The sequence below is a fragment of the Soonwooa sp. T0.1_25 genome (assembly GCF_057652215.1).
Genome location: NZ_JBYFBZ010000004.1, coordinates 115,343 through 230,685 on the forward strand (window position 1 = coordinate 115,343; position 115,343 = coordinate 230,685).

108 protein-coding genes, 1 tRNA gene and 2 pseudogenes (2 of these 111 running past the window's edge) are annotated in these 115,343 nt (G+C 34.7%); 56 read left to right on the top strand and 55 right to left on the bottom strand.

From position 1 onward, the window contains the following. Both AC23MB_RS07340 and AC23MB_RS07345 read left to right on the top strand, forming a co-directional pair. Positions 1 to 228: the 3' end of an IS1096 element passenger TnpR family protein gene (locus AC23MB_RS07340; RefSeq protein ID WP_312323254.1), read on the top strand. It extends 354 nt beyond the left edge of the window; the window shows 228 of its 582 coding nt (coding positions 355-582); its start codon lies off the left edge, out of view; it ends in the stop codon at positions 226 to 228. A gap of 80 nt (positions 229 to 308) precedes the next feature. Beyond that, complete coding sequence (locus tag AC23MB_RS07345; RefSeq protein ID WP_374329470.1) at positions 309 to 1,658, top strand: alpha-amylase family glycosyl hydrolase; 1,350 nt, start codon at positions 309 to 311, stop codon at positions 1,656 to 1,658. A gap of 6 nt (positions 1,659 to 1,664) precedes the next feature. Here AC23MB_RS07345 and AC23MB_RS07350 read toward each other — a convergent pair whose 3' ends face one another. Both AC23MB_RS07350 and AC23MB_RS07355 read right to left on the bottom strand, forming a co-directional pair. Beyond that, on the bottom strand, positions 1,665 to 1,961 hold the full coding sequence (locus tag AC23MB_RS07350) for a hypothetical protein (RefSeq protein ID WP_374329469.1): 297 nt from the start codon (positions 1,959 to 1,961) through the stop codon (positions 1,665 to 1,667). A 20-nt stretch (positions 1,962 to 1,981) separates the two neighbouring features. Next, on the bottom strand, positions 1,982 to 2,938 hold the full coding sequence (locus AC23MB_RS07355; RefSeq protein ID WP_313029610.1) for a hypothetical protein: 957 nt from the start codon (positions 2,936 to 2,938) through the stop codon (positions 1,982 to 1,984). 83 nt (positions 2,939 to 3,021) lie between these two features. On the opposite strand from AC23MB_RS07355, the gene AC23MB_RS07360 reads away from it, so the two are divergent. Further along, positions 3,022 to 3,387 carry a hypothetical protein gene (locus AC23MB_RS07360; protein ID WP_313029613.1) on the top strand — a complete coding sequence of 122 codons (366 nt, stop codon included), beginning with the start codon at positions 3,022 to 3,024 and terminating at the stop codon, positions 3,385 to 3,387. Positions 3,388 to 3,442: 55 nt separating this feature from the next. On the opposite strand, the gene AC23MB_RS07365 is transcribed toward AC23MB_RS07360, so the two are convergent. The 6 genes from AC23MB_RS07365 to AC23MB_RS07390 all read right to left on the bottom strand — a co-directional run bounded on the left by AC23MB_RS07365 (position 3,443) and on the right by AC23MB_RS07390 (position 10,809). Further along, positions 3,443 to 4,330 carry a pirin family protein gene (locus AC23MB_RS07365; protein ID WP_313029616.1) on the bottom strand — a complete coding sequence of 296 codons (888 nt, stop codon included), beginning with the start codon at positions 4,328 to 4,330 and terminating at the stop codon, positions 3,443 to 3,445. A gap of 86 nt (positions 4,331 to 4,416) precedes the next feature. Then, a complete protein-coding gene (locus AC23MB_RS07370; RefSeq protein ID WP_487786881.1) occupies positions 4,417 to 4,632 on the bottom strand; it encodes an N-acetyltransferase in 216 nt (71 codons plus the stop codon). Between the two features lie 114 nt (positions 4,633 to 4,746). Then, positions 4,747 to 6,198: an efflux transporter outer membrane subunit gene (locus AC23MB_RS07375; protein WP_487786882.1), complete on the bottom strand. Its 1,452-nt coding sequence runs from the start codon at positions 6,196 to 6,198 to the stop codon at positions 4,747 to 4,749. After that, positions 6,179 to 9,304 (bottom strand): efflux RND transporter permease subunit, encoded by a 3,126-nt coding sequence (locus tag AC23MB_RS07380; RefSeq protein WP_487786883.1) that lies wholly within the window; start codon positions 9,302 to 9,304, stop codon positions 6,179 to 6,181. The genes AC23MB_RS07375 and AC23MB_RS07380 overlap by 20 nt, the downstream gene beginning before the upstream one ends. Before the next feature lie 23 nt (positions 9,305 to 9,327). Further along, positions 9,328 to 10,410: an efflux RND transporter periplasmic adaptor subunit gene (locus AC23MB_RS07385; RefSeq protein WP_079666917.1), complete on the bottom strand. Its 1,083-nt coding sequence runs from the start codon at positions 10,408 to 10,410 to the stop codon at positions 9,328 to 9,330. A gap of 60 nt (positions 10,411 to 10,470) precedes the next feature. Further along, complete coding sequence (locus AC23MB_RS07390) at positions 10,471 to 10,809, bottom strand: hypothetical protein (protein WP_313029628.1); 339 nt, start codon at positions 10,807 to 10,809, stop codon at positions 10,471 to 10,473. 366 nt (positions 10,810 to 11,175) lie between these two features. Between AC23MB_RS07390 and AC23MB_RS07395 the strand changes: the two genes are divergently transcribed. From AC23MB_RS07395 to AC23MB_RS07420, 6 genes and pseudogenes are all read left to right on the top strand, one after another. Next, positions 11,176 to 11,523: a hypothetical protein gene (locus AC23MB_RS07395; protein ID WP_312322824.1), complete on the top strand. Its 348-nt coding sequence runs from the start codon at positions 11,176 to 11,178 to the stop codon at positions 11,521 to 11,523. A 192-nt stretch (positions 11,524 to 11,715) separates the two neighbouring features. Beyond that, positions 11,716 to 12,033 (top strand): hypothetical protein, encoded by a 318-nt coding sequence (locus AC23MB_RS07400; protein ID WP_313029630.1) that lies wholly within the window; start codon positions 11,716 to 11,718, stop codon positions 12,031 to 12,033. Between the two features lie 278 nt (positions 12,034 to 12,311). Next, on the top strand, positions 12,312 to 13,148 hold the full coding sequence (locus tag AC23MB_RS07405; protein WP_313029632.1) for a hypothetical protein: 837 nt from the start codon (positions 12,312 to 12,314) through the stop codon (positions 13,146 to 13,148). Between the two features lie 155 nt (positions 13,149 to 13,303). Continuing rightward, positions 13,304 to 13,366 (top strand): annotated as a pseudogene (locus tag AC23MB_RS07410) (hypothetical protein); the annotation flags it as partial. Between the two features lie 117 nt (positions 13,367 to 13,483). Further along, positions 13,484 to 13,699 carry a hypothetical protein gene (locus AC23MB_RS07415; RefSeq protein WP_312322833.1) on the top strand — a complete coding sequence of 72 codons (216 nt, stop codon included), beginning with the start codon at positions 13,484 to 13,486 and terminating at the stop codon, positions 13,697 to 13,699. 6 nt (positions 13,700 to 13,705) lie between these two features. Next, positions 13,706 to 13,876, top strand: coding sequence for a hypothetical protein (locus tag AC23MB_RS07420; RefSeq protein WP_312322836.1), 171 nt, complete (start codon positions 13,706 to 13,708; stop codon positions 13,874 to 13,876). 280 nt (positions 13,877 to 14,156) lie between these two features. Here the strand turns inward: AC23MB_RS07420 and AC23MB_RS07425 are convergent. Then, positions 14,157 to 14,230 (bottom strand) — tRNA-Ile (locus AC23MB_RS07425). 62 nt (positions 14,231 to 14,292) lie between these two features. After that, a complete protein-coding gene (mce, locus tag AC23MB_RS07430) occupies positions 14,293 to 14,691 on the bottom strand; it encodes a methylmalonyl-CoA epimerase (RefSeq protein ID WP_313028418.1) in 399 nt (132 codons plus the stop codon). Positions 14,692 to 14,892: 201 nt separating this feature from the next. On the opposite strand from mce, the gene rbfA reads away from it, so the two are divergent. The 10 genes from rbfA to AC23MB_RS07480 all read left to right on the top strand — a co-directional run bounded on the left by rbfA (position 14,893) and on the right by AC23MB_RS07480 (position 25,255). Beyond that, positions 14,893 to 15,255 (top strand): 30S ribosome-binding factor RbfA, encoded by a 363-nt coding sequence (gene rbfA / locus AC23MB_RS07435; protein WP_313028415.1) that lies wholly within the window; start codon positions 14,893 to 14,895, stop codon positions 15,253 to 15,255. 5 nt (positions 15,256 to 15,260) lie between these two features. After that, a complete protein-coding gene (locus AC23MB_RS07440) occupies positions 15,261 to 16,451 on the top strand; it encodes an ABC transporter permease (protein ID WP_313028414.1) in 1,191 nt (396 codons plus the stop codon). Between the two features lie 67 nt (positions 16,452 to 16,518). Further along, complete coding sequence (locus AC23MB_RS07445) at positions 16,519 to 17,604, top strand: endonuclease (RefSeq protein ID WP_487786884.1); 1,086 nt, start codon at positions 16,519 to 16,521, stop codon at positions 17,602 to 17,604. 221 nt (positions 17,605 to 17,825) lie between these two features. After that, positions 17,826 to 18,353, top strand: a complete 528-nt coding sequence (locus AC23MB_RS07450; RefSeq protein ID WP_487786885.1) for a tRNA methyl transferase PRC-barrel domain-containing protein — start codon at positions 17,826 to 17,828, stop codon at positions 18,351 to 18,353. 25 nt (positions 18,354 to 18,378) lie between these two features. Next, the gene (locus tag AC23MB_RS07455; RefSeq protein ID WP_487786886.1) at positions 18,379 to 20,181 is read left to right on the top strand and encodes an endonuclease; all 1,803 of its coding nucleotides are present in this window, start codon (positions 18,379 to 18,381) and stop codon (positions 20,179 to 20,181) included. Positions 20,182 to 20,243: 62 nt separating this feature from the next. Beyond that, positions 20,244 to 20,972: a shikimate dehydrogenase family protein gene (locus AC23MB_RS07460; RefSeq protein WP_312322319.1), complete on the top strand. Its 729-nt coding sequence runs from the start codon at positions 20,244 to 20,246 to the stop codon at positions 20,970 to 20,972. Positions 20,973 to 21,093: 121 nt separating this feature from the next. Continuing rightward, entirely contained in the window at positions 21,094 to 22,905 is a 1,812-nt protein-coding gene (locus tag AC23MB_RS07465) for a DUF349 domain-containing protein (RefSeq protein ID WP_313028405.1), read from the top strand. A gap of 12 nt (positions 22,906 to 22,917) precedes the next feature. Then, positions 22,918 to 23,544, top strand: coding sequence for a hypothetical protein (locus AC23MB_RS07470; RefSeq protein ID WP_487786887.1), 627 nt, complete (start codon positions 22,918 to 22,920; stop codon positions 23,542 to 23,544). 61 nt (positions 23,545 to 23,605) lie between these two features. Then, positions 23,606 to 24,649: a bifunctional diaminohydroxyphosphoribosylaminopyrimidine deaminase/5-amino-6-(5-phosphoribosylamino)uracil reductase RibD gene (gene ribD, locus AC23MB_RS07475; protein WP_487786888.1), complete on the top strand. Its 1,044-nt coding sequence runs from the start codon at positions 23,606 to 23,608 to the stop codon at positions 24,647 to 24,649. Between the two features lie 3 nt (positions 24,650 to 24,652). Continuing rightward, positions 24,653 to 25,255: an IMPACT family protein gene (locus tag AC23MB_RS07480; protein WP_487786889.1), complete on the top strand. Its 603-nt coding sequence runs from the start codon at positions 24,653 to 24,655 to the stop codon at positions 25,253 to 25,255. Between the two features lie 6 nt (positions 25,256 to 25,261). Here the strand turns inward: AC23MB_RS07480 and AC23MB_RS07485 are convergent, their stop codons facing one another. Beyond that, the gene (locus tag AC23MB_RS07485; RefSeq protein ID WP_487786890.1) at positions 25,262 to 25,972 is read right to left on the bottom strand and encodes a zinc metallopeptidase; all 711 of its coding nucleotides are present in this window, start codon (positions 25,970 to 25,972) and stop codon (positions 25,262 to 25,264) included. Between the two features lie 107 nt (positions 25,973 to 26,079). Here AC23MB_RS07485 and AC23MB_RS07490 point away from each other — a divergent pair, with 107 nt between their 5' ends. From AC23MB_RS07490 to AC23MB_RS07580, 19 genes are all read left to right on the top strand, one after another. Next, on the top strand, positions 26,080 to 27,204 hold the full coding sequence (locus tag AC23MB_RS07490) for a GNAT family N-acetyltransferase (RefSeq protein WP_487786891.1): 1,125 nt from the start codon (positions 26,080 to 26,082) through the stop codon (positions 27,202 to 27,204). A 360-nt stretch (positions 27,205 to 27,564) separates the two neighbouring features. Further along, entirely contained in the window at positions 27,565 to 27,930 is a 366-nt protein-coding gene (locus AC23MB_RS07495) for an NADH-quinone oxidoreductase subunit A (RefSeq protein WP_313028397.1), read from the top strand. A 94-nt stretch (positions 27,931 to 28,024) separates the two neighbouring features. After that, a complete protein-coding gene (locus AC23MB_RS07500; RefSeq protein ID WP_313215056.1) occupies positions 28,025 to 28,582 on the top strand; it encodes an NADH-quinone oxidoreductase subunit B in 558 nt (185 codons plus the stop codon). 11 nt (positions 28,583 to 28,593) lie between these two features. Continuing rightward, positions 28,594 to 29,088 carry an NADH-quinone oxidoreductase subunit C gene (locus AC23MB_RS07505; RefSeq protein ID WP_313028395.1) on the top strand — a complete coding sequence of 165 codons (495 nt, stop codon included), beginning with the start codon at positions 28,594 to 28,596 and terminating at the stop codon, positions 29,086 to 29,088. A 75-nt stretch (positions 29,089 to 29,163) separates the two neighbouring features. After that, positions 29,164 to 30,387 carry an NADH dehydrogenase (quinone) subunit D gene (gene nuoD, locus AC23MB_RS07510; protein WP_487786892.1) on the top strand — a complete coding sequence of 408 codons (1,224 nt, stop codon included), beginning with the start codon at positions 29,164 to 29,166 and terminating at the stop codon, positions 30,385 to 30,387. A gap of 91 nt (positions 30,388 to 30,478) precedes the next feature. Then, a complete protein-coding gene (locus tag AC23MB_RS07515; RefSeq protein WP_312322305.1) occupies positions 30,479 to 30,988 on the top strand; it encodes an NADH-quinone oxidoreductase subunit NuoE family protein in 510 nt (169 codons plus the stop codon). Between the two features lie 127 nt (positions 30,989 to 31,115). Further along, positions 31,116 to 32,471 carry an NADH-quinone oxidoreductase subunit NuoF gene (gene nuoF, locus AC23MB_RS07520; protein ID WP_312322396.1) on the top strand — a complete coding sequence of 452 codons (1,356 nt, stop codon included), beginning with the start codon at positions 31,116 to 31,118 and terminating at the stop codon, positions 32,469 to 32,471. Between the two features lies 1 nt (position 32,472). After that, positions 32,473 to 33,312 carry a hypothetical protein gene (locus AC23MB_RS07525; protein ID WP_313028393.1) on the top strand — a complete coding sequence of 280 codons (840 nt, stop codon included), beginning with the start codon at positions 32,473 to 32,475 and terminating at the stop codon, positions 33,310 to 33,312. A gap of 40 nt (positions 33,313 to 33,352) precedes the next feature. Further along, positions 33,353 to 34,369 carry an NADH-quinone oxidoreductase subunit G gene (locus tag AC23MB_RS07530; protein WP_312322398.1) on the top strand — a complete coding sequence of 339 codons (1,017 nt, stop codon included), beginning with the start codon at positions 33,353 to 33,355 and terminating at the stop codon, positions 34,367 to 34,369. A gap of 75 nt (positions 34,370 to 34,444) precedes the next feature. Next, positions 34,445 to 35,509 carry an NADH-quinone oxidoreductase subunit NuoH gene (nuoH, locus tag AC23MB_RS07535; protein ID WP_312322399.1) on the top strand — a complete coding sequence of 355 codons (1,065 nt, stop codon included), beginning with the start codon at positions 34,445 to 34,447 and terminating at the stop codon, positions 35,507 to 35,509. 89 nt (positions 35,510 to 35,598) lie between these two features. Continuing rightward, positions 35,599 to 36,138 (top strand): NuoI/complex I 23 kDa subunit family protein, encoded by a 540-nt coding sequence (locus AC23MB_RS07540; protein ID WP_079666885.1) that lies wholly within the window; start codon positions 35,599 to 35,601, stop codon positions 36,136 to 36,138. Positions 36,139 to 36,140: 2 nt separating this feature from the next. Beyond that, complete coding sequence (locus tag AC23MB_RS07545; RefSeq protein ID WP_313028389.1) at positions 36,141 to 36,638, top strand: NADH-quinone oxidoreductase subunit J family protein; 498 nt, start codon at positions 36,141 to 36,143, stop codon at positions 36,636 to 36,638. A gap of 2 nt (positions 36,639 to 36,640) precedes the next feature. Beyond that, positions 36,641 to 36,970 (top strand): NADH-quinone oxidoreductase subunit NuoK, encoded by a 330-nt coding sequence (gene nuoK, locus AC23MB_RS07550; protein WP_312322402.1) that lies wholly within the window; start codon positions 36,641 to 36,643, stop codon positions 36,968 to 36,970. Positions 36,971 to 36,976: 6 nt separating this feature from the next. After that, positions 36,977 to 38,872: an NADH-quinone oxidoreductase subunit L gene (gene nuoL, locus AC23MB_RS07555; RefSeq protein WP_487786893.1), complete on the top strand. Its 1,896-nt coding sequence runs from the start codon at positions 36,977 to 36,979 to the stop codon at positions 38,870 to 38,872. Between the two features lie 2 nt (positions 38,873 to 38,874). After that, positions 38,875 to 40,377 (top strand): complex I subunit 4 family protein, encoded by a 1,503-nt coding sequence (locus AC23MB_RS07560; protein WP_313028385.1) that lies wholly within the window; start codon positions 38,875 to 38,877, stop codon positions 40,375 to 40,377. A gap of 15 nt (positions 40,378 to 40,392) precedes the next feature. Beyond that, positions 40,393 to 41,775: an NADH-quinone oxidoreductase subunit N gene (locus tag AC23MB_RS07565; RefSeq protein ID WP_487786894.1), complete on the top strand. Its 1,383-nt coding sequence runs from the start codon at positions 40,393 to 40,395 to the stop codon at positions 41,773 to 41,775. 98 nt (positions 41,776 to 41,873) lie between these two features. Continuing rightward, a complete protein-coding gene (locus tag AC23MB_RS07570; protein WP_374329764.1) occupies positions 41,874 to 43,148 on the top strand; it encodes a hemolysin family protein in 1,275 nt (424 codons plus the stop codon). A 2-nt stretch (positions 43,149 to 43,150) separates the two neighbouring features. Then, entirely contained in the window at positions 43,151 to 44,506 is a 1,356-nt protein-coding gene (locus AC23MB_RS07575; RefSeq protein ID WP_487786895.1) for a hypothetical protein, read from the top strand. Positions 44,507 to 44,776: 270 nt separating this feature from the next. Then, positions 44,777 to 45,016 (top strand): hypothetical protein, encoded by a 240-nt coding sequence (locus AC23MB_RS07580; RefSeq protein ID WP_079666841.1) that lies wholly within the window; start codon positions 44,777 to 44,779, stop codon positions 45,014 to 45,016. Positions 45,017 to 45,072: 56 nt separating this feature from the next. On the opposite strand, the gene AC23MB_RS07585 is transcribed toward AC23MB_RS07580, so the two are convergent. From AC23MB_RS07585 to AC23MB_RS07615, 7 genes are all read right to left on the bottom strand, one after another. Then, positions 45,073 to 45,477, bottom strand: coding sequence for an META domain-containing protein (locus AC23MB_RS07585; RefSeq protein ID WP_487786896.1), 405 nt, complete (start codon positions 45,475 to 45,477; stop codon positions 45,073 to 45,075). A gap of 141 nt (positions 45,478 to 45,618) precedes the next feature. Beyond that, on the bottom strand, positions 45,619 to 47,670 hold the full coding sequence (locus tag AC23MB_RS07590; RefSeq protein ID WP_487786897.1) for a M13 family metallopeptidase: 2,052 nt from the start codon (positions 47,668 to 47,670) through the stop codon (positions 45,619 to 45,621). A 164-nt stretch (positions 47,671 to 47,834) separates the two neighbouring features. Then, positions 47,835 to 51,122, bottom strand: coding sequence for a trifunctional glycoside hydrolase family 18/polysaccharide deacetylase/glycosyltransferase family 2 protein (locus AC23MB_RS07595; RefSeq protein ID WP_487786898.1), 3,288 nt, complete (start codon positions 51,120 to 51,122; stop codon positions 47,835 to 47,837). 260 nt (positions 51,123 to 51,382) lie between these two features. After that, positions 51,383 to 52,051 (bottom strand): superoxide dismutase, encoded by a 669-nt coding sequence (locus AC23MB_RS07600; RefSeq protein ID WP_487786899.1) that lies wholly within the window; start codon positions 52,049 to 52,051, stop codon positions 51,383 to 51,385. Positions 52,052 to 52,141: 90 nt separating this feature from the next. Next, the gene (locus AC23MB_RS07605; protein WP_487786900.1) at positions 52,142 to 52,825 is read right to left on the bottom strand and encodes an SCO family protein; all 684 of its coding nucleotides are present in this window, start codon (positions 52,823 to 52,825) and stop codon (positions 52,142 to 52,144) included. A gap of 1 nt (position 52,826) precedes the next feature. Then, complete coding sequence (locus AC23MB_RS07610) at positions 52,827 to 53,090, bottom strand: YHS domain-containing protein (RefSeq protein ID WP_487786901.1); 264 nt, start codon at positions 53,088 to 53,090, stop codon at positions 52,827 to 52,829. Positions 53,091 to 53,161: 71 nt separating this feature from the next. Beyond that, positions 53,162 to 54,415: a CinA family nicotinamide mononucleotide deamidase-related protein gene (locus tag AC23MB_RS07615; protein ID WP_487786902.1), complete on the bottom strand. Its 1,254-nt coding sequence runs from the start codon at positions 54,413 to 54,415 to the stop codon at positions 53,162 to 53,164. A 181-nt stretch (positions 54,416 to 54,596) separates the two neighbouring features. Here AC23MB_RS07615 and AC23MB_RS07620 point away from each other — a divergent pair, with 181 nt between their 5' ends. Beyond that, positions 54,597 to 54,866, top strand: a complete 270-nt coding sequence (locus tag AC23MB_RS07620) for a hypothetical protein (protein WP_487786903.1) — start codon at positions 54,597 to 54,599, stop codon at positions 54,864 to 54,866. A gap of 229 nt (positions 54,867 to 55,095) precedes the next feature. Here the strand turns inward: AC23MB_RS07620 and AC23MB_RS07625 are convergent, their stop codons facing one another. The 6 genes from AC23MB_RS07625 to AC23MB_RS07650 form a co-directional block, all read right to left on the bottom strand. Further along, positions 55,096 to 55,344, bottom strand: a complete 249-nt coding sequence (locus AC23MB_RS07625; protein WP_431412386.1) for a hypothetical protein — start codon at positions 55,342 to 55,344, stop codon at positions 55,096 to 55,098. 48 nt (positions 55,345 to 55,392) lie between these two features. Next, the gene (locus tag AC23MB_RS07630) at positions 55,393 to 55,767 is read right to left on the bottom strand and encodes a septal ring lytic transglycosylase RlpA family protein (RefSeq protein ID WP_313213933.1); all 375 of its coding nucleotides are present in this window, start codon (positions 55,765 to 55,767) and stop codon (positions 55,393 to 55,395) included. Between the two features lie 540 nt (positions 55,768 to 56,307). Continuing rightward, the gene (gene rimO, locus AC23MB_RS07635) at positions 56,308 to 57,609 is read right to left on the bottom strand and encodes a 30S ribosomal protein S12 methylthiotransferase RimO (RefSeq protein WP_487786904.1); all 1,302 of its coding nucleotides are present in this window, start codon (positions 57,607 to 57,609) and stop codon (positions 56,308 to 56,310) included. Positions 57,610 to 57,673: 64 nt separating this feature from the next. Then, positions 57,674 to 58,222, bottom strand: coding sequence for a dTDP-4-dehydrorhamnose 3,5-epimerase (rfbC, locus tag AC23MB_RS07640; protein ID WP_313028361.1), 549 nt, complete (start codon positions 58,220 to 58,222; stop codon positions 57,674 to 57,676). Between the two features lie 5 nt (positions 58,223 to 58,227). Continuing rightward, a complete protein-coding gene (locus AC23MB_RS07645) occupies positions 58,228 to 58,671 on the bottom strand; it encodes an adenylyltransferase/cytidyltransferase family protein (RefSeq protein WP_312323101.1) in 444 nt (147 codons plus the stop codon). Between the two features lie 66 nt (positions 58,672 to 58,737). Further along, positions 58,738 to 59,697 (bottom strand): MraY family glycosyltransferase, encoded by a 960-nt coding sequence (locus AC23MB_RS07650; protein ID WP_487786905.1) that lies wholly within the window; start codon positions 59,695 to 59,697, stop codon positions 58,738 to 58,740. A gap of 82 nt (positions 59,698 to 59,779) precedes the next feature. Between AC23MB_RS07650 and AC23MB_RS07655 the strand changes: the two genes are divergently transcribed. Continuing rightward, positions 59,780 to 61,744 (top strand): hypothetical protein, encoded by a 1,965-nt coding sequence (locus AC23MB_RS07655; RefSeq protein WP_487786906.1) that lies wholly within the window; start codon positions 59,780 to 59,782, stop codon positions 61,742 to 61,744. Between the two features lie 134 nt (positions 61,745 to 61,878). Here the strand turns inward: AC23MB_RS07655 and AC23MB_RS07660 are convergent, their stop codons facing one another. The 19 genes from AC23MB_RS07660 to AC23MB_RS07750 all read right to left on the bottom strand — a co-directional run bounded on the left by AC23MB_RS07660 (position 61,879) and on the right by AC23MB_RS07750 (position 89,460). Next, positions 61,879 to 62,784 (bottom strand): NAD-dependent epimerase/dehydratase family protein, encoded by a 906-nt coding sequence (locus tag AC23MB_RS07660; RefSeq protein ID WP_312323098.1) that lies wholly within the window; start codon positions 62,782 to 62,784, stop codon positions 61,879 to 61,881. 5 nt (positions 62,785 to 62,789) lie between these two features. Continuing rightward, positions 62,790 to 63,887: a glycosyltransferase family 4 protein gene (locus tag AC23MB_RS07665; RefSeq protein ID WP_487786907.1), complete on the bottom strand. Its 1,098-nt coding sequence runs from the start codon at positions 63,885 to 63,887 to the stop codon at positions 62,790 to 62,792. 59 nt (positions 63,888 to 63,946) lie between these two features. Beyond that, a complete protein-coding gene (gene wecB / locus AC23MB_RS07670) occupies positions 63,947 to 65,086 on the bottom strand; it encodes a non-hydrolyzing UDP-N-acetylglucosamine 2-epimerase (RefSeq protein ID WP_312323096.1) in 1,140 nt (379 codons plus the stop codon). 120 nt (positions 65,087 to 65,206) lie between these two features. Further along, complete coding sequence (locus tag AC23MB_RS07675; RefSeq protein ID WP_487786908.1) at positions 65,207 to 65,494, bottom strand: four helix bundle protein; 288 nt, start codon at positions 65,492 to 65,494, stop codon at positions 65,207 to 65,209. A gap of 46 nt (positions 65,495 to 65,540) precedes the next feature. Then, entirely contained in the window at positions 65,541 to 66,659 is a 1,119-nt protein-coding gene (locus AC23MB_RS07680) for a polysaccharide biosynthesis C-terminal domain-containing protein (protein WP_313028351.1), read from the bottom strand. 2 nt (positions 66,660 to 66,661) lie between these two features. Further along, positions 66,662 to 67,069, bottom strand: coding sequence for a WxcM-like domain-containing protein (locus AC23MB_RS07685; protein ID WP_312323078.1), 408 nt, complete (start codon positions 67,067 to 67,069; stop codon positions 66,662 to 66,664). A gap of 24 nt (positions 67,070 to 67,093) precedes the next feature. Further along, a complete protein-coding gene (locus tag AC23MB_RS07690; protein ID WP_312323077.1) occupies positions 67,094 to 68,128 on the bottom strand; it encodes a polysaccharide biosynthesis protein in 1,035 nt (344 codons plus the stop codon). A 4-nt stretch (positions 68,129 to 68,132) separates the two neighbouring features. Beyond that, complete coding sequence (locus AC23MB_RS07695; RefSeq protein ID WP_487786909.1) at positions 68,133 to 69,143, bottom strand: glycosyltransferase; 1,011 nt, start codon at positions 69,141 to 69,143, stop codon at positions 68,133 to 68,135. Between the two features lie 2 nt (positions 69,144 to 69,145). Then, on the bottom strand, positions 69,146 to 70,291 hold the full coding sequence (locus AC23MB_RS07700) for a glycosyltransferase family 4 protein (protein WP_487786910.1): 1,146 nt from the start codon (positions 70,289 to 70,291) through the stop codon (positions 69,146 to 69,148). Positions 70,292 to 70,339: 48 nt separating this feature from the next. Next, positions 70,340 to 71,680: an O-antigen polymerase gene (locus tag AC23MB_RS07705; protein ID WP_487786911.1), complete on the bottom strand. Its 1,341-nt coding sequence runs from the start codon at positions 71,678 to 71,680 to the stop codon at positions 70,340 to 70,342. 6 nt (positions 71,681 to 71,686) lie between these two features. Then, positions 71,687 to 73,000, bottom strand: a complete 1,314-nt coding sequence (locus tag AC23MB_RS07710) for an oligosaccharide flippase family protein (RefSeq protein ID WP_487786912.1) — start codon at positions 72,998 to 73,000, stop codon at positions 71,687 to 71,689. Positions 73,001 to 73,002: 2 nt separating this feature from the next. After that, positions 73,003 to 75,378 carry a GumC family protein gene (locus tag AC23MB_RS07715; protein WP_487786913.1) on the bottom strand — a complete coding sequence of 792 codons (2,376 nt, stop codon included), beginning with the start codon at positions 75,376 to 75,378 and terminating at the stop codon, positions 73,003 to 73,005. Positions 75,379 to 75,396: 18 nt separating this feature from the next. After that, complete coding sequence (locus AC23MB_RS07720; RefSeq protein ID WP_374329039.1) at positions 75,397 to 76,167, bottom strand: polysaccharide biosynthesis/export family protein; 771 nt, start codon at positions 76,165 to 76,167, stop codon at positions 75,397 to 75,399. A gap of 41 nt (positions 76,168 to 76,208) precedes the next feature. Further along, the gene (locus AC23MB_RS07725) at positions 76,209 to 78,143 is read right to left on the bottom strand and encodes a polysaccharide biosynthesis protein (RefSeq protein WP_487786914.1); all 1,935 of its coding nucleotides are present in this window, start codon (positions 78,141 to 78,143) and stop codon (positions 76,209 to 76,211) included. Positions 78,144 to 78,220: 77 nt separating this feature from the next. After that, positions 78,221 to 79,351: a DegT/DnrJ/EryC1/StrS family aminotransferase gene (locus AC23MB_RS07730; RefSeq protein WP_374329041.1), complete on the bottom strand. Its 1,131-nt coding sequence runs from the start codon at positions 79,349 to 79,351 to the stop codon at positions 78,221 to 78,223. Positions 79,352 to 79,499: 148 nt separating this feature from the next. Next, positions 79,500 to 79,772, bottom strand: a complete 273-nt coding sequence (locus AC23MB_RS07735) for a hypothetical protein (RefSeq protein ID WP_487786915.1) — start codon at positions 79,770 to 79,772, stop codon at positions 79,500 to 79,502. Positions 79,773 to 79,814: 42 nt separating this feature from the next. After that, a complete protein-coding gene (locus tag AC23MB_RS07740) occupies positions 79,815 to 82,670 on the bottom strand; it encodes a T9SS type A sorting domain-containing protein (RefSeq protein WP_487786916.1) in 2,856 nt (951 codons plus the stop codon). A 261-nt stretch (positions 82,671 to 82,931) separates the two neighbouring features. Beyond that, positions 82,932 to 88,367, bottom strand: a complete 5,436-nt coding sequence (locus AC23MB_RS07745) for an InlB B-repeat-containing protein (RefSeq protein ID WP_487786917.1) — start codon at positions 88,365 to 88,367, stop codon at positions 82,932 to 82,934. Positions 88,368 to 88,683: 316 nt separating this feature from the next. Continuing rightward, positions 88,684 to 89,460 (bottom strand): hypothetical protein, encoded by a 777-nt coding sequence (locus AC23MB_RS07750; protein WP_312322362.1) that lies wholly within the window; start codon positions 89,458 to 89,460, stop codon positions 88,684 to 88,686. 191 nt (positions 89,461 to 89,651) lie between these two features. Between AC23MB_RS07750 and glgP the strand changes: the two genes are divergently transcribed. Continuing rightward, entirely contained in the window at positions 89,652 to 91,310 is a 1,659-nt protein-coding gene (gene glgP / locus AC23MB_RS07755) for an alpha-glucan family phosphorylase (RefSeq protein ID WP_487786918.1), read from the top strand. Positions 91,311 to 91,436: 126 nt separating this feature from the next. Here the strand turns inward: glgP and aceA are convergent, their stop codons facing one another. Together aceA and aceB are read right to left on the bottom strand one after the other, a co-directional pair. Then, a complete protein-coding gene (aceA, locus tag AC23MB_RS07760; RefSeq protein ID WP_409506643.1) occupies positions 91,437 to 92,714 on the bottom strand; it encodes an isocitrate lyase in 1,278 nt (425 codons plus the stop codon). Positions 92,715 to 92,862: 148 nt separating this feature from the next. Further along, on the bottom strand, positions 92,863 to 94,437 hold the full coding sequence (aceB, locus tag AC23MB_RS07765; RefSeq protein WP_487786919.1) for a malate synthase A: 1,575 nt from the start codon (positions 94,435 to 94,437) through the stop codon (positions 92,863 to 92,865). A gap of 123 nt (positions 94,438 to 94,560) precedes the next feature. On the opposite strand from aceB, the gene AC23MB_RS07770 reads away from it, so the two are divergent. After that, positions 94,561 to 96,042, top strand: a complete 1,482-nt coding sequence (locus tag AC23MB_RS07770) for a helix-turn-helix domain-containing protein (protein WP_487786920.1) — start codon at positions 94,561 to 94,563, stop codon at positions 96,040 to 96,042. Between the two features lie 99 nt (positions 96,043 to 96,141). After that, a complete protein-coding gene (locus AC23MB_RS07775) occupies positions 96,142 to 96,786 on the top strand; it encodes a ComF family protein (RefSeq protein ID WP_487786921.1) in 645 nt (214 codons plus the stop codon). 36 nt (positions 96,787 to 96,822) lie between these two features. On the opposite strand, the gene upp is transcribed toward AC23MB_RS07775, so the two are convergent. Both upp and der read right to left on the bottom strand, forming a co-directional pair. Beyond that, a complete protein-coding gene (upp, locus tag AC23MB_RS07780) occupies positions 96,823 to 97,473 on the bottom strand; it encodes a uracil phosphoribosyltransferase (protein ID WP_487786922.1) in 651 nt (216 codons plus the stop codon). Positions 97,474 to 97,556: 83 nt separating this feature from the next. Then, entirely contained in the window at positions 97,557 to 98,867 is a 1,311-nt protein-coding gene (gene der, locus AC23MB_RS07785) for a ribosome biogenesis GTPase Der (protein ID WP_487786923.1), read from the bottom strand. Positions 98,868 to 99,149: 282 nt separating this feature from the next. Here der and AC23MB_RS07790 point away from each other — a divergent pair, with 282 nt between their 5' ends. The 6 genes from AC23MB_RS07790 to AC23MB_RS07815 all read left to right on the top strand — a co-directional run bounded on the left by AC23MB_RS07790 (position 99,150) and on the right by AC23MB_RS07815 (position 103,215). Further along, on the top strand, positions 99,150 to 99,611 hold the full coding sequence (locus tag AC23MB_RS07790; protein WP_487786924.1) for a heme-binding domain-containing protein: 462 nt from the start codon (positions 99,150 to 99,152) through the stop codon (positions 99,609 to 99,611). Then, positions 99,611 to 100,039, top strand: coding sequence for a thiol-disulfide oxidoreductase DCC family protein (locus AC23MB_RS07795; RefSeq protein ID WP_487786925.1), 429 nt, complete (start codon positions 99,611 to 99,613; stop codon positions 100,037 to 100,039). Before AC23MB_RS07790 ends, AC23MB_RS07795 begins: the two co-directional genes overlap by 1 nt. Positions 100,040 to 100,120: 81 nt before the next feature. Continuing rightward, on the top strand, positions 100,121 to 100,792 hold the full coding sequence (locus AC23MB_RS07800) for a DUF4290 domain-containing protein (protein WP_487786926.1): 672 nt from the start codon (positions 100,121 to 100,123) through the stop codon (positions 100,790 to 100,792). Beyond that, positions 100,792 to 102,099, top strand: coding sequence for a UDP-N-acetylglucosamine 1-carboxyvinyltransferase (gene murA, locus AC23MB_RS07805; RefSeq protein ID WP_487786927.1), 1,308 nt, complete (start codon positions 100,792 to 100,794; stop codon positions 102,097 to 102,099). Before AC23MB_RS07800 ends, murA begins: the two co-directional genes overlap by 1 nt. Before the next feature lie 104 nt (positions 102,100 to 102,203). Further along, complete coding sequence (locus tag AC23MB_RS07810; RefSeq protein WP_487786928.1) at positions 102,204 to 102,764, top strand: NADPH-dependent FMN reductase; 561 nt, start codon at positions 102,204 to 102,206, stop codon at positions 102,762 to 102,764. Positions 102,765 to 102,987: 223 nt separating this feature from the next. Further along, positions 102,988 to 103,215 (top strand): hypothetical protein, encoded by a 228-nt coding sequence (locus AC23MB_RS07815; protein ID WP_487786929.1) that lies wholly within the window; start codon positions 102,988 to 102,990, stop codon positions 103,213 to 103,215. 16 nt (positions 103,216 to 103,231) lie between these two features. Here the strand turns inward: AC23MB_RS07815 and AC23MB_RS07820 are convergent, their stop codons facing one another. Continuing rightward, a complete protein-coding gene (locus tag AC23MB_RS07820) occupies positions 103,232 to 103,564 on the bottom strand; it encodes a hypothetical protein (protein WP_487786930.1) in 333 nt (110 codons plus the stop codon). A gap of 17 nt (positions 103,565 to 103,581) precedes the next feature. Between AC23MB_RS07820 and AC23MB_RS07825 the strand changes: the two genes are divergently transcribed. Continuing rightward, on the top strand, positions 103,582 to 103,692 hold the full coding sequence (locus AC23MB_RS07825; protein ID WP_374329052.1) for a hypothetical protein: 111 nt from the start codon (positions 103,582 to 103,584) through the stop codon (positions 103,690 to 103,692). On the opposite strand, the gene AC23MB_RS07830 is transcribed toward AC23MB_RS07825, so the two are convergent. After that, complete coding sequence (locus AC23MB_RS07830) at positions 103,689 to 104,321, bottom strand: YiiX/YebB-like N1pC/P60 family cysteine hydrolase (RefSeq protein ID WP_374329053.1); 633 nt, start codon at positions 104,319 to 104,321, stop codon at positions 103,689 to 103,691. The genes AC23MB_RS07825 and AC23MB_RS07830 overlap by 4 nt on opposite strands. 107 nt (positions 104,322 to 104,428) lie before the next feature. Between AC23MB_RS07830 and AC23MB_RS07835 the strand changes: the two are divergent. Next, positions 104,429 to 105,426: pseudogene (locus AC23MB_RS07835) on the top strand (isoaspartyl peptidase/L-asparaginase family protein). A gap of 38 nt (positions 105,427 to 105,464) precedes the next feature. Here AC23MB_RS07835 and AC23MB_RS07840 read toward each other — a convergent pair. Beyond that, positions 105,465 to 105,920, bottom strand: coding sequence for a DUF1801 domain-containing protein (locus AC23MB_RS07840; RefSeq protein ID WP_487786931.1), 456 nt, complete (start codon positions 105,918 to 105,920; stop codon positions 105,465 to 105,467). A gap of 87 nt (positions 105,921 to 106,007) precedes the next feature. Here AC23MB_RS07840 and AC23MB_RS07845 point away from each other — a divergent pair, with 87 nt between their 5' ends. The 3 genes from AC23MB_RS07845 to proC all read left to right on the top strand — a co-directional run bounded on the left by AC23MB_RS07845 (position 106,008) and on the right by proC (position 109,255). Next, positions 106,008 to 107,204 (top strand): pyridoxal phosphate-dependent aminotransferase, encoded by a 1,197-nt coding sequence (locus AC23MB_RS07845; protein ID WP_313028433.1) that lies wholly within the window; start codon positions 106,008 to 106,010, stop codon positions 107,202 to 107,204. A 100-nt stretch (positions 107,205 to 107,304) separates the two neighbouring features. Further along, positions 107,305 to 108,321: a UDP-N-acetylmuramate dehydrogenase gene (murB, locus tag AC23MB_RS07850; protein ID WP_487786932.1), complete on the top strand. Its 1,017-nt coding sequence runs from the start codon at positions 107,305 to 107,307 to the stop codon at positions 108,319 to 108,321. Between the two features lie 130 nt (positions 108,322 to 108,451). Next, positions 108,452 to 109,255, top strand: coding sequence for a pyrroline-5-carboxylate reductase (gene proC, locus AC23MB_RS07855; protein WP_487786933.1), 804 nt, complete (start codon positions 108,452 to 108,454; stop codon positions 109,253 to 109,255). Here the strand turns inward: proC and AC23MB_RS07860 are convergent. Continuing rightward, positions 109,245 to 109,673 carry a VanZ family protein gene (locus tag AC23MB_RS07860; RefSeq protein WP_487786934.1) on the bottom strand — a complete coding sequence of 143 codons (429 nt, stop codon included), beginning with the start codon at positions 109,671 to 109,673 and terminating at the stop codon, positions 109,245 to 109,247. The two genes, proC and AC23MB_RS07860, sit on opposite strands and share 11 nt — an antisense overlap. Beyond that, positions 109,673 to 110,044 carry a DMT family protein gene (locus tag AC23MB_RS07865; RefSeq protein ID WP_409506619.1) on the bottom strand — a complete coding sequence of 124 codons (372 nt, stop codon included), beginning with the start codon at positions 110,042 to 110,044 and terminating at the stop codon, positions 109,673 to 109,675. Before AC23MB_RS07865 ends, AC23MB_RS07860 begins: the two co-directional genes overlap by 1 nt. Before the next feature lie 73 nt (positions 110,045 to 110,117). Here AC23MB_RS07865 and lnt point away from each other — a divergent pair, with 73 nt between their 5' ends. Together lnt and AC23MB_RS07875 are read left to right on the top strand one after the other, a co-directional pair. Further along, positions 110,118 to 111,776, top strand: a complete 1,659-nt coding sequence (lnt, locus tag AC23MB_RS07870) for an apolipoprotein N-acyltransferase (RefSeq protein WP_487786935.1) — start codon at positions 110,118 to 110,120, stop codon at positions 111,774 to 111,776. Positions 111,777 to 111,782: 6 nt separating this feature from the next. Further along, positions 111,783 to 112,421 carry a hypothetical protein gene (locus AC23MB_RS07875; protein WP_487786936.1) on the top strand — a complete coding sequence of 213 codons (639 nt, stop codon included), beginning with the start codon at positions 111,783 to 111,785 and terminating at the stop codon, positions 112,419 to 112,421. 304 nt (positions 112,422 to 112,725) lie between these two features. Here AC23MB_RS07875 and AC23MB_RS07880 read toward each other — a convergent pair whose 3' ends face one another. The 3 genes from AC23MB_RS07880 to AC23MB_RS07890 form a co-directional block, all read right to left on the bottom strand. Further along, positions 112,726 to 113,106, bottom strand: coding sequence for a hypothetical protein (locus AC23MB_RS07880; RefSeq protein WP_487786937.1), 381 nt, complete (start codon positions 113,104 to 113,106; stop codon positions 112,726 to 112,728). A 66-nt stretch (positions 113,107 to 113,172) separates the two neighbouring features. Then, positions 113,173 to 113,643 carry an Lrp/AsnC family transcriptional regulator gene (locus tag AC23MB_RS07885; RefSeq protein ID WP_079666753.1) on the bottom strand — a complete coding sequence of 157 codons (471 nt, stop codon included), beginning with the start codon at positions 113,641 to 113,643 and terminating at the stop codon, positions 113,173 to 113,175. Positions 113,644 to 113,775: 132 nt separating this feature from the next. Then, positions 113,776 to 115,343: the end of a translocation/assembly module TamB domain-containing protein gene (locus AC23MB_RS07890; protein WP_487786938.1), read on the bottom strand. It continues 3,100 nt past the right edge of the window; only the last 1,568 of its 4,668 coding nucleotides appear in the window; its start codon lies off the right edge, out of view; the stop codon is at positions 113,776 to 113,778.

Sequence of the window (115,343 nt, forward strand, 5' to 3'; positions counted from 1 at the left end):
TACCCAATTACTGTGTACAGATTCGGAAATGTTCCTTTAAAAGCACCTAGCAAAAATGGCGTTTCTGGAGGATCTTCAAAAAAATCTGCAATACCTTTTATGGATGATGATTTTGGGTTCGAAGATGATTTCAAATCAGCTAACTTCGATGACGCAGACGAATTCGGAGATGATGACGAGGAAGAAGAAGGATACAATGACGATATCTTCGAAGATGACGAAGATTAATCAAAAATCGAAATAAATAATTAGCCTGATGTTGAGTCAGGCTTTTTTATTTTGTTTATTTTTGAATAAATAAAAATTTAATGAAGAAGATTTTATTGCTTGGTATTGCCTTATCAGCAATTGCTTGCACAACTCAAACCAAAACAAAAACACAGATGACACAACCCCAAGAGTGGAAACATACAACCAATATCTACGAAATCAACACGCGACAATATTCGAAGGAAGGGACTTTCAAAGCGGTTGAAAAAGATCTTCCACGACTAAAAGCGATGGGTGTTAAAACCATTTGGTTTATGCCGATTACGCCAATCGCTCAACAGAACAAAAAAGGGACTCTTGGTAGTCCTTATGCAGCGCAAGATTATACAAGTATTAATCCTGAGTTTGGGACTTTACAAGATTTCAAAGATGTGGTTAACAAAGCGCATAGTTTGGGATTAAATGTCATTATCGATTGGGTGGCAAATCACACAGGTTGGGATCACGTTTGGACCAAATCTAATCCTGATTTTTATCTAAAAGATCCTGACGGAAAATTCCATATTGCGGAAGGTATGGACGATATTATCGAACTCGATTTTAAAAATCCAAACATGCGTCAAGCGATGATCGACGCGATGAAATATTGGGTTAAAGAAACCAATATTGATGGATTCCGTTGCGACCTTGCTAGTTGGGTAGAAGTTGACTTTTGGCAACAAGCACGTCCTGAAGTTGAAAAATTAAAACCACTTTTTTGGTTGGGCGAATTTGATGAGTTGGACACACCAGAATACGGAAAAGTCTTTGACGCCAGCTATTCTTGGAAGTGGATGCATCTAACTAAAGATTATTATCAGAAAAAATTACCACTTCAGGATCTTAAAAACTTACTGCAACAATATTCTAACATTGGCGACAATTCGATGCGCGCGTGGTTCACGACCAATCATGATGAAAATACTTGGAATGGTACCGAATACGAAAAATATGGCGACCTTGCTCCTGCCCTTGCTGTTTTTTCAGCAACTTGGAATGGCGTTCCGTTGTTGTACAACGGGCAAGAATTACCTTTAAAAACAAAACGTCTTGAGTTTTTCGAAAAAGATACAATCCCATGGACTGGGCAAAACGCTTTGAATGATTTTTATAAAACTTTGTTAAATTTAAAATCAGAAAATCCTGCGCTTCGCGGTGGCGATTCCAATGTTACAACCTACTGGATCGAGACTTCCGCTAACGACAAAATCCTTGCCTACCAACGTAAAAATGGCAATCGTGAAGTTTTGGTTTTACTAAATATGTCGGCTGATAATGTAGAGTTTAATATTCATGGGAAAGAAATTGAAGGCCAGTACAAAAATGTCTTTACACAATCGCCACAAGCCTTAATGGATGGTAGCCGACTTGCATTAAAAGCTTATGATTACTTGGTTTTTGAAAAATAATTTTATTTAAATCACATTTAAAAATAAAAAAGGAGCGTTGATTGTAACGTTCCTTTTTGGTTTATAAAAATTATAAATTTTCGATGCTATCGAAATAGACTTTTCACCTTTTAAGTTTTCTAACTCATTACCATAATTAAAATATTGAAACATCAGTTGCGGCAAACAAAGTTCGAAATTTGGATTATCAGTTTTAGCATCGAATTCCATATCGCCAATATTTGCACGATATTTTGAAAGCACTTTCTCATTTTGGCAGCTAAAAAGTAGCGGAATCAAAAATAGAAATAAGCTTTTCTTCATTTAATTTAAAAAATAAAAAATTATCGCGTCAACTTGTTAAGGTCGATGAGAAGATAATTGATATTTTGGTTAATCGTTCTGGTTGCCGATTGCATTTGGTTAAGCATCGCCGCACGATTGTTAAGTGCCTCGTTGTCGTACTTTCCGCCATCATTAAAGATCGGAGAAGCATTGGCCGCATCCACATCACCCTCGAATTGATACATAATCCAGCGTTGCTTCATATTCTGTATAATCGAGTGTTCATTAAGATTCGAAAATTTTTTCTCAGTATACATATACCAAATAAAAGGAGGAAAATTTCGCGACTGTAGTTTCTCTTGCCAAATATCACGAAGGATATTTCGAGCATGGATAAACTCGACTTTCTTACCTTTCGGATTGAGTAGAGCAAGACCAAAACCTGCACCAATAAGACCGCCACCAATATCAATAGCTTTGTCCCAACCATCACTTTTTACAAATCCACCAGCTAAAGAACCAAGCGCTCCAACAGCGATAGAATAGACTATCATTTTGTTATTTTTCTTGCTATTAAGACTACTCACATAATTTGCCATTTGTGCAACGCGTTCGCCTTCGCAGTCAAATTCGGCAGCAACAGCATCTACTTCACCTAGCGCTAATGTAATTTTGCCATCTATTTTATCCTTAATTTTCATGATTTTAAGTTGTGACTCGATGCTTGTATCTTTTTTTAATTCTAAAATTTTTTCAACATCATCAAGTGAGTTTAAGGCATTAAGAATCAAAATACTTTGTTGGTTAAAAACGGATCTAAGATGTTGTTTTTCATTAAGTAACGAATCCGAATTAACATGAAGATTAACCTTCTCGTAGTCATAATTGGTTGGCGCTTTGCAATAACTATCGCGAAGGATAATGATATTGGCGTTAATATTTTTAGTCTTTTGCGTTGTACAAGAGTTAAGCCCAACAATGACAAAAGCTAGTAATAATGCGTAGTTTTTCATCATAAATGTATTCTTACACAAATTATAAAAAGATTTTGAATTTGTATTAAAAAAAATACTAATTTTAAATATCAAAAATAAGTGTTATGGGAAATATTATCGTAGGGCTTATGTCTCAACAAAATGATTATCAAAATCTTAGATTTGAGTTAGAGGAATCAGGATTTCGAGATTCCGATTACATTATTTATCGTAATAATGGAGAAAACGACAGTTTTTGGGCAAGTATCTCTGCTAACAATGACCAACAGAAAAACAAAGGCGAAGAAATTTTAAAAAAATTAGATGCAAAAAAATCTTACTATTTTAAAAATGTTGATATCGAAGATGCAAAATCTTTCGATGCGTTAAAAAAAGAAATTGGCATTCGCGCAAAATCAGAAATTCATCCAAGTCCTGATATCAGGCACAGAACACCTCATTATGGATTAAATTCTGAAATTAAATTTTAAAACATAAAAAAAGCTGCTTAACAAAGGGCAGCTTTCTATTTTTCATTTTTAAAAATTATTTAAGAGAAGTCGCTGGTAAAGGCACAAATTCGGTCTCACCAGGAACTTTGGGAAATTTTTGATCCTTCCAATCATGCTTAGCTTGTTCGATTAATTCTTTACTAGAGCTCACAAAATTCCAGTGGATGTAACGTTCTTCAGGAAAAGCTTCACCACCAAAAATATAAACTGTGGTATTTGCAGCCATTTCGAAAGAGCATAATTTGGTATCTTTCGCAATCAAAATCTGTTTTGAATCATAAGCATTTCCGTCATTTTTAATTTGACCTTCCAAAATATAAAGCGCGCTTTCACCATAAAGATGCTCACCGATATTTACCGTTTTAGACTCATCAGAATCGTTGATAATTTCAATAAAATAAAGCGGAGTATGCACTGGCACAGGCGATTCTTTACCAAAAGCTTTACCTGCAATTAATTTTATTTTAAGACCATCTTCTTCCCAAGCAGGGATATCTTTAGCTTCGATGTGATGGAAAGTCGGCTCAGACTCTTCCAAATGTTTTGGCAAGGCAACCCAAATCTGTAAACCATGTAATTTTTTATCAGTATGACGAAGATTCTCGGGTGTTCTCTCAGAATGCGCAACACCTTTACCAGCCGTCATCCAGTTAACCGCTCCGGGCTGAATCTCAACTGCCGAACCAATGCTGTCACGATGAAAAATCGCACCTTCAAAAAGATAAGTTAATGTGGACAAGCCAATATGCGGATGCGGCGGAACATCTATATTCTGATAATCTTTAAGCTCTGCAGGTCCCATGTGATCGATAAAAACAAATGGTCCAACGGATCTTTTTTCAATAAAAGGTAAAAGTCGTCCAACCATAAAATTTCCGATATCTGCGGCACGTTCTGGGATGATGATTCCAATATTTGACATATTATTTTTTATTTAAATTTAAGCTACAATTCTGTTCCACTCCGGATGGTTCTTAATGTATTTGACAACCAAAGGGCAAAGTGCTTTTAGTTTTTACCGCTCGCTTCTATCGCTGCAAGCGTTTTTTCAATAATCGCAGTTGACGCGCCACGACCTTGCAGAGCATCTTCCACTTCGCTATGTATTAACGTAATCGTTGCGTCACTTTCTCTATATACGATGAAAGCTTTAGCACCATCAATTTCTATTTCGTATTGTTTATCCATTTCTACTAACGGAATATTTTCAAATTCTGGTTTCATTTATTTTTTTATTCAAAATTAAATTAAAACAATAACATATCAATTGATCTATGCTAATAGGAAAATTTTAAACAAAAAAGACTGCCCTCTCGGACAGCCCCACCACATCACATATTAACGATCTAATTTTCCGCCAAGGGCTTTAAATAGAAGAACGTTATTTCTTGTATTCTGGAACTGAAATTCTAATAAATTCAGTTCCGCATTGAGCTTGCTTCGTTGCGAATTGATTAATTCCATATAATTGGCATAACCCGTGAGATACAAATCGTTGGAAACCTCAATCGCGTTGTCCAAGAATTTAACCTCATCGCTTTTTAGTTTTAAAACTTTTTGAAAAATTTCGGTTTGTTTTAGTATAGATTGCAATTCGTTGTAAGCCGTAGTCACACTTTTTTGATACGTGATAAATGCAATTTCTTGCTCTTTATTAGCGACATTAAAATCGTGTTTCAATTGTCCTTTATTAAAAATCGGAACCATCAAACCTCCCAATAATTGACCAGCCAACGAAGCGGGATTAAATAGCTTATCCACTGAAAATGAATTCAATCCAACATGTGCACCCAAATCTATTTTTGGATAAAATGCCGCTCGAGCCGCCTTTGCATCTGCTTGCGTTGCTTCCAAAACATAATAATTGGAAATAACGTCTGGTCTAGAATGGATAATCGAATTGACATCCATCGACTTATTCAACAAGGTTAAATTGGTTGCTAGAAGCTCTTTGCTACGTTTAACTTCGCCACCGTAGCGACCTGTTAAAGTCGTAATCGCTTGTTCTACAGAAACAATTTCGGCTTTTATGTGTTCAATCTCAGCAAGCCAGTTGTTATTTTGGGCACGAAATTGTTGAACCGCCAATTCTGTCGCCTTCCCGACTTCGCGCTGCGCTGAAACAATTTCGTAAGCGCGTTGTTGAAGTTTGAAATTTTCTTGATAAATATCCAATCTGGTATCAAGTGAAACCAATTGATAATACAAGTTGGCGATTTCTGTAAATAACTCAACCTGAATCAATTTTAAACCTTCTTCTGATGCCAGATATTTTTTTTGAGCAGCTAATTTTTGATTTTTAAGTTTTCCCCAAGCATCGATTTCCCAAGAACTTCTCGCGCCCAACCAATAATTTGGCGTTACATTTCTGTTGATTTTTTGGTCTTCCGTGATGTTTCCAGACAAATTGGTATCGTAATTGCCGACACCATCCATCGTATATTTTCCGTAATGGTCACCACTTACAACAGCTCCAACTTCTAAAGATGGCAGAAGTGCCATTTTGGAACGTTGCAAAAAGCTGTTCGCAATGTCCATGCGTTGTTGTGCAATTTGAAAATCTGGATTAGCTTTTACCACCTCATCAAAAAGATTCAACAATTCGGGGTCGTTAAAATAAGTTCGGAGTCCAACTTGCTGATTCAAATCTAATTTAACATCAGTATCAAAAATTGTATTGACGGGAATTTCCTTTGCTTTTTTAACCTCAGCAACTTGCGGTGTAGCACACGACATCACAACAAGCGATAAGATTCCTATTTTTAAATATTTATTTAGTTCGTTGTTCATTTCGTTCTTTTCTTTGTTCTAGTTTTGCAAAAAAGATGTAAAGTCCTGGGATAATTACCAATCCGAAAACGGTCCCGACAAACATACCTCCCGCTGCGGCTGTACCAATCGAACGGTTACCGATAGCACCTGCTCCAGAAGCAATTACCAATGGTATAAGTCCTGCGATAAAAGCAAAAGAGGTCATCAAAATCGGGCGAAGTCTTTGTCTTGCACCTTCGATGGCGGCGGGAATAATGTCAAAACCTTCTTTATTTCTCTGGATGGCGAATTCTACAATTAAAATAGCATTTTTCGCTAAAAGTCCAATCAACATCACCAAGGCAACTTGGGCATAAATATTATTATCTAAACCAACAGACATCAAAGCGATGTACGAACCAAAAATCCCTGTTGGCAAGCTTAATAAAACTGGTAGCGGCAACAAGAAACTTTCGTATTGCGCAGCCAGAAGTAAGTACACGAAAATTAAACAAATGATAAAAATGTAAAAAGTTTGATTTCCTGAAAGAATTTCTTCACGTGTCATTCCCGACCATTCGACATCGAAACCACGTGGCAAACTTTCCTTTGCAATTCTTTCAACTGCTGCGATAGCGTCTCCAGAGCTGTATCCATTGGCAGGTTCACCATTAATCATAGCGGACATGTACATATTGTAGCGCGTCAAAACTTCGGGACCATAAACTTTTTCAATATTAATAAAGGTTGAAAACGGCACCATTTCGCCCGTATCATTTTTAACAAATAATTGCAGAATACTTTCTGGTGTATCTCTTTGGTCTGGACTTGCCTGCACCATCACTTTGTACATCTGACTAAATCGGATAAAATTGGTTGCGTAGTATGACCCCAACAAAGTCTGCAAAGTTGACATGGCATTGTCTACCGAAACGCCTTTTTTCGCTGCCATATCGTAATCCATTGTGATTAAATATTGCGGAAAAGTAGCATCAAAACTCGTAAAGTTGTTTTGAAGCTCTGGCGCTTCATTTAATTTTTTCACAAAATCTTTCGTTATTTTATCAGTACTCTCGATGCTACCACCACTTTTATCCAACAAACGAAGTTCGTAACCACTCGTATTTCCAAATCCTGGAACGGTTGGCGGCGCAAAAACTTCAATTTGAGCATCCGAGATATCTTTTGTTTTCTCGGAAAGCTCGGCAATAAGGTCGTTTACAGAAATATTTCTTTCTTTCCAATCTTTAAGGTTAATCATCGCCATTCCGTAGCTAGAACCTGCGATTTCGGTAACGATACTGTAACCCGCCAAAGTCGTTACGTTTTCCACACCTTCAATTTTTTTTGCGATCGTTGTGACTTCATCCAATACTTTCTCGGTACGCTCAACGGTTGCACCTTGCGGCGTTGTAACACTTACATAAGCCATACCTTGGTCTTCCATTGGAATAAATCCTGATGGTAAAAACTTAGCCGTAACCACCATTAAACCTATAAAAAGAAATAAAACACCAAAAGTAACACTCGTTCTTGTTGCAAATTTTGAAAGAATATTTGTGTAATCATTCGTTAGTTTATCAAAAGCTTGATTGAATTTTGCAAAGGATTTGTCAACGATGTTTTTCTTTTTCTCATGCTTGTGAGGTTTAAGAATAATCGCACACAGAGCTGGTGTCAAGGTCAAAGCATTAATCCCTGAAATCACGATACTAATTGCTAAAGTCAATGAAAATTGTCGATAGAATACGCCGACTGGACCATCCAAAAACGCCACTGGGATAAACACCGCCGACATAACAATCGTAATTGCGATAACAGCTCCTGCAATTTCTTTTGTAGCCTCGATAGTTGCATGAAGTGGTGCCATACCTTCTTCCATTTTTACATGGACGGCTTCTACGACGACAATCGCGTTATCGACGACAATTCCGATGGCTAATACTAAAGCAAATAAAGTCAAAAGATTAATGGAGAAATCCAACATTTGCATAAACGCGAAAGTTCCGATAAGTGCGACTGGAACGGCTAAAACAGGAATTAAAGTCGAACGCCAATCTTGCAGGAAAATAAACACCACGATTCCTACCAAAATAAAGGCTTCAATTAAAGTGATTAAAACCGCACTAATCGACGCATCCAAGAAACGTGAAACGTCGTAAGCCATGTTAAATTCCATTCCTGGTGGGAAAGAGGTTTCTTTTAGCTCCGCCATTTTGTCTTTAACATTTTTAATAACTTCCGACGCGTTGGAACCTGGACGTTGCTTCATCATAATCGACGCCGACGGACGACCATCGGTTTTAGATACCATTCCGTAGTTCATCGCACCGAATTCCACGTTCGCAATGTCTTTTAATTTTAAAATCGTTCCGCTCGCATCCGACCGAATCGGAATTTCTTTATACTGTTCTGGTTGGAAAAATTTTCCTGTATATTTAATAACATATTGAAGTTGACTATTAGTTTTACCCGAAGTTTCACCAACTTTTCCAGGAGCTGCAGAGATATTTTGCTTCTGTAAAGCTTTCACCACATCTTCCGCCGAAACTTTGTAAGCCGTCATCTTTTGAGGATCTAGCCAAACTCTCATCGAATATTCTTTTTGCCCCATAATTTCGGCACGTCCAACACCGTCAATACGCTTTAGTTCCTGAAGAACGTTGATATCCGTAAAGTTGTAAATAAATTGCTCGTCCTGACTTTCGTCCGTTGATGTAATATTAAGATACATCAACATACTGTTCACCTCCTTTTCCGTGGTTACACCCGCACGAATAACTTCTTCGGGAAGTTCGTCTAAAATAGTCGTCACACGGTTTTGTACGTTAACCGCCGCCACATCGGGATCGATACCAACTTCAAAGAAAACCTGAATTAAAGTTAAACCATCATTGGACGTCACGGTTGACATATACGTCATCCCCGGAACACCATTGATAGCACGTTCCAGCGGTAAAGCCACGGCGTTTGCGGACACTTCGGCATTCGCACCTGTATATTTTGCAGTAACCGTCACCGACGGTGGAACAATATCTGGGAATTGAGTGATAGGAAGCTTCATTAAAGCCAAAATCCCCATCAACACAATAACAATCGAAATCACCAACGAAAGAACTTTTCGTCTAATAAACATTTCTACCATAATAATTTATTTTTGAATGTTTATTATTTTTTAACTCGAATTGTTTGTCCGTCACGAAGCGCTTGTGTCCCCTCCAGAACGATTCTATCACCCGTTTTAAGTCCAGATTCTACCATATAAGAATCGCGCAACGTGTTGGCAATCGTAATGTTTTTCATTTTCACTTTGTTGGCTGCATCTACGACAAAAACATAGACTTTATCTTGTATAGAAAACGTCGCTTTTTGAGGAATGATAATTGATTTCGGTTGGAAATCTGAAATCACCAATTTACCCGAAGTTCCGTGTTTAATTAAACGATCTGCATTCGGGAATTCCACTTTATAACGGATGGAACCTGTTGCTTGGTCGATTTCACCTTCTGCGGTTTTAAGAACACCATTAAAATCATACTTAGCACCATTTGGAAGCACCAATTCAATTTTGTTAGAGTTGTTTAATTTATCATTTTTTTGAAGTTCAAAATATAAATTTTCAGGAATTGAGAAATAAGCGTAAATCTGATCTAGATAAGACAAAGTCGTCAACAGCGAGCCATTCTCAACCAAACTTCCATCTTTAAAAGGAATAACGTCGATAACACCATCGAAAGGTGCTGTAATATTGGTAAAACTCACTTTTTGAAGAACCGCTTTACGTTCCGCATCAGCATAAGAACGTCTTGCTTGCGCCGCAGAAAGTTTAGCCTTCATCATGTCTAATTCGTTTTTAGCAACGAAATTTTTATTAAACAAAGATTGCAATTGACTAACCTCAACTTCAGCGATTCTTACATCGGCTTGAGCTTGTTTTAAAGTTGCGTTGGCTTTTAATAAATCTATTTGTAATTCGGCATCGCTAATCTTGAACAACAGTTGACCGCGCTTCACAAATTGACCTTCGTGCGCATAGACGTGTTGCATAATTCCCGACATACGCGAGTGGATCTCGATGTTCTTTTTAGCTTGAATATCAGCAACAAATTGGTTGCTAACAAGTGTATCTTTTTCTTTGATGGTAAGCACAGGAACTGCTTTTACATCATCTTTTTTTGCAGCATTTTCTTTGCCACAAGAGCTTACAGACAATAGCGCAACAAGGCCTATTATCCAATATTTAATTTGCATTGAAATTTAATTAGGTTAAAATACTTTTAAAATAATCTAAGATTGAATTAAAAACAGTTCCTAATAAAGCTGTAAAAGATGGAGAAAAGATTTTACGCCACAATGAAGTCGCGGACTATCATTTGTCAGAAAAGTTAAGTTGTAATCACTTTCAACTTCTAAAAAGTCAAAATAGAAATTTTCAAGATAAATTATCTTTTTTGAAACTTTTGGAACCGTGCGGTTGCCCGAAAAAATATCTTGCTCGTTGTCGCTATGTTGACAAAACTCAGGAACGATAGTATCTTCAGCATAAAGAATCGAATCAGGTGTTTTGGAGACATTAGAATTTCCAAAAACACTGATTGTCGCAAATAATAGTGAGAAAATAAAGAATTTGAATATTCTACTCAGTTTCATAAGCTGCTGTTACAGATATTTTATGCAAAAATAAAACTTAAAGATTATAGATACAAATAATAGAATGTTAAATAATTATAAATAAATTCTATGACAATTGTCAGTTTTGTATTTATTAAAAAATTAAAAACTTATTCTAAATTAAATTTAAAATCATTTTCATTTTGAGTAATATGATTAATATTTCAACTTTTACCATTATTCTTTCTTTCGACTTTATTGAAAATAAAAAATCTGATTTTAGTTTTAAAAAAAAAAATATTTAACAAGCTGAAAATCAGCTAAAGCTATATAATGCAAATTTCTCAATTATAAATTATTATTTTTAAATGAATAGTTTTACATCTGGAACTAAAATTAGCTTATATGAAAGAACTTGTATTTAAATTATTATCCGAAGGTGGAAGCTTAAAAATCGAAAGAGAAAACCATAATCAAGTAGAAAAATTTCTTTATTATCACAACGAATACGATCCTATTGCTGATGAGATCTTGAGCGATTTTGTCACAGAATACGAGAACTTTGAGGACGCTTTTCAAACGATTAATGAAAAATATCCTTGGTTTCGACTGCATTTGGATTTTATTCATGAAGATTACAAAAAATATGTCAAATTGGAATTAATAAAAACTTTGCAACATCATCAAATTCCTGTCAGTGATCTTAACTATCATCTTGATAATTTGAATGATAAGTTAGATTTAGAAGATTGATGAAAAACATTTCCATTATTACGCATTAAATTCTATTTTACAATTTATAAATACTGAATATCAATACAATAACTTTTTTTTTCAATCATTTATTCATTGCTGTTTAATCGCTTAAACAGCACTATTTTCCTTTTATTATAGGAAGAGAATTCATCTTTTTGCAGCGTAAAAAATTAAGAAGCTAAGCCGCAAATGATGAAAAGCATTAAAAATAAAGAATCTATGTTTTCACTTTGTTTAATAACAAGGTGTATATTAACATGTTTCCTTTTGGTTTTATTTTCAACGCCAAGTAGCGCACAAATTTATTTAACAGGAGATGTTAAGATTACTACAACTGATGGCGCCGTTGTGAGTATAAATGTAAATCCTGAAACGGCCAATACATTCGTAACTAGAAAGGAAGCTCAAGAAAAGAAATTACCTAGAAAACACAAAAACCCAATAGAAGCCATTTCCAAATCTAAATCCCAAAAGGGATTAAAAAAAATTAGTGGTTTCAAAAATTAATTTATCTCCCATTGAGTCAACTGCTTCAATGGGAGCTTTTAATGAAAAATGGCAGTTAATATTGATTACAACTCAAACTCTACTTGGACTATTATTTTTTGTATTTCCATTAATTACAAAATTTTTATTAAAAAACTTAAGTCTCAAAAATGACATAAATGATAATGTTTTCAAATGTTTTTGCTTTAATAACATTAATATAAGACCACCTCCTTTATTGTAGTATATTTTACTATGACAAGTAATTTCGCCAAATTATTCAATTAAAAAAAAACAAAATGAAATCAAATATTCTACTTATATCATCCATCGTAATTTCAACTTTTACATTTGCTCAAGAAGGGCGTGTAGGTATTAACACCACATCACCTGCCGCAACATTAGACGTTATCGCATCTCCAACAATTACTACACGGATAGATGGATTTATTGCACCACGATTAACTGGTGAACACTTAAAAGCAAAAGACGCTTTATATACAAATGCTCAAGATGCGGCAATCGTTTATGTTACTGAAGCTTTGACGGCAACTACCGATAAAACCGCTAATGTAACAAAAATTGGTTATTACTATTTTGACAAAACAAAAAGTACTAATGGTCAATGGATTAGAATAATTAATTCAAACACAACCTTGCCATATCAAGAACCATGGAACATTAAAAACACAACAACATCTGCAATCGAGAATACGCAAAACATTTATCAAAAAGGAACAGTTGCAATAAAAAAAATCAAAACTACAAACGGTGCTGATCTAGATATTGCTGGTTCAATAAGAGTCGGAAGTGCTAATAGTATAGCGGTAGTTGGCCAAAACTGTATTGCAGTGGGAAATCGAAACATTGCAAGAAATATAAATTCTGCGGCTTTTGGTGGCGGCAATACAACAAATGGACAATATCCCTTGGTTGGAGGAAAAGACAATATAGTGGGTACTGAATCTGTAAATACAAGTGGATTTTTAACAACTGTTTTCGGCGAAAATAATAAAGTTAATCATATTTTAAGCCTTGTGAATGGATATGCAAATGATTTAACTGGAGCAGATGGCCAAAGAGGTACCAATTTTGTCAACGGAACTCGAAACAAAATTCTATCAAATAGTAGTTGAAATGCTGTGCTTGGTGTCGATAATGAGCTTACAGGAAACACATCCCTTATTGCAGGAGAAAGAAACATTGCATCTGGAGGATATAGCTATACTTTTACGGCTGGATATAACAACAAGATATCTGATTCATATGCTACAGCAATAGGTGTCTTAAAATTTCTCCCGATGTATCTACAGCATCAGGACGATATTCATTTGCTTACGGTTATGCATCAATAGCATCTGGTAACTCATCCGTATCATTCGGTACAAAAAATAAATCAGTAGGTAATGACAGTTTTATTGCTGGAAATACCGGAGAAGCCAATGGAACTGCATCCACTTCATTAGGTTTAATGAATAAATCAGACGCAAACTATTCTGCCGCATTAGGGGGTTACAACGAGTCAGGCGTTGCAGGCACACCAATGACAGCACTCTACAGTATTGCAATGGGAGCGCGAAATAAAACACTAGCTGAGTATGCAACAGCGATGGGATACTACACAGAAGCTCGAGGCGTATCATCAACGTCGGAGGGTTCTTATACAATTGCTTATGATCAAGTATAAACCGCAATGGGACGTTACAATACTGCTAAAAATTCTACTGCAACCTCAGAACGATTATTAACAGTTGGAAATGGAAACTCTTTAGCAAAATCTAACGCTCTTGTGGTTTTGAAAAATGCAAAGATTGGTGTTAATATCTCAAATTTTGAAACCACAAAAGCAGATGCTCAGTTATAAGTTAATGGCTCTGTAAAGTTAGGTTCCTCTTCGACTTGTAATGTTGATAACGAAGGAACAATTCGTTACGATATTGTCAATAAAAACTTCGAAGGTTGTAATGGTACAACATGGTTAAAATTAATAACTAAACTCTATTTTATTATAATTTTATCAACAAATAAATGCCTCCTATTTTAGGAGGTATTTTTATTTAATCCCTTATTAAATTAGTCAAAAATAAAAAATTCAGGACAAAAAAAAGCACCTACATTTCTGTAAGTGCTTGATTTAAAATATGTGGCCCCACTTGGGCTCGAACCAAGGACTTGCTGATTATGAGTCAGCTACTCTAACCAACTGAGTTATAGGGCCTCAAAATTTGGTTAAATTTTGTGAGTGCAAAAATACTAATTTTTCTGTGCTATGCAAATTTTTTATGGCTTTTCTTGGCATAATTCTACCAAGACTCCATTTGTAGATTTTGGATGTAGAAAGACAACTATTTTATTATCAGCACCATCTTTAGGTTCTTCTGATATAAATTGGAAGCCCGCGTTTTTTAATCTTTCAATTTCGGAATGGATGTCGTCAACGCCAAACGCAATGTGATGAATCCCCTCTCCTTTCTTTTCAATGAATTTTGAAATGGGACTTTCTTCTTTTGAAGCTTCCAAGAGTTCTATTTTGGAATCACCTACTTGATAGAAAGAGGTTACAACGCCTTCGCGTTCTACACTTTCTTGCTTGTAAGAGTTTTTTCCTAATAGTTTTGAGAATACGTCGTCGGATAATCCTAAGGATTTGACGGCGATGCCGAGATGTTCTATTTTCATGTTTTAGATCTTATTATGTTTGCGTGAGGGCGAAGTGCATTGTTGGAGCTCTTCCCCAGTGGCGGCTCCGCCTCCATTGGGGAAAGCGACTGCACGCAGACCGACCCGATTGTTTTTGGCCTAGGCAAGCTTCTGGCTTTGCTTTGGAAAAACAACGGGGCACGCCCATATTATATCAAACAAAAGTATTAAATTTGCGCCATGAACGAAAGTAATAGACAAAGAAAAGTCGCACAAATTATACAAGAGGATTTTGCTGAGCTTTTTAGAAAACAATCTGCAGATAGTAACCAGAATTTTCTAATTAGCGTTAGCGACGTTAAAGTGACTACCGACCTTAGTATTGCTAAGATATATTTGAGCATCTTCCCTGCGGAATTGCGCAAACCAATTATGAAGGAGATTGAGGAAAATAAAACCCAGTATCGTAATTTTATTGGGCAAAAAATGGGCAAACAGGTGCGTATTATTCCTAATTTATCATTCTATCTTGACACAAGTCTTGACGATGTAGAACGTATCGAAAAGGAACTAAAAGGCGAAGGCGACAATCCTATTTTGTAAGATTTGTGAGAAATAATCCGCTTTATATCGCATCGCGTTACATTACTGCTAAAAAAGGTAGTCATGCTGTAACTTTCATCACTTGGCTTGCTGCTTTTGCGATGATGATTGCGGTGGCGTCGATGTTTGTAATTGTCTCTGTATTTTCTGCATTAGAAGATATTAACAGCGATATGATTGCAAATCTACATGCGGATCTCACTATTAAAAGTAAAAACGGAAAAACGCTTACAAACATTAAAGACATTAATCGTCTTCTAAAATCGAATACTAATGTCGAAAGTTTTTCTAAACTAATAGAAGAAAAAGTCTACATCAATTACAAAGATAATGGTGAAATAGCCTATCTGCGTGGTGTAGATTCGGCTTATACACTCGTAAATCCTATCAACAAAACAGTGTTATACGGGACTTATCCAAGTTTTGAATATTCTAACGAAGTTTTGATGGAAGGTCAACTTGACAATCGTCTGGCGATACCAGTTAACTCTTCGCAAGATTTTGCGACCATCTATATGCCGAAAGCTGGGAAAGGTATTATCCAGCAAGAGGATGACATTTTTAACAGAAAAGAAATTTATGTTACTGGGATTTTCCCGAGCAATGATCAACTCAACAATTATATTATTGCGCCAATTGAATTATCTCAACAGTTATTAAATCTTCCAAAAGACGCCGCTTATGAAGTTGTTATTAAACTTAAAAATCCAGAATTAGCAGACCAAGTTAAATTAAGCTTATTAAATCAACTGAAAAATACAGTCGAAATAAGTACAAAATCTGAAGAGAATGCAGCTTTTTGGAAAATGATTAACACCGAAAAATTGATGATCTACTTGATATTCTCATTGGTGATTTTCATTACAACATTTAATTTGGCTGGAGCTGTTATTATTTTGCAACTAGATAAAGCGCCACAAGCCAAAACACTTCGCTCGTTAGGTTTTACGCAAAAAGATCTTAATACAACATATTTTAACACAGGTCTACTAATTGTAGTTATTGGTGTAATTTTAGGTCTGGCTGTGGGGACAATTTTATGTTTTGTACAGATACAAACTAACTTCTTTATGGCTGGCGAGAATCTCCCTTTCCCTGTCAAGATTACTCTTTTCAACTATGCAATTGTTTCCGCAGTTGGTTTATCTTTCGGATTATTAGTTGCTTACATATTTTCTAGAAAGCTAAAACGCTAAATTTTAATGAAAATTTAAGTTGTTAATTTAAAATATTCTGTACCTTTACCGCCCAATTTTATTGATAATGAAAAAAATCTCTCTTTTATTAGGATTAGCTGCATTTGGATTTGCATCAGCGCAAATCCCAGCAGGATATTACAATGGTACAGATGGATTATCTGGAGCCGCTCTTAAAACAAAATTAAGTGCTATCATTAGTGCTGGTTATGTTACTAAAAGTTATGACAACTTGTATAACGGTTATCCATCAACAGATACTGACAAATATTCGGCTGCTGGTTACGAAAATGATGGCACTGTTCTAGACATGTATTCTGAAGACCCTAACGGGAAAGATCCGTACAACTATAATCACGGGCAGAAAAAATGTGGAAGTTATTCCGTTGAAGGCGATTGCTACAACAGAGAGCACGTTGTGCCGCAAAGTATTTTTAGCGAAGCTTCACCAATGGTTTCTGATATGCACCACATCCGTCCAACGGATGGTAAAGTAAACGGAATGCGCAGCAATTATCCTTTTGGAAAAGTTGGAAACGCATCTTATACTTCTAAAAATGGCACAAAAGTAGGATCTACTACATCTCCAGGTTACTCAGGAACTGTGGCTGAGCCTATCAACGAGTTCAAAGGTGATGTTGCAAGAATGGTTTTATACTTTGCAACGCGATATGAAGATAAATTATCTGGCTTCAAAGCAAATCAAATTTTGTCAACTACAAAATTCCCTGGATTACAAACATGGGAGCTTAACACACTTCTTTTATGGCACCAACAAGATCCAGTATCTCAATTTGAGCTAGATCGTAACAATGCTACATATTTATATCAAAACAACAGAAACCCGTACATCGACAATCCAGAGTTTGTAACTAGAGTTTGGGGAATTTCGCCGCTTGCTGTTGAAGATGCTGGTTTTTCTAATAAATACAAAATCTACCCTAACCCAGTTAAATCTAGCTCTATAATTACTGTTCAAGGTAATGATCTAAAGCAATATGACAAAGCTTGGATCTACAATATGGTAGGACAACGCGTACAAGAGATTGATCAACCATTCAAAAATGGAAATACAATCCAACTTAAAAATTTACCAAAAGGAATTTATATTTTAAAAACGAGAGAATTAAATACAAAATTCATCGTAGAATAATTCTTTTTTAAATAATATTTCGAAAGCATTCAGAGTTTTCTGGATGCTTTTTTATTTTGTTATTAAGCTATTGTTTAACTTCATCTATCATCTTTGCAGATTTAATAAAAATAAAAAATAATTGTGTTTTAAAAATTCACAAAACCATAACATTCTGCATTTTACAAATAAAAAATATTGTTTATCTTTGATGCCCTTTCAAAAAAAATATTGAAATCGAAATGAATATTAAAGGTCAAATTGTCGAAATCCCTGTAAACTCGACACTTTATAGACTTCAGAAACCTGAATTCCAAAGTAAAGAAGTTGAGCTTACGTGGGAAGCAGAAAATCCTAAGTATTCATTATTTGACGGCATTTTGATTGGAGGTCATGATGGTATCGAACATTTTAAAATCGGTCAAAGAAAAGGCGTTAATCAAATAGGTGGTGCAAAAGAACCTCTTTACGTTATCGCTATCGACAAGTCTGAGAACAGAATTTTTGCTGGTGCTGGCCGCCATCATCCAGGTTTATTTGCGAAAGTTTTTAAATTTTCTCAATCAGATTTAAAATGGAAAAACGACGTGTTAGTCGATCCACCAATTAGTATTAAAATTGAAAATCAATCAACTAAAGATATTCTAGACGCAAAGCTTTATCTATTTAAAGAAATTATTTTTTTAGAATTTGAAAAAGAGATTGAAAAGGCAATTTTTAATGATTCGGTTAATATCTTCAACAACAATAATATTATCGCAACAATATAACAAGCTTAAAATAAGAATCGAGTTTATGAAACTAAAGCTATCTTTTTTAGCATCCATTATTACTTTTGTAGTAAATGCGCAATCGGCACCTGCTTATTATAACCAGGTCGATTTTAAGGCAACTGGTAATCAAATGAAAAGCCAGTTAGCAACAACTATCACCAGTACTCACACGACAACGATCACTTACTCTCAACTTCAAGACCTTTTAAAAGTGAGTGACGTTGACAAAGATGTGGCTGGTAATCTTTTATTGATCTACGGATCTCAAAGTACTGGCACACACCAAAGAAGTAGAAGCATCAACGGATCTTGGAATAGAGAACACGTATATGCTAAATCTAAAGGTACACCTAACTTAGGCACTTCTGGTCCTGGTGCTGATGGTCACCACTTACGTCCAGCTGACATATCGCTTAATAGCACAAGAGGAAATCTTTCTTTCGATGATGGTGTGGGCGCAATGGCGCAAAAGTCTAATCGTGGAGGTTGGTATCCAGGCGACGAGTGGAAAGGCGATGTTGCAAGAATCCTTATGTATATGTATGTGCGCTACGAAGATAGATGTAAGCCACTTAACATCACAATGGGACCTAGCACTTACTCTTCAGACTTTCCAGATATTTTATTAAAATGGAACATCGAAGATCCAGTTTCGGCTTTCGAAGTACAACGTAACAACATCGTTGCTAACAAACAAGGAAACAGAAATCCTTTCATCGATAATCCTTATTTAGCAACAGTTATTTGGGGAGGTCCAGATGCACAAAATACTTGGCCAGATTCTTTTAACGGTGGAACATCTACCGATACACAAGCGCCGACTGTTCCTACTAATTTGGCAGCTAGCAATATTACATCAACTGCCGCTAATTTAACTTGGACAGCTTCTACAGACAACGTTGGTGTAGCTAACTATACAGTTTTCATGAATAATGAATATGTACAAACTGCTTCTAATAACAGCATCAACATTACAGGTCTAGCGCCAGAAACAACTTATACTTTCTTTGTTAAAGCTAAAGATGCCGCGGGTAACGTATCTGGTGCCAGTAATACAATAGAAGTAACAACAAAATCTAACGGAAATGGCGACGGCGATGGTGGCAACACAGGAACAACTTGTGGTACCGAAACTTTCGACAACATCCCAGTTCCTAGTCAACCACCTGCATCAGCTTATTCATTAAGAGAATGGTCGACTAATGGCGTTATCTACGAAGCAACTAATGCAAGAACTGACAAACAAATCTATATCGATGGTGATACTAACAAAGCAATCAACATCAAAACTGGTGGTACTAATGCTGGACATCTAAAAGCAACAGGAATTACTGGAGGTATCGGAAGTCTTTCTCTTAAAACCTATTTGCCTTTCGGGACAGATAAAGCTGGAAGTCTTAGTGTTTTAGTTAATGGTCAAAAAGTAGGAACAATCGATTATTCTACAAGCAAAAAAACTTACACTATTTCTAATATTAATATTGAAGGAAATGTAGAATTAGAAATTCTTGATCAAAACCTAAGCGCAAGTAATCGCGTGTCCCTTGACAACTTATCTTGGACTTGTTATACTAAAATGGCAACAGACGAAGTGAAAAACGCTGATAACAAAATTAAAGTTTATCCTAACCCTGTTAAAAACCAAGAGATTTTTGTTGAAGGTATCAAAGCTTCAGAAAATATAGAAATCTACAACCTTAACGGTCAAAAAGTTCAAAACTTTAACCAAGTTAAAAACAAGCAAAAACTTAACTTGAACAAATTGCCAAAAGGAATGTACATTTTAAAAACTTCAACTTCTTCAATTAAATTTATTGTTGAATAATATTGAAAATAATCATACTAAAGACCGGAGATTTCTTCGGTCTTTTTTTATAACTTTACTCTATGAATCAAGCGCAGCAATTTGGACTTTTAGGAAAAAACATCTCCTACTCTTTCTCAAAAAAATATTTTGAAGAAAAATTCAAAAAATTATTCTTACAAAATCATTCGTACAACTTTTTTGATGTTCAAGATTTAAATAAAATCAGCGATTTATTTAAAACATCAGCGCTAAAAGGTTTCAACGTAACAATTCCTTATAAAGAAGCGATTATTCCTTTCTTGGATGAATTAAGTGAGGAAGCCGAAAAAATTGGCGCCGTTAACTGTGTCAAAATTATTGCTGACAAAAAAATTGGTTTTAATACCGATGCTTTTGGATTTGAAAAAAGTCTTTTAATTCATAAAAAACCACATCATACCAAAGCTCTTATTTTGGGTGATGGCGGTGCTGCAAAAGCCGTTAAATTTATTCTTGAAAAACATAACATCGAGTACAAAACGGTCTCTCGAAAATCTGAATTAAATTTTGAAAACCTCACATCGGACATTGTTTCAGAACATTTTTTAATTGTACAATGTACGCCAGTTGGCACTTTTCCTAATGTTGATGACTGTATAAAATTCCCTTTCGAGGCTTTAACTAATCAACATTATATTATTGATTTGATATACAATCCGACCGAAACGTCTTTCATTAAAAACGCTAGAAAACAAGGCGCTACAACCATGAATGGCTATTATATGCTAGAACAACAAGCGGAAAAAGCTTGGTCAATTTGGACAAAATAGCTTTTAAAAATCGTTTCAAATATCAAGGATTTAATAAAAAAGCCTTAAAAGTTGGCTATTTCCATAAAAAAAAATTAATTTAGTACGATAAAAAGTTCTTATTCTAATAAAAAGTTGGGTTATGATAACAGAGACTGGAAATCCTGAAAATGAAGAAAACAAAGTATCTTTAGATGAATCTCAAAACAATTCGGAGCAAAATCATCATCACGATGATATCGATTACGAAGCAGAAATAGAAGCTTTGCCCGAAGAAAATCCGATAGAATCCTTGTCTTTGGATCAAATATTGGACGAGTTGGAGAAAATTGTCAACCTAAAAGACGCTGGCTCTCATTCGAGAAAATTCCAACAACTGAGAGATGCTGCTAATCTTCATATTCATGACGAAATTGAAGAGAAAAAACATCAATACACAGAAGAAGGTAACGACGAGACCAACTTCAGTTATCAACATCCAAAGGCGTCGCGCCTTTCTGCTTTAGTCAACATTTATAAGGAAAAAATGGATGACTTCCACAAAAAGCAAGAAGAAGAACATTCTAAAAACTTAGCAGAACGTCACGATATCATCGAAAGATTAAAAAATCTTTACACCAATACCGAGGCAGGCACTAACCTTTTCAAAGCGATTCGTGAGATTAAAGAAGCTTGGTCTAATGCTGGACAAGTTGCAAAATCAGAATTTAAAAACCTGAATAACAACTATTTCCACCATCTAAAGATGTTCAACGAGATGTTAGATCTTAACAAAGAATATCTTGAGCAAGAGTACAGCCACAATCTGGAAAAACGAAATCATATTATTGATCGCGCCAAAGAGCTTCTTAATGAGCCTTTGGTACAAAAAGCACTTAACGAGTTACAATATCTTCACAAACTTTGGAAAGAAGAAGCAGAGCCAGTTGCAGAAGAATTCCGTGAAAAAACTTGGGAAGAATTCAAAGATATTTCGCAAAAAATCCACGAAAGAAAATCTGAACTTTTTGCTAATTTAGAAAAAGATCAAGAAGCTAATCTTGCGAAGAAAACCGAGATTATCGAAGAATTAAAAAAACTTGCTTCACCAAACCAAAACGTCAACCACAATTATTGGCAAAACGCCATTAAAACTGTTGAAAATCTTCGTCTTGAATTTTTAAAAACGGGAAGTGTTCCAAAGAAAGTCTCTAATCAAACTTGGACAGATTTCAAACAAAATCTTCGTGCTTTTAACACTGCTAAAAATAGTTTTTATAAAAACTTAAAAGATTCTCAAATTAAAAATTTGGAAACGAAATTAGCTTTAATAAAAACGGCGCAAGACAATATGTTATCGGAAGATTGGGAAACTATTGTCCCGCTTTTCAAAAAACTACAAGAAGATTGGAAGCATGTTGGACATGTACCAAGATCACAAGCCAATAAAGTTTGGGACGAATTCCGTGAGGCTTGTAACACGTTTTTCAAAAACTTCCGTGACAAAAACAACGCAACAACTGACAATTGGAAAGACAATTTCAAAAATAAACGTGCACTTTTAGATCAATTAAAAACGATTTCTAACGAAGAAGGTAGCATCGAAAAAATTGAGCAAATCAAAAACCAATGGAATGCCATCGGTAAAGTTCCGAAAGATAAATTAGGCATCAATACAGAGTTTAACAAAACGTTGAGAGATAAGCTTAAACTTAACAAAATTAATGAGTTTGACTTAAATGAAGAAAATCTAACAGAAAATCAATTAACAGATAAAGCAAGAAAAATTAAAAATCAAATTTCTGATCTAGAAGCTGAAGTTGTTAAATTGGATAACAATATTTCGTTCTTTAGTAATGCGTCGCGAGAAAATCCATTATTAAAAGACACTTATCAAAAATTGGATGAAAAAAAAGAGCAATTAGAAAGTTTAAAACAAACGCTTCACAACATTATTACCAGCAACGATAACTAAAATCTAAATATCATGTTGAGAAAATTATCATTCCTTTTGATTTTCGTTTTTGTATTTCTACAGCTAAGTGCGCAAGAAGATACAAAAATCGAAGGTCGCGATGTTGCAGATTATATTTCGGTTCCAGGACCTTTAAAAATCGGAGATTCTGAGTTTTTTCTATATTGGAGTAAAAAAAATTCGGCAACATGGTTTCAACAAAAATATTTGAGAAGTGATGATAACTATGACAACTACGAAGAATTAGTTAATATTTCTTTTTTTAATAAAGAGATTGATATCGATGACGCTGTTAAGAAAAAAGTAGATAACATTACAAAAAGAAAGACAGATCTTAATGACAATTATTCGTTTATCGATGTTATTGAAAGTCCTGATGGCAATGAGTTGATCGTAGATTACTTGGTAACGATTGTTCCAAAAGAAGATGATGGAGAAGCTTATGCAGAATATAATATTGATCGATTTCGCCCAACTAAAAACGGTGATCAAAATGGACTATTAATTTTTTCTTATTCAAAAAGATTGTATGGTTCCGATTTTAGAAGTGCTTCCAAATACATCAATAAGCAACGCAACAAATTACTGGATTATATGATCACAGCTCCAATGCCAACAATTAAAGTTCTTGCTAAATAAGCATAAACAACTTAATAAAAATTTCAAAACACTTAACTTTGCTTAAGTGTTTTTTATTAATATGACAGACAAATTTTATCTTCAACGCTGCATACAATTAGCAGAAAAAGCGATTGGCAAAACTTATCCTAATCCCATGGTTGGTGCAGTTATCGTCCATAACGACAAAATAATCGGCGAAGGTTATCACAAAAAGGCAGGCGAAGCACATGCAGAAATCAACGCTATTAATTCTGTTAAAGACGAAGATTTTGATCTATTAAAAGAATCTGCGATTTATGTTTCTTTAGAACCTTGCGCACATTTCGGGAAAACACCACCTTGCGCTTTAAAAATTAAAGAAATTGGTTTCAAAAAAGTGGTGATTGGGATTATCGACAGTCACGATAAAGTCAGCGGAAAAGGTATCAAAATAATTGAAGATGCTGGTATCTCTGTAGAATCAGGGATTCTCGAACAAGAAAGCTTGGCGCTTAATAAAAGATTTTTCACTTTTCATCAAAAAAGAAGACCTTACATCATTCTGAAATGGGCAGAATCTTCTGATGGATTTATGGACAAAAACTTCCAACCAACCCAAATTAGCAATAGTCTTTGTAAGCAATTTGTTCATAAAATGAGAAGCGAAGAACATGCAATTTTAGTAGGAAAAAACACGGCTTTGCATGACAACCCGAGTTTGACAACGCGAGAAGTTACAGGAAGAAATCCTATCAGAATTTTAATCGATTTTAAATTGGAAGTTCCTGAAAATTTTACCATCTTCAACGAAGAAGCAGAAACAATTGTTTTTAATTCTGTAAAAAATGAAGTCAAAAATAATATTCAATTTATTAAGATTGAAAAAGAAAATTTCATTCAGAATTTAATGGAAAAATTATTCGAGCTAAATATACAATCGGTTTTGGTAGAAGGCGGAAGCTTTACGTTGCAACAATTTATCAATGCTAATATCTGGGACGAAGCGTTTGTTTTAAAAAGCCCTGATCTAAAATTACAAAATGGTACAAAAGCGCCATATTTTAATTTTGAAACCGAAGAAAGAATAGATTTTCGCGACAATGACATCGAGTATTACATTAATCCAGAAAACAATTTTATATAGAAAATGTTCGAATATCAAAGTATAGAAAAAGCAGTTGAAGATGTTTTAATAAAGGAAAAAGGTAGCAAATTTATTGGATTTGCATATCCTGTTGTTTCTGAAGAAGAGGTAAAATCTTGCTTGCAAAAACTATACGAAGAACATCCAAAAGCCACGCATCATTGTTATGCTTTTCGAGTGGGACTTTCTGGTGAAAATTACAGAGCAAATGACGACGGCGAACCTAGTGGAACTGCTGGTTTACCAATATACAATCAACTTCTTGCGCACCAATTGACCAATATTCTGGTTGTTGTTATTCGATATTATGGAGGAACAAAATTAGGAGTTTCGGGCTTGGTTAAAACTTATAAAGAAACAGCAAAATACACTTTAGAATCTGCAAAAATCATCACTAAAGAATTGGAAAGCAACTTAAAATTGAGTTTTAAATTCAGTCAGCAAAATATTATTTTTTCGTTATTAAATAAAAACGGCGCGCAGATTCTGAACTTCGACGCGCAGCAGATTTGCACGATTGATGCTCGGATAAAAACGTCTCAAAAAGAAAACATCTCCAACCAATTGGCGGAGATGCTTCTAGATTTCGAAATTATCGATTTATAATATTTGTTAGTCGCGACGGCCTCCCAAGAGCATCGATGCCCAGTAGAGAAGCTGTCCAAGAGAGCCAATCGCAGCGACAACATAAGTTCTTGCCGCCCATTTTAGACTATCTTCTACGCCAACATATTCTTCTTCGGTTACAGTTCCAGTAGATTTTAACCACTTCATTGCGCGATTGCTTGCATCATATTCCACTGGTAACGTCACAAATGCGAACAAAGTTGTCACTGCAAAAAGAGCTACACCGATTGCTAAAATCCAAGTGTTACCTTGCGGATTGTCAATCGTTCTAGACGCGAACATGACACCAATACCCGCCATAATTACGAATTGAGATAAGGTAGAACTAATGTTGACCATCGGCACCAATTTCGATCTTAGTTGCAACATCGAATAACCAACAGCATGTTGAACTGCATGTCCAACCTCGTGCGCTGCAACTGCCGCAGCCGCTGCATTTCTTTGCATATACACAGCCTCCGAAAGGTTAACTGTTTTATCAGCAGGATTGTAATGATCCGTCAATTGTCCTGGCACCGAAATAACTTGTACGTCGTTGATGCCATTATCTCTCAACATCTTTTCTGCCACTTCTTTTCCGGACATCCCGTTCCTTAAGTGGACTTGCGAATAATATTGGAACTTCGATTTCAACCGATTGGACACAATCCAACTCGCTAACATCGTAAGACCAATAATTAAATAATAACCCGTCATTTTTATATATTTTTATAACTTTTACTTTGAATAAATTTGAGTAAAAAGTATGCCAAAGTATTGTAATAACTGCCATTTGCGCTTATATTTGTCTAATTTTGAAAATTATGGCACAGATCATTATAAAAAAGGTTGAAACTAAAAAAGACTTGGCAGATTTTGTCCAATTCCCGAATGACTTATATCGTAATAATGATAACTACGTTCCGCCTTTAACCAACGACGAACTTAATATTTGGAATCCTAAAGAAAACCCTGCTTTAGAGTATGCCGATGCACAACAATTTTTAGCTTTTAAAGGTGATAAAATCGTTGGTCGTATTGCTGTAATGATCAATCATAAGGAAGAAAAAGATTTAGGCATCAAGAAAGTGAGATTCGGTTGGTTAGATTTTGTTGATGATCAAGCAGTCTCTAAAGCTTTGATTGATGAAGCTATTAAATATGCTAAAGCTAACAACATAACAAAAATCGAAGGTCCAATGGGCATTACCAACCTCGACAAAGCTGGGATGCTAACACTTGGATTTGATAAGCTTGCTACCATGATTGGCATTTACAACGAAGCTTACTATCCAAAACATTTGGAGAATCTTGGACTTGTAAAAGAAAAAGAATGGGTAGAATTCGAGATTATTTTCCCTGAGGTTTTACCAGAAAAAGTGGTGAAATTCAATAATTTAATCAAAGAAAAATATAAACTGAAAGTGTTAGAATTTAAATCAAAAAAAGAAATTCTTCCACTTGTCGAACCAATGTTCAAGCTTTTGGACGAGACTTACAAAGGACTTTCTACCTATACACCGATTACTGACGAGCAAATCAAACATTATAAAGAGAAATACTTCGGTTTTATCGATAAAGATTATATTATTTGTATTGAAGATGAAAATCGCAATTTAGTATCCTTTGCGATTACAATGCCTTCGTATTCTCGTGCGCTTCAAAAAGCCAACGGAAAACTCTTCCCTTTTGGCTGGTGGCATCTTTTAAAAGCGGGCAAAAAAAACGATCGCGCTAACTTTTATCTAATTGGCATCCATCCAGAATACCAACGACGTGGGGTAACGGCAATTATTTTTAAAGAAATCTATGAGACTTTTAAGAAAAAAGGTGTTAAGTTTTTAGAAACTAATCCAGAATTGGAAGAGAACAAAAACATCCAACTTTTGTGGCAAGATTACAATCCTATTAATCACAAAAGAAGACGCACTTATAGCAAAGAAGTCTAAAATATTGGCGAACGGTAAGTTTTATCTAAAAAGGAAAATCACAGAATAATGAAGACTCAAATTATCATATACGCAATTCTTATCATCATATTTTTAGCTTTCAACTTTATTGATCCAATTAAAGATCCGAAAACTAACACATTGATTAACATAGTTTTCGCAAGCATTCTATTCCTTTACATTGCATACATCGCATTTGTTATATTAAAAAAAATGGCCAAGAAAAAATAAGAATCAACTTATTTTTAACAATTCTAAATTAGCTTTTTTACGCCATTCTAAAAAGACTTAAAGCCTAGGTTTTTTCAATTATTCGATCTTAATTTTGTATTTTTGCAGGTGCATAAATTAGGTACAATAATGAATTTACCAGAAAATTATATTCCGATACTCATCCAAGCAGCTGTAGGCCTTGGATTTGTGATAGTTTCTTTATTAGGTGCTCACTTTTTGGGACCAAAAGTAAAAAGTGAAGTTAAAGACCAAAGTTGGGAATGTGGTGTGGAAAGTGTGGGTAATGCGAGAACGCCGTTTTCGGTGAAATATTTCCTAACTGCTATTCTATTTGTTTTATTCGATATCGAAATCGTATTCTTCTACCCTTACGCTGTTAACTTCCGCGAGTTGGGTGTTGATGGCTTTTTAGCTATAGTAACTTTTGTATCCATCTTTTTCCTTGGTTTCTTTTATGTTCTTAAAAGAGGCGCTTTGGATTGGGATAAATAATTTTTAACATTAAAAGATTTAAACCTTAAATAATTGAATTTTGTTTCAAACTTTAAAAACATTAAATCTTTAAATATTTAAATCATAAACAAAAATGTCAGATAATAAACCAGTCGTTAACATGAACAACCCTGCTCCTGCTGGTTATGAAGGAGAAGGATTTTTTGCGACAAAATTAAGTAGCGTTATTGGTCTTGCCAGAAGTTATTCGCTTTGGCCATTACCATTTGCAACATCTTGTTGCGGTATCGAATTTATGGCGACACTTAACCCTAACTATGATGCAGCAAGATTCGGGATGGAGCGTAACTCCTTCTCACCTCGTCAAGCTGATATGTTGATGGTTTGCGGAACTATTTCTAAAAAATTAGGCCCAGTTCTTAAGCAAGTTTACTCACAAATGGCAGAACCAAAATGGGTTGTAGCTGTTGGTGCTTGTGCTTCTAGTGGCGGTATTTTTGACACTTATTCTGTACTTCAAGGTATTGACAAGATTATCCCAGTGGACGTGTATGTTCCGGGATGTCCTCCAAGACCAGAACAAATTATAGAAGGTGTAATGCAAGTGCAAGAACTAGCACAAACCGAAAGTCTTAGAAGAAGAGACTTGCCAGAATACAAAGCTTTGTTAGAATCTTACGGAATTAAATAAATCAGGAAACAATGACAAACGAATTTGTATTAGAAGCTTTAACAAGAGAATTTCCTGATTCTATCCTTGCATCATCGGAGCCTTATGGCATGTTAACCATAGAGGTTAAAAAAGAAGATACTAAAAAGATGATCCATTATTTAAGAGATTCTTCTTTAGAATTTAATTTTTTAACAGATATCTGTGGTATTCATTATCCAGAAACACCAGACAAAGAAATCGGCGTTATATATCATTTACAAAATATGATGGCGAATTTCAGATTACGTCTTAAAGCTTTTATGCCAAGAGAAAATGCTGAAATAGATTCTTTAACAGAATTATTTGCAGGCGCTAACTGGATGGAGCGCGAGACTTACGATTTCTATGGTATTAACTTTAAAGGACATCCTGACCTAAGACCAATTCTTAATATGGACGATCTTGGTTATCACCCAATGTTAAAAGAATATCGACTGGAAGACGGAACAAGAACGGATAAGAACGACAGCATGTTCGGAAGATAAAAAATAATGCAAGAAGCCATAAGCAATAAGCTACCAGCTTAACGCCTAGAGCCTAAAGCCTAAAGCATTAATATTATGAAAGACAACGAATTATCAAACATACTTAACCAATACGAGTCAAAAGAGCAGATTGACGGGCAACTATACACCCTCAACCTTGGACCAACCCACCCTGCAACGCATGGTATTTTCCAAAACGTGTTAACCATGGATGGCGAGCGTATTCTTCATGCTGAACAAACAGTTGGATACATCCACAGAGCTTTTGAAAAAATCTCCGAAAGAAGAAATTTCTCGCAAATTACAACACTTACTGACCGTATGAATTACTGTTCTGCACCTATTAATAATCTAGGCTGGCACATGACAGTTGAAAAGTTAATCGGTTGCGAAGTTCCGAAACGTGTAGATTATATGCGCGTTATCTTGATGGAACTTGCAAGAATTGGCGACCACCTTATCTGTAACGGTGTTACAGGTATGGATGCCGGAGCCATTACTGGCCTAACTTATATGTTCATCGAGAGAGAGCGTATTTATGATATGTATGAGCAAATTTGTGGCGCTCGTATGACAACTAACATGGGTAGAATTGGTGGTTTCGAAAGAGACTTTTCTCCAAAATTCCATGAATTATTAAAAGATTTCCTTAAAACCTTCCCACCACGCTTCCAAGAGTTCTGTAATCTATTAGAAAGAAACAGAATCTTTATGGACAGAACCATCGGTGTTGGAGGTATCTCTGCAGAACGTGCTTTGAGTTATGGTTTCACAGGACCTAATCTAAGAGCTACAGGTATTGACTACGACGTTCGGGTAGCTCAACCTTATTCATCTTACCAAGATTTTGATTTCGATATTCCAATTGGTACAGCTGGTGACACTTATGACCGTTTCATGGTACGTCAGCAAGAAGTTTGGGAATCGATTAAAATTATAAAACAAGCTTACGAAAACTTACCCGAAGGACCTTTCCATGCAGATGTTCCGGATTTCTATTTACCAGAAAAACCAGACGTTTACACCAAAATGGAAGCTTTGATTTACCATTTCAAAATCGTAATGGGAGAAACTGAAGTGCCTCGTGGTGAAGTTTATCACGCTGTAGAAGGCGGAAACGGCGAGTTGGGATTTTATTTAGTAAGCGACGGCGGAAGAAGTCCATACAGATTGCACTTCCGTAGACCTTGCTTTATTTATTATCAAGCTTACCCAGAGATGATTACAGGATCTGTAATTTCTGATGCGATTGTAACGATGTGTAGCATGAATGTGATTGCAGGCGAGCTAGACGCGTAATTTGTACGAAGTACAAAGTAAAATGTAAAAAATTTAAATATTATTAAAGTACGCTGTACATTGTACATTGTACATTTTACAAGAAATAAAAATGAGCGAAACTATAGCTTTTAAACCTGAAACTTTAGAACAGGTTAATAAAATTATCGCTAGATATCCAGAAGGTCGTCAAAAATCGGCTCTTATTCCTGTTTTGCATATTGCTCAAAAGGAATTTGGAGGTTGGTTAGACGTACCAGTTATGGATTACGTTGCACAAGTTCTTAGCATCACACCAATTGAGGTTTATGAAGTTGCGACATTCTACACAATGTTCAACATGAAGCCAGTTGGAAAATATGTTTTGGAAGTTTGTAGAACAGGACCTTGTATGGTTAGAGGTAGTGAAAAAATCCTTGATCACATTCGCACAACTTTAAATATTAAAGATGGCGAAACAACGGCTGACGGGTTGTTCACATTAAAACCAGCGGAGTGTCTTGGTGCTTGTGGTTATGCGCCAATGCTACAACTTGGTAAGTTTTATCATGAAAATTTAACCATAGAGAAAGTTGACGAAATCTTGGAGCTCTGCAGACAAGGTCAAGTTGATTTGGGTTAATAAAGTTTTAAAAGATTTGATTTTTTTTTTGAATTAAATCAAACCTAGATAATTAATATTAAAATGCAAAAAGCTAACACACAGAGATTATCAAAGTGTAAAAGCCAATTGCAATAAGTAAATAAAAATGAGTAAAAAACTTTTACTTAAAGACGCCCACGTAGAAGGTATTAGATATTTCGATGTGTATCGAAAGCAAGGTGGCTATGAGGCTGTTGAAAAAGCTTTGAAGATGACAACTGATGAAGTTTTGGAAGAGGTTAAAACTTCTGGACTTCGTGGTCGTGGTGGTGCAGGTTTCCCAACTGGTATGAAGTGGAGTTTCTTAGCAAAACCAGAAGGCGTACCAAGACACTTGGTGGTTAACGCCGATGAGTCGGAGCCTGGGACTTTCAAGGATAGATACTTGATGGAGTTTATTCCGCATCTTTTGATAGAAGGGATGATTATTTCATCTTACACTTTAGGTGCAAACACTTCTTACATCTATATCCGTGGCGAATATTCTTGGATTCCTGACATTCTAGAAGAAGCAATTGACGAAGCTAAAAAAGCTGGTTTCTTAGGTAAAAATATCTTAGGAAGTGGTTTCGATTTAGAAATATATGTTCAACGTGGTGCTGGTGCTTATATCTGTGGAGAAGAAACTGCTTTGCTAGAATCTCTTGAAGGTAAAAGAGGAAATCCTCGTCTTAAACCACCTTTCCCTGCTGTTAAAGGACTTTGGGAAAGACCAACCGTGGTTAACAATGTAGAAACAATTGCGGCAGTTGTCCCGATTATCAATATTACTGGCGCTGAATATGCCAAAATTGGTGTTGGACGCTCAACGGGAACTAAATTAATTTCGGCTTGTGGTAACATCAACAAACCAGGCGTTTACGAAATTGATATGACAATTTCTGTGGAAGAGTTTATCTATTCTGAAGATTATTGTGGTGGAATCCCGAATGGTAAAAAATTAAAAGCTTGTATTCCTGGAGGTTCTTCGGTGCCGATTTTACCAGCGAATTTACTTTTAAAAACCATAAATGGTGAACCTCGTTTGATGAACTACGAATCTCTTGCAGATGGTGGTTTCGCAACAGGAACAATGATGGGTTCTGGAGGTTTCGAAGTTTTGGATGAAGACCAATGCATTGTTGAACATACAATGACTTTGGCTAGATTCTACAACCACGAAAGCTGCGGACAATGCACACCTTGCCGCGAAGGTACAGGATGGATGTACAAAATCTTAAAGAAAATCAATTCTGGAAAAGGAACTTTAGCAGACATCGACCTACTTTGGGACATCCAAAGAAAAATTGAAGGTAACACCATTTGTCCATTAGGAGATGCAGCGGCTTGGCCAGTTGCAGCGGCAATTCGCCACTTCCGTGATGAGTTCGAATGGCACGTTAACAATCCGGAATTATGTTTAACTCAAAATTACGGCCTGGCTAATTATGCCGACCCAATTCCTGTAGTTGCAGGAAACTAAAATGAAAAAATTAATTGTAGCTGGACTTTGTGCCTTGTCAACAACTTTAGGTTTTGCACAATCGCAAACTTCCCAAGAGCATAGTTCTTTAACTAAAAAAGGAAAAATATTTTTATTCTGGGGTTGGAATACTGCAGCTTATAGTGACTCAGATATTCATTTTAAAGGAAATGGTTATGATTTTACATTGAAAAGTGTAAGCGCTCATGATAGAATTACACCATTTACTTTTAAAGATTATTTTGCGCCAGACAGTTGGACAATTCCACAGACTAATGCTAGAATTGGATATTTTGTAAAAGATAATGTTGCAGTTGTTTTAGGTCTTGACCACATGAAATATGTGATGGATCAAAACCAAACTGTTGGCTTCGAAGGTCACATTTCGGATCCGACTTATGCCAATATGATCCAGTCAGGTTCGGCTGTTAATCTTACGAATGAGCAGTTTTTAACTTTCGAACATACCGATGGACTTAACTACATCAACGTTGGTGTTGAAAAATACCAAAATATCCTTAACAAAAAAGGATTCGATGTAGAATTTGCTTACGGAGCTGGTGTTGGCGCTCTGTTTCCGAAAAGTAATGTTAAATTATTTGGAAACGAAAGAAGCGACAGATTTCATTTAGCGGGATTTGGAGCTGATGCGAGAGCGAGTTTCAATGCTATTTTTGCAAATCATATTATGTTGAGATTAGAAGGTAAAATTGGTTACATCAATATGCCAGATATCAAAACGACATTAAATAATAAGTCTGATAAAGCGTCGCAAGATTTTATGTTTGCGCAGGCTAATTTAGGAATCGGATATATTTTCGGTTTAAAAAAGAAAAATTAACAGGCTTTTGCCTTAATGATAAGCTTATAACAATAAGATAATGAGCGAAGAAATTAAAAAATTCAAAGTAACCATCGACGGACAAACAACCGAAGTTTTGCCAGGTACTTCTATTTTGGAAGCTGCTAGACAAATCGGAGGCAAATCTGTTCCGCCTGCGATGTGTTACTATAGCAAGTTGGAAACCAGTGGTGGCCGTTGCAGAACATGTTTGGTAGAAGTGTCAAAAGGTTCTGAAGCTGATCCTCGTCCAATGCCAAAATTGGTCGCTAGTTGTAGAACTGCTGTTATGGACGGTATGGAAGTTAAAAATTTAACTTCGGAAAAAGCACAAGAAGGTCGCAAAGCGGTAACCGAATTTTTATTAATCAATCACCCTTTGGACTGCCCTATTTGTGACCAAGCTGGAGAATGTCATCTTCAGGATTTGGGTTACGAGCACGGCGTTGAAGGCACTAGAACGGAGTTCGAAAGAAATACTTATGATGCTGATGATATCGGTCCTTATATTAAATTAAATATGAACCGTTGTATCCTTTGTGCAAGATGTGTCTTGGCAGCTAATCAGTTGACTGAAAAGCGCGAGCACGGTATTTTGTTCAGAGGAGATCATGCTGAGATTTCGACTTATCTTAACAAAGCTTTGGACAATGACTTTATCGGAAACGTTATCGATGTTTGTCCAGTAGGCGCTTTAACAGACAGAACGGCGCGTTTTGCAAGTAGAGTTTGGTTTACTAAACCTGTTAACGCAACTTGTAAGTGCGAAAAATGCAGTGGTAAAGCAGTGTTGTGGATGAAAGGTGACGAGATTGTACGTGTAACTGCTAGAAAAGATCAGTACGACGAAGTGCAAGATTGGATCTGTAACGAATGTCGTTTCGAAAGAAAAGATCCTAAATATTGGAGCATCGAAGGTCCTAGACATATCGACAGACATTCTGTTATCTCTCTTAACCATTACGAAAAGCCACAAGATTATTACAGACAATTGGATAATCCTGACGCTAAAGAAATTGCTAAAAAAGACGAGGAGAAAATCGAGAACAATAATTAATTTGAAAATTAGATAATTTGAGAGTTTGCCGAAGGATTTTATTCTGAATCGAATTTCAAATTTCAAATCAAAAATATGGAACTATTAACTTTTAAACTAATATTAGTCTTAGCTTTATTCTTGCTAGCACTTACGGTAGCAGCCTACTCGACTTGGGCAGAACGTAAAGTGGCAGCAATTATGCAAGACCGTATTGGACCTAACCGTGCGGGACCTTTTGGACTTTTACAACCTTTGGCAGATGGTGGAAAATTCTTCTTCAAAGAAGACTTTACACCTGCGAATGCCGAAAAATTCCTATTCGTAATTGGACCTGCCTTGGTGATGTTTATTTCATTAATTACAGGTGCGGTTATCCCTTGGGGAAAAAGCCTTAACATTGGTGGACAGTCTTTTGACCTTCAAGTTGCTAACGTGGATGTTGGTGTACTTTATCTTATCGGGATGGTATCAATCGGTGTGTACGGGATCATGATTGGAGGTTGGGCTTCTAACAACAAGTACTCTTTGATAAGTGCGGTTAGAGCGTCTTCACAAATGATTTCTTACGAATTGGCAATGGGACTTTCGTTGCTTGCAATTATTATGATGGCTGGTTCTTTAGATTTAAAAGTTATTACTGAATCTCAAACGCATGGTAAGCTTTGGGGCATAATTCCTGAAATTTCTGGGATGAACTGGAACATCTTCTACCAACCCGTTGCATTTATTATTTTCTTAATTGCAGCTTTGGCAGAAACCAACCGTCACCCATTCGACTTACCAGAATGTGAGTCTGAACTTGTAACAGGTTACTCAACAGAATATTCTTCGATGAAGTTAGGATTATTCATGTTTGGAGAATATGTTAACATGTTTATTTCTAATGCTTTAATTACCGTTTTATTCTTTGGGGGTTTCAACTATCCAGGAATAGATTGGGTTACTCAGAACTGGGGCGAAAACGTTGCTGGTATCTTGAGTGTTGTAGCATTTTTAAGTAAAACAATATTCGGTATTATCTTATTTATGTGGATAAGATGGACGTTACCGAGATTTCGATACGATCAATTGATGCATTTAGGATGGAAAACTTTAATTCCATTAGCATTGGTTAATCTATTAATAACAGGCGCATTAATCTTGTTATTCGGACATTAAAAAAGTGATAATATGATGATGTAAGATGTGCTATCAGATAGAATTTATCTTTTAACATCTAACGTCTAACATCTAATATCTATAATTAAATGAAACTAACAAACAGATCAAAAGTTGTTTCTAACAAGAAAATGAGTTTGAAGGAAAAACTGTACTTGCCTGCAATTGCACAAGGTATGGGGATTACTTTGAAACATGCTGTACGAAATCTTGTTAAAGGCGTACCATCCGTACAATATCCTGAAGAGCAAAGACCTCGCGCTATTATCTGGCGTGGACAACATGTGTTAAAACGTGATGACGAAGGTAGAGAGCGTTGTACTGCTTGTGGATTGTGTGCTGTAGCTTGTCCCGCAGAAGCGATTACAATGACAGCGGCAGAACGTACTAAAGACGAAAAACATCTTTATAGAGAAGAAAAATACGCCGAAATCTACGAAATCGATATGCTACGTTGTATCTTCTGTGGTATGTGCGAGGAAGCTTGTCCAAAGCAAGCCATCTTCCTTACAGATCGTCTTGTAGATGTTGAAATGATAAGACAAAATTTTGTCTATGGTAAAGACAAGTTAGTTGAGAAAATCGAACAACGTATCGATATTAGTGAACGTCAAAAGAAAACTTATTAAGAATGGATCAGATATTATTTTTCACAGTTGCTTTTATTGCAATTCTTAGTGCTGTGTATTTTGTATTTGCAAGAAATCCATTATACAGTGTTTTGTCTCTTATCGTAACATTTTTCAGTATTGCTGCGATGTATATTCTTCTTAATGCTCAGTTTTTAGGAATTGTACAAATCATTGTTTACGCTGGAGCTATTATGGTGCTTTTCCTTTACGTATTAATGATGTTAAACCTTAATGCGAAAGACGAAAGTAAAAAGAAAAACCTTCCAAAATTCATTGGGATTTTCACGGTTTGTATTTTGTTTATTGGGATGTTAGGCGCTTACAAAGGTCTTACTGGTAACACCACAGCAGCGGCAACAGTGGACAGAGGCGTTGGATTGACAAAAAACTTAGGAAGACTATTATTTAACGAATATGTTTTACCGTTCGAGCTAGCATCAGTCCTGATATTTGCAGGTATTGTTAGTGCGGTATTAATTGGTAAAAAAGAAATATAAAAATGGGAGAAGTTAACAGTTTTATACAATCTGTACCTAAGGAGTATTTTATTATTCTAAGTACCATTTTGTTTTGTTTAGGCGTTTTGGGCGTTCTAATTCGTAAAAATGCGATTATCATTTTGGGTTGTGTGGAGTTAATGCTTAACTCGGTCAATCTTTTGTTAGCAGCTTTTTCTGCATACAAAGGTGATGCGCATGGACAATTATTAGTATTCTTTATCATGGTTGTAGCAGCTGCCGAAGTAGCAGTTGGACTTGCAATTATCGCTATGATGTACAGAAATACTAAATCTGTAGACGTAAGTATATTTAATAAATTAAGAGGATAATTAGGAATGGAAAATTTAGTTTACGCAATTATTCTTTTACCATTAGCAGGTTTCCTCATCAATGGTTTGTTTGGAAAGAATCTTCCTAAAGCTCTTGTTGGTGGATTAGCAACTTTGGTTGTTTTTGGATCTTTCCTTATTGCTGTTAGCATTTTTATGGGAATGTCGAAAGACAGCGCACCTGTTATTGTAAAAGCATTTGAGTGGTTCACAGTTAATGGGATGCAGGTTAACTTCGGGTTCCAAGTTGATCAACTATCAATTATGATGGTGATGATTATTACAGGAATCGGGTCGTTAATTCACCTTTATTCTATTGGCTATATGAGCCATGACAAAGGTTTTTATAAGTTTTTTACATACCTAAATCTTTTCATCTTCTCGATGTTATTGTTGGTATTGGGAAGCAATTATCTTATCCTATTTATCGGTTGGGAAGGTGTAGGACTTTGTTCTTACCTATTGATTGGCTTCTGGTACGACAATGTTGAATATGGTAAAGCAGCTCGTAAAGCCTTTATCATGAACCGTATTGGTGACTTAGGATTATTGTTAGGTATTTTTGCTTTAGCACATCACCTTAACGCCATCGACTTCTTGAGCGTTGCAGAAAATTCAACAGTTTTTGAATTGGACGGCAATGCGATTATCTTCATCACAATATGTTTATTCGTTGGGGCTGTTGGTAAATCTGCTCAGCTTCCGCTTTTCACTTGGTTGCCAGATGCGATGGCTGGACCGACGCCAGTTTCAGCTTTAATCCACGCTGCAACGATGGTAACTGCGGGTATTTATTTAGTCGTAAGATCAAATTTCTTATTCACTTTAGCACCGACAACACTTAATGTTATTTTGTTAATCGGTTTAGCAACATCTTTGGTTGCCGCTTTCATTGGTTTAAGACAAAACGATATCAAAAAAGTATTGGCCTACTCGACTGTTTCGCAGTTAGGCTTCATGTTTATTGCTTTGGGTGCAGGCGCTTATACAACTGGTATGTTCCACGTTATGACGCATGCCTTCTTCAAAGCTTTATTATTCTTAGGTGCAGGATCTGTAATCCACGCAATGAGTGGCGAACAAGATATGCGCTTTATGGGAGGACTTAGAAAGAAAATCCCAGTAACCTATTGGACTTTCTTAATCGGTACTTTGGCAATTTGTGGTGTTCCACCTTTGTCAGGTATGATTTCTAAAGATGAGATTTTAGTAACGATTTACGAGAAAAGTCCTATTCTTTGGGCATTGACATTATTTAGTGCTGCAATGACAGCGATCTATATGTTCAGATTATTGTTCTTAACCTTCTTCGGAGATTTCCGCGGAACTGAAGAACAAAAGAAACACATCCACGAAAGTCCAGCTTCTATGACAATTCCATTAGTTGTTTTAGCGATTCTTTCAGTAGTTGGTGGTTTCATCAATCTTCCGCATTTTATTGGACATGGCGAATATCAAAACTTGGCAGCGTGGTTAAGTAAAGTTTACAAATATCCACAAGCTGCGGCTGAGATTCCGTTTAATATCGAAATGATTTTGTTAGCGCTAACCATTATTATGGTTGCTGTTATCTTCTTCGTTGTTAAAAATATCTACGTTATCAAAAAGAAAGTGGCACTTCCAGAGGACGAATATACTGGTTGGGAAAGACTTTCTGCAAAGAAGTTGTTTATCGACGAAATATATCAAGCTTGTGTTGTAAAACCAGTTGAAGGACTTGGTAAAGCAGCGTCAATGTTCGATAGATCTGTACTTGACCCGATTGTAACTTTCATTGGACTAGGCGCAGCAGACTCTGGTAGAGCAGCGAAAAGATTGCAAAATGGTAAGGTCGAAAACTATGTTTTGATCATGTCTTTAGCAATCGGAATAATTTTAATTATTAACTTTTTATTGAAATAGTAATGTCATATTTAGCAACACTATTACTATTACCTCTTGTAGGTTCGGGATTGGTTTTTGCATGGAGAAATTCTTCTAGCAAGCATCTTGCGCTGGCAATTGCGTTTATACAAATGTTTTTAGCATTCTACATGTTATCCAATTTTGATTTTGGACCAACGGTAGATTCTAGATTACAATACGAAATCCAATATCCGTGGTTTCAGTTTATTAACAGTACACTTCATTTCGGGATAGATGGGATGAGTATGCTTTTGGTGATACTAACTAATATTTTAGTACCATTAATCATACTTTCTTCATACAACGAAAACAAGCCTTACAACAACAATTTCTATGCGTTAATCTTGTTAATGCAATTTGGATTAATTGGTGTTTTCACAGCATTGGATGGTTTGTTATTCTACATCTTCTGGGAAGTAACTTTGATTCCGATATGGCTAATCGCAGGAGTTTGGGGACAAGAAGACAAACGTATTAAATTCACAACAAAATTCTTTGTTTACACTTTTGTTGGGTCTTTATTTATGTTACTTGGTTTCATCTACATTTACAACTATTCGGCGTCGTTTGCAGTAACAGACATGTACAATGCAGCGCTTAATCTTAATCAGCAAACGGTTATATTTTGGTTTATTTTCTTTGCATTTGCAGTTAAATTACCAGTATTTCCGTTCCATACTTGGCAACCCGATACGTACACTTATTCGCCGACACAAGGTTCGATGTTGTTATCAGGTATCATGCTAAAAATGGCTGCTTATGGAGTTTTAAGATATTTATTACCGATTACACCTTTAGCAATTGGCGGAATTTCGGGAGATATTGTTGTTATTCTTGCAGTTGTTGGTGTTATCTATGGTGCATTAATCGCCATTGTCAACAACGATTCTAAAAGAATTATAGCTTACTCTTCCCTTTCTCACGTTGGGTTGATGGTTGCAGGGATTTTTGCTTCTGCAATTTTGACAGTGCGACTTGCTAATGCAGCGTCTTTGGTTATCGAAGGCGCAGAAGGTGCTTTGGTACAGACATTTGCACACGGTATCAATGTTGTAGGTTTATTCTACTGTGCTGATATTCTTTATAAAAGATTTAAAACAAGAGATATTAGACAAATGGGTGGTTTGGCAAAAATCGCACCTAAGTTTGCAATTCTTTTCATGATTATCTTACTTGGTTCTATGGCAGTGCCATTAACTAACGGATTTATCGGAGAATTTATCCTTCTTAAATCAGTTTTTGATTATAACCTAATCATGGGAGTTTTATCAGGATTAACAGTAATCTTGTGTGCCGTGTACATGTTGAGATTGTACGGAAAAGCAATGTTTGGTAAGACAGATGACATGTTATTATCAACCGCAAAAGATCTTTCGACTGCAGAGTTTTCAGTTCTTGCAAGTTTATCTGTTTTTGTAATTCTTATGGGTATTTTCCCGCAAGTTATTATCGAAATGGTGGGTAGTTCGTTGAAGTTTATATTCTTATCAATGATAAGTTAATTTGATATATAAAAAATGAGTGTTTTTATAGTATTATTCATTACCGCAGTTTTAGCATTATTTGCTGGTGTTTTCGAACAAGGCAAATATTCAAGATACATCGGCATTGCAGGATTGTTAGTAGCTTTATATGTAAGTTATCTTCCAGATTGCGATTTTTTCGCAGCCTACAAAACGATGTTCGATTACAGTACTAATGCTGCTTTGTTTACCAAAATATCTATCGTAACGACTTTGCTAATTTTCTTTATCGGAGGATTTGCATTTAGTAATCATAGAAGCCACCAGTCGGAGTTGTATGCTTTGATGTTGATGTCATTATCTGGAGGAATTGTACTTTTTGGTTATCAAAATTTAGTAACATTATTCATCGGTATCGAAATTCTTTCTATCCCATTATATGTAATGGCAGGAAGTAACAAAACTGACCTTCGCTCTACAGAAGCCTCAATGAAGTATTTCTTAATGGGAGCTTTTGCAACAGGGTTTTTATTATTCGGTGTGGCATTAGTTTACGGATCGGCTGGTAGTTTTGATCTTTATCAAATAAGTTCGTTCGCGATTAACGATCCTAAGAATATGATGCTAATTGTTGGATCAATTTTTATGTTATCCGCAATGGCTTTCAAAGTCTCGTTAGCGCCTTTCCACATGTGGAGTCCAGACGTATACCAAGGTGCACCATCATTGATTACAGCTTTCATGGCAACAGTTGTTAAAATTGCAGGTTTCTATGCGTTCTTAAAATTAATGACCATGGCATTTGGAGGAATCGTAGGAGAATGGATTAACATTGTTGGCGTATTATTAATCGTGACTTTACTTCTAGCAAACGTAATGGGACTGGTACAAACCAACGCAAAACGTATGTTGGCTTACTCGAGTGTTTCTCATGCTGGTTATGTGACGCTAATCTTCTTCGGCATGAATAGCCTTTCACCTTACAACTTAGCATTCTATTTATTCGCTTATTCGTTATCTACGGTTGGTGTTTTCATGGCATTAATCTGGGTAGAAAAAGTGAAAAGAGAAACCTCTTTCAATGCCTTTAACGGTTTAGGAAAAAGACATCCATTGTTGGCAATTGCTGCTGCAGTTTCGATGATATCAATGGCGGGTATTCCTTTAACAGCGGGATTTATGGCTAAGTTTTCACTGTTCAACCAAGCAATTAAAGGTGGTTTCGAATTCTTAGTATTAATCGCAGTTTTCGGTTCTGCATTGAGTATCGCTTATTATTTACGATTAATCATTGCGATGTTTTTCTATAAAGAAAGTACTTTCAAAACTTCAGAAAAAGTAAGCATCACTTACAACATTGTTGCGGTTGTTATTATCTTGGCCATTATAAGTCTAGGTGTTTATCCGGATTTGTTTGTCAAACAATTTGGACTTTAATAAAATTTAAAAAAAGCTTCAGTTCTTCTGAAGCTTTTTTGTTTGCAATAGTGGATAAACAGTAAAAACATTGTATTTTTAGGATTGAAAAATTTCACATGGAACTCATTATCCTAATTGCCTTAATATTACTGAACGGCGTTTTTGCAATGTCTGAAATGGCGTTGGTTTCTTCTAGAAAATTCAAGCTAGAAAGTTTGAAAAAGAAAGGAAGTCCCGCTGCTAAAACCGCTCTCAAGCTAATGGACAACCCTACCCGATTTTTGTCAACCGTACAAATTGGGATTACGCTAATTGGGGTTTTGTTAGGTATTTTCAGTGGTGAAAGTATTACAAAAGATTTAAAAAATCTACTTCTAAAAGTAGAAGTTCTTGCGCCTTACGCCAATAAAATTGCAATTTCGGGAAGTGTAATTATCATTACCTATTTTTCTATTGTTGTTGGCGAATTATTCCCGAAAAGACTTGGAATGACTTTCCCAGAATCCATCGCCGTTATGTTGGCTAGACCGATGAATTTACTATCTAAAATTGCTTCGCCATTCGTTTGGTTGTTATCGATTTCTAATGATTTTTTATCTAAAATATTTAGAATTGATGATAAAAACGACAACACTATTTCTGAGGAAGAAATCGTTTCTATGGTGAAAGAAAGTGCGCAAGGCGGCGAAATCTTAAATATAGAACAAGATATTGTAGAACGTGTTTTTGAGCTTGGGGACAGAAAAGCGAGCGCTTTGTACACGCCGAAAAGTGATATGATTATTTTTGATACTCAAGATTCTTGGGACGACATTCGGTATAAAATACAAGACGGAAAACATTCTGCTTATCCCGTTTGCGAAAACAACAACGTAGATAATATTTTAGGAATTGTAATTTTAAAAGACTTGTTTTTAGCCTCAAATACGCCAGATTTTAAAGTTTCAAATTATATAAAAGAGCCTTTATATTTCAATGAAGCTGCAAAAGCTTATCAAGTACTTAATCAGTTCAAAAAAACAAAAATCCATTACGGAATTGTAATCGACGAATATGGAAGCGTAAAAGGAATCATCACTTTAAATGACCTCATCGATGAGCTAGTTGGTGATACGATGCATGATGAAGAAAAAAATCCAGAGATTAACAAATTAGATAATGACACCTGGATTGTAGATGCAGGAATGGATATTTATGACTTCCTAGATTATTTCAATAAAGAAGAGGAAGAAGAGCACATCAACAACCAATACAACACCGTGGCTGGTTACATAATCAACAATACCAACAATCTACCACAAGTGGATGACGAATTTAAAATAAAAGATCTAAAATACACCATTTTGGAAAAGAACGGACAACGTATTTCTAAGATTAAGATTGAAAAATAAACATGAATTTTGCAACAAAACTACATAACCCAAATCTTACCAAGTGTATCAATATTTTCCTGATTATTGCGACTTATGCAATGATTGTCATTCGATTTTTATTGAATGAAAAAGGTCGCGTCAATCCAGATTCGATTCGATATATGCGACAAGCGCACATGTTGCCAGTTATCGACAATACAACAGCGCCATTAGGCTATCCTTTTGCGATTTGGTTGTGCACTAATTTTGGCTTGGACGAATTCTGGAGCAGTAAAGTTGTTGGACTTTTAGCCTACACAGCAATGTTGGTATTCGCTTGGAAAAAAAAATTCTACTTCAAAGAAATCTTGATGATTTCGGCGCTTTTTAGTTTTGTGTCGGTGTTTTCTTACACGATGAGCGAAGCACCAATTTTGCCATTTGTCTTTTTCCTTTTTTATTATTCTAAACAAGTTATAGCCGAAAATTTTAAAGGTTTAAAAGCAGTTTTGATACTGAGTTTGTTTTTAATTATTTGTTATAATATTAGATATAGCGCTTTGTTCTTGATGGCTGGTTTGGGCTGGTTTGGTCTACTGAAAATAAAAACAACTTATGGTAAATACTTTGTTTTATCGGCACTTTTGGGAGTTTTGTTTGTGGTGCTTTTCAAGTTGTTGTATGTCGATTACTTTAATGAAGATTATATCAGAGATTTTCTAAATATTGGACTAAAACCAACTTCTAAACTTCTAACCGAACTATGGCAAGGCCTTGCCACGACTTTTGATCCTTTTGTACATATTGCTGATCCGTCTGGCGGTATTGTCAATTATGGGATCTATGGTATTGGCTTAATCAATATTGGTCTTACTTTATATTTCGTTATTAAAACAAAACATTCGGATTTTGATTTATTATTGCTTTGGACAGGATTTGTTGGTATTGTTTGTTCTTATTTTGTACAATATTTTTATTCGGTTAACGCAATAGATTATCGATTGTTAGCGCCTTTTGGTCTTCCGATTTGGATGTATTATTTTCGAAGATTATGGACGGTTTTGGGGAATTTGACTTATTTAATTTCTGTAGGAAGTTTGCTAACGGGATTTGCTTTTACATGGTTATCAAAAGGAAATTATTTGGAAAACCGTGAAGAAATACAAACTTTTCTAAAAAACGAAAATAAAGAAACAGGAACGATAAAATTTTGGTTAAAATCGGAAGAAGATCTCGGAAATGTACGTTCCGCAGAAATTATTAGTACGGTTAATCCGATGATTTATACTACTTTTTCGGCGAAAGATACTTTGGATCCAAAAGTCTTAACGCCTTATCGTGTTGATTCTAAACTAAAAATAAAGAGAAACCAGTTTCAGAAGTTTGATAAGAAATAACTTGTGGATTTCAAAAAATATGATTTTCTCCGAAATCTTAATTTTCGGTTTTCGGAATAAGATTTTTTGTTATCTTTGATGCAGGGATTGAGTCTTTGGACTAAGAACTGAGGATGGTTATCGATAGCCCCGATTGACGTGGAAATCCTTTTTGCCAGAGGCTTTGCCGAGCAAAAAGATTGTAACAAAAAGCGGGACAAATTGTCTAAAGTGTGAGAAAATTGACTTGCTCCTAAAAAAAATTATTAGAAACTATTAAATTTTATAGATATGACTTTACCTAAGTTTTTATTAGCAGACAACACAGATTTTCCAGAAGATCTTTTTGTAGTACATACAGAATATCCTCGTTTTATCCTTAACGTTGAAGAGGAAGAAGTTGAGTGGTTGGATGATCTAGAAGGTGATGACGAAGAAACTTTGGCTAATGAGGCTACTAAAGTAGTTGAAGAGGCTTTCAAATTCTGCGATGCTGAGTTAGCAAAATACGATGACGAAGAAGAAGAGTAATCTAAATCGATATTAAAAAATGAAAACGGAACCCAAAATTGAGTTCCGTTTTTTTATTATTTTTTGTTGAATTTTAGCAACAATAGATTGTCTTTGTACAGCTCTAGACTTTCGCCATTTACGACATATCTGTTAGCTTGTTGTAGCATGTTAAGAAATCCTGTCTCAACACTCATATTTATACAAGCTTTTCTTGTAGATCCTAGCTCGGTTGCTGCAAATGTCCCAGCTTTGGCATCGATAGCAACGTTGTTAGAAAAATAATTGTTACATCCTGTATTACCTGTAATCTTGCCTGCTTCTACAACCAAAGTCGGCTGCTCGGTGCTTACTTGCTCTGCCAAAAACCAAGAGCTGCCTTCTAATGCAACTTGGTTTCCGCCTTTTTTAACAGAATAGTTAGACGCGGCACATGATGCCAACATAACAGCTGCTGATATTGTAAGAATTAAATGTTTCATAATTTTAAATTTTTATGATTAGCAATGTCTTGCTTTTCTTTTTCAAAGATAAAATTAATTTTTAAAAGATTTATGAATTGAAGGAAAAAGAGGCGCCGCATCTACGATGCGGCGCCTTTATGATTTCCCACAAAGATTAAATTACCAAATTTTGATTCTTTCTTCTGGTTTCTTATACAATTTGTCGCCTGCTTTAACGTCGAAAGCTTTGTAGAAAGCATCGGTATTAACCAACGGTCCAAAACTTCTGAAATAACCTGGAGAATGTGGGTCTGTTTTAACCTGCATTGTCATATATTTATCGCTTGATAAAGTTCTCCATACTGTTGCCCAGCTCAAGAAGAATCTTTGGTCTTGTGTATAACCACTGATTGTTCCAGGGTTTCCTTTATCTTTTAGATACATCTGCAAAGCATCGAAAGCGATATTAACTCCTCCTAAATCCGCGATGTTTTCACCATTTGTGAAAGTTCCGTTTACGAAAGTTCCTTTTACTGGCTCGTACTTGTCATACTGCGCTGCTAAAGCTTTTGTAGCTTTTTCGAAGTTAGCTTTGTCAGCTGGTGTCCACCAATCTACTAAGTTACCGTCAGCATCAAATTGTGCTCCAGAATCATCGAAACCGTGTGTGATTTCGTGACCGATAACCGCTCCAATTCCACCGAAATTAACCGCTGCATCAGCATTTGGATTGAAGAAAGGCGGCTGAAGAATTGCAGCTGGGAAAACGATTTCGTTGTTTACTGGGTTATAGTAAGCGTTCACCGTTTGCGGCGTCATTCCCCACTCTGTTTTATCAACTGGTTTTCCGATTTTTGCTAAATCTTTATTGTATTGCCATTCTGTGATGTTTTGTAGGTTTTTGTACAATGTGCCACCTTGGTTTTCAGAAAGGATTGTCAGTTTAGAATAATCTTTCCAAGTGTCTGGATAAGCTACTTTAACCGTGAATTTATTTAACTTTTCTAAAGCTTTAGTTTTTGTAGTTTGAGACATCCAAGAAAGATTTTTGATGTGTACATCGAAACTCTTTTTAAGATAATCAATCAATTCTACCATTTGTGCTTTTGCAGAAGCTGGGAAGTATTTTTCAACATACAATTTACCAAAAGCTTCACCCAAAGTACCGTTAATTAACTGGTAACCTCTTTTGTTCAAAGCTCTTTGCTCTTGTTGCCCACTTAGATATTTACCATAGAAATCAAATCTCATATCGCCCAATTTTTGGCTTAAATAAGAAGCACTTCCGTGAATCATGTGGAACTTCAGATAATCTTTAATTAAAGGTAAATTTTTGTCGTTAAAGAATTTATCAAAACTCTTGTAATAACCCAATTCACCAATAATTGCTTTATCAGTTGTTACACCAACGCTTTTAAGATAAGCAGGAAGATCTACATTTTTAACCAAAGTTTTAAGTTCAGCCATTGTTTTTGGATTATACATTAAAGTATTATCACGGCTTTGCTCGTTTGTTAAATAAGTTTTAGCGATTTGCTTTTCAAAATCAACGATTTTTTTAGCAACTTCGTCAGCGTTTTTGTAACCGATTTCTTTTAGCATCGAAGCAACATATTTCTGATACTCAGCTAAAGTTTCTGTGTTTTTCTCGTTCACTTTTTGATAATAATCTCTTCCTAAACCTAAAGAAGCGTCGCCAAGATAGATAGCATTCATTTTAGAATCCTTCAAATCTGCATCCACTCCCCAACCATACAACGTATTTTCTCCTTCTTTAGTTACAGAAATCATATATTTTTGTAAGTCAGCCATGTTTTTGATAGCATCAATTCTATCCAAATTGGCTTGAATTGGCTTAATTCCGTCAGCGTTACGCTTGTCCATATTCATGTAAGTAGCGTACAAATCTTGGATTTTTTTACCCTCACTTCCGTCAGCGAATTTATCCTTCAAAAGTGAATTCAAAATCGTCATCGAGTTGTTATCTGTATCCTCAGCAAGTTTATTAAAACTTCCCCAAGTTGGCTTATCTGCTGGGATCTTTGCTGTTTTCATCCAAGAACCATTTACATAATTGTAGAAATCATCCTGTGGACGAACCGACTTGTCCATCGCAGAAAGGTCTAAACCGTTTTCTTTTGTTTGGCTCATCGTGGTTTTATTTTGTGCATGAACTAAAGTCTGTGAACAAACTCCTGCTAACAAAAATAGTGAGATTGTAAGTTTTTTCATTTAATATAATTTGTTGAAATATGTCGTTCAAATTTTGTTTTTGTTACGAAATCAAATGTAATTTTTTTTGAAATATTTTCTTCATTTAAAAAAAATAAACAAACTGTACTTTCATGAAGTAAATTAAAATTTCGCAACTTTAATATTGTACTTAATTTAAAATTCTATTGCGGGTTGGTGGCAATATCTTTTACGTTTCCTGTTCGTTTAAGGAAGCCCCAAGTTTGTAATTCGCCTTGTAAAGCTTTTCTTAAACTTCGGAACAAAACGATGTACATTAACCATCTGTAACCAAATCTTTGCGGAATAATGTAGAATAAATCTGTCCATTTTTCCTTTTGCATAAAGAATGCGATAAAAGCTAAAGCAGCATCTACAACCAAAAATAATAAATAGTAAGTGAAAATCTTGCTGCCATTTCCTGATAAAGTTCCGAAAAACATGATTAAATCTGCCAATGGTGAGAAAAACGGAATAATATATTGAAACAACAAAATATTCGGCATCGCCCAAAGTCCCAAACCTTTGTATTTTGGATTGAGGAAAGTTTGACGTTGCTTCCAAAACATTTGCATAATACCATAGGTCCAACGGAAACGCTGTTTCAGAAACTGTTTTACGCTTTCTGGTGCTTCGGTAATTGCGACGGCTTTATTTTCGTTGGCAATCGTGTAGCCGTTTTTTAAAATTTTAACCGTTAAATCACAATCTTCCGCCAAAGTATCCGACGAATAACCGCCGGCTTCATCAATCACCGATTTTCTGAAAGCACCAATCGCACCTGGAATTACCGTAATGGCATTGATGTTGGCATAAGCCAATCTATCGAAATTCTGACTCGTTGTATATTCGATTGATTGCCATCTTGTAAGCCAATTGACGCGGTTTCCGACTTTTACATTTCCTGCAACAGCGGCGATATTTTCGTCTTCTTTAGCATTTAAAAATCGAGCGATTAAATATTTTACAGCATCTTGCTCCAATTTGGTGTCCGCATCGATACAAACCACATATTCGTCGTCTGTTTGCGAGATTCCATAGTTGAGCGCAGTTGCTTTTCCGCCATTTATTTTAGTTAAAATTTTAAGTTTAGATTCGCTGGAAAAAGCTTCTTTTAGCTTTTCCAAAGTCGCATCTTTACTGCCATCATCAACAAATACTATATCAAAATTAGGATAAGTTTGATTCAATAAATTTCGAAGTGATGAAACAATATTCACTTCTTCATTATAAGCTGGAACGATAATCGAAACTTTAGGATAAACTTCCAAAACTGGAAATCCACCAAGTTTTTTCTCTTTTTTATGTTCGCGAATTGCCCAATAAAGCATGAGCAATAATCGGATGATTCCGAGGCCAATAAAAATCGCAAATAATGCCACCAAGAAATGACTTACACCATAAATAACGGTTGCCAAAACCAAGTTAAGTTGCATAATATAATATGCTTTGGTTTTTGGAACTTCTGGCATTAATTCTCTTTTACTTTTGTGCAAAATTGTTGTCAAATTCGTGAAATGATAACCTTGTTTTTGCAGCATCGGAATTAAAATTTTCAAAGCTTTCACCGTTTCCGCACGCGAATCACCACCTGCGTCATGAAGCAAAATAATGTTTCCACGTTCTTTTTTTAAACCATCCAAAACTCGGGCAACAATTTTGTCCGCTTTTACGCCTGGTTCCCAATCTTCGGGGTCGATATTTTCGCCTATATCCAAATAATTTTGTTGTCTCGCCAAAGCCACCGGAATAATTTCCTCGGGCGTTGTAGGCTCGGAATCCGCATTATAAGGCGCACGGAACAAAATCGTGCTATGTCCAGTCACACATTCTATAAGAAGTCGCGTTAATTTTAATTCCATTAAAGCGCGCTCTGGGGCGACTTTTGCAATATTTTCGTGCGTGAAAGTGTGGTTTCCGATTTCGTGACCTTCTTTGTAAATACGTTTTACGAGTGGCAAATTTTTCTCGGCATTAATTCCGACCAAAAAGAAAGCAGCTGGAACATGATATTTTGATAAAACATCCAAAATTTGAGGTGTATAAGTCTCATCTGGACCGTCATCAAAGGTTAAAACCAATTGCTTTTGTGGCGCTGCGCCATATTTTTTAACCTCATATGAACTTGGATAAGTCACATAATTTTCATCCGTGATAATTTGTTCGTTAGGGTCAACTTCTAACTTAATTTTACCATCGTGTGGCGTATTCAGAACATCCAAAACTTCGCCGTCACCGATGTAATCGACCATGGTTTGCCCTTTTACATTTTGAAGTTTTTGAACATTAAATTTCTGAATTCCGTCATAAGTTAAATCCTGATTGTAATACAACCAAGTTCTGCTGTCTTCACTTCCCAAACGCCACAAAGCCGTTCCTGCCAACGGATATTCCGAAGCGAAACGCATTGTATTAAACAACGAAGCCGCATCATTAAAATAAACGGTATGCGTGTTTTTTTGACTGTCTTGATAAGAATAATTGAGGTTAAAAGTATTGTCATCAAAATTGATAGAAGCCTTACTGGCATTGGCTTTTGTAATAGCTTGCATGTAAGTTACCGAGGTGTTTTGGTCTTTGTTAGAACTCCAATCATAGCCATAAGCTCCGAGTCCCAAAATAACTTTTTGAGGACTTGTTTTTTTAATCATTTTATCGGTTTGCGCTTCAATCCATTTTTGAGATGAAACTGGCCCTGCATCGCTATCCGCAGAATATTCGTCGTAAGCCATCAACACAAAATAATCTACGTAAGGGTCAAGTTTTTGAATGTTGTAATCGTCATTATCTGTCATCACATCCATCGTAATTAAAAGATTATTTTTCTTGAAAACCGTCCTCAAATCTTTCATAAAATCTACCAAAACTTGGTCTGAATTAAGATTTAAATCTTCGAAGTCGATGTTTATTCCTTTGAAATTATTTTTCACACATTGTGTCGCAACTTTATCAATCAAAGCCATACGTTTTACAGGATCGCCCAAAATCTTCCCAATACCTTCTGAATGGAATTCCTGATTGGAGTTGTTACTCAAAATTGGCATCGCAGCCACTCCAGTTCTTTTAATGATTTTGTAACCTTCGGGATCCATTTGCGTTTTTAAATCGCCCGTTTTAGCATCAATAAAAAACCATTCTGGAAAGACAAGATTTAGGTTTTTGATATTTCTTTTTAAAGACATCAAAGATTGCGGATCCCACGCAACATAGAAAGCAGAGCGAATCCCAGCAGGTAATTGACACCAATTTTTACTTTGATTTTTTACACGATCTTCTCTGGCTTGCGTGATTTTGTCTTCAGTAGTATTCATCGCTTTGTCATGAATAAAACCTCTAAAACCTTGATATTCTTCAGAATTTTTGTTCTCTTGCAAAAAAGTTTTATTTGCCGAAATTACAGCTTTGAAATCTCCATGAAAAGGAAGTTGAGGATTTTTGTCTAGCCTCATCATTAGCGCTAAAGCCCCAAAAAGCAGCGCGACACAGAAGACAATGAGGCGACTACTCCACTTTACACGTCTCCACCGTTTTGTATTTTCCGTTTGACAAATTTGTCTTGATTTTCCCACAGCTTCCTGTTAATTTTTGATGTGTAGAGATTTACAAGAACCATGAAAAACCATTTAATTTGAAGTTAAAATAAAATAAAATTTCAATAAAAAAACTCGCTTCTCAAAATCGAAAAGCGAGCTATTGTTCTATCGTAAAAAAATTATTTAATTGTTAGATTGTAACGTTTTGAGATTTCATCCCAATTAACAACGCTCCATAAAGCCGATAAATAATCTGCACGTTTGTTTTGATATTTTAAATAATAAGCGTGTTCCCAAACATCAATTGCAAAAATAGGTGTTCCTTTAACTTCTGCCACATCCATCAACGGATTATCTTGATTTGCAGTTGAGGTAATAGCTAACTTTTTGTCTGGTGTTACGATTAACCAAGCCCATCCAGAACCAAATCTGTCAGCCGCAGCTTTTGCAATTTTCTCTTTGAAAGCCTCCATACTTCCAAAATTATCTGTAATTGCTTTGGCTAATTTTGCAGACGCTTTTGTGTCTTTTTTAGGTGTTAAAACCGTCCAAAATAACTCGTGGTTATAATGTCCACCAGCATTATTTCTTACCGCAGGCGATTCTTTAGAAATATGAGAAAGAATAGTGAAAAGACTTTCCTTTTCCATCGGCGTTCCCGCAATTGCTTTGTTAAGGTTTGCGGTATATCCAGCCGCATGTTTGCTGTAATGAATTTCCATAGTTTGTGCATCTACGGCAGTTTCTAGCGCATTATACGCATAAGGAAGTGTAGATTGTTTAAACTGTGCTGACATAAAACTCGAAGCCATTAAGAAACCGACAGCTGCTATTTTTAATACTTTCATTTTTAAAATTTTCGATTAAACATTAACTTAATTGTCTTAAAGATACTTTATTCATGCCTTTAACAAAGTAGCATTAACATTAATTAACACCTATTTTAGAAGTTTTTTGATGTCTTCAATCAAAATTTCGCGGTCGGGATGATATTTTCCCACCAAACTGGTTTTAGTTCCCGCTTCATCGACGTAATTAAGTCCAGAATAATACAAAATCGGCATGCCATCTTTCCCAAAACGACAACGGATGTTTCCATCTTTATCTACCAAAGCAATTTCTCCGCTATGGTTTAGACTTTCCGCTTTATCTTTTTGATCTCCCACGTAAATATCAAATTTCTTTGCAATGTCGCCAATATAATTTCTGTCACCTGTCAAAAAATGCCAATTTGACGATCTAGCACCAATTTTTTTTGCGTGTTCTTTCAGAATTTCGGGTGTATCGTTTTCTGGATCGATACTTATGGAGATTATTCCAAAATTTGGATCGTTGATTTCTTCTTCGATGTGACGCATATTATTATTCATCACAGGGCAAATCGTTGGACAACGACTAAAGAAAAACTCCACCAAATAGACTTTCCCCAGCATGTCTTTGTTGGTAATCGTTTTGTCATGTTGATTTTTTAAAGAAAATTCTGGGACTTTCATCACTGTAAAAAGCGACGAATTCATGTATTGTCGAACACCAAAAACCAACGCAGCAATCAACAGAATTACCAAAATGGGAATCCATATTTTCTTTGATTTTGAAGTTGAGATATTTTCGGTAGCTGACATTTTATTTTAAATAAGAATCAGGATTTTTTTTGAATTCATCTTTACACATCGAACTGCAAAAACCATAAACCTGACCTTTATAAGTCAAGGTATCGCTAAGATGATCAGCGGTTTTCATGTGACAGATAGGATCTTCTTCATTTACCACTTTTGCCGAGATTTTAAGTCCAGATTCCATTTCGGAAGCCTGTTTAACTTCAAGATTTTTCTTTTCACAAGAAACCAAAGCAAAAGCGACTGCTCCTATTAAAATTACATTTTTCATGATTAAATATTAAAACCTATCAAAGCTACAAAAGATAAAATTTAACGAAGAATCTTGGACGATGAGAAATATCAATGATTCTGCACCAACATCGCCACTAAATCTTGCAAAATGCGCTGTGCAACAAAATTCATAAAATCTGTTCGCTCCATATAAGGCAAATACAAATGCGAAACTTTCTCGACATCATTAATTCTAATTGAATAAAAAACCGTCCCAATATCTTTCCCATCTTCACCTTTGCTTGGCCCCGCAACGCCAGTCGTAGAAAGACAAATATCTGTCCCAAATAGCTTCTGTCCACCACGAGCCATTTCTAGAGCGACTTCTTCACTTACAACGCTGTGCTTGGCAACGCTTTCCTTAGAAACTTTTAAAATATCGATTTTCTTTTGGGTTGCATAGGTTACAATCCCTCCCAGAAAATACTTAGAACTTCCAGAAACCGATGTTATCAATTTTGAAATTTCGCCACCAGTACAACTTTCGGTTGTTGAAATACTAAGTTTTCGCTCGGTTAGAATTTCGCCTAAAATCTTCTCGATTTTATCTTCGTAAGTTGCAATGACATTGTCACCAATAATTTTTAACAAAGAATGAATTTGCGTTTCGACATCGTTTTCTAATTGCGAAAAATCTTTTCCAGAAGCGGTTATTCTCAATTTAACGCGGTTGCCAACTGGTAAATAAGATAACGAAATGTGCGATGGCAAATGATCTTCCCAATTTGCGATTCGTTCAGCCAAAATACTTTCTGGAACGTGGACTACTGAAACAATTCTTGTAAAAATAGAATCGAGCTCGAATTTTTCTTTTAAATAAGGGAGAATTTTATCTTTTATCAAGGGTTTTACTTCGTAAGGAACGCCTGGCAACGAGAAAACTAATTTTCCGTTTCGCTTAAGCATCTGACAAGGCGCCGTTCCGAAGTCATTCTGAAAAACTACAGCTTTCGACAATACATCGGCTTGACTTTTATTTAACGCCAACAGATCTTGTCGATTTCGGGAAATCAAATAATCTGACAAATGCTTAAATGTTTTTTCATCCGAAATTAATTCATCATCGAAAAATTCCAAAAAAGCTTTCTTGGTTTTATCATCTCTGGTCGGTCCTAAACCGCCTGTTGTTATCACCAAATCGCCCAAATCAAAAGCCTCTCTCAAGATCGATTTAATGACCTCAATTTCATCTGAAATCGTGAAAATTTGTTTCACAGAAATGCCGATGGATTTTAGTTCTTTTGCAATAAAGTTAGAATTGGTATCAATGGTGTTTCCAGAAAGGATTTCATCGCCGATGGTGATGAGAATGGCGTTTTTCATACTTGAAATTTACAGAACAAATGTCGGTAAAAGTCAGCAATTCTTTATAAATTTAATAAAGTTTAAAACAAATTTATGATTGTCCATCTTTTATCCTTTGTTTAATTTAAAAAAAATCCTTGGAACCCTGACGTTTATAATCAGTTCAAAAAATATTAGATATCTTCCTTTTTTTGACTTGATGGATTTAACTGAAGATCAATATAAGATGACCGGCATCGCTTTGGGTTGTGGAACAGGCGAACCAACGTCTAATGCTCCTTTACAATGGTCGGGCAACCATCAAAAGTTGTTTCCGAAAATTATTTCTAAAGTAAATAAAGCTGGACAATTGGTGATGCAAATGCCTTATCAATCAGAAAATAACTTAATAAAATCCTTTTTGACTTGGCGCAAAAATAAGATTACAAATCCCAACTTACTAATTGGAATCGCAAATCGGCAGTTTTAAGCATTGATGATTACGCGCAAATCTTTTTTGAGATGTCCCGACATTACCAGCGATCTGTGCTTTTAAAAGACTTTTATTTTACGGATAGAAATATTAGTTTGTTATAAATTTTAGATGTAATAAAGATGAAAAAAATGTGAAAAACCATCTATCAAGAGGTAGAGCTATTGCTGGATCGGAAAAGGTAAATGGCATTCAAAAATATACCTTATTAAAACAAAATCAAGATTTAGGAATAAGCTTTTTTAAAATCGTTTAAAAGTTCGTCAAGTTTGTGACGTTCTACAAAAACTTTTTTTTCTTCGTCGTAACGTGGCGATTTGTAAATTACTTCATGAAAAGACATACTAGCATTACCAACTTTTTGGATTTTAATAACCTGAATACTCAATTTTTCTAATTCTTGCTTGAATTCTTGGAACTCGTCTTCGATACTGACCATATTAATAATTTCTGTAAAAATAAAAAAAGCATCCATAACCAAGTTGCTACAGATGCTTTTTCTTACTAACTAAAATTTTTAATCTTAATCGACAATTTCATATTCGATTGGAAGATGACCTGCTGATAGGCTACCAATCTCTTCAAAGGCTGCTCTCGACATATCAAACGCTCTACCTTTTGTAAAAGGACCTCTATCATTAATTCTTACCACTACACTTTTACCATTACGGAGATTCGTAATTTTCACCTTTGTCCCAAACGGGATTGTTCTGTTAGCAGCAGTAAATTCGTCGTTATCGAAAATCTCACCGCTTGCTGTTTTTCTACCTTCAAACTTATCGTGGTAGTACGATGCAAAACTTGTTTTAGCATCTGTGGCATCACTCTTGTAAGTAAAAGAGAAAATACCAAGTGTTGAAATCATCATTATGATTACTAGAATGAATCTTTTCATCATGTTGAACATTTTTTTATTTGTTTTGACTGCGCAAAGTTATCTCGAAATGACTTCAACGCGCAAATTTGAGGTCGGCAAGTGTTAAAATTATTTTAAAATTAAATTAACACAGGCGCTAAGTCTTTTATTTACAGTCTTTTTCAAAGATTGTTAAATAATGTTAATTTTATCTTGATTTTGTTAATTTTTAAACTAAAATCTAATATTACAAAAAGATTAAAATCTACTTAATGCATTGATAAATAAGGCTTTTTAATATTTATTATGAATTTCATAATTTTAAACATATAATAAATCTAAAGCGGTTTTATAAAAAATTCGAAAATTGAAACAGATGATAAATTTATCATATTCATAAAAATAAAATCAAATACTAACAAATACTTTAAAATATTAAAATTTACAACCATTTAAAACAGGTAATATATTGATTTACAACAACATAAACTGAAAACCGACAGAATTTAAGAATTTCGGAAATTTGAGCATAAAAAAACCTTGAGGAAGTCTCAAGGTTTTGTGTTTATTTAGGTTTTAAAACTATACTAATTCGCCATACAGATCGAACTCTTCAGCCGATGTAATCTTGACATCCGCAAACTCACCAATCGATATATAAGTATCTGTAGCCTCAACTAACACTGTGTTATCAACATCTGGAGAATCAAACTCGGTACGTCCAACAAAGTAATTTCCTTCTTTACGATCGAAAATACAACGATAAACCTTTCCAATTCTTTCCTGATTCTTCTCCCAAGAAATTTGCGATTGCAACTCCATAATTTCTTCTACACGCGCCTCTTTAAGCTCTTGCGGGATGTCATCTTCTAGAACATGCGCCGTTGTGTTCTCCTCATGCGAATAAGTGAAACAACCCAAACGGTCAAAACGCTGCTCTCGAACCCAATCTTTTAATTCTTGAAAACGTTCTTCCGTCTCACCTGGATATCCAACAATTAAAGTCGTACGAATGGCCATATCAGGAACTTTCTCACGGAATTTTGCTAAAAGAGCATCAGTCTTCTCATGTGTTGTACCACGTTTCATAGACTTCAACAAATCCGAATTGATATGTTGTAAAGGTATATCTATATAGTTGCAAATCTTTGGTTCTTCACGAATAATATCTAAAACATCTTCTGGGAAACCTGATGGGAAGGCGTAATGTAATCTAATCCACTCGATACCTTCAACCTTGATTAATTCTTTTAATAATTCGCCAAGTGCACGTTTTTTATAAATATCAAGACCATAATAAGTCAAATCTTGAGCAATAAGAATTAATTCTTTAGTGCCTTTTTTAGCTAATTTGGAAGCCTCTTCAACCAACTTTTCTATCGGTGTCGAAACGTGTCCTCCACGCATTAAAGGAATGGCACAAAACGAACATGGTCTGTCGCAACCTTCAGAAATTTTAAGGTAGGCATAATGCTTCGGTGTTGTTGTTAAACGTTCGCCCACTAATTCGTGTTTGTAATCAGCACCAAGATGCTTCAGTAAAATAGGTAAATCACGCGTCCCAAAATATTGGTCAACATCAGGAATCTCACGAATTAAATCTGGCTTGTAACGCTCTGACAAACATCCCGTCACAAAAACTTGCTCTACCTCTCCTCTACTTTTCGCTTCAACATAGTCCAAAATCGTATTAATAGATTCTTCTTTGGCATTGTCAATAAATCCACAAGTGTTAATGACCACGATGTCTCCTTTGTCTTCATGAACGACCTCTTTGCCATTAGCTTGCAACTGTCCCATAAGAACTTCGGAGTCGTAGACATTCTTAGAACAACCCAGTGTTACTATATTAATTTTCTTTTTACCTGTTGATTTTGTACGCATTATTAAGAATTTGAGTTTGCAAATTTAGGAATAAAAAAAGAACCAAAATTTGGTTCTTTAATATTTATAAAAATTGTTCATCTTTAAAGCTAGGGGATTGTTTATCTTTTTCTGAAAGAATTACATTTTCTAAAGGAATTTGCCAATCAATTCCAAGATATGGATCATCCCAAGCAACGGCACCTTCCGAGTCTCTTTGATAAAAATTATCACATTTGTAAGAAAAAACGGCTGTATCACTTAGTACGGAAAAACCATGACCAAAACCTCTTGGAACATAAAGTTGTAACTTGTTTTCCGCAGATAATTCAATGCCGAACCATTTTCCATAAGTTGGAGAATCTTTTCTAAGATCAACTGCAACATCATATACTTTTCCTTCAAGACAAGATACTAATTTTGCTTGTGCATGCTCTCCTTTCTGCAAATGTACTCCTCTAACTACGCCATAGGAAGATTTAGAAATGTTATCTTGAACAAAATGCCCATTCATACCCGTTAATTTTTCGAATTTATTTTCATTAAATTTTTCAAAAAAATAACCTCTTGCATCTTCAAAAATAGTAGGTTCTATTATATAACAATCTTTTAGTGGGGTTTCTTTAATCGTCATTATTATTATTGCGTTGGTTGAAGTTTCTTCTGTTCTTGTTCAAAAACTGCTTTTTTTAATCCAGAAGTAGAGAAACGATGATCTCTTTTATTATAATAAATTTCAATACCTTTCTCCTCACAATATTGCTTACCTGTGAAGTCTGCATCACGATAGTCATCCCCAATTATACGAACATCGATAACAAAAGATTTTAGGATATCCATAAGATCCTCCTCTGTGTTATATGGAACAATCTCATCAACCGAACGACATGCTTTTAGTTGAATATAACGTTCAACGATGGATTGTGTGGGTTTATTCTTATGTGGTCTATCCAAGGTAGGATCCAATTGTAAAGCAACAATTAAATAATCACAGACAGTTTTTGCTTCTTCCAACATTTTGATATGCCCCGCATGTAACAAGTCGAAAGCGGAAAATGTAATTCCAATTTTTTGAGTTTTCATTTCATTAATTTTCAACAAAAATATTAAATTTAGATTAATATCCAATTATAGCAGCGCATCTAAGATTTATCTTATATGATATTTCTTTACCAAATTTTGTTTTAATCCTAAGTAAACTAAACTACCAACAACTAGCAAACCAATTGCCATTAACCATTGAAAATTCACAGATTGGGTGGTTGAATAAATAATTAACAAACCTACTACCAACTGAACGCTACCATAACCTGTCGATATCAATAAACGGTTTGTTTTATTTTCATTTGCAAAAAACTGATATAAATGCGAACGGTGAGCTTCAAAGATATTTTCTTTTTTTAAAAGTCTTCTTATAATTGTTAAAACCGTATCTAACCCGTAAACTAATAAAAATAAAATGTAGATAATATTGCCTGTTTGCACAATTAGTTTTGCTAAAAGAAAAAGTATAATAAAAGCCATTGCAACAGACCCTACGTCTCCCGCAAAACATTTTGCTTTATTTCGAAAATTAAAAAATCCAAAAACCAAGCATGACAAAATCGTATAATAAATAAGATCTTGATCAACAAATCCTAGAGAATTATTTACAATCGCTAATAAAATAAGTACAGCTAAACTGTTTGAAACAGTTATTCCATTAATACCGTCCATAAAGTTGTATGCATTAATTGTCCCTACAGAAACGACAAGAGCAATTGGTATAATCCACCATGCAAGAAAAAATAAGCCTACTTGATAAAACATTAATATCATACTAACCAATTGTACAAGAAGTCTTATTCTATTAGATAAAGTCATAACATCATCCATAAAACTAATAAGCGTGATTAATGTTAATCCTAAAAAAAAATAGGGATACTGAAAATCTGAAACGATAAAGTATATTACCGTAGCAAAATAAAAAATAACTCCTCCACCACGCAAGGTAATCTGCGTGTGAGAACTCCTCTCGTTCGGTTTGTCTATAATATTGAATTTATCTGCAATTTTGAAATAGATGAGCTCGAGGAGGAAAAGACTAATAAAAATAATTATATATATCATACTTATAATTTGCGCAAAAATAATTTATTTTTTTGAATGTAGAGAATTGATTATCTTTAATCACTAACTAAATATAATTGTAATGAAATTCATTTCCGTCTTTCTTTTTAGTATTTCATTTCTTTTAACATTCGCCAAAGAAAATCCAGAACAAATAAACACTTTCTCTAAAAATAAAAATTTAGTAAAAGTTAAGGTTGATAAAAAAAATAGTCTTTTAGATTTTGGCGCAACAGGAGATGGGAAAACAGATGACTCACAAGCCTTTATAAAAGCTTTAGAAGCTGTTTCAAAAACAAACCAGAAAAAATTAATTATTCCTGGTAATTATGTATTTAACCTTGGTAATAACGTCATAGATTTTGAAAATTTTGCTTCTCAGATACTTTTAGACTTTCAAGGAGGTATATTAATTAATGGTAAGCTAAATGGCAGAGTGACACAAATTAAAGCGGATAGGATAAAAATTTTCGAAAACATTGTTTTATCTGGTAAATTTACTTCCGTAACTGATTATGCCTACCCTGAATGGTTTGGAGTATTCCCATATAACATTTCTGTAGATCTTGTAGATGCATTACAAAAGCTAGAGCCTGTTTTTTATGATATTTCTTTAGGTGTTGGTGATTATTATACCAAAAAGGGAGAGTACAAAATAAATGGGTTGAAGGGAGTTTCTATGGCAAAAACTAGGGTAATTATGGAAACCGACAAATCTAACACCTACATTTTTTCGTTAGGAAAGGTTGGAGGAAATGTTAAGGAACGTAATTATGATTATAATTATATTAAAGACATTACCTTAGTAATGTCAACCCCAGGCAAAGTCCGAATAAAAGGTAATAGAGGACTTATTGTTGGCGCAGCTCACAAGCCAACAATAGAAAATGTGAAGATATTCTTATTTGGAGATAAATTGCAATTTTCAAAAACAGATTTAGAACAGTTCTTGGGTTATCAAAATAAAATGGAAGAAGCTAATGTTGGTGTCGAATTTAATGGAGATTCGGAAGTTACTAACATTAATAATTTATTCACACTATCTGACGTGGGAATTTTATTTTCGAGTTTCTGCGATTTTGTTACCGTAAGAGACTATATGCATTGGGCTGGTAATTATGGTTTAACAACTGTATATTATAAATCGGTAGCCTTACCTTCACAAAATATACTTTTCACGGGTGGTCAAAGTTGGTGCCAAGGCTTGTATGGATTGTACGCCGAAAACTCATCAACATATAATTCTTTTGCAAATGCTAAATTTGAAAATATTAGAATTGAACAACTAGTGTCAGATATAAGAAAAGAAAACAAACTACAAGGTGCAAATATATGGATTGGAGAAAACGAAACAATTTCTAACCTTCAATTCCAAAATGTTATGTTTGCCGGTGTGAGTAATGGCCTTCATATTGGCAATACCACATACGGACGTGTTTTTTTAGAAAACATTATAACTTGGGGGGATACGAAAGTTAATAAAGATTTTGCACTAGATATTAACTATAAAATCCCCGACGCGTCACTTCTTATATTTCTAAAAAACGTATCACTACCTCCAGATATGAATTCAAATTTCAATAATGCTAAAATTATATACAACGGTTATATTCAACAAAATGTACATGAAGAAAAAAATCTTTTTGCAGATAATTTGATCATGGGAAAAACCATTAATCTTAAAAAGTCAAACTCAGAAAGTGATGAACTAGTAACAAATCAACAATTAACAATCGTTAATAATAATAAAGACTTTATATCACTGACCAACTCTAAGCTTTCGGAAAATAAAAAAAACAATACGACTGTTAAATACTCAATAGAGATTTTGGCACCAGATATTTATGATACATTTGAATTTATATTATTTAATAATGGAAATTTTCAGATATTGAAAGATAGTAAATACTTCACTTTAAACAAAGAAAATCGCTTTGAGGACAAAAAAATTAATTTTTTACAGGATAAGGATTCTGGATTAATTTTTCTTTATAATAGATTAGGAGTGGATAGCAAAGTTAACGTAACGGCTACAGAATTAAGATAAAAATCACATTCAACATCGCTGATTTCTAAAACGGCAATCAACTTCCTTCTATTCGATTAAAAAATATCGTTTATAAAAATTTTCGTGTTTACAGTGTGATAATATATTCCTACAAAGCTAACTAGTATAAATATTTAGGATTTAAAACTTTTAATCGTTATTTCAAGTCCTTGTTCAGTTGACAAAGGTAGATTTTCAATTTGTAAGGCAGCTTTAATTTTATGATTAGAAAGTATTAAATTACTAGTCATTTTTTTCAACCTCTTCGTATTTAAAGGTATCGGAATAACGTCACCAACTTTAGCCAAGCCTTTCACTATGGTTTTCGGAATACTAAGATCCATCACCTTTTTATTTTCAACTTTTTTAATAATTTCTATTATTCGATTAGTTGAAATAGGTTCGTCATCAGAAATATGATAAATGCCAGATACTATTTGATCTTGTTTCTTAATAATCTCTTTAATAAAAAACGAAAAATTGTCAATAGAAATAAAAGATCTACTATTATCAAAAGAAGCCAAAGGATAAGGAATCCCTTTAGAAATTAACTTGTATAATAAGCCAAGATTTCCTTTATCACCAGGACCATGGACCATCGGAGGTCTTAGAATGACTATCTTTTTATTTTGTGGTAAGTCTTGTGCCAAAAGCCATTCTTCTGCTGCTCTTTTCGATTTTCCATAGTAAGACTGCGGATTAGCTTTTTTACTTTCTGATAAGGGATTATTACTTTCAAATTCTTCAATTGCTGCTAACGAACTTATATGTATTAATAACTTCGCATTTGACTGTATAAACTCATTGAATATTTCCTTTGCCAAATCAAGGTTTGCGTAAAAATAATCAGCCTCTGTAGCGGTTCCTTTATGGTCATGCGCTTTTCCAACAAGATTTATAAAAATGTCAGAATCTTTACTTGTAGTTTTCCAACTCTTATTTCTTAAAGAAATAGCTTTAACATCAAAACTATTTGGTAATTTTTTTAATAAATTTTGACCGATAAAACCAGACGCTCCAAAAATTATTACGCTTTCCATATTTATTAGTGAGAAACAAAATTATAAATTAAATCTAAAACAACATTAGATGAAAACTTCTCTTTTGCTAAATTTTGATTTCTTGACATATAACCTTGTATATTACTTCTCTGTAAGGAATTAAGAAATCTTAAAATCTCATTTTCTTCATTCCATGAAAATGACCAACCAATATTATTTACATTATTCAGCATGTCAATTTCCGAACCTTGATCACCAATGTATAAAACAGGTTTTCCCATCGCTAATAAATTATAAGTTTTCGAAGGAACTCCAAGTCCAAACATTCCCTCAGAAAGCGATATTAAACCAATGTCGAACCCGTTAATAAAATCACTTTGCTCGCTTCTTGGCAATGAACCACGAAAATAAATATTCTTTTTCGTAGCAAGTTCTTTGCAGCTTTCTAAATTCGCTCCCTCACCTATAATTTCAAGACGCAGGTTGGAATTTTCTGTTTTGTTGAAAATATTTATAAATCGTTCCAATGCTTGAACCCTACCTATATTTCCGGCAAAGCCAATAACAATATCTTCATTAGTTTTTGGTTTTTCAAAATCTGGAATTATAAGCTCGTCATCGTACCAATTAGGAATGATCGCAATTTTATTGGGCGAAACACCTTTTGCAATAATCAACTGCTTCATATCTTCCCCTAGTACTATAACTTTTGACGGGCATTTGTAAGCCCAGTTATATACTTTTAATAGAATTTTGTAAACAAAAGAATCTTTCTTATTGATTCCCGCAGGAATTGTATTTTCAGGGAACACATCATGCACTAATAGAACATAATCAAAACGCTTTATTTTACTTAAAATACCTAATAAAATTATAAGAAAAAGAGGATTTGTAACTGCGAAAACAGTATCTCCCGCCTTTATTTTTCTAGCAGTCGTCCATACTAATCCAATACTATTAAACAAAGCACTAAAGACTCTGCTGAAAAAAGAATTTTTATTTCCTCCAAAACTTTTACTCTTAAAAACTTCAATAGCTTCTAATTCTTTTCCTACTGTTACATTTGAATCATATTGAATTTTAGATGTAACAACTTTTACATTATTTCCTTTTGCTGCAAAATTTTTTGCAACTTCGGTCATGATGTACGCAGTTGAAGTTTGATTAGGGTAAAAAAGTTCAGAAACAAAAAAAACATTTTTCATATTTCCTCCGACCAAACTGTTCTTTTAATATAATCAGCGTAAGAAATAATAATTCTCACCACTTTTTCAGAAACATTCGGCATCGAATAATCTGCAACAGGACGGAAGTTTCTTTCATCACCTACTTTCTGCTGCAACACTTGAACTAAACCTTGCATAATTCTTTCTGGAGACAAACCTACCATCATTACAGATGCTTCTTCCATCGCTTCTGGACGCTCATGCGCTTGACGAATATTTAATGCTCTGAAGTTAAGAATAGAAGATTCCTCAGAAATTGTTCCTGAATCTGAAAGACATGCATACGCATGCATTTGCAACGCATTGTAATCGTGGAAACCAAGTGGTTTAAGAAACTGAATTTCTGGACGCATCTCGATTTGCATCTTATCAATCATGTTTTGCGTACGTGGATGCGTAGATACAATAATTGGATATTGATACTTTTCTGCAATTGCGTTAAGCGAAGTCATTAATCCACGGAAGTTTTTCTCTGAATTGATGTTTTCTTCACGGTGAGAAGACACAACGAAGAATTTTCCTTTTTCCAAACCTAATTTTTCTAAAACATTAGATGCTTTAATTTCTGGTAAATAATGATTCAGAACTTCAAACATTGGTGAACCTGTTTTGATAATTCTGTCTGCAGGAAGACCTTCTTTCAATAGATATTCACGAGCAATGTCAGAATAAGTTAAGTTGATATCCGCAGTATGATCTACAATCTTACGATTCGTTTCCTCAGGAACACGTTGGTCAAAGCATCTGTTCCCTGCTTCCATGTGGAAAATCGGAATATGTCTTTTCTTAGCAGGAATCGCACACAAACAAGAATTAGTATCTCCTAAAACCAAAAATGCATCAGGTTTCAATTCTTCTAAAAGTGGATCAATTTTAATTAAAATATTTCCAACAGTTTCTGTGGCTGTTTTTCCCGCAGCTTCTAGGAAATAATCTGGTTTACGAAGTCCTAAATCTTCGAAGAAAATTTGGTTCAACTCGTAATCGTAGTTTTGTCCCGTGTGGACTATTGTATGTTCGATGGCTTCAGAGTTGTCCAACGCCATTAATACTCTTGATAATCTTATGATTTCTGGTCGTGTCCCTACGACCGTCATTACTTTCAATTTTTTCATGCTTATTAAGTTAAAAGGAAAAAGGAAAAAGGAAAAAGGAAAAATTAAATCGTTGTCTTTAATTATTTCTAACATTTTTCACAATGGCTCCTAATATATTATTAATTTCTTTTGATTCTTTTATTTTATTATAACAGTGAGTTCAGATGATTCTTTTTCCAAAGCTTCAATTAGTCTTAAGCAATAATTTGCCTCTCTTGCTTCTTTAAGAGAGATATTTACTTTATTTATAAAATCTGCTTTAGACGATCCAGCTTGTGCTTCTTCATAATTAGCACCAATAGATGTTGATGACTTTATCAGCTGATACTTTATTATTTTCAAATCACTACTGTCAGGCAAAGTTCTTAAAAAATTAATAACTGCTATACCAAATAAAAATATTCTATTTAACAAGTCTATTTCCATTACTAAAATACTTTTACCTTTTTACTTTACACTTTTTACCTCTCTGCTACACTTCTAAAAAATAGGTATCAGAATCTTCAGGATTGAATGGTTCATCGATCCAGAAAATAGTATACAAATCTTCAGTTCCTATGTTTTTAATATTATGTGTATACCAAATTGGCATATCTACATAAGCTGGTTCGGTTCCGTCTAAGTAAAAATCAAGAACTTCATCCGTATCAATTTTTCTTAATTGAATTAAAGCTTTTCCTTTAATCACAGCAAATCGTTCGATTTTACGTGTGTGGTAATGGTTTCCTCTTGTAATATCTGGAACCGTTGTTGAGAATGAACATTGACCGCCAATTCCCAAACGAATAACTTCAACAAAAGCTCCTCTTGGATCCGTATGTTGTGTAAATTTAACTGGGAAATGCGTTTTATAATCGATGTAAGAACGATAGGTATTGAATAAATTATGTTGGAATTTATCAGTCAAAACTGGGATTTCGCCACCGTCAAAATATTTAGTTTTGTAATCGTTTAATAAAGCTAAAACTTCAGAAACTTTTTTAGTTGCAGTTGGCTCTACAGATAATTCTGGTTGACTTTTCTCTGAACGAATTTCATTAATAATCGTCATCACCAATTCTTGAACGTAGATAAGTTTAACTTCTCCATCGTTGGCGATTGTTGGCGTTTCTCCATGCGTTAATTGATGACAAAACGTTGCGATAAATGAATTATAAAAAGGCTTACCGTATGCTCCAAAAACATTAGGAATAATAAGGCCTGTAACTTTTCCGCTAGCTTCATTTGCCCAATTTACAATGGCTTCGCGACCTTCACGTTTTGATTTCCCATAAAGATTATCACGTTCTTCTTGTGTTGAAGAAGAAATTAAAACATGCGCTTTGGAATTTGTTCTTTTTAAAGATTCAACCAATTGTTGAGCTAAACCGACATTGGTTTCGTAAATAAACTGTTCTGACTCGTGACGATTCATTGCTGCTAAATGAACAATTACGTCACATTTTGCTGTAAATTCATCCAATTTGGTTTCATCTTCAAAGAATTCTTTTTGAAAATCTACTCTTTCAAATTCTTCTGGGAATAAACCTAAAGTATTGTACAAATGCTTTCCTACGAAACCATTTTGTCCTGTAATTCCTATTTTTTTCATTATTAGCTTTTAAAATAATCTAATGCAAACCTATATTCATCTTGAATTTCGCCCAAGGCATAATCTGCTAGAACCAACAATTTACTACCTTCCTTCTTTGCCTGGATTGCGGTAATGTGTCCAGAAGGAACATGCAGGTAAGTTAAACATTCATCATTTAAATGATATTTCGAAATCTTCAAATCTTTCGAAGGTTGATTAAAATCATCAATTTCAATGACAGAAATTTCAAATTCACCTTCTATTGCGGCAAACCAACGCTGTTCAACTTTATGCCCTTGCCAACCTCGAATAAAATCTAAGGAATGATTCTCTATGGTGTAAATACGTTTGATTTCAGAAGTATCAAATTCATTATTAAATGTGATGATTCCTCTTTCGTCTTGATGCTTTTTACCTTCAAAAATCATATTCTTGAAATTTCGAATTTAAAATTAATAAGGATACTGCATTACATCTTCACCAAAAATCTCTTTACGGATTAACGGTAGAGTTGAAATTAGTTTTTTAAGACCCTCAACACCTTGTTGCTCCGTATTGTGAGAATGATAATCTTCAATTTTAGAAACATCTTCTTCTCCTTCGGAAAAATATTTAGCATAATTGAGATCACGGTTGTCAGCTGGAATACGATAAAAGTCACCCATATCTTCGGCTTTCATCATTTCCTCTCTTGTACAAAGGGTTTCATACAATTTTTCGCCATGACGTGTTCCAATTATTTTAACAGGAACTTCTTTACCTGTCATTTCGATTAATGCTTTAGCCAAGTCTCCGATACTTCCTGCAGGAGCTTTGTTTACAAATAAATCACCTGGATTAGCATTTTCGAACGCAAATAATACCAAATCTACCGCATCTTCCAATGACATGAAAAAACGAGACATATTTGGATCTGTAATCGTGATAGGTTCTCCCTTCTGAATTTGGTTCAAAAATAAAGGAATTACCGAACCGCGAGATGCCATAACGTTACCATAACGTGTTAAACACACAACAGTATCAGTCAAGTTTCTTGCTTCTGCAACCGCTACTTTTTCCATCATTGCTTTAGAAATACCCATGGCATTGATTGGATAAGCTGCTTTGTCGGTAGAAAGGCAAATTACCTTTTGTACTTTATTAACTGCAGCCGCACGAATAACATTCTGCGTACCTTCAACATTGGTTTTCACGGCTTGCATTGGAAAAAACTCACAAGATGGTACTTGCTTCAATGCTGCTGCATGGAAAATATAATCTACTCCTCGTGTTGCTGGCTCTACCGAACTGTAATCGCGAACATCTCCGATGTAATATTTTATTTTTTCATTTTTATAAAGATTGCGCATGTCATCTTGCTTCTTCTCATCACGAGAAAAAATGCGAATTTCTTTAAAATGATCTGTTGCTAAAAAACGATTAAGGACAGCTGTTCCAAAAGAACCTGTCCCACCTGTTATCAGAAGTGTTTTATTTTTTATTTGCATTTGGTTAATCTTTCAATAATTTTATAAGTTCATCAATATTGTTATAAACATTTTGTTTACTATCAGGTAGGTTTTGGCTAGTGGCTATACAAAAACTATCATAAATGCTATTTTCATCAGTTGGATCAAAAGTTAAGCTCGGTTCACAAGCTTCGTACATATATGCAAGATCAGCCCCAATAACTTTACATCCATTTTCAATAGCTTCAACAATTCCTAATCCAAAGCTTTCTGCTAATGATGGGAATATCAAATACTCAGATTTTCGATAATACAGACACAATTCTTCATGTGTTATAAATCCCAAATTTTGAATTGGGTAGCCTAGCTTCACTTTATCTGCAATAATACCTTTAACTTCTGGAAAACTATCACTAACGGTTAAGATAAGTCTTCCTATTCCAAATTTATCATAAAAATTACAAAAAGAGTTGATTAATCTAATATGATTTTTGTTAGGAGTCGCATTACTGACAAATATAAAAGTATTTTTTTCTCTTTCTACAGTATCTTGTGTTGAAAAAGGTGGATAGAAGGGAATTTCTAATATCCTGTCGCTGTTAATCTTAAATTTTTCGCCTAGTCCTTTTTTAATAAATCTATTCTGAACAATCCAAAAATTGGTGTTTTTATCAAATTTTTTCAGAATAAAAATCTTCATATTAAACTTAATTTTTTCCATTAAGCTAAATTCTCTAGGTATACTTAAATACATTGGTTGATGAAAATATGTATAAGTTGTAGCATTCATTTTTATATTTGGAGGTATGTTTCCAAAACATAAAACTTTTTCAAACTTATTTCTATTTTCTTTTAAATATTTATTCCTTTCAGAAAATGTTTTGAGAAAAACACAATTGATGTGCGTGCTTTTTTTGGCTTCGTACTCATCCTTAATACGTTCGTCAATAAGCATGGCTATATTTAATGACGTTTTATCTAAAACTTCATACAGATAATCGAGTAAAATTTTCCCTCCTCCGTTATTAATGAAAATAGCGTCTATTAGTAGCATTATTATCTGTCAGTTAATTTGTTAAACAATTCAATCCACTGATTCATAATAAATGGTTTTGAAAACTTTTCAGAAGTTTCTTTCGCAGCCTTTCCTTTCGCTCTTCTTAATTCAAAATCATTCATTAAAACACCTAAAGCTTCTGCGAACTTATCAATATTAGAATCTTCTACCAAAATACCACAATCGTTATTAATAATTATTTCATTTGGACCTGTTTTACAGTCAAAACTTACAACAGGAACCCCACATGTAATACTTTCTAAAAGGACTAATGGAAATCCCTCATATCGAGAAGATAGAGCAAAAATAGAACTATCGAGAATTTTTTCAGTCACATTCTTAGTTTGACCTTCGAAATAAATTGAATCAGAAAGATTAAGTCTTTCTGTTTGATCTTTCAAGCTTTCTTCAAGCTCACCAGTTCCATAAATCTTTAAAGTCCAATCACGATGTTTTTGAGAAACAATAGACCATGCTTGGATAAGTCGATCGAATCCTTTTTGTTCTGTTAAGCGACCGACAGCAATAACTACTTTATTATCGAGCTCAGAAACCTGATCTGACTCTATTGCGCTAAAGTTGTATATCTGATCTACATTAATATTTGTAAGTTTCCAGCTTCTCTCGTCTTCTTTTGTTAAAACAACAAGTCTATCTAAGCCTTGACATTGTTTAATAAATTGCTTGGTTCTATAATCACCAATTAATTCCCAAAAGAAACTAAGATTACGAGATAAATAAGCATGTTTCCTATATTCTTTTGAAAAATGTAATTCACACACTTTTTTGCAATTTGCCTTAAGTTTATACAAAAACTCAATTTCTTTTGCGCCTGTTGAAATACAAATATCTATAGATTCCGAAACTAAAAGTTCCTCAAGTCTAGCTTTATACGTTTTAAGTTTTTTATGTGTATTGATGTACTTACGGTATAATTTATCGTTGAAATTATCGTTAAAATTAATATTAAATTCAACAATTTTAATTCTAGTATCAATAGAAAAGAAAGGTTTTGCATTAATACCCTCTGTTGTTACAACAATAACATCAATATTATTATTAACTAAAAAATTAATCTTCTCGATTAGAATTCTTTCAGTTCCTCCACTTGTTGATAAGGATGGGATACAATACAAAAGTTTCATATTAATCTATTGATGTTAAAAGTATAAAAAATAAAACCATAATTATCATTAACTAAATCTAATTTTTTTAGTTGCAAAGAAAACCACGACTAAAGTCCAAATCAAATATCTCATAAAGAAGAAATACTCCGCTCTTGCTAAATATACTGCATAAGAAATGAGAACCCCATATATAGTCATGGAAAAAATACTATACTGAGCATTTTCTCTATTTTTATTAATAAAATATCCTAAAAATGCCATGAAGATAAATATTCCAAAATCTCCATATGCAATATAAACGTCTGCAACTATCGTTGTACCTACTCCATAAAACTTCGCTAATTCTTCATATGTCAAATATGTGAAAAGTTTTTGAGACGTAATATCTTGCTCTTCGAGCCCCATCTCAAGCAGTAAATTTTGAAAAAAAGGAATTGGTGCTACAAATTGTGATAACAAAGATGTTCCATAAGTGAGTCCATTATTTTTCACTTCTTCAATAGCAAGAAAATTATTTCGATTATTAATAATCAAGTCCATCACAATATCGGCACCCGAAAATTTGCTATCCTGCTTATATCCTCTCGTTACAACAATTGTAAACATTATACCGAGACCTAGAATAATGAAAGAAAAAAATTTGAGTAAAGAAATTTTCTTATACAATAATGAATATAAACCAAATACCATCAATATGACTTGTAAAGGAATAGTCCTACTACCTGCTAAAATTAATCCTCCAACAATGACACCTGTTGAAATATATGCAATTACGTTAATTTTTCTAAATAAAAACTTATCGGGCGAAAGCCGTTTCATATTTGAGAAGTCACAAATAATACCTGCAAATAAAAATGGAGCACAAAACAGATTAATATATTTTGATACAGCATTTGCTTCATAATTACCACCAGAATAAACTGCGCGTAATTCTTGATATCCACCTGTTAAAATATATAAAACAAATAATGTTAATGCAATGAAATAGAATTTCTTAGTTTTTATTATTCTCGTTAATTGCTGCACTTCATTTGGTTGGGTAATAGGTCTTGGTTTTTTCACAAACATTAAAGCACCAAAAATATAACATGCTACACCAAGAACCGCTATAGAGGAGGACTTCGGAATTACATGATAATCAAAGGGAAACAAAAAGAAAACATATCTCGTGGCATCCGTTTCGTACATAAAAATCGGATAATACAAAGTCACAAAAAAAAGGGTAAAAAAGAAAAGCGAATCAAAATCGAAGTAATTATCCTTTTTTCTAACTAAATAATATACAATGATTACAGCCAAATAAACTATCCCACAAATTATACTGTATGAATAGTCATATTTACTTGGTGCAAAATAACTTACTAATACACCTGCTAGTAGAATAAGAAATGCAAATATTTTATCCATGTTACTCTATATGTTCTTAAGTTTCATGTATTGCGTAAAGATATCTGTTCTTAAATAAATAACTAAATAAACTACAGCAGCTAAAAAATTCATAAACAAATAAGAAGAAGTCAAATATATTGCTCCCTCTTTAATATTCCAAAAAAATACTAAGTAAGCAAAAATTAAAAAAGTAAAAGAATCTTTAATAAAACAAATAATGAATACCAACCAATTTTTGGAAACGGAAAATAAAAACTGTTCAAGAACATTAATAATACTAGAAAAAACAGGAATAAAAACAATAATTCTTAACACTAAAGTTAACTCAGAAAATGAATTCCCATACATCTGCGATACCCAAGGAGCCATAAAAAAAATAATAGCAGCAGGTATGAGAGTGGTAATTATAGAAATTAAAACAGCATTTTTAAGAACCGATGATCTCGAACCAGATTCATTTCTTGAGAAATATGATAAAATAACATTCCGCAAAACCGTAGGAATAAACAACAAAACGACATACCATTGCATAGCTGCGGAATAAATCGCGACCTCGTCATAGTTTTGATAATTTTGAAGCAAGAAATAATTTAACCATAAAAAGATCGAAAAAAAAGCTTCTATTAATGTTAAGGGAACAGAAAATAACAAAATATCTTTATACTCAATATCTACTGCATTTGCTGATTCAGAATTGGATTCTATAATTTTGAGTTCTTTTTGTATAAGAATATAGTTCAAAATACTATTAACAAATTGTATTAGAAGCAAAGCGATACATGCACCAATTAATCCATTAGTATACGATAGAACTGGGAGTAGAATTATTGTAATAATTCCCATTACTACATTAATTAATGAAAGTTTTTTAAAAATACCTAGTCCACCAATAATCCCGTTTTGCGATGTTGATATAGCCGTAAGTACTACCCAAACTGCCAACAACTTAATTTCATTAGAAAACTCACTATTTTTATAATAAAATGACGAAACGTTAGTTGAAAAAACAAATAATAACAATGAAATAACGCCACTAAATGTTATAGTTATACGATATATTTGATTAACAAGCTTTCTTAAATTCGTTTTTTTTGAATGTAAGAAATCAGCAACAAATTTTGTAGAGGTATATCCCAATCCAAAAGTTGTAAAAACAGCTAAAGTAGTAAGTGTATTTTTCAATGAGTTGAACTCGCCAAAAGTTGTCTTCAATAAAATATGTGCTAACATAATTGATGACACTAGTGCCGAGCCTCTCAAAATGACACTTCCTAATAATGCCCAAAAGCTGTCTCTAAAAAAACTATTTTGAAAAACTTTTTCAAGAATTTGTTTCATTATTACTTACCAAATAGTTTTTTCCACCAAGATTTTTCTTCAGTTTGATTATAACCATAACCATACTTATTCCCATAACCAAAGTGATCTTTTGATACGTCATTTACAACAAAAGCAACATTATTAATTTTACCTGTCGCAATTGTGTCATTTGCAAAACTTATTATATTCTTCTCTGTATATCCTGATCTAGTCACATATAGAGTTACATCTGAAAGATAAGAGAACAATAATGAATCTGTAACTAACATTAACGGCGCGGTATCAACAATTATGTACTCATAATGAGGTTTAAGACTTTCTATAAGCTGCTCGATTCTACCATTACTTAACAATTCTGTAGGATTAGGAGGAATACTACCCGAATAAATAACGTCTAGATTTGGATTAAATGTCGAAACATGAGTTATATCCTTAATATCTTTACTACTGTCGTATAAATACTCCGTCAAACCTTCTAAACCTTTACGACTGGTATTATATCTCTGCAACTGTGGATTTCTAATGTCTGCTCCAATAATTATTACCTTAACTTTAGGTGAAGCAAGAGTTAACGCTAAATTAACTGAGGTAAATGTTTTACCTTCACCTTTAACAGAAGAGGTTACAAAAACCACCTTCCCTTTGTCTTTTCTAGGAAGCATAAAATTCAAATTAGTAATTAAAATTCTAAATGCTTCAGCTAAAGGCGACAAATCATTTGGCTGAACTACTTCCGCACCACCTTTAACAAGACTTGGTAATTCGCCAATTATATTTGTATTAGTATATTTTTCTAAATCGTGCTTAGATCTAATCTTATCATTTAATAATTCTTTAATATAAATAAGTGCAAAAGGTATTGCAAAGCCACCAACCATAGCAAGCAATAAAACAATTAGCTTTTTAGGGGCAACAGGTTTCTCACTAGGATAAGCATAATCAACAATTTTAGCCTTTGGTGTTGTATTCGCTAAAGCAATCGCCGACTCTTCTCTTTTTTGTAATAAAATTAAATAAAGACTTTCCTTAATAGATTGTTGTCTCTCTATACTTCTAAACATTTTTTCTTGAGTAGGCACTCTACTTATTTTAGAACTAGTATTTTGTAACTCAGACTGTAACTGATTGCGTAAAGCTTCTATATTTGCTTTGTTCTTATATAAGTTATCAATAACCGCATTTTTTACATTCGAAATTTGTTTAGTTAAATCTACAACAGCAGGGTTTTGCGGTGTTGCATTTTCTAAAAGTCTATTTCGCTGCATTATTAAGTCATTGTAGATGCTGATATTTGCTGATGCTGTGGGATTATTTAACCCAATTGCAGAAGGAAGTACTTGGTTACTACCCTGCTTTTGGAGATAATTAATTAAACTGTTGTTCAATTCCAACTGGGTATCAACGCCAACCAAATCCAATCTAGTCTTAGTTGATGTCTCAAGATTTAGTTTGGCTTCCTCGACAATGTCAGTTATCTTATTTTCTTTTTTGAATCTTTCCTTTTGATCTTCAACCTCACCTAATTCTTTTGCAATAATAGCAATTCGAGAATCAATAAATTCAATTGTCTTCTGTGATTCAGAATTTTTATCGATAATAGCATCGTGATTAAATGCATCAACTAGCCTATTAATATAGGCTTCACCTTTTTCAATATTTGATTCTTCAATACTTAAACCAACAACTGTTGCTTCTTTATCAACAAGTTTAACATCCGACTCTTTCTGAAGTGCAGTGATGGTCTTGCTAATGTTTGTGTACTCAAAAGATAATTCTCCTAACGTCTTTTTATAAAGATTATTAAACTTTGGATTTTTTAATATAATTATAGTTGCGTAAGGTAAATTAATCGTTTTATTATATGTTGTAATAATAGGCTGAGGTAAATTATCCCCGCTTAACTCTAATCTATCACCTTTAATATCAATATCAACAGGTTTAATTTTCTTTTTTGAAAGGGCATATTCTTTTGTATTCCTTTCTGAAACCAATTTCACTATAATCGGAGAAGATTCACCGTAAATTTCTTGTTTTAATAAATCTTTTTTGGAAAATACTCTAATCTGCAAATTTAGATTTTCCACAACATCTTTAATTAATTTTTTTGATTTGAATATTTCAAGCTCATTATTAATTGCACTTGACGTCTTACCTCCAAAGCTCGATAAGTCAGCAATAGCACCAAAGTCTAATGCAGATTTTTTAACGTCACGAATTAAAACCGTTGATTGGATTTCATAAACGGATGGCGTTGTTTTGATATAGAAAAAAGCAAGAGCTAGTGTACATAGTAATGAAATAAAAAACCATCTCCATTTATTAATATATGGTTTAGCAATTTCGCGAAGATTAATTTCGTCAGAAGAAGTTATTTCAGTTTTAGAAGAAGAACTCATCAATATAGATTAATGTTATTAATTTTTAAAAATAGTAATAAAGATACCTGCCAATCCTATTACCATACCTGCTACAGCCATATAAATGCCTGTATTCGGATCTTGTCTAGCAATTTTCTCTTTTGTTTGATTAGCTGAAACATAAATAACATCATTCTGTCTCAATTGAAATGCTGGAGAATTAAAAAAAGATGCATCCATTAGATTAATTCGCTCTTTCACAATTTCACCATTAACCGTTCGTACAAGAAGTACGTCATCTCTTTTTGCGTAAATTGTTAAATCGCCTGCAAGGCCAAGTGCGTTAAAAACAGTAGAGTTCTGTCCCTCCGGTAAAGTGTATTGTCCAGGTCTATTAACTTCACCTAAAATTGTAATTTTATAATTCGTGATGTTAACATATACTGTTGGATTAATAATATACTTTGTCAAACTAGTACGAAGCTCATTTTGAAACTCCGTTAATGTTTTTCCTGTTGTATTTAATTTTCCTAAAACAGGAAAATCAATATCCCCATTAGAATCTACCAAATAATATGGACTTGTTGAACTATCTAAATATTGCGAATTAGGTACAAATGCTCTTAGAACACTCATATCCTTTGCGACAATGCGTATTCCCAATTGATCTCCCTTTTGGATTGTAGAAACTGCATTCTGGATTGCAACCTCGGTAGCAATTTTTTCTACATTTTGCATATAATTTATTTCACTTGCCTTTTCCTTTGTTTTACATGATGTAAATACAATAAAAGAAGAAAGCAACAAAAGCTTTATTTTTTTATTCATACCCCTTATTAAATGTACAATTTTGCAAATATAATATAAACTTATTTATCTAACGATTCATATTCTGAATTATTACTTTTAAACTCCTTTACTATTTGCTTTATTCTGCCTACAATTTCGAACTTAGTATCTGTCTCTAAAGATTTTAACATGACTTGAAGTAATTCATTAATTTCTTCAAATTTCATCACTGGATCTTTAGAAATTAAAATTTTATCATGATCAGTTGGTAAAGTCTTGGTATCATCACTTAACAATTCTTCATATAACTTTTCTCCAGGACGTAAGCCAGTATATATAATTTTAATGTCTGTTTCGGGTTCAAAACCAGAAAGCTTAATCATTCTAGTTGCCAAATCTAATATTTTAACGGGCTCTCCCATATCAAAAACATAGATTTCACCGCCATTACCCATTGTCCCAGCATGTAAAACTAATTCACAAGCTTCAGGAATTGTCATAAAATATCGAACAATATCTGGATGCGTTATTGTAATAGGTCCACCTTTTTCTATCTGCTTTTTAAAGTGTGGTATAACCGATCCGTTTGATCCTAAAACATTACCGAAACGTGTTGTAATAAATTTTGTTTTATTCTCAGGCAATCCCTGTAATGATTGGACAAAAAGTTCGGCAACCCGTTTGGTAGCCCCCATAACATTAGTAGGATTAACAGCTTTATCTGTAGAAACCATTACAAATCTATTAACTTCATACTTACTAGAGAGAGTCGCTAAATTTTTCGATCCCATTATATTAACACGTACAGCTTCTTGAGGATTACCTTCAACTAATGGCACATGTTTGTATGCTGCAGCATGATACACCATTGAAAAACTATGTTTTTTGAATAGTGGTTCAATTCTTTTGATATTGGAAACATCTGCAAGTACAAACTTAAAGTTAACATGAGGGAATTTTTCTCTTAAGCATAACTCCACTTCATACAATGGTGTCTCCGCCTGATCTACAACAACAACTAAGGAAGGGTTAAACTTTGCAACTTGATTAATGATTTCTGACCCGATTGATCCTGCTCCTCCAGTAATTAAGACCTCTTTATTAAAGTGTCGTTTTTTTACTTCTTCGTCGTTTAACTTAATAGGTTTTCTGTTAAGTAAATCTTCAATTTGGACTGATTTAATAAAATTAGCATTGTCCGTACTTCTTAACTTTTGTACAGATGGTGCTTTTAATATTTTTATGTCCTTTTCCAACAATATTCCAATCCATTCATCTAACTCTTCTTTAGTTAAAGCTTCCTTTATTAGAATAACACCTTCTATGTTTAATTCTGCCTTATCTTTTTTAATAAATTTTGATTTACTAAGAATAGTTTTTCCCAAAATTCTCGCAGTACCATTTCCTAGTTTTTCATTAAAAGAGATAAAATTAGTAATATGGTATGGAAGTTTTGGGTTATCGAGTATTGCCCTTGCAATAGCAACTGATTGCTCATCAACGCCAAGCACCATAATTCTTTTTTTCATTCCACTCCTAGAAATCTCTCTCGCATAATGAAATATTTCTTTCACAACTAATCTAAAAGTAAAAAGAAACATAGAAGAAAATAGAAAATAGAGAATGATAAAAGAATTAAGGAATGCCTTTTCGTTATCAATAATTAAAAATGCAGAATTGATTAAAAATAATACAGCCAGTGTACAGAAGCTTGCTAGCAATATCTTCAATAAATCAACAAAGGTGGAATGTCGAATTACACCTGCATATGTCTTAAACACATACATGAAAAAAACATTAACTATAATTGCTATAGATGAAGCTTGAAAAGAATTGATGACATCATACGGCTTTGCTTTTAATTTAAAAACAACAAAAAATGTCAATAGTATTGATATTATTAAAAATAATACATCTATAATTAATACAACCCATCGTGGGAGATACTTAATATCTGTAATGCCGATAACATTATCACCATTGTAAATTTTATTATCTAATATCGATTTAAACATAATATACGATTTCTCGTCAATTTTATTTGGTTATTGTTTTTTTTTATATTACATAAACACACACTTGTAACAATTCTTTACAATAAATTCAATAAAACATTTTTTATATGTATTTTTTCATTTTCCGTCAAATTTGAACCTGAAGGCAAACACAATCCTTGTGTAAAAAGTTTTTCAGAAACACCCGTACCATAAAACCTACTAGTTTTAAATACAGGTTGCAAATGTAATGGTTTCCATAAAGGTCTCACTTCTATGTTCTCTTTGAGCATTCCCTCTCTTACACTATCTCTGTCTCGCTTTGCTTTACTAGGATCAATTAAAATAACCGAAAGCCAATAATTACAAAAATAATCTTCGTTAGGTTCTGAAAATAAAGTAACCCCTGGCAATTCACTTAAAAAAGAAGCATAAAATTCGTGATTTTGTCTTCTTTGAATTACTCTATCATTTAATACTTCCATTTGTCCTCTCCCAATTCCTGCACAAATATTACTCAGCCTATAATTATAACCTAACTCTGAATGTTGATAATGCGGAGCTGCATCTTTCGCTTGTGTTGAAAGGAAAACAGCTTTATCTTTATACTTCCTATTTTTGACAACAAGAGCACCACCTCCAGAGGATGTAATAATTTTATTTCCGTTAAAACTCAGAATTGACAAATCACCAAATGTACCACATTTGATACCTTTATACATACTACCTAAAGCTTCAGCACTATCGTCTATTAATGGAATTTGATATTTATCTGCAATTGCCCTAATCTCATCTACCTTATAAGGCATACCATATATACAAACTGCTATAATAGCCTTTGGCTTTTTCCCTCTCTTAATACCATCTACAATTGCTTCTTCAAGAGCAACAGGACTGATATTCCATGTTTCGTCCTCACTATCAATAAATACAGGCGATGCACCCATATAAACGATAGGGTTAGCAGAGGCAGAAAAAGTTAAACTTTGACAAAGAACTTCATCCCCAGGCTTCACATTTAGTAAAATAAGTGCAATATGTATTGCAGATGTACCAGACATTAAAGCAGCAACGTGAACATTCTCCCCTAAAAACAATTCCAGATCATTTTCAAAACCATTAACATTTGGTCCTAATGGACTAATCCAGTTTTCTTCAAATGCCTGATTTATGTACTTTAATTCGGCGCCTCCCATATGTGGCGAGGATAACCATATTTTTTCTTTCACTTAAATATTATTCACTAAATCATTCATAAAATTCAACAAACGTGATTTGCAACAAAAATACATTAAATAAAACAAAAAACTTTATTTAATTTCAAATAAAATAAATTTCAAAATAAAAAAACTCCGAAACATATTCGGAGTTTTTTTTTTATTTCACATGATTTATTCTTTTTTTCAATATAAAATAACTAATTAGTGTTACTCCCACTAACAACAATCCTACTATACCTCCATCAATTGGAGTTGGATCACCAGGGTTTGATGGCACTTTTTGTGCAACATCACCTCCTTCTTCATAAGTGCTTGTACTAGTGTCATGATATTGCTCCGCATTACCTTCATTATTAAAACGATTATCAGATGCTTGTGAGTATCCGTAACACATAAGTATCATACATATAAAAAGCAATAATTTTTTCATCAATTTTCTTTTTTGCAAATATAAAAAAAGTATTTAAAATCATTAATTTCTTACTAAAGATGAAGCAACTTCACCATTCTTATAATAAATTTTAATTATATAAACACCATTACCCAAAGTACTTCTGTCTATATTAACAGTTTCATTATTAGTACTTACTGTACTTTTTAAAACGCCATTCATATCATACAATTCTGCCTTATGAATTGTTTTATCAGATTTTATATCATATGATGTACTTTCATAAATTACTTGTAAGTTAACTTCTTTCTGTGTTCTCACAGGTAAAACAACGTCATCTTTATAAATAATCTCAAAGCGATTATCTATTAAGCCTTTCACTTCTGTAAAAATATAATCTCCTTTTTTCAGATCGATTACCTTATTTAACTTTTTATCAAAAAGATAAACAGACTGACTAGTAAACAAACCTTCAGATTGAGAAATACTTAACTTGTATGTACCTGCAACAAAAGCGCGCATTCCTAATTTAAAACGATCATTATCAACAAAAGTACTACGTCCTTGTATTGTCAATTTTGCTCCATCATCACTTTTACTATATAATAAATCAGATGCTGATTCATTCGGTAAGTATGAGTCAAACTTATCGAGATTGTTATTTGATCTCTGCGCAAAATATGCAATAGCGGTATTTACTAAAAGTCCTTTTGGTGTAGTTAATTGTAGCCAAAAACGATCTTTTTGACCACCTTTAAAAAACACAGAATTTTGATTACCCGTTCTCTGTGTATTTTTATATACAATAGAAGTAGCAGTTGGAGCAACCATAACAATGAAACCTTGCCCTACTTTAACATTACTTGTTGGAGTCTTTACAGCTCCAACTTGTGGCGCTGCTACACCTGTTTGGCTTTCAAAATTATATACTGCATAATTTAATCCAGAATAAGAACTTCCCATCTGCGTATAAACAGAATTATTCGTATTATCCCAGAAATAGGCAGTAGCACCATCAGCACTAGGGTCTAAGTTTGAAACATTATCTTGATACCAGACATCCAAATTAAGGTTAGACGGATATGGATTTCCAATTAAATTATAGCGATTTCCTGCATTTGACACAATCCCAAGTCCATTTCCATTGTTAGGTGCACCAGCAAATAGTCCAGTTACATTAGGTTGAATTGTGGTTGAACCTTTAATAGAATAACCTTTTCCAAATTCCGATAGTGTACCTGCTGGAACAGACACTAATTTATCATTAGCCGTATTGTATCTCAAAATTAAATTGTTCGGTATACCTGAATACAAATTATATAAATTTTGACCCACAACTGGTGACGACCAATAGGCATATTCTTTAGTAGGAACATAAGCATTTCGTTTCACCAAAATCGATTTACCATCATTAGTATTATTATTTGAAACTTGAATCAAATTGGCATCTGATTCCACAGTAATTTGATTATCACTATTCTGATAGATCCCTTCGTGTACAGTCACTGAATGACCTGACTGTATGTTTAAACTACCGGTTGTAAGTCTTAAATTTCTTGCCGAAAAATCTACATTCTGTTGATAAGGACCTTCGATAATAGCATTAAGACTTTGATCTGGTCCAACACCGTTAGACCAACTTGCCCCATTCCAAACAACAGAACCTGGCTTAATCATACCTGTAAATGCAAAGTCCAAATCTGAGCTATTATTTTGATCATAAAAATACCAAACACCTTGTCCTGTTTGTCCAGCAACACCTCCCCAATTTACAACACGGAAAGTAACTTGGTTATCATCATAAATATTCTGAAGATCTGGAATTCCTGCTAAATTTATGGGTGAAATGTATCCTGAATAAGCATAATTAATTGCTTGAATATCTATAAATGTATTACCTCCATCAATAGAATATTGCAACATCCCAAACCTAGGTCTGAAACCTACTCTTTTATAGCCAAATACAGACAAACTTGTCAATTCTAATTTATAATAAGTCCCTGCGCCAACAGTGAATGAAAAATACTCCTTATTAGCAATAGCTTCTTCTTTTGAATTGGACATCCAACCTAAACCACCCAAACCACGGCTAGATCCAGATAAAGAATTAGTAAGAACACCAGCCCCTCTCTCTAAACCAGACACAACCACGTTTGCATCTGCATAAGTTGCAGCATACGGCGAGGGTCCATAGTTTTTAACACCTCCTTTCAATGTGCTAAAATCCCAACCAAATAATAAATGTGGTAATTGCTCAACTTCTCCTGTAAATGCAAAATCTAAGTCTGGACTATTATTTTGATCATAAAAATACCAAACACCTTGACCATTTTGTCCTGCAATTCCGCCCCAGTTAACGATACGGAAGGTAATCTGATTAGCATTTTGTAAGTTTTGTAAATCTGGATTTGTTGATAAGTCTATTGCAGGAATCCATCCACCATAAGCATAATTAATTGTTTGAATATCACTAAAAGTCACTCCACCATCAGTAGAATATTGTAACATCCCAAACCTAGGTCTGAAACCTACTCTTTTATATCCAAAAAGAGATAGGCTACTTAAGTTTAATTTATAGTTTAATTTAGAATTTACAGTAAATGTAAAATATTCCTTATTAGCAATAGCTTCCTCTTTTGTATTGGACATCCATCCAACGCCGCCTAATCCGCGACTTGATCCAGACAAGGTATTAGTAATAACCCCCGAACCTCGAGTCAATCCAGAAACTTCCAAATTAGGATTAGAGAAAGAGGCAGGATATGGAGATGGTCCAAAGTTTTTAGCACCTCCTTTTAAAGTGCTAAAATCCCATCCGAAGATAACCTGTGTTGCTTTATTAGCAACATTATTGTTTTGAGTTTGTCCAAAAGCAATGCTTGAAATCGCAATTAACAAAGCAGAAACAGCTTTTTTAGATAGTATATTTTTAATCATAATTATCATCATTAAATGTGGGTAAAGATATAACAATTTATCAAATCTTTCATCATTTTATAAAAAATTTAACAATTTCAGAATTAACGTTTTGGCATGAACAGAATGTATGTAAGCAACACAGAGCACACTAATATGCTTTAAATAGCAAATTTTAATTTCAATTTGATTATGTATTTCTATATAATACATAATAAGAATTTATAATTCCAAAAAAAGAACCTCATATTGAGGCTCTCTTTATATAGTTTTACTTCTATATTATTTCCTGATTTTATTAATATAAACTTGAGTTTTAGTTTTTGTCTTAATTATATAAACTCCATTCGCTAATACTTCGCTAGAAACTTTAAATGTTTTATCATTAAGCTTTTTTGCCAATAATAATTTACCTCCCATATCATACAATTCAATGTCTTCAATTATAGAGTCTGTCACACCAACAAAATCATTATTATTTCTATACACTTTCAAACCTAGTGCTTTGACATTATCTGTATCCAAAATTTTTGATTCTTGATAAGCAATTTCAAAACGATCATTAAATTCGCCAACCTGCGATGTATATATATATTGCTCTTTCGTCAGGTCAATTTCTTTATGTAGCAGTTTATCTCGTAAGTAAATTGATTGTGTACCAAAAGCACCTTCTCTATTACCTAATCTAATAATATACTGCCCCACGTGTCCCTGTCTAACCCCTACACGCACTCGATCTTCTAGATCCAATGGATATTGGCGACCTTGTATCTGCATTTTAGATTGATCTACAAAGCTATAAAAAGCGTTAGTTGGTTCTCCAAATAATTCTGCATCATAATTTCTATCGTAGGCATTAGTAGCACCTTGCACATAACCCAATAATATTGTATTAATAGACGCATTAGGAGCTTCCATCTCTAACCAAAAGCGATCGCTTTGATTATTCTTATCATTAAAAAATACTCCCGCTTCTGCACTTCTCATATCATTTGAAAAATTAAGTGTTTGGTTAAGTCCCACATTGTTAACCTCCACAATGAAACCTTGCCCCAACTTAACATATTGTGTTGGTGTATTTTGTACAACCGCACCACTATATTGCGTTGGCGGAGTACCACCCGTCAATGTTATCGTTGCATAAAAATTATCATAATACCCTGCACCTTGTTGCTGCACAGGAGCTCCTGGCACATTAGTCCAAAACCAAGCCTTACCAGATATTTTACCACTGTTTGCATTAAAGAATTTAACAAAATCCAAATTGGAAGGATAAGGGTTACCAATTAAATTATATCCGCCAGTCGTCGCCGTTTTCTTCTGTACTGTTACTGTAAATGCATCTCCATTATTTGGCACACCTCCGAATTTAAACAAATTAGCAGTCTCCGTATCAGGATCAAATCCATCTTTTCCTCTAATAGCATAACCCTTACCTGGAACAAAATGCGTTTCTGAGGTAGGAATTGCTTTTAGATAATCAGTTGCTTCCTCATAATAATAAATTCTGTTGTTGGGTGTTCCTACTGAGAAGCCATCATTTACGGCTGCATTATTTAACAACTTTTGACCAGCAACCGGACTAGACCAATAGGTATAATCCATTTTTCTCATATGAGCTTGACGCTCAACACCAATGCTTCCAATATTACTAGCGTCTACATCCTGCATCAACACGGCGTTATTTGCTAAAGTAATGACACCACCATTATTTTGTAAACCCTTTTTAGCATACAAAGCATTTGGCGCAGCATTATCAACAGTTTCAGCCACTTTTAGCTCACCTGATACAACACTTACAATATTATTGACTTTCGTAGTTCCAGATGCAGTTTTAACACCAGAGCCAGAAATTCTTAGGTTCTGATAATGTGCATCGCTAGGCGTACTTGGTTGTGCAGTTGTAATAATCTGGCTCGCTCCTGCATAATCGATTGTTGCCAACGGATCCAAAACAATACTTGGTGTATTGGTATTTTTAATTGCTGTATTTGTACCACCGCTAAATCCGTTAGTGTTTATGACTTTAAACACACCTGTATTGGTTACATGGAAGTTACTGCCTGATTGTAATGTTAATCCTCCCGTCGCAGTACTTATTCCAACATTACTTCCAGAAATTACAACATTACTATATAGTGGTGCAAGACGAATATTAGTAGCAGATGCACCAACAAATTCTATAGTAGAAGTTGGCGACAATGTGTAGATACCCCCAATATCTGGTTTAGTGTCAGAGCCTCCAGTTTTCAGCCAAGATGTATCTTGCATGGTAAGGCTAGTTGCTGTACCTCCAAAAGTTCTGGTACCTGTATCGACAATTGTATTATCCTTAATTAAAACAAATTTCACATTATTAATTGGCGCAACCAAAGTTTTTGTCCCACCATTACTAAAAGTCAAATTCTTATACGCAAAAGCAGTAACATCCTGATTACCTTCCAATCCATAGATGATAGTCGAGTTATCCCCCAATGTAGGCACTATAGATGGCAAAACTGTATTTGTTCCTGTAAATCCATCTTTATCTCTATTAACAAAGTTTCCATTAATAATAACCCTCGGCGAACCTCCAGACGAAGTTATTTTATTTTCACCACCGTTATCAAAAGCACCCCCTTCAGCAACATTTAATTCTCCATTTGCATTACTTAGATTTAGATCACTACCAACAGCTGAATTCAATGCAAAATAACCATTATTATTAACATTTAATGCTTCGGTAACTATGGTTGACGCTCCCGCAATATTATTATCTACATTGGCATTTATATTTAAAACTTTAAAATTTGTAGAACCTCCTAACACAAAAGGTGTAGTTGTATTACCGTCAAAAGTATAACCAGCCCCATTAGCCGAGAAACTATTTGTCCCTGACAAAGCTACAGAGCCGCCAACTCCTCCCGAATTAGAGGTCATAATATGTCCTGTAGCCGCTTGTGTAAAACTACCTGTACCCGACAACACATACTGGGCAAACTTCATGGTCCCATTATTCGTAACTCTCCCACTATTAATAACTTTGTTAGAAATCAACGTCAAGACAGTTGCAGTATTAATGCTAAGCCCTCCTGTTGCTAAAGTTAAACTACCTCCACCTAACTCAGCAGTCTTTCCATCAATCACTATTTCATGCGATCCTGTTTGCGTTACAGTACCTGAACCTCGTATACCATTTCTAAAGGTTTTTTTATTGCTATTTGTGAATGATGTACTTCCTGTTACCTCAAGGACACCATTGACAACTAAAGGCGAATTTATTCCCGCTCCTGCTCTAGCATCTCCTGAGATTCTCAAAATAGGAATAGTCACATCATCTACATTTGGAAAATAAATAGTATTACCAAAAGCACTACTCTGCGGCCATTCTAACACAGAAGCATTTTTAAAAATATAATTGGATGCACTACTCGTGATTTGACTTACACTCCCTCCTGTCATCAATATGCGTCCACCCGTCTCTACAGATATCGTTGATGAGCCACTAAATGATGCTGCAGCATTTGAAGCGGTATGTTCCAAAGTCCCTCCAGACTGTATAATAATGTCATCACCAACACCGTCATTAAGTGTAAATGTATTTGATGACGCTAAGACACCACCATCTTCTATTACAACTTGATCTATATTAATATTGCTATCAATAGACACATTATGTCCGTTTCTTATGCTAATAGTTTTTGCAACACTAGTAGGCGTAGTCGTTGCCGCTACATAACTAACACCATCTACAGACGCTTCCCATGTAGATATATTAGTCCATGAGCCACTTTGCTTACTTCTATAATAACCATTTGCAGGATTAGCAGCTATTACAACATCATTACTTGTAACACCTCCAATATTCGTAGATATGGCTACTATTTTATAAGTACCCGCCGCATCTATTTGGATGTTATTAAATGTCGCGACGCCTGCAATAGCATTTGTTGTTAATGTTCCTGTCAAATTCCCAGAACCAGATACATTTATTTTACTCAAAGTTACAGCACCTGTATATTCCGTATCAACACTATTGTTAGGACGTCTTGCCTCAACTTTGAAAGTAGTTAAACTAACACCAGATGTACCATTCGCAGGAGGCCCCGGATTAAACACCAATTGACTCGCTCTAGCTAAAGTCGTAACAGTCTGTACATAACCATATATATAGGATGTACCATTATACACATAAGCTTTATAAGAATATTCGCTATTTGAACTCAACGACGGCAAGTCTATACTATAGCTACCAGTACCAACACCAGATACAGAAGATTTTGTTACGCCGACACCTCCTATGAGAGGATCGTTATTATTAGAACTTAAAGAATATACAAAACCCTTTTCTATAACACTAGGACATTGTCCTGATACACTATAGTTAGCATTAAGCCTTGCTGCAGTATTAGCTACATTACTTGCTACATTAGTAGTTACAACAGGCAATACAGGTGTTATTCCTATACCAATAAGGGAGTTACTAGTCGTTGCAGCTTCAGTGCTATTAACCATAATTGTGGTAGATTTTGACCCTCCAGAAGTCGGGGTAAAAATTACATCATATGTAATCTTTCCACCATTAGCTCCAATAGTTGTATTAGAAATATTACTTATTGAAAACTCTGGATTACTAGAAGTTATCGTTACCCCAGTTGCCTCAACCCCTCCAGTATTACTTATGGTATAAGTCTGTTTAGTGGCCGCAATATTTGGACATATCATACCATGATTGGTAATATTAGTACCTGTATGACTCAACAGAGGAGAAGCTAATACCCATTGCGCATACATTGTTGTATTGCTAGCTGGAATTGTATAACCAGATCCTTCAGCATAATTAGTTCCTGTACCATTAGCAGCAGTATTCCAACCATTAAAGTTATAACCCGTCCTTGTAAAAGTATTATTACTTATCGTAACATTAGTATTATAATTTGCAATTTGCGTTACTGGTGATGTACCTGTTCCCCCGTTAGCATCATATATGACATTATATTGATTAATCAACCATTGTGCATACAACGTGATATTACTAGCAAAAGAATAATTGGCGCCATCTGCAAAAGTATTACTTCCCAAACCATTGGCTGCATCATTCCATTTATCAAAAGAATGACCAGTCCTTGTAAAAGTGTTGGTAGTTAGGTTGGTCGCAGTAGAAGAGGTTTGTGTTGTAGTTGTTGCTGTTCCATAATTACTATTAAAAGTAACTGTTTTGCCAGCTACGAGTGGAATTGAAATTACAATGTTTTTTATCCTTACACTTGGAACACCTGAAACTGGATCATAAAATCTAAATTTCACATTTGAAGAAATAATAGGTCCTGAAAATGTCACACTAGAACTAACGTAAGTCGTATTACTAACCGTAGGATTTGAGGTTTGCGTAGAATTCCAACTAACACCCCCATCTAGTGACATATCCACATTCAATGCAGTTGTACTAGACGCACCATAAGTTGCAATATCAAAAGAAATGCTTACTGAATTTGCTCCATTTATTGAAGAATACACATTTGAAGTAACATAATCAATATTAGAAGTTGTTCTTTCAACTAAATAATAAGCATTCTGTTGTATCGCTTGAGTAGCAACATTATTTGTTGCTGTCCAACTGGTAGGAATACTGGCTCCTGTTGCTGTATTATCAATGATTGTCTGCCCCCAAACATTCATCGACAACACACTAAAAAACACAACAACTAAAAGCCTTAAAAAAGATATATTTTTTTCCATAATCGTTTGTAATTAAAATGGGCGGTAAATATAAAATATTTTAACAATCATTTATTATACTTATCAAAAACTTAATAATAATTTAAGAAATCATAATAAAACGAAGCCTTAACATAACTCTATTTAATTATTTCAAAACAAATAATATTCTATTTTTTAATATTTGGTGCTCCTGTTTTTAGTACTAAAATAATATGTCATTCAAAAATTTTCGACAAATTAATAAACCCTAAGACTATGGCCCGGCTTATAACTAGCATAATTGATCGACATTTGTGGTCTCCGCAATATACTTGCAGCTAGCAAAGCCGAAGCACTACTTTATCATCAAAATCTCACTAAAAAGATTCTCCAAATGCAATATCCGTTGGAAAGGACTTTTAATAGCTTTCAACACTTCAGGTCTCTGGATGTAGCTATATCGCGAGGACATATTATGCATATTCGATACGAGGATTAACCAACACTCATCAATCTTGCTTTTATAGAGAGGATATTTAACATTTTTCTTTTCTATAATGTTTAAGATTTTATTTGCGTGCAACTCATCGAACAAAGACAAGTTATAGTCTAAAACCAAAAGAACGCCCTTGTCATAAGGCGTTCTTCTAATCGATGTCACGTATTTAGTCGTTTTTTGTTGCATCACAGCTTTACAAATATCCTTTACTACTTTTTCTTGATGGTTGGTCGTCACAAGTCGAGAGTCCAGACCGATGTGGTAAATTCCTGAAGCCTTATCCGAGGTCGACAACCAATCTTCAACATATCTGAAAAGCTGATTGATAAGCGCCTCTCGCTTCTTTAGTTCAAAATGATTAATAACTTCCGAAATCTCCAAACCAATGCGTTTACCATTAATTCTTACAATAAAATCAGGACTTTCACCAGTTAGATTTTCGATTTCGATATCGGGATAATGTTGCAACAAAGTACTTAGGAGAAGCACTTCGGTTTTCTTTTGATAAGCTTCGCGCTCCGATAGCCGCTCGCGGTCAATCTCGCGCCACCAATAGCTCAACTTTTCGGCAGCATTTTTATGTCGCAACATACATAAAGCTAGAGATTTTCTAAGATCTTCGGTGAACAACATAACAACCTAGTTTACAATTAATCACATCTTAAAGCTAAGCATTATTTCTGCTATGTAATTGATTATTAATAAAATTTAATACCAAGACTCGCATAACATTTAATCCTATTTAAATGAAATACAATGCTTTTTCTAAAACTATTTTTATTCTAAATTCTTAAATTTGTCCACTCTAAACAAATGATAACTTAATGGATTTTAGAAACTTTAAGATGCCATACAGCATCAATCCTCAATATTCTAAAAGAACAGCTTACTTCTCGATGGAGTTTGCGATCGATCAATCGCTTAAGATATACAGTGGTGGACTTGGCTTTTTAGCAGGTTCGCACATGCGAAGCGCCTATAATTTAAAACAAGATTTAGTCGGTATTGGCATCCTTTGGAAGTTTGGTTATTATGATCAAGCTCGTAATCCGGATCAAACGCTTAATCCCGTTTGGACTAAAAAAATGTACTCTTATCTTGAAGATACTGGCATCCAGTTCCAAATCGAAATCCACAACGCGCCAGTTTGGGTAAAGGTTTGGTATCTTAATCCCGAAACTTTTAAGACTTGCCCAATGTTCTTTTTGAGTACCGACGTACCAGAAAATGATCACATTTCTAAAACCATTTGTCACAAACTGTACGACGCCAACGAGTCTACAAAATTAGCACAGTATATTTTATTAGGAAAAGGTGGTGCAAAACTTTTAGACGAAATTAATTGCGAGCGCGATGTTTATCATCTTAACGAAGCGCACGGACTTCCTGCAGCATTTTATCTTTTAAGAAAATATGGCGGCGATCTTTCTAAAGTTAAAGAAAAATTAGTTTTCACAACGCATACGCCAGAAGAAGCTGGTAACGAAAAACACGACCTTGGACTTTGTCACAATATGTCGTATTTCTGTGGATTGAGCAAAGAAGAAGTTAAACAAATTGAAGGTAGTGAGGACGAAAGATTCAACCACTCGCTTTGTGCGCTAAAGATGGCGAGAGTTGCTAATGGTGTTTCTCAACTGCACGGTGTGGTTTCTCGCGCAATGTGGAATAAATACCCTAACATCTGCGAAATAAAATCTATTACCAACGCTCAAGAATTCAAATATTGGGCGGACAAATTATTATACATTTCCAAAGATGATGGTGATACGGCAGCTTTCGATTTTAGAAAACATTATTTAAAGAAAAGAATGTTCCGCAATGTTGCCGATCAATGTGGTAAATTATTTGATCCTAATGTTTTTACAATTGTTTGGGCAAGACGTTTTGCAGGTTACAAAAGAGCCGATTTGTTACTAGAAGACAAAGAGCGTTTCCGTCGTTTATTAGAGAATAAAGAATTCCCGGTTCAGATTATTTGGGCAGGAAAACCTTATCCCATGGATTATTCTGCGATTTCGACTTTTAATAACTTAGTGGAAGAAAGCAAGAATTACAAAAACATGGCAGTTCTTACGGGTTACGAATTATCATTAAGTAAATCGCTGAAACAAGGTTCTGATCTTTGGTTAAATAATCCTCGCGTCCCCCGTGAAGCGTCCGGAACATCTGGCATGACCGCCGCCATGAATGCTTCTGTCAATCTATCAACAGACGATGGTTGGATTCCAGAGTTTGCAAGACATGGCCAAAATTCTTTTGTCGTTCCCAAAGCAGATTACGACAACATGACAACTTTGGAGCAAGATCAATACGACCTGCAAAAGCTTTATGATATTTTGGAAAACGAAATCATTCCGACTTACTACAATGACAAAGACAAATGGCGCAAAATTGTAACTAACGCAATGGACGATGTACACTTCCAATTTAATAGCGATCGTATGGCAGACGAGTATTACCGATTGCTTTACAATAATTAACTCTAAAACATCAATAAAAAGCTAGCAATATTCCACAACTGCTAGCTTTTTTTTATTAAATGACTGTCAAGATTTTGAGTCCTGAAAATCTTATACACTTAAGAGCCAAAAATGTCTACCTCATTTTTAAAATTGCGCGGCCTCGGTAGAATCTTTCATCGCAACAGTTGCAGCCATACCGTTAGTAACAACATTTTGTACCTCATCAAAATAACCAGTTCCTACAAAACTTTGATGCTTAACAGCACGGAAGCCTTTCGCTTGCAAAGCAAATTCTCTTTCTTGCAACTCCGAATAACCAGCCATTCCACGTTCTTTATAAGCCAACGCCAACTCAAACATCGCAGTATTCAACGCATGGAATCCTGCTAAGGTTATAAACTGGAATTTGTATCCCATTTTCGCCAACTCTTCACGGAAACATTCCATTTCTTCAACACTTAATCGCGCAGCCCAATTAAACGATGGCGAGCAATTGTAAGCCAACATTTTATTTGGAAATTTAGCATGAATGCCTTCTGCAAATTGTCTTGCTTGCTCCAAATCTGGGTTCGACGTTTCCATCCAAATCAAATCAGCGTAAGGCGCATAAGACAAACCGCGATCAATACCTTGCTCTACTCCATTTTTAACAACATAAAAACCTTCCGAAGTTCTTTCTCCTGTTACAAATTTTTTATCTCTATCATCAATATCTGACGTTAAAAGATCCGCTGCATCAGCATCTGTTCTTGCAATAATCAAACTCGGAACCCCCAAAACATCAGCTGCCAAACGCGCTGCAATCAGCTTGTTAATCGCTTCTTGTGTCGGCACCAAAACCTTGCCACCAAGATGGCCACACTTTTTAGCAGATGACAATTGATCTTCGAAGTGAACGCCCGCCGCACCAGCTTCTATCATCTGTTTCATCAACTCAAAAGCGTTAAGATTTCCTCCAAAACCTGCTTCGGCATCGGCAACAATCGGCACTAGATAATCTTTGTCGCCACCACCATTGACCGACTGTATTTGATCTGCACGCAACAATGCATTATTAATTTTCTTTACAACCGCCGGCACCGAATTAGCAGGATACAAAGATTGATCGGGATACATTTCGCCCGAAAGATTAGCATCAGCCGCGACTTGCCAACCCGAAAGATAAATAGCTTCTAGACCAGCATCAACTTCTTGCACGGCTTGGTTCCCTGTTAGAGCGCCCAATCCAGCAACGAAATCCTGGGTATTCAACTTCTCCCAAAGTAACTCCGACATTTGCGTCGCAATGGTGTAATCTAGTTTGTACTTCCCTCGTAGTCTTAAAACTTCTTCAGCAGAATAAGGCCTTGTAATACCTTTCCAACGTGGATTGTTTAACCATTCTTGTTCTAAAATCTGGATTTGTTCTTGTTTTGTTTTCATAATATTTTGTGATTTAATTTGATTAAAATGTCTAGTGTTTTATTTTAAATTTTGAATAAAATCGCCCTTGCCACTCATTTTTACGATGGGTGATATTTAAAAATTGACTTAAAAAAAAATGTTTGTTATTCCTTGTTACGGAAAAAATTTAAGCTAAATATGGATAAGCTTTTAAGCTTAGAAATTCTATGAAGTTATCGGAGAAAACCATGTCATTAAAAAGCTCTACAGCTAGGTCAAATTTTCCATTTTCAAATCGAGTGTCTCCAACATAAGTTTTGATATGTTCTAATTCTTTTTTTTGAAGTTTTAAAATCAAATCTTTAGTCACAACTTCTCCACTCTCCAACTTCACGGCGTGTTTTAACCACTGCCAAACTTGCGATCGCGAAATCTCCGCCGTTGCCGCATCTTCCATCAAATTGTAAATAGCCGCTGCACCAACGCCCATCAACCAAGATTCGATGTAAAGAATGCCGACATTAATATTTTTGCAAAGTCCCTTCTCTGTAATCGTCCCTACCGGCACTTCCAACAATTGACTTTCAGAAATTCCGTAGTCAAACAACTTATGAATCTGATTAGAGGTCGGCATATATTGATCGAAAACCTCCATCGCCACAGGCACCAAAGCTGGATGTGCCACCCAAGTTCCGTCGTGACCATTTTGTACTTCACGCTCTTTATCGACACGTACTTTCTGAAACGCTTCTTCGTTAGCTTGTGGATTATCTTTCACTGGGATTTGCGCCGCCATTCCGCCAATGGCAGGTACACCTCGTTTATGACAAATCTCAACAACTCTTTTGGTGTAAGCATCCATAAAGGGCGACGTCATCGTCACCTGATCGCGATCGGGCACTAAAAAATGTGGAAGATTTCTAAACTTTTTGATGTATGAAAAAATATAATCCCAACGACCGCAGTTAAGTCCAGCACTGTGCTCTTTTAATTCAAATAAAATCTCATCAAGCTGAAAAGATGCCGTAATCGTTTCGATAAGAACCGTCGCTTTGATGCTTCCAGAAAGGATTTTAAGATAATCTTGAGCAAATAAAAACACATCATTCCACCAACGTGCTTCTTCGTAGTGTTCAAGTTTTGGGAGATAGAAAAATGGTCCACTCCCCTTTGTTAAAAGCGTTTTAGCATTTCTAAAAAAGTAAATACCAAAATCCACCAACGAGGCTGACATCAAGTCACCATCCACCGAAATATGTTTTTCGTCCAAATGCAAACCGCGAGGCCTAACCAACAGAACTGCAGTTTTTTCTTTCAATTGATATTGTTTGCCGTTAGTTTCAAAATCGATTGTACGGTTAATCGCATCCGACAGATTAATCTGACCTTGCATACAATTCTCCCAAGTCGGCGAATTACTGTCTTCAAAATCCGCCATAAAGATTTTAGCACCAGAATTAAGCGCATTAATCACCATTTTTCTGTCAACTGGCCCAGTAATCTCCACACGTCTGTCATGCAAATCGCGAGGAAGTGGCGCACACACCCACGACGATTCGCGAACGTCTTTAGTCGCTTCCAAAAAACTTGGTAATCGACCTTTATCAAATTCTTTTTGAATCGTTTCTCTTTGTTTTAAAAGACGTAAACGCTCAGGATCAAATCTGTGATGCAATGCTAAAAGAAAAGCCTTCAACTCTTCAGTAAACAATTGGCTGTAAGAATCTTGCGCTTCTATTGTTAAACTTTCTAAACTTGTCATCCGTACTTTTTATTTGTGATTGATTTGACAAATCTAATAAAAAACTTTCACAATTAGCGAACGTTCGCTAATTTTACGAAAAAATTATTATGCCAACAATTGCAATTATTTTATATTTGTTATATGAATGCCGATAGCGACTACATCCGTGTAATTTTTGGACTCAAACTAAGACAACAACGACAAAAGAAAAATTGGTCGTTGCAAGATTTAGCAAACAAAACTGGCTTGTCAAAATCCTATCTAAACGAAATCGAAAACGGAAAAAAATATCCTAAACACGACAAAATCATCCAAGTTGCCGAAACTTTAGGATGCAGTTTTGATGAATTGGTGTCGACAAAACTTGACAGAAGTTTAGCACCGATTAATGAAATTTTGCAATCGGATGTTTTCAAAGAAATCCCATTGGATCTTTTCGGAATCAACCGTAACAACCTTATCGGGATGATAAGTGAGGCACCTAAAAAAGTGACCGCTTTTATTACAACCCTTATAGAAATTTCGCAAAATTACAACCTAGGAAAAGAACGTTTTTTCTTTGCTGTACTTCGATCGTTTCAGGAATTATACAACAATCATTTCCCTGAAATTGAAGAAAAAGCGGAAGCTTTTTATCACCAATACAATCTCAATCCTCGTGAATTAAAATCCAGCGAATTAGAAGAGATTTTAATAGAGCATTTCGGTTATCAAATCCATTCTCAAGACTTTGACAACTTCGGGACTTTACAACATCTTCGTTCGCTTTACATTCCTGAAAAGAAGAATCTTTTACTCAACCAAAGATTAGACGAAAATCAAAAAACCTTTATTCTAGCGAAGGAAATTGGGTTTCAGGTTTTAGATCTAAAAGCACGTCCCAACACTTATTCTTGGGTGGACATCAACAGTTTTGAAGAAATACTGAACAATTATTATGCTTCTTATTTTGCTGGTGGATTGCTGATTCCTAAAAAAGAATTGGTTAGAAAAACAGGAGATTTCTTCGATCATAAAGAATGGGATTCTACGCATTTTGAAGATTTAATTCAACATTTCACCAACTCACCGGAGACTTTATATTATCGTTTAACCAATATTTTGGCATCCGAATTTGGAATTAAAGATTTGTTTTATTTATGTTTTGTACAAAAGAAAAACAGCCCAAAAGTTCAGATTCTTAAAGAGTTGCACCTCAACCAACAACAAGCGCCCCGATCTAATGCCATGAACGAGCATTATTGTCGTCGTTGGGTTGCGCTCAAAAATATGGAACAACTCGAAATTAGCGATGCGCAATTAACCAACGCACAAATCTCCCAATATAAAGATTTTGGATTGAGTTATTTGGTGATTTCGACGTCGCAAAAAAATCCATTTTCTGATGGTAGCAACCGTAGCTATTGTCTCGGAATTTTATTAAACACCAACTCTCTCAAGAAAATTAATTTCGCCAAAAGCGCCAATCTACAGACTGTCGAAGTCGGCGTTACCTGCGAACATTGCAGCATCAGCAACTGCAAGGAAAGACAAGCGCCTGCAACACGACTTGATAAAGAAATTTTCAATAACGATATGAAAAAGTCGATTGATAAAATTAGAAATCAAATTTTAGGAAAATAATTTTTTTTAAAAATCCTCAGCTTGCTTTATTATTAAACCCAAAAGTTTAAACAAATATCTATCGCCTAAAATTATTATATTTAAGCAAAGAATTTTGCCATGTTTTTGGATTTATTTTTTCCGAATCGTTGTTTGGCTTGCGAAGAAATTATCTCTGCAAACGCAATTCTTTGCGATATTTGTGAAGAAAAACTGAGTTTTAGCCATTTTAAATTTGATTGCGAAAATCCTTTAGCACAAAAAGCAAAACTTCTTTTTCCTATTGAACAAGCTTATGCTTTGTTTATTTTTAAAGAAGAAAATCTTGCCAGAAATCTACTTCATCGACTAAAATATGGCGACCAAGAATTCATCGGAAAACATTTTTCACATTGGATCTTTGACAGAATCAGCATTACAAATATCGACGAAATCGTCAGCGTACCACTGCATCAAAAAAAGTTGAAAAAACGAGGTTACAATCAATTAACTTTATTAGGAAATGAGTTATCAAAACTTTATAACATCCCTATAAATCATCAACTTCTAAAAAGAAATTCTCACAACAAAGCGCAAGCTCAAAAAGACAAACAACAACGTACGGAAACAGAAACTCTTTTCTCAGTTATTGGAAATCCCGAAAACAAACACATTCTTTTAATAGACGATGTTTACACAACGGGCAATACGCTTGCAAGTATTGCATGGGAAATTCTAAAACACCCCAATACAAAAGTTAGTATCTTAGTAGTTGCAATGGATTAAGAAAAATTTATGATTTACGATTTTAAATCGAAAAAACTAGCGTTGTAACTTTTCGCCGTAAGATAAATCGCCTGCGTCGCCCAGTCCTGGCGTAATATAACCTTTCGAAGTTAAAGAAGCGTCGATAACACCAACCCAGATTTTAGCATTTGGAAAAGCTGTCTGAATAGCGTTAACACCTTGTTGGCTTGCGATAGCTGCAACAATGTGCATCTCTGTTGGTACTCCGTTGGTTAACAAATCTTTTATGGCTTCAATCAACGAAGCGCCCGTTGCCAACATAGGATCCGCCACAATCAACGGTCGACCATCCAGATTAGGACAAGTTAAATAATCTTGCTTAATGGAAAAATAATCGTTTGCATCATGCTTTCTGTAAGCGGCTACAAATCCGCAATCCGCCTTATCAAAATAGTTAAGAACACCTTGAAATAACGGAACTCCCGCTCTTAGAATTGTTGTAATAACTGGTTGTACTGCAATTTCTTTAGCTGCAACTTTATCCAAAGGCGTGGTAATTTCCACATCGACTTGCGCCATACCTTTACTAATTTCAAAGGCTGCAATCTCGCCGATTCTTTCCAAATTTCGACGGAACTTCATGCGATCTTGTTGTACATCAACATTTCGTAAGTCATTAATCCACGAGTTGACTAAAGAAAATTCTTGGGACAATTCTGTTACCATAAAGAGTAATTCTTTTTAAAAATATAAATTAGCTATAAAGTTAAGGAATAAAAAGCCTTCCGAAAAATCGAAAGGCTGATATTTTATTTTTGTCTGAAATAAACTTCAATCGGAACACCCGAAAATCCAAATTCTTTACGCAATTGGTTTTCTGTAAACCTTTTGTAAGGTTCTTTAACATATTGCGGAAGATTACAGAAAAACACAAACTGTGGCGATGGTGTTGGCAATTGCACACAATATTTGATTTTCACATACTTTCCTTTGATAGCTGGTGGTGGTGTGTTTTCAAAAATCGGCAACATCACTTCGTTAAGTTTAGACGTTTTGATTTTTTGTTTACGATTTTCATAAACTTCCATCGCTGTATCGACCGCTTTTAGGATACGTTGCTTAGTTAAAGCTGATGTAAACAAAATTGGAACATCGCTAAATTGACCAATCTTGTGACGAATTGCCGCTTCGAAATCGCGCATTGTATTTGTTTTTTTATCCTCTACCAAATCCCATTTGTTGATAACGATTACGATACCTTTACGGTTTCTTTGCGCAATTCCGAAAATACTCATATCCTGCGCTTCCCAACCTAAAGTTGCGTCCACCATGATAATGACAACATCCGAGTTTTCGATAGCACGCACAGAACGCATCACCGAATAAAATTCTAAATCTTCAGAAACTTTATTCTTCTTACGCATACCAGCCGTGTCCACTAACACAAACTCGTGACCGAATTTTTTATATAAACTTTGTACAGAATCTCGCGTCGTACCAGCAATATTGGTTACGATATTTCTTTCGTTGTCTAGTAAAGCATTTGTCAATGTCGATTTACCAACATTCGGACGACCAACAATCGTAATTTTTGGAAGTCCTTCGAAAGGATCATTGTACTCTGTCGTGGGAAAATCCTTCACAACATCATCTAGTAATTCTCCCGTACCAGAACCAGTTGCAGAAGATAAAGTATAATACTTATCGATTCCTAATTGATAGAATTCTGTTGCAGCTAATTCTTCTTTTGAAGAATCCACCTTGTTAATAACGACATAGACTGGTTTGTTAGCTCTACGAAGCATTTCGTAAATCTCTTGATCAGTTTCAGTAAGCCCTTCCTCAACATTTAGCATAAATACGACAGACGTTGCTTCGTCAATCGCTAATTGTACTTGTTTCGAAATTTCTTCTTGAAAGATATCATCATTATTAACGTCATAACCTCCTGTATCAATAACCGTAAATTCTACACCGTTCCAATCAGACTTCCCGTAGTGACGGTCTCTGGTAACACCAGCAGTAGAGTCAACAATAGCTTCTCTTCTTTCTAATAAACGGTTAAATAACGTAGATTTCCCAACATTAGGGCGACCAACGATGGCAACAATATTTGACATAAAAAAATGTTTAATAATCCTTAGCTTTTAGTATTTGCATTAGGACCTGATTATTAATGGGTCTCTCCGACTTTCGGAGCCCAATTTTTTTGCAAAGATAAACTTTTTCAAATAAAATATTTTGCGTTAAATATTAATTATCAATTAAGTGGTAAAATATTAATGTTGCAAGCATTTATTTTAACCTTAATCTAAAATAAATTTTGAAAATGATTAATAAAAAAGAAATAAAAGCATTAGCTGAAATTTTCTTAAATTCACTTTTTAAAAAAGCTTTCGGATATGAAAAAAGTAATTACGGTAATTTTGGTCGCTTTTATCATGATTCAATTTTTTCCAATTGATAAAATTAATCCTGAGATCAATCCACAAATGGATTTTGTAAACACTAAAAAACCGCCCATAACAGTTTCTAAAATCTTGAAAACATCTTGTTATGATTGTCATTCTAACGAGACAAAATACCCGTGGTATGCTGACATTGCGCCAGCATCTTGGTTTTTGAAAAATCATATTGACGAAGGTAGGGTTAAATTAAACTTCTCAACTTGGGCCACTTACGAACCAAAACGCCAAGCTCACAAATTGGAAGAATCAATAGAAATGTTGGAGAAAGACGAAATGCCTTTAGAATCTTATCTTCTTGGCCATCCGGAAGCGAAACTAACGCCAGAAACGAAGAAATTGCTAATCGAGTATTTCCGACAAGTTAAACAAGATACAGAAGAAGCTAATATTTTTTAATGGAAAATTTACCAAACAATTTCCGCGATAAATACATTGTTTTTTATGATGGTGATTGTGGATTTTGCAACTTCTGGGTGCAATGGATTTTGGATAGAGATACGAAAGATCAGTTTCTGTTTGCAGCTTTACAATCTAATTTTGGACAAAAATTTTTAAAAGAAAGACAACTGCCACGCCAAGATTATGACAGTATTTACCTTTGGAAACCGAATTCATTTTATCTTAAAAAGTCGGATGCTGCTATAAAAATTGCAAGAACAATAGGCGGAATCTACCACACCGCCATCCTTGGAAAAGTGCTCCCTTACTTTATTAGAGATTTCTTATACGACCAAGTTGCAAAACGTCGCAAAAATATAATGTCTCAACATTGCAGAATTCCGTCAGAAAAAGATCGAAAGAAATTGATCCCCGACGAATTTTAGTTAAAAAAACGAGCGATAATTTAACATCTTGAGAGAATTTTGAACTATCAAAAATTTCTATTATTTCCTATATTTGCAGTTATGGAATACAACACCGAAAGAAGTGCGCTTCAAATGCCAGAATATGGCAGAATGATCCAAGAGATGGTAGAAATCTGTAGAACACTACCAACCAAAGAAGAGCGAAATGATGCCGCAAGATCCATTATAGAATTTATGGGACAACGCAACCCGCATCTGCGTGACGAAGAAAATTATAAACACAAACTTTGGGATCATCTATTTATTTTAGCCAATCATGATCTCGATGTAGATTCGCCATATCCGATTTTGACACCGGAAGAATTAACGACCAAACCTAGAAAAATGCCGTATCCGTCTTATGATAATGAGTACAAATTCTATGGTAAAAGTATTTTGCAACTTATCGAACGCGCTATTGTTTTAGAACCTGGTGACGAAAAAGATGCATTGATACAAGTAATCGCAAACAACATGAAAAAGTCTTACAATGTGTATAATAAAGAACATGTACAAGACGATGTTATTATCCGTCATCTTAAGGATTTATCTCAAAATAGACTCGATTTGACAGGTATAGACTCTTTAGATAAGAGTAAAATCTATTACAACAACAATCGTAATAATAACAACAAGAATAACAGAAACCAAAACACTAATAATAACGCAAAAAAAAGACATCATCACAACAATCAGAATAATCAAAACAATCAGAAAAACAACAGAAAATAATGAACGGAGCTTTTGAAATACGAGGAGGAAAACAACTATATGGCGACATTACACCGCAAGGTGCTAAAAATGAAGCGCTTCAGATTTTGTGTGCTGTATTGTTAACAGATGAAGAGATCAGAATCAAAAACATCCCTGACATCCACGACGTTAATCGTTTGATTGAGATTCTGGGTGACTTCAATGTGAAAATCACAAAAAATGGTCGCGGCGATTACACCTTCAAAGCGGACGCTGTTAATTTTGATTACATAAAATCTCCTGAGTTTAAAAAAGATGGTGCAAAACTTCGTGGTTCTGTTATGTTGTTAGGTCCAATGCTAGCGCGTTATGGCGAAGCTTATATGCCTACGCCTGGCGGTGACAAAATCGGAAGACGTCGTCTCGATACGCACTTCCAAGGTTTTGTTGAATTGGGTGCTGAATTTTCTTACGATGAAGAAGAACAATATTATTCTTTAAAAGCGAAAGAATTACACGGTAAATTTATCCTTCTAGAAGAAGCTTCGGTTACAGGAACTGCCAATATTCTTATGGCAGCCGTTTTAGCAAAAGGAAAAACAAGAATCTACAACGCTGCATGCGAGCCTTATCTACAACAACTTTGTAAAATGCTGATTCGTATGGGCGCAAATATTTCGGGTGTTGGTTCTAATCTTTTAACGATTGAGGGTGTAACTTCACTACGCGGAACAGAGCATAGCATGCTTCCTGATATGGTAGAAATCGGCTCTTGGATTGGTCTTGCAGCGATGACTAAGTCAGAAATTACCATTAAAAATGTTAATTGGAACCAGCTAGGAATTATTCCTGATACATTCAGAAAACTTGGGATCCAATTAGAGAAAAGCGGTGATGATATTTTTATCCCAGCGCAAGAACATTATAAAATTCAGAAGTTTATCGATGGATCGATTTTAAATATTTCTGATGCGCCTTGGCCAGGCTTTACGCCAGATTTGTTGTCGATTATTTTGGTAGTTGCGACGCAAGCAAAAGGTACTGTTTTGGTACATCAAAAAATGTTTGAATCAAGATTATTCTTCGTTGATAAATTGATTGATATGGGAGCACAGATTATCCTTTGTGATCCACATAGAGCCACAGTTGTTGGATTAAATCACGAAACGCCTTTGCGTGCAACAACGATGGTGTCGCCAGATATTCGTGCAGGAAATGCTTTGCTAATTGCAGCGCTTTCGGCGGAAGGCCAATCAACCATCTATAACATCGAGCAAATCGACCGTGGGTACGAAAACATCGATGGTCGTCTGAAAGCGCTTGGCGCAGATATTAAGAGAATCTAATTCTGAAAAATAAACAAAAGACATTCTGAAAAGGATGTCTTTTGTCTTTTAAAATAAATATGTTCTCGAAAAATTCATTAATTTTAAATCAATAAAAAAATAAAATGATGGACAAAAAACATATTGGCATTTTTGTAGGAAGTCTTAGAAAAGAAGCTTTTTCAAAAAAAATTGCAGAGCAACTAATTGCTTTATCACCAGAAAATTTGACATTAGAAATTATCCCAATCGGACAATTAGCTTTGTACAATCAGGATTTTGACGACCATGATGAAGCACCAGAGAATTATAAAGAATTTCGTGAAAGCGTAAAACAATTAGATGCTTGTATTTTTGTAACGCCAGAATACAATCGTGGGGTACCAGCAGTTCTTAAAAATGCCATCGATGTGGCTTCTCGACCCGGCGGAAAAGGCGTTTGGGGCAAAAAACCTGGCGCAGTTATCAGCAGTTCTCCCGGGATGTTGGGCGGTTTCGGGGCTAATCACCATCTACGTCAGACTTTGACATCGGTCAATATCTACACGATGCAACAGCCAGAAATTTATTTAAGCCAAATCGGAAAAGCATTTGATGAAAATGGAAAACTGGATGAACGTACAACTGAATATCTTAAAAAATTTATGACCGCTTTTGTTGATTGGTGCACTATTTTTTGGAAATAAACTTTGAATTAAACATCTTTTGAAACATTTCAAATTTGTTTTAATAATACTAAGCCTGTTAGTTATTTTGCTGATAGACTTATTTTCGTTTTCGAAACCGAAACAGATTCTCATTGCAGAATACAACCCAAACTATCTCTCAATTTATCCAAATACAAATTTTATAAAATTCGAAAATAAAGATTTTTTAATTAAAGAAATTTATAAGTATCGGCTAAATCTTTTGACGGAAATTCAATTTTCGGGAAGTGAAAGTTTTGCAACTCAAAAAGTAGATGTCTCTGATTTAATTAAAACCAAAGAAAAAACAGGCTTTCCAAAATTTTTAAAATTTAAAAAGAAAGACCACGAGATTATTTACAATTCCCAAACTTATCCAATTACAGAGCAACGTCAAGATAGTATTTTTTCAAAAATTAATGAAAACAATATAATCCTGTTTATCAATTAGATAACAACGATAAGGCTTACCAACCGCCGCCACCGCCACCACCGCCACCGCCGCCAGATGAACCACCGCCGCTAGAACCGCTAGAGCTAGAACCTCCCGAATAAGAACTCGATGAAGATGATCTAGAAGATGAGGACGAATAAGAGGATGAATCTGATGAGGAAGACGTAAAACTAGCTGGTGCTGGAGGGTTGCTAGACTCTAAGACCGACATCGAAAACGCCGAAGCGAAAGTAGAATCAAAAGCAAATTCTGAAAACTCGGTTGTGTCAACTAAAGACGATTTTAATGAACTTCGGAAGCGCTGTCCCCAAATATCTTGCACATTCAAAACAATGGCGTAAGGCAAGAATTTATCTTGAAAAGATGTTTATCCAATTAAAAGACTCAGGATTAAAGCCAAGTGCAGACTATATTCTTCTGACCGGAAAAGATTTTGAAACAGGTAAAAATGTGAGCGAAAAGGTGAAAATTTAATCTAAAATTTTGATGCGTTCCAGCTTTTCAGAAGCTGCCAATCCATTGGGATTACAACCTAACTTCCCTTCGGGAACTTCGAGATTTTTCTTTTGATAAAAATCTTTCCAGAAAACATTAGTTACGCCAGTTTTTGGATCGACAAACGTCATAGGTTCGAGTTTAAAAATATCATCTTTTCTAAAAGAGCGTTCGATAAAATCTGAGCAATAATAAGCGTTTTCACTTAAAATATAATCAAAATTATAAGGCTTTCCGACCAAAGAATTTGCTTGTTCTATCGCATAAGGAATACTTTTCTGAAATGGATTTTTTAAACGATAAACTACAATATGTTGACCTTTTTGCTTTTGTTCTTTCACAAAATCTGACATCGCTTGTCGTTGAGAACCGCCTCGTGGCGCAGCATGCAATACAAAATAATCTTTTCCATCTTTTTCTACCAAGCCGATATGATCATAATTGGCGCTTTCTTCTTTTTGTGTCACATTATTAATTGCCCCAGAAAGTCCCTCCTGTTGCGCCGTTACAAAAAGCAAATCTCCGTTTTCCACACCTTTATATTTTACATGAGAAGCACAACTTACTATTATTAAACATAGTCCAACAAAGAATAATTTCAGTTTCATACCGCTTCATTTTTACGATTGCAAATTTACAAAAGCATTTTAAAACTTTTGAAAACCGATGCTTTAAGCGTTTAAATATTATTAAATTTGATGCAAATCCTTTTTTTATGAAAAAACTCTTACTTCCTTTTTTACTGATTAGTGCTATGACAATGGCTCAAAAAAAATATGTTATGGTCATCCACGGTGGCGCTGGCACAATAACTAAAGCCAATCTAACACCCGAAAAAGAAAAGGAATACCGTGATAAACTTACTGAAGCGTTGCAAAAAGGCTATTCTGAACTCAAAAACGGAAAATCTTCATTAGACGCAGTAACAACCGCAATTATGGTGATGGAAGATTCGCCTTTATTTAATGCAGGAAAAGGCGCCGTATTCACCAACGAAGGCAAAAACGAGTTGGATGCATCGGTGATGACAGGCAACAATCTAAAAGCTGGCGCAGTGGCTGGTGTAACTACGATTAAAAATCCTATTCTTGCGGCAAAAGCTGTTATGGAAAAATCTGAACATGTAATGATGGCTGGCAAAGGCGCGGAAGATTTTGCAAAATTACAAGGTTTAGAAATTGTTGATCCTAACTACTTTTGGACCGAAAAAACTTGGAACAGTTTACAAAAAATGAAAGTTAAAGAATCTGAAAAAAAATTTCGGCAACGCATCAAAAACAACCAGATTACTTTTTAATCGATCAAAAATTCGGGACCGTTGGCGCTGTCGCTTTGGACAAAAACGGCGTCATCACCGCAGGAACTTCAACTGGTGGTATGACCAACAAAAAGTATAATCGTATCGGCGATTCTCCAATTATCGGCGCCGGAACTTATGCTAATGACCAAGTTGGACTTTCAGCAACAGGTTGGGGCGAATTTTTCATCCGTACAGTGGCATCCAAAACTGCAGCCGATCGTATGAAGTTTTTAAAAGAAAATGTTAAAGATGCCAGCCAAGCAAGCATCGATGAAATCGGAAGATTAGGCGGCAGCGGCGGAATTATCGCTTTGGACAAAGACGGAAACATAGCGATGCCTTTCAATACAGAAGGTATGTATCGTGGCGCGGTAACCGACAAGGGTGAAATTGAAGTCTTGATTTACAAATAAATTCAAAATAAAAAACTCAGCTTTGCTGAGTTTTTTTTTTATCGTTTATAGTTTGATTCGTAACAGTTAATCCAATCTTTAGCAGTCATTTTTTGACAAAGTTCAGCGATTAAATCTAATGGTATATCATCCATCTTTTTGAATCGAATGCAAGATTTTCCCATGTCCAATTTTCGTTTAGAATGCTTTGGATATTCTTCCACAAACCAATCTAACAAATCAGGTTTTGCATAAATTCCCATGTGGTACAAAGCGATAAAATTCTTTTGCGATGCCAAATTAATAAACGGTAAAGGTGTCCCAGGCGCACAATGATAACCCGCGGGATAATCTTTTAAAGGCACTGCCCAACCTTGCATTCCGTAGCTTGTGATATTTTCAAAACCTTTTGGAAGATTTTTATTGATGACATCAATCATTTGTCTAATAATCTCTTGACGTTCTTCAGGAATTTTAGAAATATAATCTTCAACAGTTGTCGCTTCTATTTGCATACTGGTTCTAAATTTTAGTTTAAGGAAAAAATGAAGTTTAAATTTAGAAAATTAAATCTTATTTTTGCCATACAAATTTTTGAAATTATGCCAAAAATATCACAACGCGCTAAGCACATGCCTGCTTCGCCAGTTAGAAAATTAGTTCCTTTCGCTTTACAAGCCAAACAAAAAGGTACAAAAGTATACCATCTTAACATTGGGCAACCTGATATCGAAACGCCTCAAACAGCTATAGATGCTATTAAAAATATCGATTTAAAAGTTCTAGAATATGCACTTTCTGAGGGAAATCTTGAGTATAGAAAAGCCTTAACAACATATTACAATACATTAGGTTTCGAAGATATTACACCTGATAACTTCATTGTAACTAACGGTGGATCAGAAGCTTTAAACTTTGCAATCTCAACGCTTTGTGATGACGGGGACGAAGTAATTATCCCTGAACCTTATTATGCGAATTATAATGGTTTCACAAGTACATTTAATGTGAATGTTGTGGCCATCCCATCAAGTATTGACAGTGGTTTTGCGTTGCCGCCGATGGAAGAATTTGAGAAAAAAATCACGGATAAAACGAAGGCAATTATCATCTGTAATCCTGGTAACCCAACAGGATATCTTTACACCAAAGAAGAATTGCAACAATTGGCGGACATCGCTCTTAAACACGATATTGTTGTGATTTCGGATGAAGTCTACAGAGAATATGTCTACGATGGCAAGCAACAAATTTCGATGTTGGCTTTCCCAGAATTGTCAGAAAACTGCATCATAATTGATTCTGAATCAAAACGTTACTCGATGTGTGGTGTAAGAATCGGTTGTATGATTACTCGTTCTAAAAAAATACATGATGCCGCAATGTTGTTTGCACAAGCGCGACTAAGTCCAGTATTATTGGGACAAATTGCTGCAGCTGCGGCACACGTTAACGACGACGCCTATATCCGTGGTGTTCGTGAAGAATATACAAAACGTAGAAATCTTTTAGTTGACTTGTTAAACAAAATCCCAGGTGTTATTTGTCCTAAACCAAAAGGTGCTTTCTATTGCGTTGCAGAACTTCCTGTTGATGATACTGAAGAGTTTGCACAATGGCTTTTGGAGAGTTACTCTAACAATGGAGAAACTATTATGGTAGCGCCGGCTGGAGGTTTTTATAGCAATCCAGAATTAGGAAAAAAACAAGTTAGAATTGCTTACGTTCTAAAATCTGAAGATCTAAAACGTAGTGCAGAGATTCTTCGAGATGCTCTTAAAGTCTACAACGACAGATAAAATAAATAGTGAAGCGGGAAAATTTTCCCGCTTTTTTTATGATGCTTTATGAAGTCAATTTCTTTTAATTTTGATAATTTAGCAGTTTCAAATTCTAAGAATGATTCAGAAAAATCTTTCCCTAAAAGCTTTCAACAGTTTTGGTGTTGAAGCGAAATCTAAATATTTTGTAACAATAAAATCTGTTGAAGCGCTTCTCGAGGTGCTTCAACATCCCGAAATCCAAAACGAAAATATATTGTTTTTGGGTGGCGGAAGCAATATTCTTTTAACAAAAGATTTTGATGGTTGTACAATTCAATTAGATTTAAAAGAAATTTCTGAAAAAAAACTAGACGATAATCATGTTTTGGTGACCGCCAATGCTGGTGAAAATTGGCATCAATTTGTACTTTATTGTTTAGAAAAAAATTATGGCGGCTTAGAAAATTTATCTTTAATTCCTGGAAATGTTGGCACATCGCCGATGCAAAATATTGGCGCTTATGGTACCGAAATAAAAGATATTTTTGAATCTTGCGACGTTCTTAATCTTGACTCTTTAGAAGTTGAAACTTTCGATTTAGAAAAATGTAGATTTGGTTACCGCGATTCTATTTTTAAACAAGAAGGAAAAGGTAAATATGTTATTTTGAATGTTACTTTTCGTTTGACAACGCATCAACATCACATCAAAACCGAATACGGCGCTATAAAAGCTGAACTCGAAAAAATGAATATAGAGCATCCGAGCATCCAAGAGGTTTCTAAAGCTGTGATTGCGATTAGAGAAAGCAAACTCCCGAATCCTAAAGAAATTGGAAATGCCGGAAGTTTTTTCAAAAACCCAACAATTCCGTTAAGTCAATTCGAGGTTTTAAAAGATAAATTCCCGAACATACAAGGTTATCCAAATGGTGATTGGGTAAAAGTTCCTGCAGGTTGGCTCATCGAACAATGTGGCTGGAAAGGCAAACAAATTGGAAATGTTGCGACGCATCATCTTCAGTCTTTGGTGATTATCAATAAAACAGGAAATGCGACTGGCAAAGAGATTTTCGATTTTTCAACAGAAATTATTAATTCGGTTAAAGAAAAATTCGGAATTAAGCTTGAACGCGAAGTAAATATTCTTTAATGCAAACCTTTTAAAATTAAATTCCGAAAATAGATTTTAGAATAGTTTTCTTAATAATTTAAAAACAATAGGATAAAATAACTATTTTTAAAAAAAATTAAAATACAATTATCCAAACTATTATTTAAACATGAAAATCTGCGTTCTCGGAGCTGGCAATATGGGCGTCTCCTTTTCTAAATCTTTTTTAAAATATGAACTTCTCAAAGCTTCCGACCTCGAACTAATTGTTAGAAGCGACAACAAAGCCGAAAAACTACAATCAGAATTCCCGAAGTCTCATGTTAGCACTTTCGATAAAGTTGAAAACATCGAGGCTGATCTCATCATTTTAGCCGTAAAACCGCAAGATTTTCAATATGTTGTAGAAAATCTTCCATTCAAAATAAAAGAAAACCAAATGCTTTTATCCATAATGGCTGGTGTCAAAATCGAAAAAATTCAGAAAGCATTTAATCATAAAATGGTGGTTCGTGCGATGCCAAATTCGCCAACACTTCTCGGCATGGGCATTACAGGTTACACCGCTGCTGATGGTATTAATTTTAGTCAACTGATCAATATCGAGCGACTACTTAACAGTACCGGGCGTTCGGTTTATTTGGAAGACGAGGAGCAGTTGGATGCTGTGACCGCACTCTCGGGAAGTGGACCAGCTTACTTTTATTACATTATTGATGCAATGATAAAAGCTGGTATAGAAATGGGCATCGAAGAAAATCTTTCGAAACTGTTTGTTAAACAAACCATGTTGGGTGCTTATCATCTTATTAATAATTCGGACAGAAGTCTCGATGATCTAATAAAAGATGTTGCGTCCAAAGGCGGCACAACCGAAGCTGCACTTAAAAGTTTTAATGCAAACGAACTAAAATCTACCATCGAAAAAGGAATTTTAGCCGCCGAAAAACGTTCTAAAGAACTTAATGTTTAGCCACTAAAATCCGCTCAAGAAAAATCATTAATAAAAATCCAAGACTCATCCCAATGGAGTTAAGGATAATATCATCAATATCAAAAACACCGAGCCTTGTGACATATTGCAAGGTTTCAACGATGATTAAAACGAATAAAAAACTAAGAATCAAAGTTTTGAAATCGTAAAATCTTGGGGAAATCCAAGCCAAAAATCCGAAGGGTAAAAACATTAAAAAATTCCCGATAATGTTGATGAGAATATCTTTTAAAAATAATGAATTCTCAACAAATTGTATTGTCGACACCAAGGGTGTTAATCTTACAATGTTAATCGACATCACTTCTCTACCAAATCCCAAAAACATATAGTACAACAACACAATCGCGTACGGAATGATGAGAATTCGATAAATTGTTTTTAAAAATTTGAGCATTATTTTTTAAAGATAAAGTAAACTGCGAGAATCAAAAAGCCAAAACCGATAAGATGATTCATGCGAAGTGTTTCATTTTTAAAAACAAAAATAGCGAATACTGTAAAGACACTTAATGATATAACTTCTTGTATTACTTTGAGTTGCCAAAGATTAAAAGGTCCACCATTTTCTTTAAAACCCATTCTGTTCGCAGGGACTTGCAAAACATATTCGAAAAAAGCAATGCCCCAACTTATCAAAATAATACTGATAAGACCGAGGTTTTGTGACCAATTCATGTCCTTGAATTTGAGATGTCCGTACCAAGCCAAAGTCATAAAAGTGTTAGACAAAATCAAAAGTCCAATTGTTAAAATTACTTTTCCCATAAACAGTTAAATATCATTGCAAAAATAAAGTTTAGAAGATTATATTATCGTATTTTTGAGTCAAATTTTAGCAATGAAATACATCATTCTTAGCTTAATATCTGCATTACTATTCTGTGTATCTTGGCCTACCTACGGTATACCATATTTTATATTTTTCGCGTTTGTACCTTTACTTCTTGTCGAACATGAGATTTCAAAATTTAGTAAAATAAAACATAAATCTTGGGCAGTTTTTGGCTTATCCTACTTAATATTTGCCATTTGGAATATTGTCACAACTGGTTGGTTGTACAACTCCCTTAATCCTGATGGAAGCCACTCTATGATGGCTATTGTTTTCCCAGTTGTCATAAATTCGTTATTAATGTCGTTGACATTTCAGTTTTATCATTGGTATAAAAAAAGTCAAGGGACTTATTTTGGATTGGTATTTTTCGTAGCAATTTGGATGGTTTTCGAGAAATTCCATTTGAGTTGGGAATTGACGTGGCCTTGGTTAAATCTAGGAAATGTGTTTGCTGATCAACATCAATTTATCCAGTGGTATGACACTTTAGGCGCAACTGGTGGCAGTCTTTGGATTTTGCTAATCAATGTTTTAGTCTTTTACACCATCAGAATTTGGGAAGCTGGTAGACAACGAAAATCTTTGATTATTAATAGTTCTTTGGTTGTAGGATTGGCGGTTGTCCCGATGTTGATTTCGTACTTGATGTATATTAATTACGAAGAAAAACCTGTAGGAAGTGTTAATGTAGCGATGCTACAACCAGACCTCGATCCGTATCACGAAAAATATGAAAAAGATAGTGTTGCCATTGTTGCAGAATTGTTAAATATTGCAGGACAACATTCGGTGCTGAAGGATAGTCGCCATCCAGAAAAAATCGATATTTATCTCGCTCCCGAAACGTCATTTCCTGGCTACGGAAGCATCAGCGAACGTGGCTTTCATAATAGTTTGTTGATTAATGACATCAAATCATTTTTAGCACAACATCCCAAAACTTTGTTTATGGGAGGCGCTTCGACTTATTATATTTATCAAAACGAAGAAGAAAAAAATCAAAAATCGAAAACTGCAAGTTTCGTTGAAGGACGTAATTTTTGGGTTGATGATTATAATTCGGCGGTGCAAATTATCCCAAATCAAAATGTTGAAGTCTACCATAAAGGCAAATTAGTGCCCGGTGTCGAGATTTTCCCTTACATAAATGTCTTAAAACCAGTTCTCGGTAATGCGATGTTAAATATGGGTGGAACTGTTAGCTCTCTTGGTATTGATAAAGAACGAAAAGTATTTGCAAATCCTTTTAACAAAGCGAAATTAGCGCCTGTTATTTGTTATGAAAGCATCTATGGCGAATTCACTAATGATTACATTAAAAAAGGCGCAAACCTACTAGCCATCGTTACCAACGACTCTTGGTGGGGTTATTCACAAGGTCATAAGCAGTTGTTGGCTTATGCTAAACTTCGTGCTATTGAGACACGTCGAGAGATTGTCCGTTCTGCAAACAGCGGAACTAGTGCCCATATCAACGCACGCGGTGACATTGTTGACGAACTTCCGTATGGTGCGCAAGGCGCTTTAACTGCGCAAGCAAATCTTTTGGAAGGCGAAACTTTCTATGTGAGAACAGGCGATTTGTGGTCGCGAATTTGCATGTTTGTTGTTGGGTTTTTGATTTGTTTTATTCCTGGAAGAAAATATCTGAATCGTAAATAAAACACCTTGGCCATTCAAGATTTTATCACACAAATTTGGGCTAAATCGACTGGTCGACAACTCAGTTCTCCAGAAGATGATTGGTTGCCTGGACCGACTGGCGATTCGGAGTTCCAAATAAATTATGCTGACAAAATGGCAAAAGAAGACAATTTGTATTTGGACGAAAACAGTCTAGAATCAGGATTATTGGAAGATGATCTCTTTTTTAAAACAGAATCTGATTTAAAAATTGATCCTAAGATTTTAGATTTTTACCAAAAAACATCCAATTATAATTTTGGAATCGAAGCTAGCTGGAATCCTTTTTTTAAAGTCTTTTCGAATCTACTTCAACAGCTTTTTAGCAATCGATTGCAACAACTTAATTTGCCATCAAAATCTGCTGACCTCAACACCAGTTTTATTAGTAGCATTTTGAAACTTAAAAACGATTCCGACGACAGAACGGTTTGGACCATTTGGAATCCTAAATCCGCAAAAACCAAAAAGTTAATTTTTTCTGGAATTTATACGTTTTGTAAAATTAAAAACAAGGATTTTTTCAAAATCATTTTTCCGTTACCGCATGGTAATGTAAGTGTTCTTTTGGAAAAAGAAATTTTAAAAGATGGAAGTTTGGTTTTAAAATCGAATGGAAAATAATTTGGAGAGTCTGGTTTTTATTTTGTTTTAAAAGATAAAAAAGACCATTTCTATGGACTATTTGTAAAGACGATGCACGAGCGATTAGATTTAAAATTTAATAAAGACAAACTGCAAATCGACGCTTTACACCAATTTTCTATTTGGGGAATTACTTTTTTAAAACTGAAATATACGATTGAGGAGAAAGTGAATAAGTCTTGTTTTTAACCAAAAAAGTTTTGATTTAATAAAAAAAAATAAAATAAAACCACAAAAGTTTTTTAAAATTCAGAAAAAATATAGAAAAATTTAAGACTAAAATTTACTTAAAAGTGTTCCAACGTGGGATGATTGCTAAAAGTCCGAGCCCAACAAAGAAAAATAATACACTGACATCCGAATATAAAAATGTCGATAAAAAGTAATTGTGTATTAAAAAATGGGCAACCATGAATATCGGAAATGCATAAACGCCAATCTTTTTCCACATCGCGATAAGCACCAGACTAAGCAATACCAACGCATCTACAACAAAAACGATATAGAAATACCAAGTCGGGATATTAATGTCTTTATGTTGGGTAAACTCGGCTAAGTCGGTATTAATTGACAAATAAAAATGTAGCGCAAGGAATATTAAAATTCCGTAAAAAAATCTGTTGGAAGCCCAACTTTTATCGTTTGTTGTCGTTGTCTCGTTCATGCTATAAAGATAAAAAGGGCATTTGAATAAACAAAGCCCTTTCCATTAAGTTTTAGATGATAAAAATTATATTGATACTGCGTTGATCAATCTGTTTTTGTCACTTAAGTATTCTTCCATAGAAATCATACTTTCGGTTCTCATAACATCTTGGATATCATCAATTTGATAAATAATACGCTTAGCATCTTCCGTATTTTTTGCTCTTACTTTACAAAAGATATTGTATTTTCCAGAGATAACACTTGCTTCAACAACGTTGGGAATCAAAGAAAGTTCTTTAAGAACATCTTGCGTTCTGTTAGATTTTGTCAAAAGTATCCCAATAAAGGCTGTAAAGTGGTAATCTAGTTTGCCGTAATCGATATTAAGAGACGAACCCAAAATAATCCCTGCATCTTCCATTTTCTTCACTCTCACGTGGATTGTACCCGCAGAAACGTCCATTTGCTTAGCAATTTCCGTAAACGGCATTCTCGTGTTTTCTACCAAAAAATCTAATATTTTTTTATCGATCTCGTCTAGTTGGTAATTCATAACTATTTAAATATTGTCTTGTTAAAAATTCTAAGAATCTTTTGCAAATTTATAAAAAATGATTAAAATAAAAAAAACGCGAAATAACATTAACAAGATTTAACGCTATTTCGCATTTTTTCTACTAAAAATTTATTTAATTGTATCTTTTTTTAAAGAATCAATTTTAATAACTTGATTTTTATCATCTTTTTTATTCGCATTTTTTTCTTTTCTTTCATTCTTAAATAAGTATTTGAAAGAATCGAAACTTTTGCTGTACACCACCCCAACGCCATAACTTTGGTTAAGACCAGCTGATGCAACACCAACGCCAATATTTGATGGTTTAGAATAGGCTCTTAACAATCGCGAACCGTTATTACTTTTACTCCAGTCATATTCGATAATACCTTCCCCCGATAGGAAGTTATTGGTAGAAGCATTGTCTGATCTAGCCACAGGAATCCCCAGACCAGTTTTTATTTTAACCCTTGGTGAAAGTGCAAAACTCACACTTGTATTAACACGGTCACCAGTATTAGACCCTGCATCACCTTGGATGTATCCTAAGTCAATTTGGTAGACATTACTAATGGTGTTAAGTACAGAACCCAATTGTTTGAACAACATATTGTAACCTGCATTTTCCCCTATTCTGCCTATATTGATATCAAAACCTGCAGCATTAGAAACGTTAAAACTATTCATAGCAAGGATAGATCCGAACTGAACAATCTTTTCGCTTTCGTCAGACATCTTGCTTGCTAAAGCTTCTTTAACTTGCGAGGAAACATCTGGCGCACCAACCCCGAAAGCAATTTGTGGCTTGGTTAGCGTACCTGTGATATCGGCGGTCAACTGTACATTAATCGGTTGAAGACTTAATCCCAGATATTCACCAGCATTGGTCACGGTTCTCATATAATTGGCCGTAATTCCTAAATCTGGCGTCATCGGATTACCATCCCAACGGATGCTACTACCTTTTGCAATTTGGAAGGTTCTACTAAGAATCGCTTTTGATACGAAAGTTCCGTTGTCTACGATGTAGGTTCCGTTGATACCTACGTTTCCGTTACGCTCCATTCGGAAACGTAAAGGATTTGCGTCACCACGAACGCTGATATCACCAACGTCATCACCAACCAACACATTAACTGTTGTGCCTTTATCTACAACAAGGTTAAAATCGATTAGCATATTAGCGCCACTTTTTTTCTTTTCTTCAACGGCAATTACCCCAGCTTCGTCACGTTTCAAAAATCTTAACATTTTGAATTCTTCAACATGAGAAGTAGAATTACTATTAAATGTAAAATTACTCATGTTAAGCGCTTTCATCCTTGGTGTTGTAATCTCCAAGCCAGAAACTGGTCCTGACACATACAAGTCACCTTGCGCATAGACTCTTCCCCAGAAAAGATCGTTATCATCTTGCGTACTATTTAACACTAAAAGATTATCTGCTTCCAAGATTAAGTTGATCGCCATCGAAGATAAAGTCTCAAACTGGATCATCCCCGAGATACGTCCTTTAGAATTGGCGCGACCATCGTTAACTTCAACACTGTTGATAAGCGCTTGTCCACGCGATAGGTTGATAACTGTATCCGCAAATTTATAATCTACACCAGTAAACAAAAGCTTAAGCCCGAAACCTTTTAAAGCAATATCGCCACTATAATCTAAATCTGCCAAAGTCCCAGAAATTTTAAGAT

Bases quoted from the DNA above. Each gene is read 5' to 3' on its own strand.
- AC23MB_RS07615 (WP_487786902.1), bottom strand. From the start codon at position 54,415: ATGAAAAACGCCATTCTCATCACCATCGGCGATGAAATCCTTTCTGGA.
- AC23MB_RS07650 (WP_487786905.1), bottom strand. From the start codon at position 59,697: ATGATATATATAATTATTTTTATTAGTCTTTTCCTCCTCGAGCTCATC.
- AC23MB_RS07610 (WP_487786901.1), bottom strand. From the start codon at position 53,090: ATGAAAAATGTAATTTTAATAGGAGCAGTCGCTTTTGCTTTGGTTTCT.
- AC23MB_RS07840 (WP_487786931.1), bottom strand. From the start codon at position 105,920: ATGCAAATAGAAGCGACAACTGTTGAAGATTATATTTCTAAAATTCCT.
- AC23MB_RS07370 (WP_487786881.1), bottom strand. From the start codon at position 4,632: ATGAAACCAGAATTTGAAAATATTCCGTTAGTAGAAATGGATAAACAA.
- AC23MB_RS07710 (WP_487786912.1), bottom strand. From the start codon at position 73,000: ATGAAACAAATTCTTGAAAAAGTTTTTCAAAATAGTTTTTTTAGAGAC.
- AC23MB_RS07715 (WP_487786913.1), bottom strand. From the start codon at position 75,378: ATGAGTTCTTCTTCTAAAACTGAAATAACTTCTTCTGACGAAATTAAT.
- AC23MB_RS07725 (WP_487786914.1), bottom strand. From the start codon at position 78,143: ATGTTTAAATCGATATTAGATAATAAAATTTACAATGGTGATAATGTT.
- upp (WP_487786922.1), bottom strand. From the start codon at position 97,473: ATGGTAACAGAATTGTCCCAAGAATTTTCTTTAGTCAACTCGTGGATT.
- AC23MB_RS07400 (WP_313029630.1), top strand. From the start codon at position 11,716: ATGATGAAAAGCATTAAAAATAAAGAATCTATGTTTTCACTTTGTTTA.
- AC23MB_RS07600 (WP_487786899.1), bottom strand. From the start codon at position 52,051: ATGAAAGTATTAAAAATAGCAGCTGTCGGTTTCTTAATGGCTTCGAGT.
- glgP (WP_487786918.1), top strand. From the start codon at position 89,652: ATGGATTTTAGAAACTTTAAGATGCCATACAGCATCAATCCTCAATAT.
- aceA (WP_409506643.1), bottom strand. From the start codon at position 92,714: ATGAAAACAAAACAAGAACAAATCCAGATTTTAGAACAAGAATGGTTA.
- AC23MB_RS07605 (WP_487786900.1), bottom strand. From the start codon at position 52,825: ATGTCAGCTACCGAAAATATCTCAACTTCAAAATCAAAGAAAATATGG.
- proC (WP_487786933.1), top strand. From the start codon at position 108,452: ATGAAAATCTGCGTTCTCGGAGCTGGCAATATGGGCGTCTCCTTTTCT.
- AC23MB_RS07825 (WP_374329052.1), top strand. From the start codon at position 103,582: ATGTTTATCCAATTAAAAGACTCAGGATTAAAGCCAAGTGCAGACTAT.
- ribD (WP_487786888.1), top strand. From the start codon at position 23,606: ATGACAGACAAATTTTATCTTCAACGCTGCATACAATTAGCAGAAAAA.
- AC23MB_RS07345 (WP_374329470.1), top strand. From the start codon at position 309: ATGAAGAAGATTTTATTGCTTGGTATTGCCTTATCAGCAATTGCTTGC.
- AC23MB_RS07495 (WP_313028397.1), top strand. From the start codon at position 27,565: ATGAATTTACCAGAAAATTATATTCCGATACTCATCCAAGCAGCTGTA.
- AC23MB_RS07705 (WP_487786911.1), bottom strand. From the start codon at position 71,680: ATGGATAAAATATTTGCATTTCTTATTCTACTAGCAGGTGTATTAGTA.
- nuoL (WP_487786893.1), top strand. From the start codon at position 36,977: ATGGAAAATTTAGTTTACGCAATTATTCTTTTACCATTAGCAGGTTTC.
- AC23MB_RS07580 (WP_079666841.1), top strand. From the start codon at position 44,777: ATGACTTTACCTAAGTTTTTATTAGCAGACAACACAGATTTTCCAGAA.
- AC23MB_RS07845 (WP_313028433.1), top strand. From the start codon at position 106,008: ATGCCAAAAATATCACAACGCGCTAAGCACATGCCTGCTTCGCCAGTT.
- AC23MB_RS07590 (WP_487786897.1), bottom strand. From the start codon at position 47,670: ATGAAAAAACTTACAATCTCACTATTTTTGTTAGCAGGAGTTTGTTCA.
- AC23MB_RS07740 (WP_487786916.1), bottom strand. From the start codon at position 82,670: ATGATTAAAAATATACTATCTAAAAAAGCTGTTTCTGCTTTGTTAATT.
- AC23MB_RS07420 (WP_312322836.1), top strand. From the start codon at position 13,706: ATGGGACGTTACAATACTGCTAAAAATTCTACTGCAACCTCAGAACGA.
- AC23MB_RS07665 (WP_487786907.1), bottom strand. From the start codon at position 63,887: ATGACCGAAGTTGCAAAAAATTTTGCAGCAAAAGGAAATAATGTAAAA.
- AC23MB_RS07350 (WP_374329469.1), bottom strand. From the start codon at position 1,961: ATGAAGAAAAGCTTATTTCTATTTTTGATTCCGCTACTTTTTAGCTGC.
- AC23MB_RS07700 (WP_487786910.1), bottom strand. From the start codon at position 70,291: ATGAAACTTTTGTATTGTATCCCATCCTTATCAACAAGTGGAGGAACT.
- AC23MB_RS07405 (WP_313029632.1), top strand. From the start codon at position 12,312: ATGAAATCAAATATTCTACTTATATCATCCATCGTAATTTCAACTTTT.
- AC23MB_RS07685 (WP_312323078.1), bottom strand. From the start codon at position 67,069: ATGATTTTTGAAGGTAAAAAGCATCAAGACGAAAGAGGAATCATCACA.
- AC23MB_RS07660 (WP_312323098.1), bottom strand. From the start codon at position 62,784: ATGGAAAGCGTAATAATTTTTGGAGCGTCTGGTTTTATCGGTCAAAAT.
- AC23MB_RS07565 (WP_487786894.1), top strand. From the start codon at position 40,393: ATGAGTGTTTTTATAGTATTATTCATTACCGCAGTTTTAGCATTATTT.
- AC23MB_RS07465 (WP_313028405.1), top strand. From the start codon at position 21,094: ATGATAACAGAGACTGGAAATCCTGAAAATGAAGAAAACAAAGTATCT.
- AC23MB_RS07620 (WP_487786903.1), top strand. From the start codon at position 54,597: ATGGATTTAACTGAAGATCAATATAAGATGACCGGCATCGCTTTGGGT.
- AC23MB_RS07455 (WP_487786886.1), top strand. From the start codon at position 18,379: ATGAAACTAAAGCTATCTTTTTTAGCATCCATTATTACTTTTGTAGTA.
- AC23MB_RS07480 (WP_487786889.1), top strand. From the start codon at position 24,653: ATGTTCGAATATCAAAGTATAGAAAAAGCAGTTGAAGATGTTTTAATA.
- AC23MB_RS07645 (WP_312323101.1), bottom strand. From the start codon at position 58,671: ATGAAAACTCAAAAAATTGGAATTACATTTTCCGCTTTCGACTTGTTA.
- AC23MB_RS07360 (WP_313029613.1), top strand. From the start codon at position 3,022: ATGGGAAATATTATCGTAGGGCTTATGTCTCAACAAAATGATTATCAA.
- AC23MB_RS07375 (WP_487786882.1), bottom strand. From the start codon at position 6,198: ATGAACAACGAACTAAATAAATATTTAAAAATAGGAATCTTATCGCTT.
- AC23MB_RS07505 (WP_313028395.1), top strand. From the start codon at position 28,594: ATGACAAACGAATTTGTATTAGAAGCTTTAACAAGAGAATTTCCTGAT.
- nuoD (WP_487786892.1), top strand. From the start codon at position 29,164: ATGAAAGACAACGAATTATCAAACATACTTAACCAATACGAGTCAAAA.
- AC23MB_RS07860 (WP_487786934.1), bottom strand. From the start codon at position 109,673: ATGCTCAAATTTTTAAAAACAATTTATCGAATTCTCATCATTCCGTAC.
- AC23MB_RS07750 (WP_312322362.1), bottom strand. From the start codon at position 89,460: ATGTTGTTCACCGAAGATCTTAGAAAATCTCTAGCTTTATGTATGTTG.
- AC23MB_RS07540 (WP_079666885.1), top strand. From the start codon at position 35,599: ATGAAACTAACAAACAGATCAAAAGTTGTTTCTAACAAGAAAATGAGT.
- AC23MB_RS07865 (WP_409506619.1), bottom strand. From the start codon at position 110,044: ATGGGAAAAGTAATTTTAACAATTGGACTTTTGATTTTGTCTAACACT.
- AC23MB_RS07595 (WP_487786898.1), bottom strand. From the start codon at position 51,122: ATGATGAGGCTAGACAAAAATCCTCAACTTCCTTTTCATGGAGATTTC.
- rimO (WP_487786904.1), bottom strand. From the start codon at position 57,609: ATGCGTACAAAATCAACAGGTAAAAAGAAAATTAATATAGTAACACTG.
- AC23MB_RS07355 (WP_313029610.1), bottom strand. From the start codon at position 2,938: ATGATGAAAAACTACGCATTATTACTAGCTTTTGTCATTGTTGGGCTT.
- nuoH (WP_312322399.1), top strand. From the start codon at position 34,445: ATGGAACTATTAACTTTTAAACTAATATTAGTCTTAGCTTTATTCTTG.
- AC23MB_RS07585 (WP_487786896.1), bottom strand. From the start codon at position 45,477: ATGAAACATTTAATTCTTACAATATCAGCAGCTGTTATGTTGGCATCA.
- murA (WP_487786927.1), top strand. From the start codon at position 100,792: ATGAACGGAGCTTTTGAAATACGAGGAGGAAAACAACTATATGGCGAC.
- AC23MB_RS07485 (WP_487786890.1), bottom strand. From the start codon at position 25,972: ATGACGGGTTATTATTTAATTATTGGTCTTACGATGTTAGCGAGTTGG.
- AC23MB_RS07625 (WP_431412386.1), bottom strand. From the start codon at position 55,344: ATGGATGCTTTTTTTATTTTTACAGAAATTATTAATATGGTCAGTATC.
- AC23MB_RS07735 (WP_487786915.1), bottom strand. From the start codon at position 79,772: ATGAAAAAATTATTGCTTTTTATATGTATGATACTTATGTGTTACGGA.
- der (WP_487786923.1), bottom strand. From the start codon at position 98,867: ATGTCAAATATTGTTGCCATCGTTGGTCGCCCTAATGTTGGGAAATCT.
- AC23MB_RS07880 (WP_487786937.1), bottom strand. From the start codon at position 113,106: ATGAACGAGACAACGACAACAAACGATAAAAGTTGGGCTTCCAACAGA.
- AC23MB_RS07810 (WP_487786928.1), top strand. From the start codon at position 102,204: ATGATGGACAAAAAACATATTGGCATTTTTGTAGGAAGTCTTAGAAAA.
- AC23MB_RS07675 (WP_487786908.1), bottom strand. From the start codon at position 65,494: ATGGAAATAGACTTGTTAAATAGAATATTTTTATTTGGTATAGCAGTT.
- AC23MB_RS07525 (WP_313028393.1), top strand. From the start codon at position 32,473: ATGAAAAAATTAATTGTAGCTGGACTTTGTGCCTTGTCAACAACTTTA.
- AC23MB_RS07680 (WP_313028351.1), bottom strand. From the start codon at position 66,659: ATGAAAAAAATAGGAATTACAGGACAAAATGGTTTCGTAGGAAAGCAT.
- mce (WP_313028418.1), bottom strand. From the start codon at position 14,691: ATGAAAATAGAACATCTCGGCATCGCCGTCAAATCCTTAGGATTATCC.
- AC23MB_RS07390 (WP_313029628.1), bottom strand. From the start codon at position 10,809: ATGAAACTGAGTAGAATATTCAAATTCTTTATTTTCTCACTATTATTT.
- AC23MB_RS07570 (WP_374329764.1), top strand. From the start codon at position 41,874: ATGGAACTCATTATCCTAATTGCCTTAATATTACTGAACGGCGTTTTT.
- AC23MB_RS07630 (WP_313213933.1), bottom strand. From the start codon at position 55,767: ATGATGAAAAGATTCATTCTAGTAATCATAATGATGATTTCAACACTT.
- AC23MB_RS07690 (WP_312323077.1), bottom strand. From the start codon at position 68,128: ATGCAAATAAAAAATAAAACACTTCTGATAACAGGTGGGACAGGTTCT.
- AC23MB_RS07575 (WP_487786895.1), top strand. From the start codon at position 43,151: ATGAATTTTGCAACAAAACTACATAACCCAAATCTTACCAAGTGTATC.
- AC23MB_RS07885 (WP_079666753.1), bottom strand. From the start codon at position 113,643: ATGAATTACCAACTAGACGAGATCGATAAAAAAATATTAGATTTTTTG.
- AC23MB_RS07395 (WP_312322824.1), top strand. From the start codon at position 11,176: ATGAAAGAACTTGTATTTAAATTATTATCCGAAGGTGGAAGCTTAAAA.
- AC23MB_RS07470 (WP_487786887.1), top strand. From the start codon at position 22,918: ATGTTGAGAAAATTATCATTCCTTTTGATTTTCGTTTTTGTATTTCTA.
- nuoK (WP_312322402.1), top strand. From the start codon at position 36,641: ATGGGAGAAGTTAACAGTTTTATACAATCTGTACCTAAGGAGTATTTT.
- AC23MB_RS07545 (WP_313028389.1), top strand. From the start codon at position 36,141: ATGGATCAGATATTATTTTTCACAGTTGCTTTTATTGCAATTCTTAGT.
- murB (WP_487786932.1), top strand. From the start codon at position 107,305: ATGATTCAGAAAAATCTTTCCCTAAAAGCTTTCAACAGTTTTGGTGTT.
- rfbC (WP_313028361.1), bottom strand. From the start codon at position 58,222: ATGACGATTAAAGAAACCCCACTAAAAGATTGTTATATAATAGAACCT.
- AC23MB_RS07450 (WP_487786885.1), top strand. From the start codon at position 17,826: ATGAATATTAAAGGTCAAATTGTCGAAATCCCTGTAAACTCGACACTT.
- nuoF (WP_312322396.1), top strand. From the start codon at position 31,116: ATGAGTAAAAAACTTTTACTTAAAGACGCCCACGTAGAAGGTATTAGA.
- AC23MB_RS07790 (WP_487786924.1), top strand. From the start codon at position 99,150: ATGAAAAAAGTAATTACGGTAATTTTGGTCGCTTTTATCATGATTCAA.
- AC23MB_RS07365 (WP_313029616.1), bottom strand. From the start codon at position 4,330: ATGTCAAATATTGGAATCATCATCCCAGAACGTGCCGCAGATATCGGA.
- AC23MB_RS07415 (WP_312322833.1), top strand. From the start codon at position 13,484: ATGAATAAATCAGACGCAAACTATTCTGCCGCATTAGGGGGTTACAAC.
- AC23MB_RS07720 (WP_374329039.1), bottom strand. From the start codon at position 76,167: ATGAATAAAAAAATAAAGCTTTTGTTGCTTTCTTCTTTTATTGTATTT.
- aceB (WP_487786919.1), bottom strand. From the start codon at position 94,437: ATGACAAGTTTAGAAAGTTTAACAATAGAAGCGCAAGATTCTTACAGC.
- AC23MB_RS07445 (WP_487786884.1), top strand. From the start codon at position 16,519: ATGAAAAAAATCTCTCTTTTATTAGGATTAGCTGCATTTGGATTTGCA.
- AC23MB_RS07770 (WP_487786920.1), top strand. From the start codon at position 94,561: ATGAATGCCGATAGCGACTACATCCGTGTAATTTTTGGACTCAAACTA.
- wecB (WP_312323096.1), bottom strand. From the start codon at position 65,086: ATGAAAAAATTGAAAGTAATGACGGTCGTAGGGACACGACCAGAAATC.
- AC23MB_RS07460 (WP_312322319.1), top strand. From the start codon at position 20,244: ATGAATCAAGCGCAGCAATTTGGACTTTTAGGAAAAAACATCTCCTAC.
- rbfA (WP_313028415.1), top strand. From the start codon at position 14,893: ATGAACGAAAGTAATAGACAAAGAAAAGTCGCACAAATTATACAAGAG.
- AC23MB_RS07830 (WP_374329053.1), bottom strand. From the start codon at position 104,321: ATGAAACTGAAATTATTCTTTGTTGGACTATGTTTAATAATAGTAAGT.
- AC23MB_RS07795 (WP_487786925.1), top strand. From the start codon at position 99,611: ATGGAAAATTTACCAAACAATTTCCGCGATAAATACATTGTTTTTTAT.
- AC23MB_RS07775 (WP_487786921.1), top strand. From the start codon at position 96,142: ATGTTTTTGGATTTATTTTTTCCGAATCGTTGTTTGGCTTGCGAAGAA.
- lnt (WP_487786935.1), top strand. From the start codon at position 110,118: ATGAAATACATCATTCTTAGCTTAATATCTGCATTACTATTCTGTGTA.
- AC23MB_RS07655 (WP_487786906.1), top strand. From the start codon at position 59,780: ATGAAATTCATTTCCGTCTTTCTTTTTAGTATTTCATTTCTTTTAACA.
- AC23MB_RS07560 (WP_313028385.1), top strand. From the start codon at position 38,875: ATGTCATATTTAGCAACACTATTACTATTACCTCTTGTAGGTTCGGGA.
- AC23MB_RS07695 (WP_487786909.1), bottom strand. From the start codon at position 69,143: ATGCTACTAATAGACGCTATTTTCATTAATAACGGAGGAGGGAAAATT.
- AC23MB_RS07490 (WP_487786891.1), top strand. From the start codon at position 26,080: ATGGCACAGATCATTATAAAAAAGGTTGAAACTAAAAAAGACTTGGCA.
- AC23MB_RS07385 (WP_079666917.1), bottom strand. From the start codon at position 10,410: ATGCAAATTAAATATTGGATAATAGGCCTTGTTGCGCTATTGTCTGTA.
- AC23MB_RS07745 (WP_487786917.1), bottom strand. From the start codon at position 88,367: ATGGAAAAAAATATATCTTTTTTAAGGCTTTTAGTTGTTGTGTTTTTT.
- AC23MB_RS07380 (WP_487786883.1), bottom strand. From the start codon at position 9,304: ATGGTAGAAATGTTTATTAGACGAAAAGTTCTTTCGTTGGTGATTTCG.
- AC23MB_RS07500 (WP_313215056.1), top strand. From the start codon at position 28,025: ATGTCAGATAATAAACCAGTCGTTAACATGAACAACCCTGCTCCTGCT.
- AC23MB_RS07800 (WP_487786926.1), top strand. From the start codon at position 100,121: ATGGAATACAACACCGAAAGAAGTGCGCTTCAAATGCCAGAATATGGC.
- AC23MB_RS07515 (WP_312322305.1), top strand. From the start codon at position 30,479: ATGAGCGAAACTATAGCTTTTAAACCTGAAACTTTAGAACAGGTTAAT.
- AC23MB_RS07530 (WP_312322398.1), top strand. From the start codon at position 33,353: ATGAGCGAAGAAATTAAAAAATTCAAAGTAACCATCGACGGACAAACA.